This window comes from Gammaproteobacteria bacterium, assembly GCA_014075255.1.
Lineage (GTDB): Bacteria > Pseudomonadota > Gammaproteobacteria > UBA4575 > UBA4575 > JABDMD01.
The window spans coordinates 2,088,506-2,203,848 of sequence record CP046178.1 but is presented as its reverse complement, the minus strand read 5'-3'; the positions used below and the strand labels follow the sequence as shown (position 1 = coordinate 2,203,848).

Sequence of the window (115,343 nt, the reverse complement as noted above, 5' to 3'; positions counted from 1 at the left end):
CCATTAGGGATTATTGGCGTTACCTTCGGCTTACTCGTTGCAAACTCTTCCATTGGTTTTTTTACTATATTAGGAATAATTTCTCTTGCGGGAATCATTATTAACAATGCGATTGTATTAATAGATCGAATTAAGATTGAGATTGAAGAATTGGGCAAACAACAAGCAGAAGCAGTAATAGATGCTTGCTTACAAAGAGTGCGGCCTATTTTACTTACAACAGCAACCACCGTGTTAGGCATGATGCCCTTATGGTGGGGCGGCACTGCAATGTTTAGACCCATGGCTGTAACGATAATTTTTGGTCTTTTATTTGCTACGTTCTTAACTTTATTGCTTGTTCCTGTACTTTATAGCGTGCTATTTAGAGTGAGCTTTAAATCCTATAATTAACCTATATCAACTTCACGTAGTTCCCTCGCTGCGTCTTCTGGGCTAACGGTACTGACAAACAATCCAGAACCTAACTCAAAGCCTGTTGGAATACTGGTTCGCGGACAAATTTCCAAGTGCCATTGATAACTAGCTTTATGTTTCTTAAATTCATCGCCATGTGGGATGGAATGGAGAAAATAATTGTATTGTGCACCGCCGATAACCTTATTTAATCGCAACATGGTCCGCTTAAGCAATCCTGCAAAATCTTCTAGATCTTCATCACTGCAATCTAAGTAATCTGCTTGAGAGAATAGTGGGAATATTTGCACTTCCCATTCAAAACGACTGGCAAAAGGCTTGATAGCAATAAAACGTTTGGTTTTTTCGATTACATATTGTCCTACATCAATTTTACGCCGCACTTCTCCTGACTCACGATCATAAATTGTGGCTTCAAAGGTGAGCGCTTCATCCACTAAGTGCGAAAAGATATTTTGATTATATTTTTCGTAATGAGCATTTGAGTGTTGCAGCTCTGTAGCGACATTCTCTGGCACTACAGGCATAGCTACAATTTGACTATGCGTGTGGGCAATACTCGCCCCTGCTGCAGGACCGAAATTTTTAAACACTAATACGTATTTAATACGTGGATCGCTGTCATACAATACCTGCATGCGATCACGGTAGGTTCTAAATAAAGCCTGTAGATGCTGTTGTGACATGTGGTCTACATGTATGGAATGATTGTCATGGTCGATGACGACTTCATGACGGCCATAGCCATCAATTACATGCTGCAAACCGAAGCTTAGATTTTTAGATATTTGTCTATCGCTTAGTACTGGGAATAAATTTTCAACGATACGGATATTCCATTCCACTTCACTCGGCCAGCTACTGATAGTTGGTGGTGTTTTATCTTCATTGCCTTTGCAGAATGGGCACTTCTCTACCCTGGATTCGACACTCAGAGCCAGAGGTTTTTCTTCCTTGCGAGGACGCAATCCACGTGCAGTAGATACCAGCACTGATTCTGTTGGAACAATAGGGTTTATACGAATTTCTCGTAATTCTTTATAATTTTTATCTTCCATTTATAAGCAAAGTTATAGTATTTCAAATAATTCAATATATACCAAAGGGATTAAATACCTAGAAGACACAAATCCAACCAGTAAATAAACCAACACTATGCATTTCATAAGCGACTCATCCATTATAATCATCGCGGGTAATCAATCTTATCGCACACTTGGGCCTGCAAATTCTTGCATAAATATTGAAATCGATGTTAAAACGTACTGAATGTATAACTATATTTCTTACCTGAATTTAGGCTCTCGCAAATGTATGGGTTGAACGACCTCAAAGTCTTAATTAAATCCAAAACCCCTATTGTGGTCATTGAGACTCATGATGAAACTCAGGTGCTAAATTTATTTACTCAATTAGTGGTTGAGTCTCCGAGTCCGCTTTATAAATGGGCGGTAACAGAAGGCCTGCAAAGAATTGATGTGCAGGACATGCGTCCACAAGCCTTCAATAAAGAACCACTAGAAGCACTCCGCCATATCAGAAGCGGGTCTAAATCTGGCATCTACTTATTTATGGACTTTCATCCTTATATAGAAGATCCGTTTAATGTTCGTACCATTAAAGAAATTGCCCTGCAATACGACGAAAACCCTAATACTTTAGTATTTGTTAGTCATAATCTGAAAATACCTGCTGAGTTAGAAAAATTCGTTGCGCATTTTGAGTTACGCCTGCCCACCACCAAAGAACTATCTAACATCGTTATTCAAGAAGCGATTCGCTGGCAAGGTAAAAATAAAACTAAACATGTAATTCAAGACAATGAAGTGGTTGAACTTTTAGCACGCAACTTAACCGGTTTGCCAGAACAAGATGTGCGTCGACTTGCACGTAGTGCAATTGCTGAAGATGGCGCACTAACTGCATCAGATTTACCTGAAATCATGGCTGCAAAATATCGGCTGCTAAGCAAAGATAATGGCCTGTCATTTGAATATGACACTGCAAAATTTTCAGACATAGCAGGTATGAAAAAATTAAAAAAGTGGCTAGATCACCGTAAAGAAATTTTCATCTCAGAGAATCCACCAAAGGGATTAGACCGACCGAAAGGCGTATTACTAATTGGGGTTCAAGGCGGTGGAAAAAGTTTAACCGCAAAAGCCATTGCCGGTGTGTGGGGTTTACCATTATTGCGCTTAGATATGGGTAGTCTATTTAATAAATTTATTGGCGAAACCGAAAAAAATCTTCGTGATGCAATCAAAACTGCTGAGGTCATGTCGCCATGTATATTATGGATAGACGAAATTGAAAAAGGCATTAGCTCTGGTGACGACACCACCGGAACCAGCGATCGAGTTCTTGGCACGATATTAACTTGGATGGCTGAACGCAAACACCCTGTATTTTTAGCCATTACCGCTAATAATATTGAAGCCTTACCACCAGAGCTGATTCGCAAAGGTCGATTAGATGAAATCTTTTTTGTTGACCTCCCCGACCGTGAGACTAGGGAAGAAATATTTCGCATACACTTAGATAAAAGAGATGTTCCTAGAGATAAGATTGATTTAGACAGACTTGCACAAATTAGTGACGGGTTTTCAGGGGCTGAAATTGAGCAAGCAGTTGTCTCGGCGCTGTATGCGGCTCATGCTGAAGGCTCTGCACTGAAACAAATCCAACTATTAGAAGAACTGCTGCACACCAAACCATTATCTGTCGTTATGGCTGAAAAAGTAGAGCGGTTACGAAATTGGGCGAGTACTCGTACCGTTAGTGCAAATTAATTAATTTTCTTAGTAGAACTGGCAGCTTTTATAAAAACCTTTTGCTCCAGCAGTAAAAGTTTGTAATTCGCTTGATACATTCTGGGCGTAATGAATGATATTTAAATAATCCCCATCAATTGAGAACAATAACTCACGCACCTCTTCTTTATCTTCCCATTTCACATACGCATTGGTTAATAGCACCTCTACATCATTTACTGCAATAAATTGCTCCCATTTCATTTCTACACCATCTGTATTTTGTTCAAGGTAGCTTGAGATATAGCTTTCTTTCGCTAGGTCTAACTGCTTTCTTCTATTCTCTGCACTGCTTGAGGTTTTACCTATCATGGCAAGTTTATGCTTACCTATCAGTAAGTGATCTATACGCCATAACAATCCTAGATCTAAACTAAAAGTCACCGTTTCACCAATAGCATTACTGCGATCTGTCACATCTAACCGTGAACTTAAAGCACCTCCAGGCAGCTTGCATTTAAAGGTCTCACTTTTAGCCTCATAGTGGTTAAAACTAAGATGGCCATTTAGTAGAAGTGCAACACATCCTGACAATGATAATAGGATTGCTGAAATAAAAATAAGTTTTAAAATAATAATTTGGGATCTAGACAATTTTTATAAATAACATAGATTAATAATGACACAGGCGATAGCGACACAGTATTTCTAGTAGTACTAAAATTAACTTGCAACTGGGTTATTGCAATAGTTGATCTAACAATCCACCTAGTTCGTTTTTTGCTTCTTTGTTGAGTAACAATCTATTGCGCTCATCAATAACTTTAGTTACGTAACCGCAGTGTAGATTATTATTTTGAAATTTTTTAATAAATAGCTTCTTTTCAATCGGAGAGAGCGCTTCAAAGTTACTTTGTTTGCCCACACTTAGCTTGATTCTATTTAGTTCTTTTACAATTTGAGGCTTATACTCAATAGCTGTCTTTTTATCTTGAACCTTCCCCAATAATATTCCTAGTTGAGCATATTCTTTCGCAAAGCTTTCCTTATCTGTTGATATATTTTCACCTGCATAAACAATGCAGGCAGAAAATAACAACACCATGAAAGAAAAGAGAGAAGTTTTATTTAATTTACTGTAAAGCATAAATCTATGAAATCTTTATTGCGCGCCAGGCGGTCTCGAGGGCGGCCCACCCATTATTAAATCTAAAACATTACGCATGGCCCAAGCTTGATCATGATGATCTTCAGTTTCATATGCTTTAGCTAATCCGACCTGCAAAGCATCGCTCAAGCTCATACAGTCATCTTTTATAGTAAATAATAACTTATATATTGTACCTTCATAAATTCGCTTAGTGAGACTCACGCCACCAGCATTAAACACTCTGGTTCCAAGTTGAATTGTTTCTGCTGTAGTAAGCAACGCATTTCCATAGTGTGGGCAGCTTTCTTTTAATGCATCTTTAAATTGTTGTGGACTCGCTTCAGCATCTTCATATACTTTAAGCTGCCTTTTCAGAACTTCTTCAGAATTTAAATTTGACTCATTAGTTTCATGCTGTTTTTCTAAACACGCTGAGCAGCTAATAATAACCGCAATCAGTAGCATTCCATTTTTAAGGTCCATATGTATCCTTGCTGTTCTGCATAACATCATAGCAGACATAAAAAAGGGCGCAAAAAGCGCCCTTTAAAAAGTTTAGATGGCTAAACTAACTTTCCGATGATTCAAATACTGTCTTATAAACTACGCCAGCAAGAACTGCACCGACAATCGGAGCCACCCAAAATAGCCACAATTGACTAAGCGCTGCATTCTGTATACCCGTGAACATTTCCATTAAAGCGGGACCAGTACTTCTTGCAGGGTTCACAGAGGTATTGGTAACTGGAATTGAAATTAAATGAATCAGTGTGAGACATAAACCAATTGCAATGGGCGCAAAACCTGCAGGTGCACGTTTATCCGTGGCGCCGATAATAACCATCAAGAATATAAAGGTCATTACAATTTCGCATACTAGCGCTGCCATCATGTTATAGCCTCCTGGGGAATGTTCAGCAAACCCATTCGAAGCCAAACCGCTATAACTTCCATCACCACTGGCAACAATATACAAAACTATTGCAGCTGCAATGGCACCTAGGACTTGAGCAATTATATAAGGCAGCAAATGACTTGCTGGAAAACGTCCCGCAGCCATTAAACCAAATGAAACGGCTGGATTTAAATGACATCCAGAAATATGGCCTATGGCGTACGCCATGGTGACAACCGTTAGACCAAATGCTAAGGAAACTCCAACTAAACCAATACCGAGTGGAAAATGTGTACTCTCTCCAATCATTGCACCATTAGATACAAAGGTTGCAGCGAGAACCGCACTACCGCACCCACCTAGTACTAACCAGAATGTACCAATAAATTCGGCTGTTAGACTTTTTGACATAGACATTACTCTCTCCCTTATTTATAAATATTTATATGATCGAGCTAATGCTACAAAATAGCCTTATTTAAGTATGCTGAACAGTAAAATGCTTGCGGATTTACATTAATTTTCAATTACACTGATACGCTTTACTTATATAAATCAATGCAACTGAAGTTCTTAACTATTTATTATGGTTGTTCAGATTTATTTTGTTCTTTTATTGCACCCTCTTGCACAACAATTTCGCTCAAAGCTTGATTGCATGCTGATCCACTACTGGTAGCACGCTTAAACAAACCCTCAACCAATAAAGAAAGACCACCTGTAGACACTGCAGCACCAATCGCCGCCCCACTCTTTAATAAGCCAACTGGATCAGCTTCAGGATGAGGATTTTTTAATGTACCGCCTAATCTTACAAATTTAACCAAACTACCAATATTAATGCCCACTCCTTTTTTCGCGGAAGGGCTGAACCCTATTTCAAGTTCTTCTGTACTTAAATCGATGATCCCTCCACCCACTATCTTCATTTTGCTGGTTTCAATAGCCATTTGGTTTTTACTCGTTAATACACCATCTTTTGCAGTAAATTTCACAGCGGCACACTCAAGTTCAGTGGTTTCATCCTCTTTCATAAATGGATTTAGCATGGTTAACATTTCTAAAATAATATCTGTTCCAATAGCCTCAAATGCGTCATTTTTTATTACACCCTTTTGCACTTCAGCTATTAATTCTCCATTCAGCGACGATACAATTTGATGCAACGAATTCCCTTGCCCGGCAATACTCATCACAACATCTGTTGTACCTCCCTCTAAAACACTACCATCCGTTGCTCTAAGAGCCGCCAAACTAAGGTTGATAGCATCAAGTTGGGAAGTTAGTTTTACATTATCTCCTGTTTTATTAAGTGTAAATTCTGATTTTAAACTTCCATTTGCAAAGTGTGCTTGTAAAGGCAGAATGTTTAATGATCCATTACCTATTGCTAATTTTGAGTTAACTTTATTAAAGATGTTATCGTTGACAATGAGTTTTTGAATATCTAAATCAAGATCTGCATCGTATAACTCAAGCCACTCCCAATTGATTGGTTCGTCACTAAATACTTTATCTTTTGATGATGACTTATCACTACTATCTTTGTCTTTGTCTTTGTCTTTGTCTTTATAACTTTCCTGCTCACTTTTTCCAGATGACAGGATGGGCGATAGATCAAGCAAGGTTGAACTAATCTTTCCTTTTACTTTAACGATTTCATCTGACCAATTAAGAATCACATCTCCGGTTACCTTACTCTCAGCAGATTGTGCCGATAGCTGAGAAATACTAATTACATTTTCAGATGTTTCAATATCTGCATCAATCTTCATGGGTAGGTAGGGAGAAAAATCTGATTGCAAATATTTTGATACCGAATCTAAATTAGTAGAGTCGGCATGAAGTTTTAACGCACTTCCTTCAGTACCATTAAGATTTGCTTCACCCTCTAAAGACAATGACGTATTGTTATCAGTAATATTAATCGCTAGCTGCACATCTTCTCTAATCGTTTTATCCGCCAAAGGTTTAACGATGCCTGAAATATTAATTAGGTCGCTAGCAAAGGACTTGTTTGGATCATTAGCATCATGATGCAAATATCTAGCGCTTAGTTTATCCACATCTAAAATTTTATTATTGAGCTTTAACTTTGCAGATATATCTGTTAACGAATGTTCATTTAAAACAATTTCGCCGACGTCTACATTAATGTCTGTATTTAGTGAGTTCATCCAAGTCCAATCCATCTCAGCCTCTTGATGATTTGTATCTTCTTCAGATTTAATTTCTTTATCTTTCTGTTCGAGAACCAATGAACTTAGATCTATTTTTTCCGAAATAAGATTGACACTCACATGTGAGTCTTTAGATTTATATTTCACATCTCCAGTTAAAACATTTTCCCCAAGCTTTAAATTAATTTTTGATGCCTCATAATTACCATTGGAAGATAAAAGCTCAAGAGATGCCTCAACAGGTGCCACGGCAGGAAATGTAGTTTCTAAAAACGTTTCTAACTTCTCTAAGCTATCTGATTTAGCTCTTAATGAAATTTTTGCCCCGTCTAAATTACTAGGATTAATCTTTCCGCTTGATTGTAGATCAACGCCTAAGCCTTTAGCCTGCATAGCAAAATGTAAAACTTCTATTCCAGGGTTTAGATCATCGATTTCAATTTTTCCTGATATATCAACACCTTGCTCTTGATACACTCCTGCACCCTCTAGTTGTATCGAATCATCACTTATTCTGTTAATAAGCAATGAATAGATATCAATATCTTCACTGTTATCTGCTTTATGTTGACGGATATTTGCTTGATTAATACTGATCTTTGAAAAACTTAGTAATTCTTTTAGCGCTAAAGTTTTATTTGTATCCGGCTTTGGCTGATTAGCAAGAATTGGTGTATTCCAATTTAATTGATTTTTATCATTCTCAATCAACTGAACTTTTAGATCACTCAATGCTGCATTCCAAAATGGAATATTTTTATTAAGCAGCTGTTTTATATCCAGAGAAATTTCTGCATTTTGCAAAGTAAGTAATTTAGACTTTGGACTCCAGGCTGGGTTTATTAACTCGAGACCTTCAACAGTAATAATAGTCGGCGATAATTGTATGGAGAGATCACTAGTAGAATATTGATACCCGGTTTTCTTATACACAAATTTATTAATCACACCCTCATAAGCCTGAGGATTATATAAACCGACCGCGATTACACCAGCCACTATCAACAAAGAAAAGATAAGTATAAAAAATAATATTCGAATAGTTTTTTTCATAGCGTGATTATTGTGTTCTTTTACAAATCAGTACAACCATATTAATAATGAGTGTATTCTTATCCGTTCTTATTTAATTTATGCATATGCAGAAATGAAGATTACTTTAATCATCGCCCTTATTATTCTTTGTAATTTTGCAAATGCAAAACAGGCCGGAAATTATGCAGGCAATGGAATTGTTATTGGACTTGAATATGCAGGCTTAGATTCTCCAAGCTATACTAAAGGTATGGCAAAGGCGCTTAGCGACACGCGTATACCTGGCATGAAGCACTACGCAGAAGCAGTTCAATGGGGGCAGATGCAAAAAGCAGCTAATAAACCTATTGATTTTTCTAAGCTAGATTTATTTGTACGTGAATATCAAAAAGTAGGCTTCACTGAATTAACGGTTGCGCTTAAATCTCATTCTAAATGGGCAGATAAAGACGGAAATAAGTTTAAATCAACTAACCCTACGCCAAAAAAGAAATATCAGAAACTCTACAGCAAATGGATTCATGCTGTAGTCGAACGCTATGATGCGGATGGTATACAAGATATGCCAGGATTACGCTGGCCGGTGCGCTATTACGAAATTGGATCGTAGTTTTCTAGTTATGAACCCGAACCGGTAGCGGAGTATCTTGAAATGTTAGAGCTCGCCTACCATGCTGCACACCAGGCTTATTCAAATGTGCTGGTTGCACACGCAGCATTTTTAACCACACCTGTGCACTTAATCGTCAACAAGTTCACAGAGTACGAAAAGGTTTGGGCCAATACCAAGCGATATGACAAGAGCCATGGCTACCACGACATTAGAGAAATATTAAATCGGCCAGACATTTTCGATGTCGTAAATATCCATAACCTTGGTGACCCCTATGAATTAGAACATATCAATAAATGGCTGCAACTTGAGATGAGCTTGCGCAATTATCGCAAGCCAATCATCGTCAGTGACACGATCCCTACCTCTTATATAGCTTGGGGAGCTGCAACTACCTGCAAAGGCAAACATTTAGGTATCCTCATCCCACCTGCTACGGAACAAGACAGATGCAGACTTGCCAAGTATTTTACTAAACTGGTAAACAAGGATAAGCGTACGATTCATTGGACGCGTAACTTTGTAGCCGCTGACCACGTGCAAAGAACGATCATTGCTGCAGAACAGGGTTATGCGTTAATTAATCTCTCTTTCACTATAGACCTGCCGTTTTTGACTGCAAAATTTATGAAGGCCGGAGCGGGAATTTCTGCTTGGGGCGGCGCGTTAGCGCTGAATCGGCGTGGCAAAATCAAAGAAATGCGGCCATTATTTTATTCCATCCAGCAACTTATACAGCACGTCAATGGATATAATGACATTCAAAGAGTCTCTCACCAGAATAAGCAGGTACGCATCTACAAGATTAATAACATGGGGAAAACTTTCTGGATCGCATGGCACGATATAGGTAAAGTCTTGTTACCAGATAACAGCGAATATACAAAAAAGTTTCATTTGATGTTGTTGGAGATCAATTTCAGATTGAAAAATTGGCTACTGCAAAAAGCCAAAAAAATCGAAAACACATAAACACTGTAAACGGAAAATTACAACTACGCCTTAATCACACTCCTTCCTATATTTTTCCTATTAACTAATATTTAAAGATTAAATTAAGATGAAAGAATTAGAGTTACTCGTAGAAAAAATCATGTATGCAAGTCGATGGTTGCTTGCTCCAATCTATATTGGCTTATCATTAGCTGTATTTGCTTTAGGAATTAAATTCTTTCAAGAAGTAATACATATTTTTGGGCATATCATTACTATGAAAGAATCAGATCTAATATTAAATATCTTAACGCTGATTGATATGTCATTAGTTGCTAGCTTGATCGTGATGGTGATGTTCAGTAGCTATGAAAGCTTTGTATCTAAAATTGATCTTGATGAAGGCACAGACAAATTAGATTGGCTAGGGAAACTGGATGCGAATACTTTAAAACTGAAAGTGGCTGCATCCATCGTAGCCATTTCATCGATACATTTGCTACGTATATTTATGGAGGCACAAACAATCGATAATACGAAACTAGCGTGGTACACCATCATTCATATGGCGTTTGTAGTATCCGCTTTACTATTAGCAGTATTGGATAAGGTAGCCTTCCAGAACAAACACTAACTTAAAACATTTCGGATGAATCAACTTCTGTTTTTGTATCCACTTTTTCACTACGCGAAGGAATATGATCTCCGGTGATCATTTGATCAAATGTCATTCCCGGACCTACCATTGGGTACACCCCCGCATCTGGATCAATCATCACTTCAATAAATGCCGGTCCATCAAAGTCCATAAATTCTTTAATAACTTTTGGCAGATTTGATTTATTTTCTAAACGAACAGCATATTCATAACCGTCCGCTTCGGCAGCTTTAATAAAATCTTTTTTATGTAGTGATTTATCACTGGCAGATAAACGACCTTTGAAAAACAACTTTTGCCACTGCTTTACCATGCCATCACCTAGATTATTAAGCACAACCACTTTAATAGGCAATTTATAAGTAGTAACCGTTTCCAATTCGCCTAGATTCATGCGAATGCTTGCATCACCGTCAATATCAATTACCACCAAATCTGGTTTCGCAAATTGAGCGCCTATAGCGGCTGGCAAACCAAAGCCCATGGTTCCCATACTTCCTGAAGTAAGCCATAGTCTAGGAGACTTAAAATCAAAATATTGTGCCGCCCACATTTGATGTTGGCCCACACCGGTACTGATTACCGCTTCACCTTTGGCGTGCTTATTCAACTCTTCAATTACAGCATAGGGTTGAATCTGTTCGCTTTGCTTATCGTAATTCATCGCATACGTACTCTTAAGCTCTACAACATGCTTATGCCAATCAGAAAAATCATTAGAAGCTTTTGCTTTATTGACCCCATAATCTAATAACTTATTTATTGCCTGCGGCAACATTCCTACATGATGCCAATCAACCGTTTTAACCTTATGAATTTCTGATTGATCGATATCAAAATGCGCAATGAATTTTGCATTAGGTGCAAATTTAGGTGGAACGGCAGCCACACGGTCATCAAAGCGCGCACCAATGGCAATTAAAAAATCACAATCATCTACCGCATAGTTTGCAAAGGCCGTTCCATGCATACCCAACATATGTAACGAATGTGGTTGAGTGGTATCACTAGTCCCTATACCCATCAAAGTCGTCACTACCGGAATACTAAATTTATCTGCAAATTTACGCACCTCTTCATGTGCGTTTGCATTAATTACGCCGCCGCCTGCATAGATGAGCGGACGTTTAGATTTTGCAAAAGCATCATAAAATGATTCGCAGTCTTTATCGGTTAATAAATTTTCTGCAACCTCTTCTATACGTTCACGGTAACCACGAATAGGTAACTGACCCTTACCTTGAAATACACCTTCCCAATTTTGCACGTCTTTAGGAATATCAATTACCACTGGACCAGGGCGGCCAGTGCGTGCAATTTCAAATGCGGTACGGATCGTGGTTTCAAGTTTTGTAGGATCGGTAATTAAGAATATATGCTTAGCCACTGCACCCATAATGTTTGCAATTGGCGCTTCTTGGAAACCATCGCTACCGATCGCGGGGGTAGGCACTTGGCCACAAATTACAACAATGGGTGTTGAATCTGCCATGCAGTCACGAACAGGAGTTACCGTATTAGTTGCACCTGGGCCAGAAGTAACCAATACAACACCAACTTTGCCGCTTGCACGCGCGTAACCAGATGCCATGAACCCTGCACCTTGCTCATTAGCGGGAACAATTAATGGCATGGATTCATTGGTTTCAGCATTGAAGCGAAACACAGCATCATACGTCGGCAAGATTGCGCCACCACTATAACCAAATATTACATCTGTTCCCTCTTGAGCAAGCACTTGAACAATGATGTCCGAGCCGGACATATTGGTTCCAGCTAAGGGGTGATTTTCTTCTTTGGCTAAGGCTTGTTGCATAAAATTCGAGGCATTACATTACGTCATTACGTTTGACTATAACGTTAAATACATAACAGACCAAGCCATCTCAATTGGCTAGTTTGTTAAAAGCGTTGAGACTAAAAACTAAAAAGGCCCTCTAAAGAGGGCCTTTTAATCATTTCTGTGAAACTAGATTTAGTCAACAAAACTCATGGTTTTTTTGGAGTTGTATATTCTGCTTCTTTCTGGAACGATTCCCAGATAGTTTCATAGCCAACAAAGCCCTTTTCAGTGGCTTCCATCTGGCGGGTTTTAAAAAATTGAGCCTCGCCTTCTGGAACCTTGGGTCGGGTATTTTTTTGCTCACTCATAAATCACCTTTCACTTAAAAAATAGAAATAATTCGATAGGCAAATTGTAACAAATTAGGCCTTCACTATGACACTTTCTCTTTATGCATAGTAAAAACATATCTATTAGTGAACACAGGGATGTGTGAATGAGAGATGCATCAAGGACGATGCCTTCATTTAGCCGTCATTACCCTTTATTTTGTCTGGCATCTCCAAATTACCCTCACCCAAATGGGTCATCTGACAACATAAGACCAATGTAGGGCGCATAGGTTAGTACTGCACCTTGGCTAGACCCGAGCTCGTTAAATACAGTCGCTACATCAACCAACTTTGAGTGATCTTGCGGGGCCTGCTTGAGTGAAACTAATGCAGTTAACAGAGGTTGAATTTCTTCATTATTTACATACGTTTCTAACATGTTAATCGCATTCTCAATTCCTTCAACATGAACTTTCTTGGCTTTGCTGATATCTGCAGGCGTAAGCTCATCGAACTCGGGAGGTTCTTCATATAAATTGCCATTAAGTGCAGCGGGTTTAGCAGCGACATTAATTCCAGCAATTGAATTGAATTCTTCCAGCGCTCTTTGCTTAAGTGTGTTCACAAAGTCGTTAAATTCGGCCACGTTGGGTCGAGATAATTCCAGGGACAAGAGTGCCTCACCATTCACACGACTCAGGAATTCCAGATGTGAACGAGTGATAACAGGTTCAGGATTGAGCACTGCCAACGAAACACTATGCGTTTCTTGTTTAAATCGAGATTTTATACTGATATTGACTTGATCTTCAACGATTTCAAATGCATGAGTAGCTTTAAGTAGGTGCTTTTGCGTGAGTTTGGTGCTCATATTTCTTCCCAAGCGTTCTCTGGTACTGAGCAATCTTCTTGAGCTTGCTCTTTTGCTATAGCCAATGTTTCTTGAAGATAATCTTTGATGCAAATATCATTTTCATAGACAAATAAGTACCAACCTACTTCTGGGAGATCTTCTTTGATGACATATTTATTACCACCTATTACAGCTTTGTATTTTTTAAACATTATATTTAAATAAATTTAACTAGAGTTCAGCCCAGCAAAAGTATCAAACTCCATCTTAGCTTTTGATTTCAATGCATCGACAAAGGTGTTGAATTCTTTTGCATTGGGTTTATTCAAATACAGGGAAAGTAGCGGTCTACACTTCACACGACTATGAAATTCCAGTCGTGATTTACTGATTATGGGCTCAGGATTGATCATCGCTAATTCAACTTCAAAGTCTTTATTTTCATCCAGCAGGCTATTGATTTTGATTTTAACAATATCACCGCGCAACTCGAACTCTCGCCTACCATACAAAAAATGTTTTTGAATTAACTTATAAATCATTTTGAATGGTTTCAGGTTTTTAGCTAGACGAATGGAAACAACTTCAAAAAACCTATTTAATTAAATTCGCCTAACTCAACTGGCCTAACTACCAGAGTCAGACATTTCTCTCATTTCTGAGACTTCAAGTGTGCCGTTAATGTCCCGGAACGGACAGGATTTTGCGGCTTCAAGTGCTGCCTGCATTGATTCAAACTTTAGGATGCTCATACCTGACATCATTGTGGTCGTTCCTAACTCTATCTTGCCATCAGGATGCACGGTATGGGTGTCCTTAAAAGGTATGGCAGGACTCACCACGGCATCACCTAATGCGGATAACCATCCCTGGTATTGCTCAAAGTGTTTCTTACCATCTTCAGGGTTGTCAGGGTAATCACCCCCAAGATAAATGAAAATGTATTGTGGCATGAAGAATTTCCTCTCGTTTCTAATTACGGTTTTTTGGCTACAAATTCTGGTTTCAGTGTCTGGCTAGGATTTATGTCTACGAATAATACAGCGCTCCCACTGTTCTGGTGTTGAGTTATGAAAGCTCTACCACATCATTTGTATTCTCACTTCAGGGACGTTCGTATTCATAAATTACACCTGAAGTAATTTTACTAACTGTTTAGATTGATCTCTTCGTTCTTCAGCCAATTGCTGATAACGATTCAAATCTGCACTAGCAAACAATTCAGCTACCTTATCAAATTCAGATGCTGCCTTTAATGCCATGTCGACATAATCTGACTCCGCTGCAAGTGCGAGCATTGCAGAAGCACGATTCGCGGATACCATGGCCCACATCATCGGCACTTCATCTTTTGGTAATGCCTTTAAGGTTGCATCATAAATGGGAATCGATTCCTCAAGCGATGGAATGTCTTCTTCATGTGTACCCAATGCCTGTAATGCTGCGGCCAGGTTGTTTTGTGTGATGGCCCAACCATAAGCAGATTTATCAGGCGTGCGCTCAGCCATAGCATTACGCATCACCACCACCGCCTGCTCCAAGGTGCGCGGCCCTCTGCGATGCATGCCCAGCAAACACAGCACATTGCCAACACTACACAACGCAGTGGCCCAATCCTCTGGGTACTCATCTCTTTTCAAGGCAGTAGAAGCTTGTTTATAGGTTTCTCCTGCCTGCTTTAAGATATTGAGGTCATCCTCAAGTTGACCGAGTGTTTGCATGACAAACCCAAGGTTATATTGAGTGCTTGCCCACTCGAATGGAGTCTCTTCAAAAGTACGCGCTTCCAATGCCTGTTCATACGACATAGCGGCTTGCTCAAGAAAGTGTGAGCTACCACTACGTTGCCCGATGAAACCCATCACATCACCAATGTTGTGGTGAACAGCAGACCACTTAACAGGGTCGTCTTCTTTTTCGACCATCATTTGCATTCCCTGGAACAACTCGATGGCTTGTTGGAATACATGTGCACCACCAAGGCGTAATTCACGAACATCAGCAGCGTCTTGCAAAGTAACTTGGGAATTAGCCCACTCAATCAGTGATTCTTTGTTAGCGGATAACTCAAAGAAAGTATCCCCATAACGATCAATCGCTTGAGAAAGCGCGCCACGCACCGGTGAATCGCTATCAAGTAGGTCAACCAGATGCTGTGCTTTATTTTGATACCGCCAAGCCATCGGCACGCCCAGGCCTGGGGTTAACAGCGTTTCGGCAAACAAGTTTTGCGGCAAAGCGTTTCTCCGTCAGATCAACATTACTAACTTATTTAAGAAACCAGAAACTAAAATTAGATTCTAGAATCTAATTTATTGGTTGTACTTTTTGATCTGATCCTACGATCTCACTGATATCAGGTTCAGCATCGACAGGACCACCCGCTTCAATTTCTTCATCGGTCGCATCGCGCACCGTTAATATTTCAAGTTTGAAAATAACCTCTCGCTCACAGAGTGGATTATTACCATCAATGGTAACCGACTTTTCATCGACACGAGTCACCAGAAAACTTTTAGTGGTGCCGTCTTCTTTTTCCATCAGTATCGACATCCCAACTTCACGATACTCTTCAGGGACATTATCAATATGGTCAGTAAACACTAAAGTTTCATCTCTCGGCCCATACAACTTATTGCAGTCGATAGGTACGTCAATCACGTCTCCGACCGCTTTGCCTTCCAGTTCTGCAGTCACTTGTGGTGCGAGAGCTTCAGTAACTCCATGGATATAGCCAATAGGGAACTCGACTCTGGTTAGAATAGCCTCAGATTTAGAATCGATGACTTTGTATGTCAACTCAACAAACTTTCCTTCTTTGACAAGCTGTTTAATTATTTCATTCATGTTGGTATTTTCATGCCGTTTTTCGCAAAAGAAATAAAGTTAATTCCGTTAAGGTACCTCTGATTAAATCAGAGCTTCTTTTTAAATATTCAGAAAACCGATGCACCAAAAATTTTTATTTCACCTTTCTCATAGCCCAGCACAAGACGCCCAAGCCATTCACCTTCTTTCTTGCTACTCGTCACGCGATATAAAACCGTCACATGCTCACCGCGACGAATAAGACCAAGATAGTCATACTCTGTATTTAAGTTTCTGGTCAGATCACTTTTGGCAAACTGTTTGCCGACTTCAACTTCATTTAGGCCAAGCAGTAAATCATAGGAAAACTTACGTATAAACTTGCCATATTCGCCTGCGTTGGAATGCTTGATGAGGTCGTCCCACATCGGGTGCGCAATTTCGAGGATTTCGTCTTCTGTTTTTTCAATAATGTTCATGAAAGTCTACGCTGTATGTGATTACAATTTTGATTGAGCTTTAACTAAAAAAGACCAACAGCATAACTGTTGATCTTTTTTAGTTAAATCGCTGAAGTGTAAGGGACCACCAAGATGGGTGAACCCTTATCTTCAAGACTTATTATGCAGCAGCAGCCTTTTTCTCTTCATCACCTACGAGGTGATAACAAGGTGCTTTTTCCATAGTGTACTCACCAGTTTCTGGGTCACGTCGAGAAACAGTTAGTACATGCCAGTTAGCATCATCCACTTTCATGAAATCGCCACGGTAGTAGTATCCAGGCCAACGGGTTTCCTTACGGAATAACGTGTGTTGCAAGACGGCCTCAGAGGCAAGAGTACGATGCTTCAGTTCCCATGCACGAAGTAGTTCATGAATATTCTCTGCTGCAATCTTCTCAAGATCTTCCTCAAGCGCCTTCATCTTCTTAAGACCAATGTTGAGTAACTTTTCGTTGGTCATGTAGCTAACCGTTACACCACCACCGTATTCGTCCATCAGCTTCTGCAAGCGATCAAGACCCTGACGTGGGTTGATGTAATTAGGGTTAACATCACCCGCAGTAATCTCGTTGCGGTTAACCGTGTAATGTTCCATCGGCTTGAAAATTTCTTTCCCGCGCTTTTCAATCTGCTGTTGAGAAACTTGGATACCTTCTGCTTTACCATCGTCGATGTACAAGCAGGCTGCCTTGGCAGCTAGGCGACCTTCAGTAAAGGAACCGGATGAGAATGCATGTGGTGTACCACCGGCAGCATCACCTGCACCGAACAAACCTTCGATTGTCGTCATACGGTTGTAGCCCCAGAAGTATTCTTCCGGTGACACATCTTCTGGACCTGAAACCCATGCACCGCAACCGGTAGCGTGAGAACCCATAACGTATGGCTCTGAAGTGGTTAGCTCAGGATTTTCGTACTTAGGGTCTACGTCAGTCGCCGCCCAAAGTACCGCCTGACCCACTGTCATACCCAAGAAATTGTGCCAACCGATCTCTTCAAGATGAGGATCTTGGAACGCTTCCATGGTCACCATGTGTATCGGACCACGACCCGCATTTACTTCAGAAATAATACAATGATTACGTAGACAGGTCGGAATAGGTCGATGGGTTGCATGTGCAAGCTCCGGATCCAAGTATTCCTTACCTACCATCTCTTGAAGTTGTGGCCACCACTTTGATTCATACTCTTCACCAAGACCATTCTGTGTGTAGGTTTTAAGGTGGAGGAAGTACGCCCCCACAGGACCGTAACCGTCTTTGAAACGTGCCAATACTATTTTGTTTTCCATCTGTGTCATCTTGGCCCCAGCACTAATCATCAAACCATACGCCGAACCCGATGACCAAGGCGCATACCAAACACGACCCGCACCTTCACCTACTGAACGTGGCTTATAAATGTTTGATGCACCGCCGGCAGCACAGATAACCGTTTTGGATTTGAATACGTGGTAGTCACCGGTACGCACATTGAAACCAACAGCACCCGCAACGCGATTTTCTTTTGCATCGTCCATCAACAGATGGGTTACGCAGATACGGTTGAATACCTTGTCCGCCGATTTCTTGGCGGCTTCCGCGACGATAGGTTTGTAAGACTCACCGTGAATCATAATCTGCCATCGCCCTTCACGTAAATATGAACCGGTCTTAGGATCACGCATTATCGGCAGACCCCATTCTTCGAATTGGTGAACCGCTGAATCTACGTGACGTGCCATATCAAACAGCAAGTCTTCACGAACCATCCCCATCAGGTCGATACGCGCATAACGAACGTGATCCTCAGGATTGTTTTCACCAAAACGGGTTCCCATGTAGGTGTTTATTGCGTAGAGCCCCTGTGCAACCGCACCGGAACGATCGATATTAGCCTTCTCTGCAATGACAATCTTCTTATTGTGCCCCCAGTAACGTGCTTCAAAAGCCGCACCCGTACCTGCCATGCCGGCGCCCGCTACCAGAACATCAATGTTGTCTTCAACAATAGTTTTGTAACCCATTAGTAGTAAACCCCTGCTTTTATCTCTAAACCGTTAGACTCAAGCGTGTTCAGACCACCGTCGTCCATGCGAACATATTTTGGCTCATTGAAAAGTAATTGACTGTCACACATTTCCTGACTTGGAGCTGACTCATTCGCCAATTCTGGGATGGCTGTTCCCCAAGGCTTTGTGGTGATAGGCGCTAACAGGTTCATATCTTTTTTACCGTTGCGAGATTTAATGCGCCAGGCAATAACACCTTTTTCCTCATCACGGATTACTCGTACCGAGTGGCCCAGTGGAGCAAAGTCGGCATAACCACGAACATCAATCGCGTTGTGAGGACAAGCCTTAACACAGGAATAACATTCCCAGCACATGTTTGGCTCAATGTTATAAGCACGTCGAGTAGTGGTATCGATATGCATGATATCTGAAGGACAGATATCAACGCAGTGTCCACAACCATCGCAGCGCGTCATATATACAAATGTAGGCATAATTTTTTCTCTCTAAGATTCAGTTACTGATAATTATTAATAATGGCTTGGGGCTTCACGCTTGATTCCTTCGCCCATGTTGGGTGGGTTGTCACCCATATATTCTGGGATATCCGGGAATTTTGCTTGTAAGTCAGGATCCGTAAGCTCTCCTAATTCAGGCAGATTCTCATATGAACCGTCTGCCTTAATGAGTTTCTTTTGGTAAGCCGCTGCTGGCTTGAAGAACATGTGAGCAAACTTGGACCAAAAAACAGAGCAGAACAGCATTGTGCTACATACAATGAACAGCACGAGGAAAATCATATTCAGTAAACCGCCGCTGGCCAGTGTGCCAGACCATAGCAATGCGAAAGTAGCCATGGTGATCAGAGAGACGATGAAAATGTCGCCGCGACCATTGAAGTTGTACCACTTCACACCTTCAGAAGAGACATCTACACGGATGAAGAACCAGAACCAGTAACCACCCAAACACAGCATGATTGCACCAATATGCCAAACAACAGGCCATATACCAGCAGCGCTATCCGTAGGGTAGTTGAACACCAACACAGCCGTTGATACGACAATGGTAATAAAACCATACATGGTCAGCAGATGAGATAGGCGACGAGTTGTGCTTGCAAATTCGGACGAGGTTAAAACCTCACTCGTCACTGTAGATACGGCCATTGAAACCTTTTCTCCACTGCCTAAAGTTCGCTTAGCATTCTTTTTTGCTTTTTCAGCATTTTCAAAAAAGTACTGAGCACTCTTTTTATGCAACATGTCGAGAATTGTGCCGCCGATAACCATAATAACCATGAGTACGATGTACCCCTGAATGATTGAAGGCGAAATTAATGCAGAGAGTTCGGCAAAGGGGTTTGTTGAGAACATTGTTTAGGAAATCCGCTTAAGTTAATTTTTTAATGATCGGGAAGTTTGCTAGCTATTCCGTAACAATTCAACAAATAAAAAGTGATATTCGTTTAGTATTCTTATAGCTGTATTAAATAACTAATTTAAATTATATGGCTATATACACTGGTGTTTATAGGGATTCCGAATCGAAACTATTAGTTATAACAATGTTACTCAGCATGTGCCTAAGGAAACGCTTCTATGTCCTTAGTATAAATTTATTGATTACAACCATAAGTATTTTCCGAACTGAATATCGCCATTAACACAACCTATCAGAAACGTCATTATTAGCATTATTCAGATCCATCAAATATCGTACAGCCACCACTTCACCTACTATTTAAATGATTTCGTGTGTCGTAATCACTTTAGCGAATAGTTCTAGCAACTTTTTTACCAACATCAATTGCTAGATGCTTGCGCCATAGTTTGATACCCAGTAGGGTCAAAATTACATCCTAATAGCTAAATTAAAATGCAAGCCAAGTCATACAAACCGGAAGAATATTTCGTAGAAGAAGAGCCTTATTACGAACCTGTAGGGGATGAAATTGCGGTGTTTGAAGCAGCGTATGCAAATCAACTACCCGTACTGCTAAAAGGGCCCACAGGCTGTGGCAAAACTCGTTTCATGGAATACATGGGCTGGAAAACCAAGCGCCCTCTTATTACCGTCTCTTGCCATGATGACCTTACCGCATCCGATCTGGTTGGCCGTTATCTAGTTACTGGTGGTGAAACGATATGGGTCGATGGCCCACTTGCACGTTCGGTACGAGCAGGAAGCATTTGTTATCTCGATGAAGTTGTCGAAGCGCGCAAAGACACTACTGTAGTTATCCATCCTCTATGTGATGATAGACGGGTATTACCGATGGAAAAACTTGGCGAATTGTTAGAAGCACCAAAAGAATTTTGTATGGCGATCTCCTACAACCCTGGCTATCAAAGTGTATTGAAAGATTTGAAACAAAGTACACGACAACGCTTTGTGGCATTGGAATTTGACTACCCCGGTTCCACCACCGAGCAAAAGATTGTAGAAAAGGAAACCGGAGTCGATGCAAATACTGCCAAACTTTTAGTAAAGTTTGCACAGATGACTCGTAACTTGAAAGGCAGTGGTTTAGATGAAGGTGCTAGCACACGCTTATTAGTACATGCAGGAAAATTAATTGTAACGGGTGTTAATCCTGTAACTGCATGCTCGAGCTGCATTTCCCAAGCACTTACTGATGATGCAGAGATGCTTACTGCAGTGAATGAATTAAGCTCTTCAGTCTTTTAATTTTTTCAGAGGATTGCCAATAAATAATTATTTGTAATGTTGCATTTATTTCCTATAAACAATAACGCGGCTTAACTGTCGCGTTTTAAATTAATCTTTTATAGAAATAAATAGCACTACAAAACACCCCATGTAGTCATAATCGTTGCCTCGAATCCTGCCACCCCATCTTCATCTACATCAATTTGCACCACACCTCCTGCCATCGCAGTCATAGTAATGCTTGATGTGTCACCCGTAATGACCAACACACCACCTGTAGGAGGCGAAGTATCATCAAGCTCGACAAAATATTTATCAATCTCAACAGCACCTACATCATATAAGTTCTCCATACCTGAGAATGGTGTTGCAGGAGTCTGTGCTGTTACAGTACCTGCAAACTCAGTACTCGCAACTAGAAGTGCTGCTGCAGGATTGACATTCACAGTGTACATAGCAGGATTAGTTGTGACATTCATTGCAGTTGATACAATATTCGCATTCTCAATTGATGCACATTCCCCACCGCTACCCGCAAAAGTAAGAATGCTATTGGTTGCTGTAGAAGTAAGATCTACACCTGCTGCTGCGAAAGCAACAGTTGCTGTCGTATCCCCATCAGCGGCTGCATCAATATTTCCATCAGTAACTCTTAAGTTATCTGAACTTCCTGTTATAACGAAGTCCCAATCATTAGCGCTCGCAACATTACCCGCTTCCCCTGCAACCAGTTCATTGATAGTCGTATACGATCCAGTGAAATTCCCATTAATTGTAGTACCCGTATCCACACAATTAGCAAAATCTACCGAGAGTTGATCACCCATCGATATCGGATTTAAACCTGTTAACGCAACTGTGGATAACCCGCCCACATTGTCACATGGAATACTAATTGGATTAGAAGCCAACACTTGATTATTTAAAATTATTAAATCACTTCCTGCATTAGCAAATGCCAAGATGATTTGGATGGCACCTTTTACTTCACTTACCACTGCCTCAGCATTAGCTGCGGTTATGGCAACTGCATTAGTTGGAAGTACGCAGCTTGCAGGGTCTATAAAACCACTGCTGAGACTGAGCCCCCATCACCGCCCCCACCACCGCTTCCACAAGAGAATAGAAATGTAGATAGAAAAATCGTTGATAACCCATTTTTTAAAGATCGCATTAACCCCTCCTTAATTGATCCTTGCAGATATAAATATTACCTAAGTGCGAGATATTATTCTACTCAGCAAAGAATATAAGCATTCTCAATTTTTTGTCTCAACTTCATTAAGTTAACTCAAGAAATAAACTTACATAAATAATGGGATTAATAAATTCAACATAAATATCTAAATAAATTTATACCAATCATTTGCTTGAAATAGAATCATCCATGCTACAAAATTTATACATACAAATTTTTACTTATTAATTATAAGGAACAACATGTCAAACGATATAACAAGTAGAAAAGGTGAAGTAGTTGGCCAATGGGACGGAGAAGATGTAAATGATCTAATGAAAGAATTAGGGCGCATTAAGAAAGAACTTAAAGGTGATCGCGTTGAACATACTGGTGTACCTCATAAAGATCAGTTTCATGAAGACTTTGTAGGTTTTACTGCTTATGTAATGTGGGCAGTTGATAAAAAGGACCAGTGCTTAACTGGATCCGGAGCAAACCGCATTGAACCTGTTGCACAAATTCGTGAATTTTATGCAAATGATATTGCTAAAGATGCGGCGGGACGCGCACGCGATTGATTAAGTACTTTTATGTTTGCTGGATAAAATCCGGCAAACATAATGCTTCTAGTTTAATTTCAATCCTGAGATTAATTGATCAAGGGGTGAGGGAGCCTCCACTTTACCCACAATGGTTTCATCAAGCGAAACCTCTCCCGCTTTAACATGCGGCCATAGTTCTTCTAATAACTTAAGCACCATCAACATCCCCTGCCTTTCTTTTTCATCTTCTTTATTTAGTGCAGCTACTTGAGAATGAAGCGAACTAATATGCTTTAGAAATACATCTGCCTGCCCTTGTACATCTAAATCTTGAAACTCTTGCTTGAAATCAACGTGGACCTCTCGATCTTCTGAATTATCAAAAGTAACAATTCTAAATTTTAACGGCCCTTCGATTTCCATTTCTTTCCAACAGTAATTATTTATTTAGGTGTTGCGTAGACTTGTGTCCAGTATCGATTTACTTGAGCAACACCGGTTTGTGTGTAATCTGCAGACATTATATTGCTACAATGTCCAGGACTACTCAACCAATCTTCGATAACTTGCCCGATACTGTTTTGATTATGCGCAATGTTTTCACCCACTGCACGCCAGGAATAGTCCACACTACTCATACGCTCCACCAAGGTATCGCCATTCGAACTAGCGTGGTCTAGAAATTGATGCTCAAACATATCATTTGAATGATTATAAGCCGCATGATTTAAAACATTATTTAGACTTAACTGTGGGGCAGCAGGGAAAAAACGTTGCCCACAATGCCTGCCCTCTGAACGAGCAAGATTCACTTGATTAAGAAACTGAATATGAAAATTTGTAGATTGAAATGAATCGTTTTTATTAACGGTAAAAGTTTTGCTAATTTTTTCTGTTTCAGGCGAACCCGAGGATACGCAACTCGCACTAACTACTATAAATAAAATAGGTGAAAAGTGCTTGAAATGCATAAATGCTCTTAACATTAGATTGTGTATAGATCGATTAATATGGTTTTCAACAGCTCTCCGTCCTTAGTGCTCAAACCATGTAAACTTTTAATCTGATAGGTTTTACTTCTACCCCGCAAAGCAAAAACTTCATTCATATCTTGACTGTGACTAGGTACAACAAAATCTTGCAGATGATCTTTAGAGTCTTCGCGTACTATAGAATAGTAACGCGCTTGCGGGTGTTCTTGATAGTTTAACCATCCAATCAAATTATCAGTACGATTCGGACTTAAATCAAAAAACAACCCTTGCGATCGGTAAATTTTTTCGACTCCAGGCAGACTGTCCACCCAAACTAATACATTCTCTGAAACAGTTTGTGCCAGTGCAGCATTTTTTGTGCCTAAATGTGGACTTGCAATGGTAATTAAAGCACTAAGATTAAGTTGTGAATTTTGCACCATGTATAAACGGGCAACGATTCCACCTGCAGAATGACCGATGAGAATAATTTGTTCGTCAGTGTGTCTGTGTTGAACAAACTTTACATATTGATCAAGTCGCTTTGCCTGTTTATCAATGGATTGCTCGCTAGGCAGCTCTAGACTGTATAAACGACGCAAGTTGGTGGGTACTTGCTTACTTGGCTTACTTGACTGAACCCTATCGTCTTCTATATTTAATACGCCAGCGTTTTTCCAGCCCATGGAATCTAACTGACCGACAATTCCAGAGCGCTGCCATTCCTGACTAGAACCCAAATATCCATGCAACAATAAAATTGTATCTGCGTAGACAGCTGTTGGAACAGAAAATAGTGCTAAATATATCAACAAACTAAAAAAAGTTACGCGCTGTTTCATATGCGAGACAAAGATAAGGTAGTTATTATTGGATGATTACTTTGAGTGATCTTAATCAAGCAAGTTCCCTATTAAACATACCCAACAACTTAAAATTTCATACAAACATAAAAAAGCCGGCCGTGATGTTTCCATCATGGCCGGCTTAGAAAACTATCCGTGTTTGTAGTTTCTTCCTTAAATTAAATTCTTAATCCAAAGATACATGCTACCTATAGCTACTTTAGAATATAGTAGGCAATAGAACGATTAGCGACATAAAAACGATAAGTCCGGTCGTTTCCAACCATAACGTAGTATCGAAGTCACCCAACCTTGTAGATTTGATAGCACTATTATTTTCAGTAGTTAAAAACTTATAAGGGTTGTGATAAATCGAATTAGTGTCTGCTCGGTTTATTTTACTAAAAAAGTTATCCATAACATTGTCCTCAAATTGGTATAAATCTTTATTGAGGATAATAGTACTTTATATATTAGAGTTTAATAATATTCCAATATAGATAGATTCTTATAATTAGTGTAACGTATTGTTTTATATATATATTTTTTTATATTCTCAGATGAACGGTATGCTCATTATCATGAATACATTGGGTGCCCTTTATTCAACCTGACCCACCCTCTCACAAAGCGATAGATCCACCACACAATCGTTACGCCCAACATCGGATATCCAATTGGCATACCGATTATTGTGAAGATAAGAATACCAGCTAAGGTTGACCATAATAAACCCCACCAAAATGTTCTGATCTGCCAACGAAAGTGACTCTCGAGAATTGAACCTTTTACATCACTTCTTTTAAAATAATTAATAATCACACCGATAACGGGCGTGAAACCGACAAAAGCGATCGCTTGTAAAAGATAAACTAAAGTCGTGATGTCTTTAAAGTTTTCATAGTTTTCAATTCCCGTGCTAAGAATTTGCGTATGCTCAACTTGTGTATCATTTTCTGACATGCATAACTCCTGAATCGAAATTAATCTCTTATTACATTGCTCACTTGTTTGCGCAAATGCGGAATAGTCTTACTCTCAAACCAACTATTTTTCTTAAGCCAAAGTGTATTTCTTGGAGAAGGGTGTGGTAGTGGGAAATATTTAGGCGCAAATTTTTTCCAATTAGTAACTGTTTCGGTCACTGTACCACTGTTGTAGTGCTTCGATTCACTCAAGTAATAGTTTTGTGCATATTGTCCAATAAGTAACGTTAACTTTATATTTGGCAAATGTTTTAGTAATTTTTCATGCCATAACTCTGAACATTCTTTTCTTGGTGGCAAATCACCTGATTTACCCTTGCCCGGATAACATAGCCCCATCGGAATAATCGCAATCTTTGCCTGATTATAAAATATTTCATCATCAATACCCATCCACTCTCGCAAACGTTTACCACTTGGATCATTCCAGGGAATTCCACTTTCGTGCACTTTTGTACCAGGCGCTTGACCAATAATTAATATTCTTGCGCGACGTTTAGCACGTACGATAGGGTTTGGCCCAAGCGGTAAGTCAGGCTCACATACGCGGCAAGCACGCACTTCTATCAGTAACTTATCTAATTTAGTAATGGCTACCATAAAGCAATTAGCAGACTACTCTTTCTTTCCCCGCACCCTCTTAGGACGAATGCGATATGCGCTTATAACTTGCATAATTTTTGAGTATGGGAAGTTTTCAATACTTTGAAATATTTTTTCTGCATCTGAAATGACCGAGTCAATATTTTTAACTCTGTCTTGTGTTTTGCTATTTAGCTGGCCTTGCAATCCTAATAGGCCACCATTTTGAATTTTTATTTCCTGCGCATGGCCCAATTCTTTTACATCAAGACGTTGCAAAACAAAGCGTGCATTGTCATGCAGGTGAGTTATAAGCTGAGAACAACGATCAAGATTTTTTTTCGAGGTGCAAGCCACACCTTCACGGTCTGCCAAGTTAAAACGTTGCGATTTATTGCAATTACATATACGTGAATTAATGGATTTCTCAAACACGCAGCGATTGGGATTTATATTAGAATATGTTTCTTTATAGTGCTTCTCGTCCATATATAGTCACTATTAATGCGGCGATGAATTATTTTTCCCACTCGCGAAGTATAGGAGCATCACGTGATGCACTAGAACTTAAGCGTTGCTCTGCCTCAAACTCATCTTCTGCAAATATCATTTTAAGTGTAGTACGACTATCCTTATCAAATTCGGTGCGCTTCTCTCTAATTACCTTCTTTGCTTGTTTGTATTCATCATATTTATCAATACACTCCAAGTTTTTTATCGCGCCTGTAGAACCCGAAGTGATTTTATATATAAAGTACAGCATGATTTAACTTTCTTTGTAAAACTAGTCTAAAAAAATGGATAAAGAATTTACTTTCGTTGACATTGCATCTGTAAATGATTTGCTACCAGGTAATACCAAAAAATTTACGACAAATAGTGGTGACATCTTACTGGCCAATGTTGATGGCAAAATATATGCCGTTGATGATATGTGCACACATGAAGATTCCTCTTTATCGCTAGGTTGTCTCAAAGGTGAACTCGTATATTGCACCTTACATGGCAGTCGCTTCAATATTCGTACTGGTGAACCCATGGAAGAACCTGCGACTGAAGCTCTGCAACGCTATGAAGTCCGTATTCTAAATAATCGTATAGAAGTGTCTCTAGAATCCATAAAATAACGTATTCCTAAAAAAGCTATATGGGGTCAGTGTAAACGAATTTCAATATAAACCTTGTAAAATTTACCTTTTTTAGCCACAAAATTTTACGTTAAGCTGCTGTTTTTCCAGGCACTAATCTATATCTTAGTGGTCTTATACATACCATTAACTTGTTACAATTAACTATGGAAGAGTATTCAACACTAATTCAAACCATCGCTCTCACCATGGGTGTAGCTTGGGCAAGCGGCATAAATCTATATGGCACTCTGCTCGCCTTGGGCATCATGTCCAACACAGGTTATGTAGATCTACCCGTCGATTTACAAATTGTTGGCGACCCATTAGTGATTGCAGCGGCTGCACTTATGTATGGCGTGGAATTTTTTGCAGACAAAGTGCCTGGCGTTGATACAGGCTGGGACACTTTACATACCTTTGTACGCATACCAGCAGGTGCATTACTTGCCGCAGGAGCAATTGGTGATGTAACACCCGCAGCAGAAATGGCAGCCGCTATTGTTGGCGGCAGTTTAGCTGCGGGCACACATTTTACTAAAGCAGGCAGTCGAGTATTGATAAATACCTCACCCGAACCTGTATCCAACTGAGCAGCTTCTATCACAGAAGACATTGCAGTGTTCGTGGGATTATGGGCTGCAATTGCACATCCTTATGTATTCATTGGATTACTTATAGCGTTTATTTTGTTAATGATTTGGTTATTGCCAAAACTGTGGCGCGGTATCAAGCGAGTGCTGCAATTCTTTATTAATCTATTTAGTGGCAAATCAGATAGCTCCACCGACACAAATCTTCCAGTAAGCAAATAATCTTTGTAACACCGCTAGGACTATTAGGAGTACTAGTGGTGACCAGCATTGATCAAGCTTGTAGCACTGTGTATTCCTAACCACACCTAGACATGGATAGTTGCTTTTTACCAACCCCGCCTCTATGTTGCGGACACACATTAATTTTACTGAGCATAGAAATAAGTAATTGGCCCAAATGAGTAATTGGATTGAAGGAAAAGTTGTAGAAAATAAGCATTGGACAGATTTGCTTTATTCTCTGCACATTGAGGCGGAAATTGATCCCTTTATAGCGGGTCAGTACGGACGTCTTGGATTAGAAATCGATGATCAAATTGTTGGGCGCCCCTATTCATTTGTAAATGCACCGCATGAACCCTTACTCGAATTTTATTCCATCAAAGTATCTGATGGCCCTCTTTCGCCGAAACTTGCTAAATTAGAGGTCGGCGATTCTATTTACATTGATAAACGTGTAAATGGCTTTTTTACTTTAAATGAAGTGCCCGAAGGCCGTGACATGTGGATGCTTGCAACAGGTACTGCATTAGGACCTTTTTTATCGATTCTAAATTCTAAAGAAGTGTGGGAGCGGTTTGAAAATATTGTGCTCGTACATGCAGTACGTTTTAAAAATGAGTTAACGTATCAGGACACATCAGCAGATCTTAAATATCAATATAAGGATCGTTTTCAATTCATCCCATTTGTAAGTCGCGAGAAAGTCGACTTTACATTACCGGGTCGCATCCCTGCTGCTATTGAAAGTGGTCAACTGGAAGAGAAAGCAAACATGAATTTTACAGCCGAACACTCTCAAGTGATGGTGTGCGGTAACCCCGATATGTTAATAGACACTCGCAATGCGTTAAAAGAAAAAGGTCTTAAGAAAAACCTACGCCGCAGTCCAGGACAAATTACGACTGAATCATATTGGTAAATACATGGGAGACCTATAGGGATGCAGGAACAGTTTTCTGCCGATACAAACCATTAATTTCCAGATAATTCCTTTTCCTTTGCAATAAAAACATCTGCAAGAAAGGTATACGCTTCAGCCCATGCGTCTACAATTTTCTTCTCTAGCGCATCGCCCAATACATCCTGCATAGCCGCTAATAGTAACTGACCTACAATTGGATAATGCTCAGGCAACACTTTAGCGTTAACATGTTTTTTTGAAATTACCGCAATAGCAGGTGCTAGCTGTTCTATTTCATCAATATTTTGTGCATACGCTAACACGGCACCCGCCAATCGTTCAGCTTGACCATTTCTTGTGTTCGCAAATAAAGCCTTAAGATCTGGCTGTTCTTCCGCCATACGCTCATACATTCTAGTGGTGATCTCAACGCCATACTCTTGTAACGTAGGAGCAGTCGCTTTAACAATTTCTTTAGTACTTTCGCTTAACATAATGTAATTTCCTATAACATCTATTTTATTTAGATGTTATACTATCGCTATACTAAATCTTATGTCAACTATTTCTAATTACTAACTACCAGGCAAACCCACTATGCGCCTTACACAATTCACTGATTACTCTTTGCGTGTATTAATTTACCTTGCATTGCGACCAAAAGAGCGCACCACTATCGACCAGCTCACTAATGCCTATGATGTTTCAAGACACCATATTCGTTCTGTCGTTCATCATCTGGCCAAGCTGGGTTATATAGATTCCACCCAAGGCAAAGGAGGCGGAGTAACACTGGCGTTTGAACCCGCGCAAATTTCAATTCGAGAAATTGTAGAAAATACCGAAAATGATTTTTATATCGTGGAGTGTTTCAATCCTGATGGAAATTTTTGTCCGATAGAACCATCATGTGTTTTGAAACAAGCTTTATCCGAAGCTTCAAAAAGTTTTTTGAAAACGTTAGAGGGGTATACGATAGAAGATTTGATTAGGAATAAGAAAACACAACTGAGTGGGTTGTTAGAAATTACTTGATGTCTGCTTACGGCCAATAGCGGACATAACACTTAGACTGGTTCCCACTTAGACATATCCACTGCATTAACTGCAAATGTGAAATTGGGTGCAGTATTTTCTATGCGAAGATGTTTAATGGCTTGATATTCTTCTGAGTACCAAAAACCTTTTAAGTGTTCCATTGAAGGAAACTTAAATAGTGTGAATTTGGCATTTTCTTTCCAATCACCTTCAAGAAAATCCATAAACTGATCGCTTTCGCCTGCAACAAGTAACTCACCTTGATATTTATCTAGAATTGGATGCGCAGCTTCACCATAAGGAATGATCGATCCATGTCCTTCTGGCATAAATGAACTACATACTAAATAGGCTGCTAACTTTTCAGACATTTTTATTTTCCTCTATTAACTACGAAGATTCTTAATTGAATCACCGATTGTGGAAATCCATTCGTTTTGTGTAACTTCACCATAGGCAACATCACCGACAAATCCGCTACTTATAACAACATCGGGACTTAGTTCCCTAAGTTTTACAAGACTATCGGCAAGTGCTGCCTCGGAACCGCCATAACTAGATAAGACAAACGTTGCCCAATTACCATTGGATTTAAAGAGTGTGTCACCGGTAAACAAATACGACTTCCCATGCGGTGAATCGTAATAGAAGCAAACACTCCCATCTGTGTGTCCAGGTGTGTGGATGATTTGTATATCTTCTAGAGTGGTATCTGTGGGATTGAACGCCAGGTCTACAGAGGTAATTTTTTCTGCAAAGGGGACTTCAAGCTTTCCCGTACCAAGTTTGGAGTTGAATCGCTTTTTAATCTCTGCCAAGGATGCGCCTACTTCATCTCGGTGCGTTAAAAGTTGATAACTAATGTCACCAAGTTCATCCATTTGAGCTAGATCTTTGGCCGCTCCTGTATTGTAGAACAACACATTACCTTGCTCGCGCTGTAAAAAATAGGCATGCGTATTCAATATGCCGGAAGAATATCGCTCGCTTTGCCATAAATCATCGTAAAGCTGTTTCATTTATATATGACCTCTATACGACTGACATTCTTACTAACGAACAAACTATTCCGCATTCCTTGAGTAGATTCGTAACAGGGAAAATGTCCGCTTTGGGTCGTTAGCGGACATTCTAGCAAGAAAGAATTTAATCTGTTGCGTCATCCTTGACGCTTCTCGTATGCGTACGGTCGCTCCCGACATCCTGTCTCACGCGACACTTGTGCATCCTGCACATCGTCCATGTACTTACCAATCCATACTCTCTATATGTCTGCGAAGTTGACCTGCCGTTTTAAACTTCTTTAATATTAAATTCGATTTTAAGCCACAACAAATGTATTTAATCGCATCCGGGTGTTTAGCATAGTGTTTTGCCCCCCCAATGACTCATGGAACACTTGAATTAAGGTCAAAATATCAAACCTTCTGCTTTCACGTTTGGACTCTTTTGCTGAGAATAAATCGACTAGCTTTAGGTCAAATTCCAGCCCAAATTTATTTACGATGACGTTGTCAGAATGCAGATCACCATGATATTCATTCAAACTATGAATACATTCGATACCTTTAGTTAACGCATATAGAAGATGCAATGCTTGAAATGGGGTTAAACGCTTTCCGGGAAATGACTTTATAAATTCTGAAAGTAGCTGCCCTTCTACATATTCTGATATTAGGACTGTTACCGGTATTCTTTTGAAGACAAAGCTTTCTTTGGTGTGATACTGAATAAGTATTTGACACTGTCTAAGCTTATGAAGTTTTTGTGCGTTAAATTTTACTGCGCGATCTTTTTCATTGCGATTAGGGTAAAAAAACTTAGCAGCACGTTCAATACCAGTACTGATTTCGCGAATTTTATATACCTCGCCCTCAAAACCTCCACCCAGTTTGGAAAGAATTTCATATTTCTTAGCGATGATGCGCCCTGCTGGTAGATTAAATTCAGTAAATTTAGGTTTTATCGGTCGTGGCATTTTTAATATTCATTATTATTATTTTTACACTATCGTTTTTTAGGGTAATCGAAATCTAACAGCTCACCAGAATGCTCAGATATAGCCTCCCAAGAATTCGAGTTAAACTGAATTTGAGCAATCGAACAGGTCGGCATGTTATCTATTCTAGCGTCACTAAGATAGTTACATAGAACCGTAAAGCCAGGATTATGGCCCACCAACATCACGCTATTTACACTAGTATCCAAGGAGAACACACGATCTATTAATGCATCTATATCTGCATTATAAATTTCAGCGTCCTGCACAATTTTCTGGGCACTATACCCAATTTCATTTGCGATGATTTCTGCAGTCGTGATCGCCCTGATGGCAGGACTGGCAATAATAGTATCCACTGCATAACCTGCATCGGCAAGACGCCTACCCATTTCTGGAGCATCTTTTAGACCTCGATCATTTAAAGCACGGTCGTAGTCGCTTAAACCTGCTTGATCCCAGCTTGATTTAGCATGACGCACCAACGTTAATACATGCTGCATTATTTATTCTTCCTATAACCATTAATTGCAAAATACACTATCGTTTAAACATTTCTATGAGCACTTTTAAAGAGTGTGTAATTGCCCTAATAGCTCGTCTTTTAGGTTTTGTTGTGCAGGCATATCACCCAGCCAGATACCAAATAATGCAGAAGAAAACTCTTTACTTTCAATAACCCCAAGTTTAGAACCATTTTTTGAAACATGGGTTACATTATGAGGAATAAAAGCAAACTCAAATTCATCACCTTTTTTAATCGGCTGTTCAAGCCATGATAGAAATGTTTTCATTTCGTTCTCAATTGGCGCCGTGTTGCCTTGAGTGGATTTCTCAAACCCTTCGCGCGTGGCCTTTATCATTTTTTTCGAGGTGATTTTTGAAGAGTGATATGTAAGCGCATGCATGAAGCTTGTGCCATCTCAAGAAACTGACTTGCATTACTTACCTGCTCTTGAACATAAAGTGACGCAACATAGAGCTTAATAAAAAGTTTTTTTCGAGCACCGAAACCATTTAATTGAAGTTTTTGATCAGCACAAGTGATGGTTGGGGTAACTACAACCTTTCCTGAGTCTGCGGCAATGGATAAGCTTGGTACTAGTAATAACGCGAGCAAAAAGATAATTTTATGGGCCATAACACACCTACCTGCTTTGCATTAGATAAGAATATCGTAGCACGAACAATCCTGAATTTTATAACGACAACTAGGCTGAATTACGCGCTTTTTTTCCTAAATAACCGCCATGATGACGCTTACCAAAGTCCTCCGAAGTAAAGCCCTTTAATTCCATTAATAACAAAGCTAAAGCATCACTTATGGCTAGCATAGCTGCCATACTTGAGGTTGGAGTAAGTTCAAACTGACAAGCTTCTTTAATAGTACCCATGTCTAGTACCACATCACTCAATTCACGTAACTCTGAATCAGGATGCGAAGTGATTCCGATTACCGTATGCAAACCAAGTTCACGACCCGCTGCCAAGGTGTCCAATACTTCTTTTGTTTTTCCACTGGTAGAAAACGCCACAATGGCATCGTTCTCTTCAATAATACCCAAATCTCCGTGTGCTGCTTCACCAGGGTGAACGAATGAAGCGGGCGTTCCAGTTGAACACAGTGTAGCCGAAAACTTATGCGCAATATGACCTGCTTTGCCCATCCCTGTAGTCAGCACTTTGCCTTTACAACCTTGTAATAATTTCAACGCACGTTCGAATTCATCGCTGACTGGAATAGATGTAATGGTCTTTGCTTCTTGAGCAAAGATTTCACTGACTCGCTGTTTAATATTCATCGAATTTACAATTTGATTAGCTTAAAATTAAAAATATATCATTAAAAAATCATAGCCTATCTAACTACCAATAAAACTATACCACTCATGACTCATATAGCTAAGTAGGTCATTCCGGATAGTATGTTCCCATCAATCAATAAGGTAGTATGCAGACCATTCTGAAGACGATAAAAAATATTAGTAGTTTATGTTTATTAAAATTTTACTAGCCGTCGCACTCTTTTATATAGCCGCTATGATAGCAATTTATTTTGCACAGGCACTATTTATCTATGCGCCACAAATGCCGACAAGAGCATTAGTCGCAACCCCCGCAGATATTGGCCTTGAATTTGAAGATCTAGCTTTACAAACAATAGACAACGAAAAGATTAATGCTTGGTATATTCCTACATCTAAACCGAGTACAGAAACTATAAAAACAGTACTTTTCTTTCATGGAAATGCAGGCAATATTTCACATCGTTTAGAAACCATTAAAATCTATAACAATCTAGGATTTAACTTTTTAATTTTTGATTACCGAGGCTTTGGTATTAGCACGGGCAAACCAAGTGAACAAGGCACCTACCTAGATGCAGATGCGGTTTGGAAATATCTAATTGAGGAACGAAAATTAGAATCAACAGATATCATTATTGCAGGCCGGTCTTTAGGTGGAGGTGTTGCTGCTGAACTAGCAAAAAAAGTACACCCAGCCTTGTTAATTTTGGAATCTACCTTTACTTCAATGACCGAAGTGTCCGCAAAACATTATCCATTTATGCCAACCGGTTTGATTGTAAAACATGAATATGAAACCAACTTAAAACTCAAAGATATTCATTGCCCCATTATATTTGTACACAGTAAAAATGATGAGGTTATTCCATACGAACACAGCCAGAGAAATTATGCAGCAGCCAATGAACCAAAGCAGTTCATTGAATTACGTGGTGGTCATGGTAGTGGTTTTTTACTTTCGAAAAACGATTATGTAAATGGACTGCACCGCGCATTGAATGAAATGCTATAGATTTATTTAGCCACTATGGGATTAGAAATTTTTCCTATCCTTTCGATCTCACACTCCACCACATCACCTGGCATTAAATATTCAGGTGGATTACGCACATAACCCACACCACTAGGTGTGCCGGTTGCGATGATATCTCCAGGCTCAAGCTCCATACCTTGAGATAACGTTTCAATTACACTGGCTACATCAAAGATTTGATATTTTGTATTGGAGTCTTGTTTTAGCTCGTTATTTACACGACTTTTCAGATCCAGTACTTGTGGATTAGGTATTTCATCTGCAGTAACAATCCATGGGCCCATTGGACATGCCCCGGTAAAACTCTTGCCTACAAAAAATTGCTTACGCCTCTTTTGAGTATCCCGTGCCGAGACATCATTTATAATGCTGTAGCCAAAAACATGATCCATTGCATGAGATTTTGGGATTTTTAGCCCAGCCTTGCCAATAATTACGGCTAACTCCACCTCCCAATCCATCTTGTCTGATACATCTAAATCCACCGGTATATCCGCGAAGGGACCATTCATACTCGAAGCGGCTTTGGTAAATACAATAGGGTATTTAGGTAATTTTGGAGCTTCTAAAGCCTTCCCCGCAGTTTCTGCTACATGCTCGGTATAGTTCCAGCCTAAGCACATTATATTTTGTCGTGGCCTGGGAATAGGCGATATTAGTTCTACTTTAGATAGCGCTATCCACTGATCAGGACCCGCTTGCTCTACTATATTTCTCAATGCCTGTAAGGATTCTGGCCCAGCATCGATCAACTCTAGCATGCTGTTAATGTCATCTGACCATTCCTTAATCATTGCAGGGAAAATAACAGAATTATCTTGCACTACCGCAAGATGAACTTGATCATTGTATTTACATGTAGCGATATGCATCTTCTAGATACTTTAGAATAGTTTGAATAAATATATATTTTACGGAAGCAATTGTAATCACATCCACATAAATGAATCTAGTTATATCAGATCTTTATAAAAATACTTATAGCGGGTTTAGCCAAGGCATCTAAAAAATGAAAAAAATAATATTAGTATCTGCGATTATTGCCTTAGTAGTTAGTTTTTTTGTTTTTGATTTACACCAGTATTTAGACTTTGCGTATATCAAATCCAAACAACAAGCTATTGCTGCTTATTATCAAGCCAACCCGCTGCAAAGTATTATGATTTTCTTTGTAGTGTATGTTCTAGCTACAAGTTTTTCTATTCCTGGCGCAAGCATTCTATCGTTACTTGCTGGCGCAGTATTTGGTTTATTGCTAGGAAGTGTACTAGTGATTTTTGCAGCCACCATTGGTGCCACCATCGCTTTTTGGTTAGCACGTTATTTATTAGGCAATACAATTCAAGAACGTTATGCAGATAAATTAAAAACAATCAACGCTGGCGTGGAAAAAGACGGCGCTTTTTATTTGCTTACTTTACGACTGTTACCCATCTTCCCATTTTTCATCATCAACGTATTAATGGGGCTCACTCCTATACGGACCATCACATATGTAGTCACCAGCTTTTTTGGAATGCTAGCTGGAACAATGATTTATGTAAATGTTGGTACGCAACTGGCCAATCTAGAATCAGTAAGCGGAATACTAACTCCTAAGATATGGGGCGCTTTCATACTGCTAGCGATATTCCCATGGATAGCCAAGTTTATTATCAACTCTATTAAACATAGACGCATCTATGCAGGTTTCAACAAGCCTAAAAGTTTCGACTATAACCTAGCAGTTATTGGCGCAGGCTCTGCTGGATTAGTTTCTTCTTATATCGCAGCCGCCGTTAAAGCCAAAGTAGTCCTTATAGAAAAACATAAGATGGGTGGCGACTGCTTAAATACAGGATGTGTTCCCTCAAAAGCATTGATCCGCTCCGCTAAATTCATTTCACAAGTTAATCGTGCTGAAAAGTATGGATTCAAAAACGCTAAAGTCGATTTTGATTTTAAAGATGTTATGAATCGAGTTCATGGTGTAATCAAAGATATTGAGCCGCATGATTCAGTGGAACGTTACACAAGTTTAGGTGTGGAATGCATACAAGGTGAAGCAAAGCTAAAAGACCCTTGGACTGTAGAAGTGGATGGCAAAACATTAACCAGTAAAAATGTAATTTTGGCAACGGGTGCTGAGCCCTTTGTACCCCCCATTCCTGGTTTGGATAAAGTTAACTATTACACTTCAGATACCATTTGGAATTTACAAGAATTACCCAAGAAGATGACAGTACTCGGTGGCGGACCAATTGGATGCGAGCTTGCACAATGTTTCGCACGCTTGGGCGCAGAAGTAACTTTGGTAGAAATGGCGCCGAGAATAATGTTAATGGAAGACCCCGAAATTGCAGAAATGGTTGAAAATAGTCTGGTCGCTGATGGTGTTACGCTGTTAACTAATCATACTGCCAGCAGTATTAAGGGGGCAGATACGCTTGTCTGCACTAGTGATGATAATGGCGATAGCAATGAGATATTAGTTTCATTTGATGCATTGATGGTCGCAGTGGGTCGCAAAGCCAGAGGCTCTGATGTTTGGAAAGAGAATTTAAATATTGAACTACGTAAAAATGGAACCTTAGAGGCCAACGAATTCTTACAAACAAATTATCCCAACATATATGCTTGCGGAGATGTTACTGGCCCATACCAACTCACTCACACTGCTGCACACCAAGCTTGGTACACCAGTGTTAATTCTTTGTTTGGAACCTTCAAGAAGTTTCGTGTCGATTATTCCGTAATTCCATGGTGCGCCTTCACGGAGCCTGAAGTAGCCCATGTAGGATTAAATGAAACTCAGGCAAAAGATCAAAATATTGAATATGAAGTATCACGTTATGATTTAGCTGAACTAGATCGCGCAGTTGCTGATGAAGAAGCGCATGGCGTAGTTAAAGTGCTTACCAAGCCAGGAAAAGATAAAATTTTAGGCGCTACCATTGTTGGTGACCATGCAGGTGATATAATCAGTGAATATGTTACTGCAATGAAACACGGTCTAGGATTAAATAAAATCCTCGGTACAATTCATATTTATCCAACACTGGCTGAAGCCAATAAATATGCTGCAGGCGAATGGAAACGTGCCCATGCACCAGAAGGCTTATTAAACTGGGTTGAAAAATTCCATGCCTATATGCGCAAATAAACACAACTATTAAAAAAAACTACCATGCATGAAACCATACACTTACTAGAAAAAACAGATTTTCCTAAAATTTATCGCAGCAAAATTGAAACGCTGCAAGTAAATTTAGGATATCTATGCAACCAAAGCTGCACACATTGTCATGTAGATGCTGGACCCAATCGCACAGAAATGATGACTGCGGAAAATATCAATACTGTAGCCGATTATATGCAAGCGCAAGATATCAGTACCGTGGATCTAACGGGTGGCGCACCAGAATTACATTCGCAATTTAGAGAATTAGTAAAAATTGCGCGCAGCCAATCAGTACATGTTATTGACCGCTGCAACTTAACGATACTTGAAGAACCAAATCAGGAAGATCTAGCAGAATTTTTAGCCGAGCATGAAGTAGAAATAGTGGCTTCACTGCCATGCTACTTAGAAGAAAACGTCGACAAGCAACGTGGTAAAGGTGTTTTTGGAAAAAGTATTCGTGGCTTACAAGAGCTCAATAAACTTGGTTACGGCAAAGGCAATAACAATCTAAAACTTACCTTAGTGTATAACCCACAGGGTCCTCAATTACCGCCCTCACAAGAATCTCTACAAAAAGATTACACCAAGTTTCTAGCAGAAAAGTATGGCATCAGCTTCGATCACTTATTTACCATCACCAATATGCCGATTAAAAGATTTGGCAGCATGCTAGTAAGTAAAGGTAAATTTGACGAATATATGCAGCTGCTGCGTGATGCTTACAGTGTAGACAACCTGCAATCTCTAATGTGCCGTTCGACAATCAGTGTCGATTGGCAAGGATTTGTATATGACTGCGATTTTAATCAGATGCTCGGCATGTCATTGCCACACAATGACAAAATTCGCACGCACTTATCTGAAATTATGAACTCAAATCTTGAAAAAAATGAAATCTCTATCGCCAACCATTGTTACGGTTGCACGGCTGGTCAAGGTAGTAGTTGTGGTGGGGCCTTAAATTAGTACAAGAGTATTTGTACAAACTATTCCCCTTACAATCCCCCTAGGTTTTTAAACGGAATTATATTCAACTTACTCTGAAATCAGAGTTAGTCTTCATATACAATTAAATTCATGACTCGCTTACTATTTTTCTTATTCGCTGTCTGCTGTATTTCCATATCCATTGCAGAAGAACCAAAACCTAAAGCTGAACCCAAAACTAAACCCGAAACGGAACAAAAAAGACCTGGCCGACCTGCTGCAATTGTAGTTACTGAAAAAGCGGTACAGCAAAATATTGCGCCTACAGCATTATTTAGCGCCACCGTAATCAGCCGTGATGATGCAAATTTATCTGCAGAGCTGGCTGGACGCATCACTTGGGTGGCTGAAGTCGGTGACCGAATTAAGACAGGTGATCCGGTTGTAAAACTCGATGACATATTCATCCAACAGCAAGTCATTGAAGAACAATCTACCATCCAAAGTGAAAAAGCTAAGTTTGATTTACACTCTAAAGAAGTGAAACGTTTTACCGAATTACTTGAACATAATAATGTTGCTCGCAGTCAATTGGATCAGGCAATTTCTGATCAGGCGGTTGCACGTAGCAATATGGCATCTTCCCGAGCCAGATTAGCTCAAGCTAAAGAACGTTTACGTCGCACCAGCATCGTCGCGCCATTTGATGGCATTGTATCTGAACGGCTCTTACAAACTGGAGAATGGGCCAATAACGGTACTACGGTGGTTCGCCTGGTAAGTGCTAGTAATCTTGAAATACAAACCCACATACCTGCTAGTAGTTTGCGTTTTATTACGATCGGAGCATTCCTTAATTACGTAAACGGCTCTAATAGCGGCATAGGTAAAGTTCGTGCGCTTGTTCCCATTGGTGGTGATACTTCACGTTTATATGAATTACGTATTACGACCGAAGATGAATCGCTGATTGCTGGAAAATTATTACGAGTGGCCATACCAACAGAACATGAGCGTGAAGCCATTCTAGTTCCTCGCGATGCGCTTGTACTACGCAGGGAAGGCGTATATGTATTCCGAGTTATAAAAGACTCTATTGCTGAGCGCATTCAAGTAGAAACCGGTATAGCAGATTTAAATCGCATTGAAGTCATTGGCGGAATACAAGCGAATGACCTAGTTATCACTCGTGGTGGCGAAAACCTTCGCCCAGGTATGACGGTCACAGTAAAACCGATGCAAACGGGTTCATAGTTAACAATTCTTGTGACTTCTACTATGACGCCCCTACCATGACATTCCTGTTATGACATTTTTGAGACCTGCGCTTGATAATCCAGTCGCAACGTTAGTTGCATGCCTATTGGTTAGCATTTTTGGAATACTCGCGCTTGCACAACTTCCTATTCAGCTAACACCAGAAGTCGAACAACCTGAGATTGTAGTCACTACCAATTGGCGTGCTGCAGCACCGGAAGAAGTCGAATCTGAAATAATTGAATCGCAAGAAAAACAATTACGCGGTTTACCAGGCATGAAAGAGTTACTTTCAGAAGCCAGTAATGGCAGTGGGAAAATCACTATTACGTTCGAAGTCGATTTTGATTTAAATCGCGCGCTTATTGAAGTGATTAATCGTCTTAACCGTGTGCCTAGTTATCCAGAAGATGCAGATGAGCCAGTGCTCAGTACTGCGGGGGGGCGAGGACGACCGATTGCCTGGTTTATTATTAAACCCAATGAAGGTAACACCCGTCCGATTGAAACCTATAAAGACTTTGTAGAAGAAGTGGTACAGACACGTTTTGAACGTGTTGAAGGTGTAGCCCTTTCGGAAGTGCGCGGCGGACATGAATATGAAGTGCGCATTACGGTAGATCCTTATAAAGCTGCAGGTCTAGGCGTAGATTTACCGAATGCCGCAAGACTGGCAGGTGGAAATGACGACGTATCCGGAGGAACTGCTAATGTTGGCAAACGTCGTTACACATTACGTTATACCGGTGCACTTACTCCTCAGCAGCTAAGCGAGCTCCACCTGGAATGGCGTGACGGAAAAGCCATTCAATTGCGCGATATTGCAAATATAGAAGTGCGCACGGTAGATCGAAATAATTTTGTAATCACAAAAGGTGATCAATCTATCGCCGTAAATGCCTATCGTGAAGCCGGCGTTAATGTACTTGAAACGATGAGCGATATTCAAGCAGCTGTAGCAGATATCGAAGCAGGCCCGTTTAAACGTGCAAATTTAAATATTGAACAGGTATATGACGAAACCGTTTACATTGATAGCGCAATTGAACTGTTACGTAACAATTTAGGGTTAGGGATTATACTTGCGGTAATCATTCTTTGGTGGTTTTTAAGAAAACTACGCGCCACCTTAATCGTCACCCTTACAATACCTTTGTGTTTACTCGTTACCTTTATGGTGATGCGCGCTACGGGTCGCACTATGAATGTAATTTCACTTGCGGGTATGGCATTTGCAGTCGGCATGGTGATGGATGCTGCGATTATTGTGCTAGAAAATATAGTACGTATGCGTGAACGCGGAATGTCTGCTTTGCAAGCCGCTTTGGAAGGTACACAACAAGTATGGCCTGCTCTACTTGCTTCTACACTCACTACAGTGGCAATATTTTTACCCATCATCTTTTTAAAAGATCAAAGTGGTCAATTATTTTCCGATCTTGCAGTAGCGATCTCTGCCGCTATTGGGACTTCATTAGTGGTCGCCTGCATTGTAATTCCCACTGCAATGTATAAATTCACTGCCAATATTGAGTTAGAAGACTTACACACCTCATGGTGGGATCGCGCAACTGCTTTCATTATGAATATCACCAAATCTCCTGCACAACGTGCATTTTGGATTTTTGGCTTAATTGGAATTTCAGCTGCTATAACGTATGCAGCTTTTCCTAAAACTGATTACTTGCCAACTGGTAATCGAAATTTAGTTTTTGGTATTGTGATTCCACCACCTGGTGTAAACATTGACCATATAGAAAAAGAAATGGGTGATGTGATTGCTGCACGCATGCAACCTTATATTGACGGCACTAAAGAACCTAAGATTAAGCATTACTTTTTTGTTGCCAGCGCTGGTTCTATCTTTTTAGGAGCGCGCGCTGCTAATGCCGATAAAGATCAAGTTGATCAAACATTAAACGTAGTGCGTAACGCAGTATCTGGCTTCCCAGATACTTTTGCGATTGTACAAAAAGCGTCGTTGTTTAGCGGCGTGGGCGGGCGCACTGAAATTGATATCAATATTCAAGGTAACGATATCGATAGTTTATTGCGCGCAGCACAAATTGGATTCATTACCATACCGCAAGTTTTTGGGCCCAAAACACGTGCACGCCCACGACCAGGTCTACAATTAGCCGAACCAGAATTGCAACTGAACCCCAAAGAAGATCGTTTAGTAGAAGCAGGATGGGATCGCGCCACTATGGCAAATGTTACTCGCCTACTAGGACAAGGATTGTTTGTAGGAGAATACTTTAACGGCGAAGAAAAACTCGACATCATTGCCCGTGTAGAGCCATGGCACACACCCGAAGAGCTTGCGGCCATACCACTGCATACACCTAACAGTGGTGTTTTACCTGTTAGCGAGTTGGTAGATATCACTCGCACTGCCGGACCTGATCGAATTCGACGCTTAGATCGACGCCGCACCGTGACACTCGAATTACGCCCACCACAAGACATGCCATTAGAAATCGCGTTAACAAAAATACAAGAAGAAATAATTCCCTTAATGGAACAGCAACTCCCTGAAGATGGCGAAATTCGTCTTAGTGGTTCTGCTGACAACCTTAAAACTGCGATTAAGAGTTTTGTTGGTAGTTTTATTTTAGCCGTAGTTATTTTGTATTTGTTAATCAGCGCACTATTTCGATCTTTCATTGATAGCTTACTAGTAATTCTAGCTTTGCCATTAGCAACGGTAGGCGGCGTGCTGATGTTACGTTTTCTAGGTTTACCTGCAGACTTACTTACTATGCTGGGTTTCATTATTTTATTGGGATTAGTGGTAAACAATGCTATCTTACTTGTGCATCAAGCACGTATTGCGGAACGCGAAGGCAAAACACGTCGCGAGGCTGTACGAGAGTCAGTGCGTATACGCTTACGACCGATACTTATGAGCACCCTGACCAGTATTTTTGGAATGTTGCCGTTGCTAGTGATACCAGGTGCGGGCACAGAACTTTATAAAGGTCTCGCTGGCGTAATTGTTGGCGGAATGTTTATTAGTACCGTCTTTACACTGATTTTATTGCCCAGTTTGCTACAACTAGGGCACGCTGAAAAAGAAACTCAAACTGCTATTTAAAATACATTGTTTTGATAAAACACATCTTCTTTTTTACTCTACTAGTCGCCGCCAGTCTGGCATTTATATTTTTACTCAAGCCTTTCTTTGAACCCATTTTATGGGCTGCTACTTTTGCAATATTATTTTCCTCACTACATAAATTTATTTTAAATAAATTCAAAGGAAAACATTCTTTAAGCGCGTTCATAACACTATTATTAATATTATTCACAGTAGTCGTTCCCGCTACCACTCTATCTATTGCTGTAGTCAATGAAGGTACCGATTTATATAGCGATATTCGCGATGGTGTTTATGATTTCTCCAAACCACTAGCGTGGATTCAAAAAAGCTTACCTATCGTCAGTGATTCATTAAACAAAGTAGGTATAGATTTTGAAAAGCTTAAAGCAGGCTTTTCAGACACCGCATTAAATTCTAGTCAATGGGTAGCCACCAACCTATTAAACATTGGTCAAAATGCTTTAACGTTTACTGCTTTATTTTTGTTAATGCTCTACCTGTTATTTTTCTTCTTGCGAGACGGAGATAAAATAGTTGAGCTCATTATTCGTGTTTTACCGATTGGTGATGAAGCTGAGCGTCATCTATTATCTAAATTTGCTGAAGTATCACGCGCCACTATAAAAGGCACGCTCGTTGTAGGCGTTATTCAAGGCACCCTTGGCGGTATTATGTTTGCCCTATTGGGAATTGAGTCTGCCGTGTTTTGGGGGGTTGTGATGATAGGGTTATCTATATTACCTGCTGTGGGCTCTGCTTTAGTTTGGGGGCCAGCAGCATTGATTTTTCTAGCGAATGGGCATTGGATAAAAGCATTAATTTTATTCGGTGTAGGCGCTTTAATCATCGGCATGATCGATAATGTTTTGCGCCCAATACTGATTGGGCGAGATACTAAAATGCCTGACTATTTGATTTTACTCAGCACACTAGGCGGGCTAGGATTATTCGGTTTATCAGGCTTTGTCATTGGTCCGGTGATTGCAGCATTCTTCTTAGCAGTTTGGGTAATGTTTGAAACTGAATATCATCCAGATTCTATAAAATAAATTTTTAGATTAATTATTTATTCGCTTTTTTGGCTTGATTGTTTTTTTTCGGTTAGGCCCATATTAAACAAAGCTGAACCAGAAAGATTCATGCCACCATCACAGACAATTTGTGAACCAGTAATGTAAGCCGCCATAGGCGAAGACAAAAATACTGCTGCCTGCCCAATCTCCTCAGGCAACCCTAATCGTTTAAGCGGAATTGATTGCAACAACATGTGTTTTTGTTTTTCATCCGTAAGACGTTTCACACCCTCAGTTCCCTCAATAGGTCCGGGCACAACCGTATTTACACGTATTCCGTAGTGACCCCACTCCAACGCTAGATTCTTAGCCAAGTTTTCCACACCTGCCTTTGCGGCACCCGCATGAGCCTGATGAGAATAAGGAACATACGCTTGCCCCGCCGAAACCATTAACACACAACCTTTGGTTTCTTTAAGTTGCTCAAACGCAGCACGACATGCGTTGAATGAACCGTTTAGATCAATATCAACAATGGTGCGAAATGCATTAGCGCTCATTTCATTTGCTGGGCATAAAAAATTTCCTGCTGCACCACACACTAAATCAGTAATCGGCCCTAATGATCCTTGTATTTCATCACAGGCATCTTGCAAAGCATCGTAATCGCGTACATCTGCAACCACTGCATGGGCTTTTACACCTAATGCTTCTAATTCACCTTTTGCATCATCAAGCTTTTCTTCGTTACGACCACAGATAGCCACTTTAGCACCCACAGCTGCAAAACTTTTTGCAATACCAAGATTGATGCCACTGCCTCCTCCTGTGATAAATACAGTTCGATTTGCAAAGGCTTCGCGCGGGTAGTACTCAGAAATATCCATATGAATTTCTTATGTGTATAAAACTCAATTCAGTATCGCAGTGATGAATTCAGTTAATTTATCTGGACGTAAGCTTAATCTCAATCCTTCTATTCTTAGTATAGGCTTCTTCGTTAGTCTCATCATCTAAAGGGTGAAATTCACCAAACCCGGTTGCCGCCAGTCGTTTAGCGGGCACATTTTGGGCAACCATATATCTAACGATGGCCAATGCGCGAGCTGTCGATAGCTCCCAGTTAGAAGGATATTCTTTGGTATTAATAGATCTTTTATCGGTGTGTCCATCTATGCGCACAACCCATTCAATATCATCTGGAATATTTGTGGCTACACTATTTAGAGTTTCAGATAATTTCTTTACTTGTGTTTTTCCTTTTTCACCTAAATCAGCTGAACCACTTTCAAATAACAATTCTGATTGCAGTACGAAACGATCTCCCACCACTTGAATATCTGGATTCTCTCCCAACACCTCACGTAATCGACCAAAAAAATCAGATCGATAGCGCGCTAATTCTTGTGCTTTTTCAGCTAATGCAACATTTAAGCGTTCAGCGAGGCTTTCAATACTTGCAGTTTCTGCATCTAACTCAAGCCCTAATGCTTTTGACACCGTACTTAATTGCTCACGCAAGGCTTTAACTTGTCGATTTAGAAGCTCAACTTGGGCAAGCGACTTTTCAGAAACCTCTTTTTCGGCACGCAAGTTTGCATCATTTTCATGTAACTTGGTTACAAAATTTGCCACATCTTTTTCTAACTGTTCACGCATTTCCATAAGCAGCTCAACATCTGCTTGCAGTAATTCGTTATTTCTAGTCTTTACGGATAGCTGTGATTTTAAATCCCCTACTGTTTCTTGAAGCTCTTTACTAGTCGATTTCTCCAGCGCGAGAAGATCGGCAAGCTGTGCTACTTGTCTATCAAGAGTAACTAAGGTTTTTTCTTTGCCACTTAACGTTTCGGTCAAGTACAGTTGACCTACCGCGAAAATTAATAATAAAAATATTATTACCATTAATAACGCTGCTAAAGCATCAACAAATCCTGGCCAGATATTTACTGTCCGCCGTGTAGAGATCCCATACTGCATATCTAATTAGGTTTTTGCTGATTTGCCAGCGATGCAGCTATGGTTTTTGTCAGAATTCGTAACTCTTTCCTGAGTTCTTCAGAAAATGGTTGCTGATCGCGCTTTAGGTATTCACTTAATTCAGCTAACTGATGGGTAAGCGTGAGTAAATGTGAATCCAACCTTGTGCGTTCATTATTTTGACTACTCAATTCTCTTTGTAAACTATTAATACCATCTGCGGTTTGCTCAAGTAAGGCCTGAACAAATGCAGGAACCGTTGACTCACCATCTCCAGGCAATGCTCCTGAAGATAAATGAGTGATTTCGGAAAGCCATTCCTCTAATTCATTGAAAAACCTTCTTTGTGCATGCCCCGCCTGCAAGTCTAAAAATCCAAGTATCAAAGAACCCGCTAGACCAAACAGTGAAGAGCTAAATGCAATTCCCATACCCGATAGTGGCTGCTGTAAACCAATTTTCAAATTTTCAAATAATAATAGGCTATCTTCTCCATCCCCTGACATGCCTTTAATCACATCACTTACAGAGCTCACTGTTGTTAATAGCCCCCAAAATGTGCCTAGCAAGCCTAAAAAGATAAGCAGCCCTATCAGATAACGCGAAATATCACGTGATTCTTCTAATCTGTTCCCTATGCTGTCTAACAAAGATCGCATTGATATTGTAGAAAGAGTTAATTGATCATTATCTTTTTTCGACAACATCCGTGCCATCGGCGCAAGTAACGGTGTAATTGCAAGTGATTGACTTACCTCAGCAGTATTACGAAAATTTTCTATCCAAGAGATTTCCTTGTACAGCTTAATAACTTGTTGAAAGTTATGCACGACACCAATAACTAACACTAAAGCTATTAAAGCGTTAAACCAAGGGTTAGTTTTAAATGCAAATAATACCGGGTCATAGACAAAGGTAATTGCAATAGCAGCAGCAAATACAAATGCCACCATCCACATCAATATATTGTAAGGTCTGGTCATGGCGTTTCTACTATTAAATAAATTCTAAGGATCTGTATAAGATATTTTATAGCTTTATTAGTTTCAAAACTATAAAACTTATATGTAATTATATGGCTTATTGAATTTTTCTAAAACGAAAAATTCATAGTTACTAATGAACTTAATGAACTTAATGAACTTGGGGTGGAGCTACAACGGAATTTTTCTTTTTTATCCAGTGCGCAATACCACGTTTAACGTTAAACACCTCATTATATCCAACTACGCTTGTTAGGTATTTAGCTAATTGCTTGCTACGACTTCCTGAATGACAAATTAGAATCAATGCCTCGTCTTTTTTGGCTATCTTAGTCACTTCATTTAACCAGGCATTTAAGTCGTACTTACCAGTTTCATCATAAAACATTATCAAATGACTGCCCTCGATTACACCTGTTTTCTGCCACTCAGAAACTGTACGCACATCTATAACCGCAACTCCCTGCTGCATTAGCTCTCTGAATTCCTGATTACCAATATGCGTAACTTCATTTGCAATAGCAATTGGTGAAATTTGTAAAATAATAAAAATGGCGAGTATGTTTTTCATTTATTTTCTAGTGTCTGAAATTAAATCGTAAGCTTTTTGAATTTCTTTTGTTTTGTTAGTAGCGATCTCAATCATTTCCTCTGGTAGGCCTTTAGAAATCAATTTGTCAGGGTGATTTTGATTCATTAATCTACGATAGGCCTTTTTAACTTCCGCATCAGTAGCGGATTTGCTGACACCAATTATTTTATACGCATCTTCTAGTGCAGAGCTAGATGACGCGTAAGAACTATTCGAACGATATGACTGTTGACTACGCTGACTTGCAAATAACATCGATTCCAACTGCGCCAGTAATACGTCCGGATAACCTAGAACTAGACAAATATGTTGTAGTATTTGCTCTTCTCCAGGCTGTTTAATACCATCCGCATAGACCGCTTGTAGCTGGATCTCAATGAACATCTGAATCAACGCAAACTTACGACTGCATGTTTTACGGAACTCTTCAAGTGTATCGTCTAAAACAAAATCTTCTTGTTTACCCTGGTTAAAATTTTCAATTGCAGACCTGCGCTGATCCTTACTCAAGCGCATTTTCTGCATAACTTGTTCCGCTAGTTGAATTTCCTCAGGCGAAACTTGCCCATCCGATTTAGAAATGTGGCCCATCACTGAAAATGTTGTGGCAAAAAAGGTAGCTTGTATATGCTCTTGTGCGCCCCGACCAAAGTTTATACCTCCAGGACTAACTCTACCCTTGCCAGGTCTAGCGCTTCTATCTAGTTGGTGGCCCAGCAACACCCCGATGAGGACACCAATGATTGACTCACTTAACGCATAACCTAGAGCACCACCGAGTAATTTACCCCACCAATTCATACATACTTTTCCATTTTCGTTATTACCTATGGCTTAACTCATTGCACAAGTGCGAAATCCAGCAAACACATCATTCCGATCTGCACCATAGTAATTACGCAAGGTGTTGCGCAGCATTCGACTACGTGTCGTCCATGCTCCGCCCCGCAATACTTTTGTCTGCTTAAACAAAGGACGCGAATACTCGCTATACCAATCTGGGGAAAATCCTGGATAGGGTTCAAATACCGATGCGGTCCACTCCCATACGTTACCAAACATTTGCCGACAACCAAATGCACTGTCACTTTCTGGATAGGCCGCAACATTTACAGTACCTAAATGCGCGCAGTCCAGGTTTGCAAAGATACTTTTTATATCGTCTCCGCCTGGATAAATATTTTTTTGGAACTGCTTATCATTGATCACATTTGGATTACAAGACGCTGCAAATTCCCATTCTGCCTCGGTAGGTAAACGCCGATTTGACCACTTACAATAGGCTTGCGCCTCATGCCAACTCACATGAATAACCGCGTGGTTTAATTCAAGAGCTTGCCACTGATCAAACAACCTTACAAACCAATCGCCACTAGAATCTTTTTCCCAATATATAGGCTGTTGAAGATCATGTTTTTTGCGCCACTGCCAAGCTTCATCATCCCAGTATTTACTTTCTAAATAACCATTTGCCTCAACAAATTCTAAGTACTGCTCATTACTCACTGCATATTTAGCAATACTAAATGCTGCAACATTCACCTCATGCGCCCATTTTTCATTATCAAAAATAAATTTATCTCCAAACTCAGCGCCCAACATAAACAATCCACCAGGAATAGTTATATCTTCATTTTTATTTTCTACTACATGGTTATTTAATTTCGAATTATCCTTACCTTTAATAAAGCTTGGTGTTGGATAAGACAATGTTTGACGTGTACATATAAATGCCTCGTTATGCATATCCTCATGAAAGAGCGCTAGCAAATAAAAATATTTTGCATTGCTATCCAGCTCAATAGTTCTAAGTAACTCAAGTTCATACTGTAGAACTTTATTCATATACTCGAATGTATTTTTAAGACTAGGCAGCGGCAAATTCCAACGATCCTCATGACGAATGTTTATTGAATCAAACAATTTATCTGCATCTTCATTTACAACCGCTTGACGCCCCAAGTGACGCAATACCCAGGTTTCATGAAAATACGCAGCATGCGCAATTTCCCATTTCAATGGGTTCACTGTCGACAGTATCTTCCCCATCAACTGTTCATCGCTTAGCCCTTCTATCAATGCCAAAGTTCTAGAACGAACATCGAGCAAGGCTTTGGAAATATTATCTATGGTTGCGTCTTGGTAATTCACTATAGAGAGAAATATGTAAGAAAGTATTCACTAACCATACAATAGCGGTATCATATTTACACGTATGAAAATCATTCTTATAACCCCCGCCTTACCCAGTTCTCGCTCAGGTAATCGCGTTACCGCGACTCGTTGGAAAACTATGTTGACCGAACTAGGGCATAAGATAACGGTGAAGGCGAGCAGTGATGATATATCCCAGATATGTAAAAAACATGATGCGATGATAGCGCTACATGCCTGGAGAAGTGCTGCATCAATAGATTATTTCAAACAGCAATTTCCACAAAAGCCACTTATCGTGGCACTTACTGGCACAGATTTATACAAATTTATAAACAGCCACCCTAAACCCACTTTGCGTTCAATCAAGCAAGCCGATGTTTTAATCACCTTGCACGATCTAGCGTATTTAGTTCTACCAAAATCTGCTCACAAAAAAATCCATGTGGTTCATCAGTCTGCGGAATTCATTAAACGAAAAGAAAAGAAAAATAAACGCAATTTTGATGTTTGTGTAATCGGTCATTTAAGAGAAGAAAAAGATCCCTTGCGAGCTGCCTATGCTGTACGCAAACTACCCGACGATTCGCGTATTAGAGTAATACATTATGGCAAAGCACATACATCTGTTTGGGAAGAACAGGCTAAAAAAGAAATGCAAAATAATTTACGCTACACGTGGCACGGTGAAGTGCCTCATTGGAAAATTAATAAACTATACGCAAACGCAGATCTTATGGTGCTAAGCTCAAGAATGGAAGGCGGCGCAAATGTAGTTTCAGAAGCTTGCGCTGCAGGCTTACCTATAGTCGCATCAGACATTGATGGTTCCATAGGACTGCTCGGCAAAACCTATCCTGGCTATTATCCATGTGGCAACACAAGGTCTTTACGTGAATTACTAATAAAGACCGAAACGGATCACCTATTTTTAAACAAGCTTACAAAAGCATGCCAGGCTAAAGCAAGCTTATTTAGATATAAGAACGAAAAAAATAGTTTGAAAAAAATAATTAATTGTTTTTAATAAATTTATTAAATACCAAGCATCACAATACATACCATTAATTTGGCTTGGCCACATATGTCAAAAAACTAGCGTAAGCACACAAATTGATCTTATATTAATTCCATTGATTCGAAACATAATGAAGTTTTAATTGTGCTGGCGAACAACAAGTCGTAACGTATTCACTGTAGATGTTTACTAGTTGTTTGGAACCGTAGGCTGTTAAACAACCTGTGTAGATCGACCTGGCGTAACTTAATATCAATGTCTTGAAAAAGTAGATCCCTACTCAACGAGGCAAATTAACATCAACACGCAAGGTTCGACGCATGAAACATCGCAAACAAAAAATAAGCCTGCAATGAAAGCCCGCCTCACACAAAATTAGCGGGCTTTCTTTTATCTATTTATACTTTTTATATACGAGCTAACTGCTTATTGTGCACCTTACTTAATGTAAGCAAACCTATAATTGCGCCCAATAAAGCTAAGCCCATATCGGACTGTGTGTCCCATACATAACCCTGAGTCCCCAAAAATGCTTCAGCATCTTCTCCAACTGCTATAGCAGCCCACCACTCGATTAGTTCATAAAAAGCACTAAAGGCTAAACAAAAACAAACTATGAAAAAGAATTGCCAAAAAGCACGGGGGATAATATCTTTACGAACTATAATTTCTCTTGCTATTAAAGCAGGGACAAACCCTTGCACAAAGTGGCCAACTTTATCGTAATTATTTCGCGCAAAACCAAACCACTCTTTAAAAGAATCAAATAATGGCACTTCTGCATAAGTGTAATGGCCACCCACCATAAGTATCACGCAGTGAAAGAGTATAAGTACGTATAGCAAGGTTGTTAGAGGAAAACTTTTATAAGTAAAAACTATTACAACAAGACCAATCAATGCAGGTGCTACTTCTAAGAACCATGTGAATTGATCTTTAGGGTTAATTCCTGACCAAACAAGCACTGCAAAAAATATTACTAGCCAAATTATTTTATTAACCACTACTAATATTTCCGCCTAGAGATTAATCATTACACTTTCAATTGCATCGCTAAGTTGCACAACTTCACCAAGCACACAGGTATGCTGATAACCAAGCTGATGCAGTTCAGCCACACATGCATCTTTATGTTGCTTAGGAATCGTTGCAAGTAAGCCTCCCGCAGTTTGAGGATCAAACAATAAGGGATAGAGTTCATGCTTTATGGCTACATCTTGGTTTTTAATTGCACGCCGTAACCGCACATTTGATGGTTGCAAAGAACTGAATATACCCAACTGCATAGTTTCTAATGCGCCATCAAGAACCGGTAAATTATTTATATCAATACTAATATCCACCTGTCCGGCGCGTACCATTTCTACCAAATGGCCTAACACCCCAAAACCGGTAACATCTGTACAAGAATGCACATCATAATTATATAAACATTGTGCTGCTGCATGATTAGAATGAATCATGGACTCTATGGCTTGGGTAATCCAACGGCCTTTAGACTTGCCACGCATATCTGCGGCAAACAGAGTTCCGGTGCCCACTGGTTTAGTAATGATGATGACATCGCCTACCTGCATGCCCCCCTTCGCCAATAATTTTTGCTTTTCAATTAAACCAGTAACACTCAAACCAAAAGATAGCTCGGCTCCTTCGCTAGAGTGCCCACCAATCAATGCAGCGTTGTGTTGATTTAAAACTTGCAATGCACCATCCATCATTTGGTGTAACTGCTGCTCAACCACTTTTTCTTTGCCATAGGGGACGGTCGCAATAGCCATTGCCGCTTGTGCTTCTGCACCCATTGCAAAAACATCGCCTAAACTATGATTCGCTGCAATCTGTCCAAAAACATAAGGGTCGTCAACAAAAGAACGGAAGTAATCTACCGATTGCACCTGCACTTTACCGGGTGGCACCTCAAGTACGGCTGCATCATCCGGTGCATCTAAACCTAATATGACATCATCACGTTTTACGGTAGTAAGTTGATTCACCACACGACTTAAAACATTACTGCCCACTTTGGCGCCACAGCCACCACAGCGCATAGCGATAGCGGAGATTTCTTTTAAGGCGTCCGCACTAGCCAATTCACTATGTATTGGATCTTTATCATGTTCCATTTCTGGAAGCTCGTTATATTTACGCATAAACTCACGATCAATATAGTCTTTGAGCTTCCAAATCCAAGCGCCTTCAAAGGTAAAAATCCCGCGTGAGCCTATTGCACACTTATCACCGGTGCTGATCAAACTTAGAAAACTAATTTGCGGCACATGTTTTTTCAGTGATTTGTTCGTCAGAGCACGTCTTATATTTTTATATAGCGGTGGCCCTTGACGCACTGCAAACACGCCTGACTTAGGGCGCGGATAATTGGTTACGGTTGCGATATCGCCTGCTGCAAATACATCTTTGTGTGACACCGACTGCAGAGAACTGTCTATTTTTATAAAGCCTCTATTATCCACTGCCAAGCCTGATTCTTTATACCAAGCAGGCGCAGAAGCATGTGTGGCCCAAATAATGGCATCAGCCTGCAAAGTTTCACCATTATCCAACTCAATAGCATTTTCATTTACACGCTTTGCTTTACTTCCCTTCTGTAAAGTAACCCCACGCTCTGATAGCACGCGTCTAAAGCGGTGTTGCACAGATGCGTTATGGGTGGGCAGAATGGAACCATTTCCTGTAACTAAATCAAAACGAAGGTTCTCAGCTGTTAAAGAATTTTCACGTAATAACTGCTGCAAATGAAATTGTGTCGCCAAGGCTACCTCGACCCCTCCCGCGCCCACGCCAACCACTGCAACCTTAAATTCACCTTTGTGCTTAAGCACATTTAGCATCAAAGCATCCCAACCTTGCAAAAACTCATTGATGGGTTTAACCGCTAAAGCATGCTGCTGCGCGCCAGGAACTTCTATGTGCGATGGTGTAGATCCAGTGTTAATTGAAAGCACGTCATACGCTATCGGAGGGCGATCCCCACATATTACTTGTTTGTTATCAAGTTCTAAAAAAGTGGCGGGAACATGTATTAAACGTGCCCCAGCAAACTTAGCCAGTGGACGTAAATCAATATGACTTTCATCATAACTGTAATGACCTGCAATATAACCCGGCAACATTCCCGAATAAGGGGTATGAACATCACGTGTAATCAAGGTAATTTGCAAACCCGATATGGGATTCATACCGAATTTCTTTAGTACTGCAACATGGCTATGCCCGCCACCTATTAGCACTAAATCCTTAATTACTGGAGTATTTTTAGCTACCTGCAAAATAAATCCTTTCCCAATTAACCCATTTGAATACTTATTACGTTTATAGGCTTAAGAACCAATACTTAAAAGGAATTCGACATGATGAACAGATTCAACGTTAACGGGCAATTTTTAAAATTTGGATGGCTATGGATTTCGTTAGCACTTAGTTTAACAGCTCCTTGCTTAGCATCGAGTAAATTTAATCAAAACTATCAGCCAATAGAAATTGAGATTATCTCTGATAACGGTAGTTCTTTCTCAATCTATCCGGCATCACAGCGACGCCTCAAAAATGAATATCGCGCGTATGTAGAAGCAATTAATGGAGAAAATTATTCTTTGAATATACGCAACCACTCAAACCAGCGCCTTGGCTTAGTTATCGCAGTGGATGGTCGGAATATCATTTCTGGCGAAAAGTCTAAGTTAAAACACAATGAGAATATGTATATTCTTGGCCCATATGAATCACAATCTTATGCAGGTTGGCGTACGAGCAGTAAAGATATCCATCGCTTTTACTTTACCGATATAGAAGACTCCTACGCTCAAGCTTTTAACGATGATTCTGCCATGGGTGTAATTGCTGTTGCAGTGTTTGAGGAAAAACAGCCGTTTCTTACTAAACGTGAGAAAAAGCAAACAGTGAACAAATCCAGGGCACCAGCACCAAATCGTTCTTATGACTCTTCTGGCGCTGCGAATGACTCCGTTTTAGCAGAGCAAGCAGAAAAAGAAGCTGGCACGGGATTCGGCGACCACGCAACCTCACATGTTCGGCGTGTACAGTTTAATGCTAATCGCAGTGCACTAGCGAAGAATTTTTATAAATATGAGTGGCGTGAAACACTATGCCACAAGAGGATCATTGATTGTGGTTACAAAAATGAAAAGAAAAATCGTTTTTGGCCTAGAGATGATTACGAAGTAGGTTATGCGCCGTACCCACCTGCACATCGCAGATAAAAATAATTATGGCAGATAATTTTTAGCTTTATAGGATCCAGCTGTAGCTAGCTATTAACTACAGTTGGATTTTAGGTCAGTTTGCAACACTTGTCTTTTTAGCTCTACTTGGTCGTCAGAAAGGTACTGTCTTCCCCCAGACTTCGCATCCAACTCATACCAACGATAGTTACCTTGTGAATAACTCTTAAGCTTGTCCTGCATTGCAGCACATAACTTTCTTTTCTTATCTTCTTCTTGCTGTGCTTCCTGGCGCTTTTCTTGTCGTTCAATACGCTCAGATGTAAGAAAATTCACATACTTTTGTTGCTGCACTAAGCGTTGTTCAACACTCTGATTTGTTTGAGTTTGAGTTTGAGTTTGAGTTTGAGTTTGAGTAAGTGTAGAGGTACCTGTTTTTACATTTACCTTTTTCGCTTGGGTATCAACTTTACGATCGCTGTAGTGGACCTTGCCATTAGCATCCACCCATTTGAAAATTTCTGCATGTGCAGCACCACTCATAAGAATGAGTCCTAATAACGCTGCTCCAACAACTCCAACTCTGTTCATACCGTCACTTCCTGTTCAGATACTGTGTTTGAGAAGTAATTGTGCAGGAACTGATCAAACGCTTGTGTGTCGGATGCCTCAATTTGTCTTAGTTTTTCTACCGACTGTCGCACATGGTTTTGGAAGAAAATCATGTCTTTTTCACTTAAGGTACTGTTGCGCAGTTGTTTTTCATGCTGCATAGATATTCGACTAGCAAATTCAAAAAAGCATTCCTGATTATCTTGCATATCTTGCAACACTCTCGCCGATGGCGTCAGACTTGAATCGTCTATAGCCGCTTGTTGCTGTTGCAGTGCATCACTATATTTAGTTGTGCTGTTTTGCTGATCAAGGATAGTGCACATTGCCTGCATCTCGCTTAATAATTCACTCCCCCAACCCTGCAGCGAAACAGGTCCACTATTACGAACTAACTTAAGTGCTGGATCTCGGCCCTCATGTGCCACCTTGCTTTCATTATCATCCATCGCCTTGCGCTCATTTGCATCGATTAACGGACTTTCATGCAATAGACAAAACAACATGAAGGCTTCCAGAAAATACAACTGTGAATCACTCACACCTAATGGGTCGTATACGTTTATATCTAATGATCTTAGCTCAATGTACTGTACGCCTCGCTCCCCTAGCGCATGTATCGGTTTTTCATTTTTAACCAAGGGTTGTTTAGGTCGAATTGTACTGTAGTACTCATTTTCTATTTGCAGAATATTGGCATTCAGTTGACGGTATTTCCCATCTACCTTTACACCGATTTTTTGGTATTCCTGACAAGGCGTTTCGATCGCTTTAGTTAAACATTTAATATAGGAAGGCAAACTGTCGTAGCAGGCTTGCACACCGGTCTCATTTTCTTTTTTATTGGTATAACCAATATCGCCCATACGTAATGTAGTGGCATACGGTAAGTAGTACGTATTACTGTCATACTTTTCGAGTTGGCTGGGCTGACCGCTTAAAAACGTTTTACAGATTGCGGGGGATGCGCCGAACAAATAAAACACTAACCACCCAAAACGTTTTAAGTTACGGATCAAACCAAAGTATTGCTCGGAAATAAAATCTTGTAACGGTATCTCTTCTTGCTTCAGTAGTTGGCGATAATACGGCCAAAATTTTTCTTGCACAGAATAGTTAAAATGCACGCCCGCTATGGCTTGCATCATCTTCCCATATCGGTGACCCAGGCCACGACGATATACTGTCTTCATCATGCCTTGATTCGAACTGCCGTATTGCGCAATCGGTATTCCATCTTCACCTGCGACGACACATGGCATGCTGGCATTCCAAAGCGATTCATCTTCAAGTTGTGAATAAACGAATTGATGTATTTTTTGCAAACAGTCTCGCGCGGCGGAGACGCTTTGCTCAGGCGGTGTAATCAGCTCTAGCAAAGCTTCAGAAAAATCTGTTGTGATATAAGAATTTGTTAGTGCGGATCCAAACGATGCAGGGTGCGGCTGTTGTGATAATTTTCCATTTTTATCTACTCGCAAACATTCTTTCTCAATTCCAATACTACCGCCCGCTAAAAGACCTAGCTGTTGGTCTTGGCTGATCGCCGATAACGTACTGTGCAGTTGCTTATACATTTATGATTTTTGTTATGTACTTACAAATTATTATTTATTGGTAAATTAAGTATACCGGCTTAATAATAGCAACATGGATTTTTATCAAACCCCCATCCATCCATGTGGTTATTTACCCAACCGCTACAGCATTAATATTTTCGCTGATCCGAACAAAGAAATCTCTACCCAAACCTATAGTTGGTTAATTGACTATGGCTTTCGTAGAAACGGCAGCCACCTTTATCGCCCACAATGCCCAGAATGCAATGCATGCGTACCCACACGAGTATGCATAGATGATTTCAAACCCAATCGCTCAAAGAAGCGTGCATTAAAACTTAATCTAGACCTTGAAATCAGTAAGGTAAAGAATAATTACAAGCAAGAGCACTTCGATTTATATGTAGAATATCTTCAAAACCGGCATAGCGACGGACCCATGAGCCAATCTACTCGAAATGATTACGAAGAGTTCATTTTAGGCACTTGGTCAGAAACTGACTTGCTCGAATTTCGCTTAGATAAAAAATTAATCGCGGTTACCGTATATGATGTATTGCCTCAAGGGTTATCTGCGGTATATACCTTTTATGATACTGAATATGAAAAGCGTGGATTGGGCACCGTAGCCATTCTACAACTGATACAACGTACAATAGAATTAAAGCTACCTTATCTATATCTTGGTTATTGGATCGAAGCCAGCCAAAAAATGAATTACAAAGTTAATTTTAAACCCGTCGAGGGTTACGTAAATAAACATTGGCAAAAACTTGTGGTAGAGAAAAACAAAGAAAGCTCTTAGGCTGAATACCTAAGAGACTTATGCCTGTTACATACATTTTGATCTTTTTAGACCAAAAGATTAAACAGCCGCGCTTTATTAAAGTTTTAGGCCAAAAGCTCGCGGAAGTTCTGCCAGTTGAATGCTAGAGCAGGTCTTAGGCCAGAAGATCTCGAAATTTTTTCCATTGGAAAGACATCCCCGGATCGCTCTTTCTACTCGGCGCAATATTAGAATGACCCACAATATCTTCTTTACTTAACGACGGATAGGTCATCCTAAGTGAATCAACCAATGTAGCTAACACCGAGTATTGCACTTCTTCATAAGACGTTTCATCTGCACCTTCCAATTCAATGCCAATGGCAAAGTCATTACAATTTTCACAACCTTTATAGGCTGATTCCCCCGCATGCCATGCACGTTTATTAAAAGGCACAAACTGAACTACCTCTCCATTACGTCGAATTAAAATATGTGCGGAAACTTTATGATCTTTAATTTCCTCAAAGTATGGATGCTCATTGGGGTCCAATTGATTGGTAAACAATTGCTCAATATACGGCCCACCAAACTCATTCGGTGGCAAACTAATATTATGAACCACTACTAAAGAAAGCGGTGCACCTTCTGGTCGCCCATCATAATTTGGTGAAGGCGCATAACGCACTCCAACGACCAAATGACTGGCAGGATCAATTCTCATAATTTAAAACTGTACACTACAATCATCGATTATTAACAACATTGATCCTTATTAGACCTGTCTTTACGTTTATAGTCGATCACGTTTCCAAAGCGATCCTTCTCCACTGCACAACAGGCTAAAAGTTCTTCTTTCAATTTTGCACGTCCTCGCTGTACACGTGACTTCATACCTGAAATTGAAATTCCAATTCGTTCAGCTGCAACCGATTGCTTAATTTCATTAAAGTCTGCTAATAGCAAAGCTTCTTTATATTTTGGTTCTAACCGGTCTGAGAGCGGCCTCAAACATTTAGCAAAGTCATGATCTACACTGTCAGGCATACTTTCTGAATCAACAATTTCATTTTTAGTATTTATCATAGATTGTTTACGATAATGATCAGTAATTCTATTTTTGGCAATGCTGTACATCCATGCAAGAGGGTTATCAGCATTAGATAAAGCTTCCTCGTTTTGTAGAACGCGCAAGAGTATGTCGTGAACTAAATCCTCAGATACATCGACATCCACTTTGCTGCGAACATAGCGAGTTAACTTGGATCGCAATTCATCCCAGGTGGTATCGAGTTCCGCCATTTATGCACAACACACGCTTGATTTAGAGATATTGGCTTCACTGGGATTATCATCGGTTATGGTATACCACTCCCAACTCAATCCTTGCGGCTCGGTAGACCATACTTTGTCTTGTGTTGCAAAGCAGCACGTAGTCTGGTCTTCAATTGTATCTGCAATGCCATCACGTTCGAGTCGCTTCATCACTGCATCCAAATTCTCATTCTGCTCAGCCTCTACTCCAAGATGATTAATTCGGTCATCCGCACTGGGGTTTTCAATCAGGACCAATTTCAACGGCGGGTTGCCAATTGCAAAATTTGCATATCCCGCTCTACGTTTATGTGGCGGTGTATCGAAAAGTTTTGAGTAATAGTGTACGGCTTCTTCAATATTTCTTACGTTTAAGGCTAATTGTAGTCTCATGGTACTGACTCCATATAAATTGATTGAGTTAGTAGTAAAGACGTATCAAAAAAGGAAAGGACGCAAATATCTAAAAATTTAGTGAGCACATGGATGTGCGAATATGAGTCGCATCGTGGATGATGCCATCAAATTAACTCTTCTGCCCAATGTCTGCTTTCGGCCAATAGCGGACAAATTAATCTACTTTCTTTATAAAAAGGCGAACAATAATGGTTCGCCTTTCTTGTAATTTAATTCTATAGAATTTAGCTATCTGATTTGCCTTCACCATGATGCTTCCTGTGTTTCATTTCATCCGCACCTAGAACGCCATCGTCATTTTTATCTTTGCGACTAAACTTTTTCTCTGCATGGGACATAAACTCTTCTTTACTTACCGACCCATCACCATCCGTATCCATTTTTTTTATTTTACAGTGTTTGCCGCCGTGGCTATCAGCAACTAAGAATTCAGAAGTTAGATCAGTTTCATTGAAAGGATTATTTTCCGCAATTACGGGTGCAATCATAAATGCACTAAACAGTAATACAGCACCTATTGATTTTAATTCGATTATCTTGCACATATTGTCAACTCCATTAGATTTATTTAAGAAATATTGTCTACTTATAATTAGATAACTCACATACAAATAGTTCCGCCCTAGAGGCTAATGTTGTGCTGTGTCTGCTTTCGGCCAATAGCGGTCATTAAGAAAAATATATTAGCCCTGCATTTCTTCAAACACTTTTGAAGCTATTGTTTGGATTTCTTCTGGTGTCATTTCTTTTAAGAGCGTAGCTACTCCCCATTCATGTCCAAATGGATCGCGGACACGAGCAAATCTTTCACCCCAAAACAGGTCTTCTGGCTCTGCTAGAATCTCTGAACCATTAATTTTCATTTTTTCAACAATTTGATCACAATCTGCAACATAAAGATGAATTGCTACACTGGTAGAGCCTAATGATTTAGGGCTTGGAGTCCCACCATGTTCAGGTAACTCTTCACTAACAAAAAAACGTGCGTCACCTATCCGAAACTCGCAATGCATTACTCGATCATCTGGCATCTTTAAGAGCAGCCTTGGTGGGACATCAAATACTTTGGAATAAAAGGCAACCGCCTTATTAGCATCCGTTACGCTGAGATAGGGTACAAATTCTTGAATTTTCATTTTAGCTTATCCGTATTACTAAACATTCGCCTTATGTCCGCTTTGGGTCGTAAGCAGACATTATATAACAGCCATAAAAAAGGCCCCGCATTGCGAGGCCTCAATTTCTTCACAGATGTGAACAGAAATGATTACATCATTCCAGGCATTCCACCCATTCCGCCCATGCCACCCATGCCTGCCATGTCTTCCATCGCTGGGCCATGATCATGCTCTTCCGGCGCTGGCGCTTCTGCCACCATAGCTTGAGTAGTGATCATTAAGCCTGCAATGGATGCAGCGTTTTGCAGTGCAGTACGAGACACTTTAGTTGGATCAAGAATACCCATCTTAATCATGTCACCAAATTCGCCCGTTGCAGCGTTGTAACCATTGTTACCTTTGCTTTCGTCAACTTTTGCAAGAATTACCGAAGCTTCTTCACCTGCATTAGTAACGATTTGACGTAGAGGCTCTTCCATTGCACGCCGTGCAATGCCGATACCTAGATCTTGCTCATGGTTGTCGCCTTTCAAGTTATCAAGTGCCTTACGCGCACGTAACAACGCAACTCCACCACCAGGAACCACACCTTCTTCTACTGCAGCTCGCGTTGCATGCAATGCATCTTCAACACGTGCTTTCTTTTCTTTCATTTCTACTTCAGTCGCCGCACCTACTTTAATTACTGCAACACCGCCAGCAAGTTTTGCCATGCGCTCTTGTAGTTTTTCTTTGTCGTAGTCAGAAGAAGCTTCTTCGATTTGTGCTTTGATTTGATCAACACGGCCTTTGATGTCTTTCGCTTTACCAGCGCCATCTACAACGGTTGTGTTTTCTTTAGAAACATTAATACGTTTTGCAGTACCCATGTCATCAAGTGTTGCTTTCTCTAGAGATAAGCCCACTTCTTCCGCAATTACCGTGCCGCCTGTTAATACTGCGATGTCTTGCAACATGGCTTTACGACGATCACCAAAGCCTGGAGCTTTCACCGCACAAACTTTAACAATACCGCGAATAGTGTTCACAACTAAAGTGGCTAAGGCTTCGCCTTCAACGTCTTCAGCAATGATTAATAATGGACGACCCGCTTTTGCAACACCTTCTAACAATGGTAATAACTCACGGATGTTAGAAATTTTCTTGTCGTGTAAAAGAATGAATGGGTTTTCCATGTCAGCCGTCATGCTGTCTTGGTTATTGATGAAGTATGGAGACAAGTAACCACGATCAAACTGCATACCTTCAACCACTTCAAGTTCGTTGGTTAATGCATTACCTTCTTCAACGGTAATAACACCTTCTTTACCCACTTTATCCATTGACTCAGCAATGATGTCGCCGATGGATACATCAGTGTTTGCTGAGATGCTGCCTACTTGAGCGATCGCTTTACTATCCGTACAAGGTTTAGACAATTTATGTAAACTTTCTACAGCTGCGATTACCGCTTTATCTAGGCCACGCTTGAGATCCATTGGGTTCATGCCCGCCGCAACCGCTTTCATACCTTCACGTACAATAGCTTGCGCAAGTACGGTAGCAGTAGTGGTGCCATCACCCGCGATGTCTGATGTTTGTGAAGCAACTTCCTTCACCATCTGCGCGCCCATGTTTTCAAACTTGCCTGCAAGTTCGATTTCTTTAGCAACGGATACACCATCTTTTGTTACGGTAGGTGCACCAAATGATTTATCTAATACAACATTGCGACCTTTAGGGCCTAATGTTGCTTTTACTGCGTTCGCTAGAACGTTGACACCTTGTGCCATACGCTGTCTAGCGTCTTCGCCAAAAAGTACTTCTTTTGCCATGATAATTCCTTCCTAAATTTGTTTATCTTTTACAAAATTTATTTCTTTTCGATAATGGCCATGATGTCGTCTTCACGCATCACTAATAACTCGTCACCATCTACTTTCACTGACTGACCGGAATATTGACCAAACAAAACCGTATCGCCTTTCTTCACATCTAATTTGCGAACATCGCCACTTTCAGTAATTTTTCCATTACCTACTGCAACAACTTTGCCTTTACTTGGTTTTTCTGTAGCGGAATCAGGAATTACAATGCCACCTGGGCTTGTTTTTTCCTCTTCCATACGCTTGACGACCACGCGGTCATGCAAAGGACGTAAATTCATTGACGCCTCCTAATAAGGGGTTAATTTATTAATTTTAAATAGTATTTATATGGGTGCTTTTATTGTTAGCACTCTCATTCAATGAGTGCTAATCATACGAATGAGTTTTTTGAAGTCAAGTAGTTTCTAGAAAAATCACCTTAGTGCCCAAATACACTCCGATCATTCATCTGAACGGTGAGTCACTTTACCTTCATATACATTGCCGGGCTTATTGCCTGGCGTATTTCCTGGCTCATTGCTTGAAGATGCATCGGGCGAGGAGCCTGATGGTGGCGGGCCAAAACCACCCATGTTCATCCCAGACATGGGACCAGACATAAAGTTGAAACGATTCACGATAAGGGTTGCCACAGGCCGGCGTGTGAAAGGTAGCAAACAGAAGAAACCAATCAGATCTGTGAAGAAGCCTGGCGTAAGTAATAGCGCACCTCCTATTAACAAGGCCACTCCTTCTAATATCTCATTTGCAGGCGCCCTACCTTCACTAAGTGCTTGATTAAAACGCATGTAGGTCTGTGACCCTTGGCTACGCAGTAAGGATGCGCCAATAACTGCGGTCAATACTACAAGGCCAATGGTTGGCAGCCAATCAATGATGCCTGCCACCTTAATTAACAGGTAGATTTCGATGATTGGAATCACCAAGAACAAGGCCATTAAAATTGGAAAAATACGAATTCGAACCGCCGACATATAACTTTGATTTCCGTAGCTTGAGGGCCCATTTTGTAGGGTCTATGCTGGCAATATGAGGGCACACACCTCAAACTTCAACACCCAACATGAATTCAATGATCATCGCCAATTAGAAACAAAACATGAGCTCGCCCATCCTGGTACTAACCACTTTTCCAGATATAGACACCGCTCAGCGGATGTCTCGGGAAATGGTGCAGGCAAAGCTGGCAGCTTGTGTAAATATTGCGGCTGCAGGGCAATCCATCTATATGTGGGAAGGGAAAATTTTCCAAGAAACGGAGCATATAGCCATTATTAAAACGACTGATAAATGCTACCCAGAACTTGAAAGTTATATAAAAACACAACACCCTTACGAACTTCCTGAGATTATTTCGACTCCAATAACTAACGGCTCAAAAGATTATTTAGACTGGTTAATGAACGACTTAACAAACGAACTAACAACGAAAACAACATCATGAAAATATTACGCATCTCTCTACTATTACTTTTTACCTTCATCAGCACCGTTTCTTGGGCCGATAGCCCGCTATCAAATCTTGCAGGTGAAGAAGAAGAGGAATTTTTAGATCCTGATGTCGCCTTTGTTGTAACGGCTACACAAGGTGATGGCAATACGATCAAGACCAATTGGTTAATTCAAGATGGTTACTACTTATATAAAGATAAGATTAGTGTTGCGCCAGCAGATGAATCACAACTTACGTTAGGTAATCTTCCGTTACCCAAAGGTAAAGAAAAAGAAGATGAATACTTTGGTCTTATTGTAAGCATTGATCATGAATTTAATGCCGAGATCCCTATTACAACGTTAGCGGCTAATGCCAGTAGTGTAGATTTAATTTTCAAATATCAAGGCTGCGCTAAAGCAGGACTTTGCTATCCACCGATCACTAAAAATATAACGGTAAATTTAGATTCTTCCGGTGGCGCTGCTGCTGCAGGTTCAACTAGCGGAGGGAGTGCAAACACGACTTCTGGTGGTTCTGGATCGGGTGCTGAATTTACATCTGAACAAGACAAAATAGCAAGCACACTAGCAAATGGAAGTTTTTGGTCCACTATTGCTATCTTTTTTGGCTTGGGTCTATTACTTGCGTTTACGCCTTGCGTATTTCCGATGATACCAATCCTTTCCAGCATCATCGTTGGACAAGGTAAAAATCTTTCTACATCAAAGGCATTCACCCTTTCGCTTGTTTATGTGCTCGCGATGGCAGTTACCTATACCCTTGCAGGAATGGGTGCTGGTTACTATGGCGAGAATGTACAAATTTGGTTTCAAAACCCATGGGTACTTAGCGTATTTGCTGGAATTTTTGTTTTACTCTCCCTAGCTATGTTTGGTTTTTACGAATTACAAATGCCAAGCAGCATTCAATCTAAATTGAATAACCTCAGTTCTAGTCAAGATGGTGGCACATATATAGGCGCGGGCATTATGGGTTTTCTTTCAGCCTTAATAGTCGGCCCGTGTGTCACCGCACCCTTAATAGGTGCATTGTTATATATATCTTCAACTAAAGACTATGTGTTGGGTGGCTCAGCATTGTTTGCTTTAAGCATGGGTATGGGCGCGCCACTTCTTGCCATAGGAACTTCAGCAGGAAAACTTTTACCTAAAGCGGGTGCCTGGATGGACACTGTTAAAGGAGTTTTTGGAGTACTTTTACTTGGCTTGGGCATTTGGATGCTCGATCGCATTCTCCCTGCATCTATCATTCTACTGATGACAGGCGCATTGCTAATAGTTTCCGCTATTTATATGGGTGCCTGGGATGCAATTAAAGAAGGGGCAAACGGCTGGTCTAAATTCAGCAAAGGACTAGGACTAATTGCATTTGTATATGGAGCTATTTTAGTCATAGGTGCGGCAAGTGGTGGCACCAGCTTATTACAACCTCTGCAGAAGATATCTGCTAACAATGTGCAGATGGTAAACACCACAATTTCACCTTCATCAAATGACACCAAAACATTTAAATTTGAATATTTTAAAAGTGTCGAGGACCTAGATGCACAAATAGCAAAAGCTAGCGCAGAAGGTAAACCCGTACTTGTAGATTTTTATGCAGACTGGTGCATTTATTGCAAACAATTAGACCGCGAAACTTTCCCAAACTCTAATGTACAAGCAGCACTACAAGATTTTGTATTGTTGAAAGCCGACGTAACAGATAACGATAATATCGATAAAGAGTTACTAAAAAAATTGGGTTTAATTGGCCCTCCAGCGTTATTGTTTTACGACACAAGTGGCAATGAGCATCGAAATTTCCGAATTATCACCTTCGTAGATGCCGAAAAACTCGTCTCACACATCTCTCTCTTTAAAGAATCTGGATTAGTGGCACAAAAATAATTAGATAACTATTTTCGGCTGCCTACTAGCCACAATAATTTAGTGGTTATTCGCGTGTAAGCTTTTTAAAACTCCCCCGGTCTGTTATTAATGGCATGAACTTTACGTAGTACATGCCTGTCGTATTTTGTAACTAAGCAATTAAGAACTTAAGCTATAGTGGTCAAATGGATCTCAATTTAGATACCGGAAAACTCATTGTCTTTGTAGTGGGTCTGGTGCTTTTCCTTAGCGTAGAAACATTTTTCCCCGCTCGCCCATGGCGTGGGTCGCGCTTAAAACGCATTACCTTTCATTCCGGAATTGCTGCATTAAATACTGTTACTATTCGAATTTTAGCCTATGTCCCTTTTTTACTGTGGATCGTTTATGTAGAAGAAGAAGGGTGGGGGATCTCACGCTGGCTACATTTTGTGGGTTGGACCGAGATAATTTTGTCTTTAGTGGTACTCGATTTTTTCGATTACATTTGGCACCGTGCAAATCACCGTGTAAGCATTTTATGGCGCTTCCACAAGGCCCATCATTCCGACACCGCAATGGATGTAACCACTGCACTACGATTTCATCCGACAGAGTTACTGGTTTCATCATTTATTAAAGCGCTTTGGGTCGTTATCTGGGGGCCCACCGTAGTGGCTTGGTTCCTGTTTGAGGGACTTATTAGTTTATGTGCGCAATTTCATCACAGTAATATTGATTTCCCTGATTGGATTGAACGATGGTTATCGTGGATCATCGTCACACCTCGTTTCCATGCATCGCACCATGCGGTTGACCGACGTTACGGTGATGCTAACTTTTCTACGATCTTAAGTATTTGGGATCGCGTGTTTGGCACCTATTCTCAACCCGAGAATAGCGGTGCAACCACTCAAGCAGAAGATGCTTTAGGATTACCAGAGGGACGACATCTAGTATTTTCACCTGTCGCATGGTTACTAGAGCCATTCCGTAGTGATAACTTGAACCTTAACCCAGAACAAACTGTATCCACCTTGCGTGAAAACAGAGAAACCAGCTAGCAGCCCGTAGAATGCTGTCATATAAACTTTGCCATATAGGCCAACGAACTAGGAGTATTTAACATGAACATTATGAAATTATTAGCCACTTTGCTGCTTACAATGTACTTACTTGTAGCCTGCAGTAGTGACAACCATGAACACGCAGGTGATGAAGCCGAGAAAGAACATGCCGGTGACGCTGCAGATACTAAAGAACACGCAGGCGATGAAGCTGAGAAAAAAGAACACGGTGGCGAAGCTGCAGAAGAAAAGTAGATTACACCTAAGCTCAGAAAGAATTTGAAATACAACATTTTATAAAAATGCCATTTAGGCAAACAACCAGGAGTTTGATTATGAAATTTATGAAAATATTGGCGACGCTTCTACTACTGATGACAGCACCTTTAATGGTAGCTAATGCAGGCGAGCATGCTGGCGATAAAGCCGAGAAGAAAGAGCACGGTGGTGAAGCTGCAGAAACAAAGGAACATGCAGGTGATGCTGCTGAATCTAAAGAGCACGCGGGTGATGCTGCTGAATCTAAAGAGCACGCGGGTGATGCTGCTGAGCATAAGGAACATGCAGGTGAACCGGCTGAAGAAGAGTAGCCACTAAACTGTTAACTCTCGAAAGTAATCAACATGAGAACTAATAAATGAAATTTCTAGTCACTTTAAGTGCTGGCCTAATGGTTGGATTGTTGATTGCCTTCGGAGGTAATGCTATAGGGGACACTGAATCTGCAGTTAAAAATAATGATGTGCACCCTAACTCGGACAAATCTCCTCGCAAGTATTACGTAGAAGATATTAAAGACGCCATGCTGAAGCACATTGCAGCACAAGCCGATGTCGATGGCATATTTCATTTACGTGACGATAAAACTGGGGAAATGCTCGCATTGCGATTCGTTAAAATTCATGATCCCGTACGAAAAATTAACAGTAGCACCTATTTTGCCTGCACTGATTTTCATGTCGTAGGAGAGTCTAAGAAATTATTTGATCTAGACTTCTGGATGAACCCTGTAACAGGTGAACTTAAAATTTATGACACCAAGGTGCACAAAGAACCTCGCAAGTCGCTACTCTATGGTTGGTATAAACAACCCCGCTATACCTTTGTGAACGATCGCGTTATTTCACTCTATTAATTAAATTTGTTTTCGCGCTAGATACATCTCGTGCGCCTATATTCAAGAAAGCTGACTATAGTCCGCACAAGCGGTCGATATTAAGCATTAAACGGTATAAATACCTGATCATATTAAGTTAAACCCTTGATAAGGTAATCACTGTTCAATTACATGGATGTAAGAACATGAATGCCCAAACAAATCGACGATCTGGTAAAGATCGTAGAGTAGCTAACTCAAATGTGTCTTTCCCATTGCGCGACAGCAATGGAATAATTGTCGCTATGAATCGACGCGTCAGCTGCGATCGTAGAACGGAAGGCTTGGAACTCACCGAGACCAACCTACCAAAAAAAGTCTTTCAGGCGATATTTAAAGAATATCAAAAGTTGGATTCATGATTATGCAAAGACGCTACACACAATTCATAAGCGTGCTTTGCTTTATGCTGTTAACGCTAACAAGCTATGCATCCGAGAATGTTCGCACTATCGAACCACTTATCATTCAGCCCGTACCCGTAGAGGTTGTTTTGTTATGTCCTGAAGGCAGTCAACATGAAGGCGAACTTGTACCTAAATGGGTTACAAGTGATGAAGCTACTGAATTCTTTTGCAATGACTCCACAGAAGAAACAGAAGTTGGCGAATAATTAAATGGGCTGAAAATATAGGCTTATTGCACTTAAATATACATATGGAAATGTTTCATGAAAGACAATAACAATCGAATTGTTTACCGCGAAGGCCAAAAGTGGATTAATCATCGAACCGATGGCCGCGGGCCTGATACCAGTCATTACAAACTGGACATGGCCATTCAGCGCGCTACTCGGTGTATTCAAAAATTTGGCGATGGCCAACTTAAGGTTAGAGACGAAAATGATGACACGATGGTCAACTTAGTCATCGATAAACTCTAAAGTAGTAAGCGCAAGGACGATGTGCAGGATGCACAAGTGTCGCGGGAGACACAACTGCATGGATGCAGGAGATAGAGTAACGCAGGAGCATATTTATACCGGCCAATAGCGGTCATTGAATTTGTAGTTGACTCGTTTTCAATTTAATCGCTTGCGAATAGCCCTTGCACAAATATAAACCCCTAATCCTATTAGCAACACACCTGAAATAACGAGTCTAGGTTCCAAGAACAATATTAGCCAAACCGGTAATTTATCACGGGCTAGATACAAAGGAAGATAAACAAGCAGGCTTAGCGAACTAGTCAGTACAATAACTAAACTTTTTGATACATCCTCAGATACCGAAGTAATTAGATCATTGTTTTTCAACTCATTACTCTTGCATATGTGTATCTAACTATTTTTAACGTATCTATTTTATGTCTGCTTCCGGCCAGAAGCGGACATTTTACTTTTTCTTTTTTAGCACTTCTTTCAATTTATCTTCGGCAGTCTCTAGTTCTTTTTCTAATAGCGAAACTCGATCATGGTACTTCTGCGATAATCGAGTTTTATTACCAGTCAGAGCGCCAATCGTACCAAGTCGCTCACCAGCTTGTGGTGTTTTTCCTTTCTCTAAAGCTTCTTTTTTCTTAGTTACTTCTAGTCTTGCCTCTTTAATTTCAGCAGTACGCTCTTCCCTATCACTCATTCTTTCTTTAATTCGATTAGTTACACTATCATGCTGCTGTTTTATCTCGTTTTGCTTAGCTTTAATTTGAAGCGGAGGGATAGTGTTAGCTTCATTTACCTCTATTACTTCAATGTTGTTTGAATTGTTTGGCGGGTTAGATGTGTAAACGACTTTGCCGTTTTCATCCACATATTTATATACTTTAGTTTCTGAATGTGCGACTAAATAGTACACATGGAAGCTAATAACTATTATTACAACACTAAGCCAATTATTCACTAAACCTCCAATTCTGTAACTAGACTATAAATAACCTTATTAGCTATGAAGATTAATTTTAGATGCCTATTTCACAATTTGATGTTTAATAACAGCATTATTTTTGTTTGCAAAATGTCCGCTTTGGGTCGAACGCGGTCATTCTAAATGTAACTCTTACATGCTTTTCCCATCACCCAAGAAACGCTCCATTACACTCATTGATTAGTTAGTTCTTTGCCTCAAAATCATCTTCCCTAAGCTTGGCGGAACCATCTTCTTGCAAGACCCATAATTCTTTATGAATTACACCCTTTGCTTTATTCATTTTCCATTCAGAAGTTAGCAGTGCACTGGTCTCATTAATCACTTCAATTTTGAGGTTGATGTATTCAACATCTGAAAATCCATCTTCAATTAGTTGTTGCCAAAAGCTTTGTATTTCGACAACACCAGTAAAAGTACCAAACGGTCGTGCATGCATAACCGCATTATTTTCATATTGTTCTGCACAACCTTTTGCATCACCAGAATTAAAAGCAGATTTCCATTGGGCACTGGCCTTACGTACTGCATTTAATACCGTCTCACTCATACCATTAGTTACCATTTTTAGTAGACATAGGAACTAAATCTCCTTTAATTCCAGCAGAATTATTCCATAACTCCTTAAGCCGATTATCTCGACCACAGGCAAAACGGTAATATTTATATCTCACTGGATTCTTTTGATAATAATTCTGATGATAATCTTCTGCCGGATAAAACTTTTTAGCCGCAACAACATCAGTAACTACCTCTTCCTTAAAGTAACCTGAGTCGACTAAATCTTTCTTTGAAGCTGATGCTAATTTTTTTTGTTCATCACTGTTGTAGAAAATTGCGGTGCGGTAACTTTCTCCTTTGTCACAAAACTGTCCATGTGCATCAAGCGGATCAACGTTATGCCAAAAAACATTTAATAACGTTGCGTAATCAATCTTGCTTGGATCGTAGGTTACTTCCAATGCCTCGAAATGTCCGGTGGTATCAGACGACACTTGTTTGTAGGTTGGGTTTCAGTGTGCCCACCGGTATAACCAGAAGTAGTTTCTATAACACCTGCTAGTTTATCGAACGGTGGCTCCATGCACCAAAAACATCCACCTGCAAAAACTGCAGTGGTTGTTTGCTTATTGGTCTCAGCCGAGGCTTGCATTTTTCCTGCAAATAACCAGCTACCCATTAAAATCAGCGCTACTGCTAGTATCGTCCAGCGAAAGTTTTTAAATATGAGGGACATTTTGTATCTTAAATTAAAGGACATGGCTTTAGTATGACAGCCAAACCAGGCCGGATATTACAAGTTAGACGGATCAGCAGGCTATTATTTTTTTGAAAGGTCATATATTACTAAATTCCATTAAATTACATGAAATTAAGTATAACTTCTTTGAAATTCTAAAAATTAGTAATTTAACAATAAATAGAGTGGATTTAACTGCTTTTTCATGTAGACTCGAAAAATAACTAAGATACTTGCAAGTTAACTACAATTAGCGGCAAGTTAATAACAAATTTATGCATAAGCTCTTACTCTTAAACGGTCCTAACCTAAATCTGCTCGGTCAACGCGAGCCCGAAGTATATGGCCATGAAACACTAGCGGATGTGGTGCAGCGTGCACATGATGCCGCTAAAGCGCATGGTTATCCTCTACAACACTTTCAGAGCAATGCAGAGCACGAATTAGTAAATCGTATTCATCAAGCCAAGGTGGATGACGTGGATATGATTATATTTAACCCCGGCGCATTTACACACACCAGTATCGCGCTACGCGATGCACTCCTTGGTGTAAGCATTCCCTTTATCGAATTGCATTTATCTAACGTGTTTGCACGTGAAGAGTTTCGTCAGCATTCATTTTTATCCGATATAGCGGTAGGCGTGATATCGGGCATGGGCGCTAAAGGTTATGAGCTAGCTGTTGAGGCTGCACATAACAAACTTACTTCTAAATAACGTAAGCATCAAAAAGTTAAAAAGAAAATAATTAATAAAGAAATTAATAAAGAGTAGATCATGGATATACGCAAAGTTAAAAAACTAATCGAATTACTGGATGAATCGGGTGTAGCCGAAATAGAAATTAAAGAAGGCGAAGAATCGGTACGTATTAGTCGCGGGGTTGCAAACAATCAAGTAATGATTCCCCAAGCTATGGCGGCGCCACTTGCTCCAGTGCCTGCGGTTGCTGCTGAAGCGCCAGTAGTTGATGCACAAGATGCTGTACCAAGTGGGCATAGTGTGAATTCGCCTATGGTAGGCACATTTTATGAAGCTGCAGCTCCCGGACAACCCTCTTTTGTTGAAGTGGGCCAGTCTGTAAAAGTCGGTGAAACGCTTTGTATTATCGAAGCCATGAAAATGCTTAACCAAATAGAAGCAGACAAATCAGGCGTTATTAAAGCTAAGCTAGTTGATAATGCGCAACCTGTAGAATTTGGCCAAGCGTTATTTATCATCGAATGATTAAGTAAGCTTAAATTACTCAACCCAAAATAATTAAATTCTTATGCTTGAAAAAGTTGTAATAGCCAACCGCGGCGAAATTGCACTGCGTATATTGCGCGCTTGTCGCGATATGGAAGTCAAAACCGTTGCGGTACACTCAGAAGCTGATCGAGATTTAATGCATGTTGGTATGGCTGATGAATCGGTTTGTATTGGTCCTGCTTCTTCGCTTGATAGCTACTTAAACATCCCTGCCATTCTCAGTGCCGCAGAAGTAACTGATGCCACGGCTATTCATCCTGGTTATGGCTTCTTATCAGAGAATGCAGAATTTGCCGAAGTCGTCGAATCGAGCGGTTTTGTATTTATTGGGCCAAAGTCTGAAACGATTCGCATGATGGGCGACAAAATCGCAGCAAAAAAGGCCATGGAGAAAGCGGGCGTTCCATGCGTGCCGGGTACCAATGAATCACTTAGTGAAGACATGGATCGGGCAAAAGAAATCGCTCGAGAAATCGGTTATCCCGTTATGGTGAAAGCTGCCGGTGGTGGTGGTGGACGAGGCATGCGCGTTGTGGAAGCCGAAGAAGACTTAGTCGAAGCCATCTCTATTACTCGTAATGAAGCAGGCGCTGCATTCAATGATGATCGTTTATTTATAGAAAAATTTCTGCAAAATCCACGTCATGTTGAATTCCAAGTATTAGCGGACGAACATGGTAATGCGATCCATTTGTGTGAACGTGACTGTTCTATGCAACGCCGTAATCAAAAAGTAATTGAAGAAGCGCCTGCATTTGGCATTACTCCCGAACAACGCGAAAGGATTGGCGCAAGCATTACTGAAGCCTGTCGACAAATAGGTTATCGAGGCGCAGGTACGTTTGAATTTTTATATGCTAATGGTGAGTTCTATTTCATCGAGATGAATACTCGCGTTCAGGTAGAGCACCCCGTTACAGAAATGATTACTGGCATTGATATCGTCAAGCAACAACTGTTAATTGCAGCAGGCGAAAAACTCACGTTTACTCAAGACGACATCAAAATTCGTGGGCATGCCATTGAATGTCGGATTAATGCCGAAGACCCATACACCTTTCTTCCTTGCCCTGGCAAAGTCACTCATTTTCATTGTCCTGGTGGACCTGGCATACGAGTAGACACACACTTGTACAATGGTTATACCGTTCCTCCTTATTATGATTCCATGATCGGCAAATTACTTGCTATTGGCCATAGTCGAGAAGGCGCCATGACCAGGATGCGTGGAGCACTACATGAAATCGTGATTGAGGGTATCGTCACTAACGTTCCTTTATTACAAGATCTAATGCTGGACGAAGTGTATGTTAACGAGCAACACAATATTCATTACCTCGAGTCTAAACTTTCTACATAACCAGCTTTATTTTAGAACCAACAACACTTTATTGTGTTTGAAATTAGTTTACGTCTCGAACGTCATCAATACCTCGCCACTGAGATCCTGCTCGATGAACTTGGCGCTGTGTCAATCAGTACTGTAGATGCAGAAGATTGCCCTATTTTCGTTGAGGAAGTGGATACCACACCACTTTGGCAACACATCACACTAAGCGCATTGTTTGTAGAAGATATCGAAATAGAAACATTGCAAAAACCTATTGAGGAAGCCTTAACGGCTTCCGTTGAGCTCAGTAAGCGGCCAATACAAGATCAAGACTGGCAAAAAATATGGATGCAAAACTTGCGGCCTATGCAGTTTAGTGATCGCTTATGGGTATGTCCTAGCTGGATGACATGCCCAGATCCATTTGCAGTTAATATTCAACTCGACCCTGGCTTAGCCTTCGGCACCGGCACGCATCCAACAACAGAATTGTGCTTGCAATGGCTAGCCGATTACCCGTTATTAGATAAATCCGTAATGGATTTTGGATGTGGCTCTGGAATTCTTGCCATTGCCGCATATTACCTAGGCGCCAAACACATTGTAGCCATCGATCATGACCCACAAGCCGTACAAGCAACTCTTTTAAACGCTAGTAAAAATAATGTGGATGAGAAAAGATTACATACATTGTTAGCAGACAGCCCACCACAGCAAACCTGCGATGTATTAATTGCCAACGTCCTGTTATTACCCTTACTAAAATATAGTGCAGACTTCGCCAAAGTCATGTCACCTACTAGCAAAATAATTTTATCCGGTATACTCGAACAACAGCTTGACCAAATAAAGCAGGTATATGAACCCACTTTTAAGTTCGATACTATTCACTCGAAAAATAAATGGTTATTAATTGAAGCTTCTCTAAGTTAAATTTAAAGTTAATCTATAAAGTTATAGTTCTTACTTAACAATGTATACCAAATGCCCAGAGTGTCGTGCTGTATTTCGTGTCACCACTGAACAACTCCATATGGCAGAGGGTTTAGTTAGATGCGGAATTTGTGATTCTGTTTTTAATGGTAGCGATCATATAGAAAAAGATCACAATCCCAATGCAACCACCCCAGAACCTTGGCATCCAGAAAACAACCAAGACTTTAACGATGACCCATGGCCCAGCGACGATACAAATACTGAAGCGGGCGATGCAGAGGCTCTTGAGTTTGAGCAGCAAAGCGATGATGACGCATTAACGGATGCAGAAAGAATTCCAACTGTTATTCGCGATGACTTTGGCGGCAATATACTCACTAAAACAAATAGCCCTATTCAAATTGCTGTTTTTACATTAGGTGCTATTGGCTTGGCGCTATTTTTTCTCGGACAAATTAATTACTGGCAAAATATAGAGATTCTGCCTCGCGTTTGGGTAAATGGTTTTTGTAATACTGTCGGCTGTGGCGAAAACAATCAACGTGATTTAAACGCAATTAAAATTCTCAACCGTAATATATATACACATCCGAACGTAAAAGAAGCGTTAATGATAACTACCTCTTTTGTAAACCAGGGCCGGTTAGCGCAAGCTTATCCATTGTTAGAGATCACATTACTCGACACCCATGGAAAAATTGTTGCCGTACGTCGCTTTAGCCCAAAAGACTACCTTGTTAATAAATCACTTGCGGATACACTTATGCCCACAGATCAACCGGTAGGCGCACGCCTAGAAGTGTTAGATCCTGGCAATAAAGTGATCGCATATGAATTCGAATTCCACTAAACATTCTGTTAACTATAAGCCCTTGAAAATAGGGCCATATACACTTTCTAGTAACGTGTTGTTAGCCCCTATGGCAGGCATTACAGATAGCGTATATCGCAATATTTGTATGCAACAAGGCGCCGCTGCAACGGTAGCTGAAATGCTTACCTCAGATATTGCACAGTGGAAAAGCAATAAAAGTTCGCAACGCATTATCAAACCTACCGATCCTGAACCACGCATTGTGCAAATTTCAGGAACGCAACCACAAATTATGGCAACTGCTGCAAAACTTTGTATCGACAAAGGCGCGCAAATTATTGATATCAATATGGGTTGTCCTGCAAAAAAAGTTTGTAAAAGTAATGCAGGTTCAGCCCTGTTAGCCGACGAAAAAAATGTTGGCGACATTTTAGAAGCGGTAGTTAATGCAGTAGATGCACCAGTTACGCTAAAGATACGTACCGGTATAACCCCCAAACAACGCAATGCAATAAACATTGCAAAAATAGCTGAATCTTCAGGCATACAATCGCTTGCCATACATGGACGCACACGTCAATGCATGTATAAGGGCAATGCTGAATACAACACAATAAAATCTGTAAAAAATATTGTGTCAATTCCAGTAATTGCAAACGGTGATATTAATTCACCACAAACTGCAAAAAAGGTCTTGGCTTTTACTGGAGCAAATGCGATTATGATTGGAAGAGCGGCGCAAGGTAATCCTTGGATATTTAATCAAGTAAATTACCTATTACAAAATAAAAAGACGTTGCCTACACCCTCATTGGAAGAAATCGAAAGCGTAGTACTCACTCACATAGTTGGGTTGTATTCGCATTATGGAATTAACGTGGGAGTACGTGTTGCTCGAAAACATATCACTTGGTACTTAAAAAATTATAAAGGCTATGCGATATATAAAGATTTGTTGTTGAAAGCAGATTGCCCACAGCAACAACAAAAATACTTAAAAGAATTCTTTAAAAATCAGCATACAAACATAACGGAGTTAGCCGCATGAATGCATCATTTTCTACAGCACAAGTAGCCACTTTACATCAAGAGCGTCGCAAGTCGCCTTTGCGTGACAATGTAAAAAATTCGTTACGCCTTTACTTAAACTCTTTAAGTGGTCACGAGCCTGAAGAGCTGTATAAAATGTTTACTGAAGAAGTAGAGCGACCGCTACTTGAATCGGTAATGGAATACTGCAATGGCAACCAAACCAAAGCTGCCAGATGCCTAGGACTCAACCGCGGTACGCTACGCAAAAAACTTAAATTATACGGCCTAAACTAGTAGGCCAACTGCACTAACCCTCGAATTAAATTAGATCTTTTCCCTGGCTATTCCTAGTTGGCAAATATAGGGCCACAAACTGTTCGGCGTGCCTTAATCAGCGTTTCCGATAAGACCGGCATCGTTGATTTCGCGCGCGAGTTAAGTAAATTAAAAATTGAGTTGCTATCTACCGGCGGCACCGCCAAATTAATTAGTGAAAATGGAATTTCTGTAACAGAAGTATCCGACCACACTGGCTTTCCCGAAATGATGGATGGCCGGGTTAAAACATTACACCCTAAAATTCATGGCGGTATACTGGGGCGTCGTGGGATTGATGATGAGGTCATGCAACAACATGATATTCCGCCAATAGATTTAGTGGTCATTAATTTATACCCATTCGCCGCTACAGTAGCGAATCCGGACTGCTCACTAGAAGATGCGATTGAAAATATCGATATTGGTGGACCCACCATGTTACGTGCAGCAGCCAAAAATCATCAGCATGTTGCAGTTGTAGTTAATCCTGCAGATTATGTAACGATACTAGATAAGCTCAATAGTAACGATTGTGTATTAGATGATGAGCTGCGCTTTGATCTTGCAGTTAAAACCTTTGAGCACACCTCACAATACGACGGCATGATTGCAAACTATTTAGGCAAGAAATTACCGAATAGTGACGAAATCTTTCCTCGCACGCTTAATCTTCAGTTTCAACAATCACAGGTTCTACGCTACGGAGAGAATCCACATCAGCGTGGTGCATTTTACATAGAAGAAGGTGTGCTCGAACCTAGTGTTGCAACCTCAAATGTTATTCAGGGCAAAGAGCTTTCATATAATAACGTTGCAGACACTGATGCTGCATTAGAATGTGTGCGACAGTTTACAACCCCTGCATGTGTAATCGTTAAACATGCCAATCCTTGCGGCGTTGCAACTGCAGATACTATTTTACAAGCCTATGAGCTTGCTTATCAAACGGATCCTACATCCGCATTTGGAGGCATCATTGCCTTCAACCAAGCCTTAGACGCAGACACTGCTAAGGCCATTATTGATCGTCAGTTTGTTGAAGTTTTAATTGCACCCACTATTCCAGATGAAACTCGTAAAGTTTTAGCAGATAAAAAAAATGTTCGCGTACTTGAATGCGGAGCGTGGGACGGCACCTTTGAGTCGTTTGACTACAAACGCGTCATTGGCGGCCTATTAGTACAAGACCGAGACTTAGGAGTTATCAAAAAAGATGATCTAAAAATTGTTTCTAAACGCCAACCTACTGAACAAGAACTCACTGACCTCTTATTTGCATGGAAGGTAGTTAAGTTTGTTAAATCTAATGCCATCGTCTATGTACGCAATCAACAAACTATTGGTGTAGGTGCAGGTCAAATGAGTCGTATTTATTCTGCTCGCATCGCTGCGATTAAAGCCCAGGATGTTAACTTAGTAGTTGCAGGATCGGTTATGGCTTCAGATGCATTTTTTCCTTTTAGAGATGCCATCGATGCAGCACATGAGAATGGAATTACAGCGATCATCCATCCGGGTGGCTCTATTAATGATAAAGATGTGATTGAGGCGGTTGATGAGCTTGGCATGGCAATGGTGTTAACCAACATGCGACACTTCCGTCATTAATTTGAGCTGACCTTTTGTAACGCGTATTTACATGGATGTACTGTATGCAAGTATTGCAGGAGCAACAACTAGCCGAACAATATCTCTAGCTCAAATACTTAATAAACTGACCTAGAGAATCTAAATACCACATGGCGCTTATTACTCAAATTATCAGCATCATGTTCCCGATTGTTGCGATCGTGGCAGTGGGCGCTGTATTAGGGCGCACTTCAAAGCTAGAAATGCGTACCGCAAACCATCTTAATTTAGATGTATTTGTGCCGGCATTGGTTTTTTCTTCTCTAAGTGACAAAACTTTTTCACTAGCGCCACATATATCATTGGCCCTAGCTGGGTTAGCAATTGTTCTACTCGCTGGTGTCATAGCCTTTTTGATTTCTAAACTCACCCATTATCCTTTACGCACGATCGCACCTCCGATGATGTTTCATAATGCGGGCAATGTTGGTTTACCCATCATGAGCCTTGCGTTTGGTAAGCCTGGTTTGGTTACTGGCTTGGTTTTATTTTTAGTAGGTAACCTGCTGCACTATGGCCTAGGCACATATATTCTAAGTGCAGGACAGGGCATCAAGGTTCTGTTGCGACAAACTGTAATTTGGGCGGCTATCGTCGCATTAGCCATCAACGTATCACCTATCGTGATTCCTGAAAGCGCCATGCTACCCATCACCATGCTTGGTCAAATAGCTATTCCATTAATGTTATTTTCATTAGGCGTTCGCATAGCATCGATCGACTTACAAGAATGGAAAATAGGCTTACTGTTTGCAGTGCTAACTCCAACGGTAGGATTCTGCATTGCCTTCGCATTAGTAATGTTATTTGACTTCACTGCAATACAGGCAGGCTCTTTACTTCTCTTTGGCACCTTACCCCCTGCGGTAATGAATTTTTTATTTGCAGAAAGATTTAATCAGCAACCGAAGTCCGTTGCATCTATAGTGTTACTCGGCAACCTATTCGCTATGATTACTTTGCCTATAGCTCTAGCCTACGTGCTAACAAATTATTCCTAATTTTATTGCCAGATTTATAACCAAAAATAATACTAGATACATTAAATGAAAATACTCGTCATTGGCGGCGGCGGCCGCGAACATGCATTGGCATGGAAATTAAGTCAGTCTCCTAGCGTTACTAAAATTTTTGTAGCACCTGGAAATGCAGGCACCGCAGTTGAAACCAAAACTGAAAATATTGCTATCGATGTAGAAAATATTTCTGAACTGAAATCTTTTGCAAAACAAGAAAAAATTGATCTCACAATAGTCGGCCCAGAGGCTCCTTTAGTAGCAGGTATTGTTGATGAATTTAACCCATCATCACTACCCATCTATGGTCCCACCGCTGCAACTGCGCAACTAGAAGGCTCTAAAGCCTTTGCTAAACAATTCATGCAGCAAAACGGTATCCCAACCGGTGGCTACGCAGTTTTTACTAATTACCAAGAAGCCGAAGATTTTATTTCCTCGCAATCTTTCCCAATCGTTATCAAAGCGGATGGTTTAGCCGCTGGCAAAGGTGTTGTAATTGCACAAAACAAACAAGAAGCCTTGCAATGCGCTGAACACATGCTCAGTGGCTCAAGTTTTGGCAATGCAGGACATCGCATTGTGGTGGAAGAGTTTATCCAAGGTGAAGAAGCGAGTTTTATTTGTATGGTGGATGGTAAAAACATTTTGCCACTCGCTAGCTCACAAGATCACAAAGCACGAGACGATGGTGACCAAGGACCGAACACCGGCGGCATGGGCGCATACTCTCCAGCACCCATAGTAGACACGGCTATGCATCAAAAAATATTAGATCAAGTGATTACACCCGTTGTGAATGGATTTGCTAAGCAAGGTACTCCCTATGTCGGTTTCTTATATGCCGGTCTGATGATCGGCGAGGACTTAACGCCCAAGGTACTGGAATTTAATTGCCGGTTTGGTGATCCTGAAACCCAACCGATACTCATGCGCATGCAATCAGATTTTGCTGAACTGTGTTTAGCGGGAGCAAATCAACAATTAGATCAACACACGATTAAGTGGGATACTCGCGTTGCATTAGGTGTCGTGCTTGCAGCAGGAGGATATCCTGAAAATTACAAAAAAGGTGAAATCATCCAAGGTTTACCTGAAGATTCTGCAACACAAAAAGTGTTTCACGCTGGCACCAAAATAGATGATGGCAATGTTGTAACCAATGGCGGTCGTGTATTATGCGCAACCGCACTTGGAGACAATATTACGGAGGCTCAAAAGCTTGCCTACAAAGTTGTAAAAAAAATAAACTGGCCGAATATGTTTTATAGAAATGATATCGGTTATCGTGCCATTAAAAAATAATTATTGAGCGCTTACTCAATTATTATTAGCAACTTGCCCTTACTAATATAACTTTTGTTAAACAAATATTTATTGCATTTTAAGCTATTTATAGCATTCACAACCTTTCTCGCTAACTTTAACGCGACGCATTATCCAAGCAGCTCACCGTTTACTTATATTTAAGTGCTCTAATATAGCCATAAGCCTTTACTTACATTGACAGTTATTATAAATCACTTATATTGAGTAGAAATAATAAATAAATACATATATTTACATTTATAATTGATCAACTGCTCAACAATTATTTAATTGCTGAGCGACAAATTAATGTCATAGGGGATGATTGCTATGGGGCGGCAACCGGCTTTTGAGCGGGATGATGTGCTTGATAAAGCATCGCAAGTTTTTTTGCGTAATGGTTTTCAACGTACCACCATAAAAGACATCACTAAAGCTACCGGCTTGCAGCCTGGCAGCATCTATTCTGCTTTTGAAAACAAATCAGGTTTATATACGGAAGTTATTGAGTACTACACAAAACGCCAAGTTGCGTATTTGGATGCCTGTGATGAACAAAATGACAACTGCCTAGACGCATTAAAAGCTTTTTTCAAAATGACGGGAGATAGCATGTCGAACCGCACTCCCGATGCACACTGCCTACTCGTCTACGGCGCATTTGAGATACCCGACGATGAAAAAGAATTACGTTACTATGTACAGTTAAAGCTTCAAGAAATTGAATCACGCATTTATGTACTATTAGTTAAAGCACAAAAGAATAGCGAAATTATATGTGAAGAAAATCCTATTGAGTTAGCACGCTTTTTAATGACTTTGTTATTTGGGCATCGAGTACTGGCACAATTGCATGCGAGTCCCGAGACCATTGACAATACAATTGATAGGGTGTTTCAGGTTTTAGCGTTTAAAAGCCACCAGCAGAAAGCCTAGCATCTAATAGAAACGTTATTTATGAGCGTTTCATCAAGACTTGTACCTTACGACCTTTTCATCGCATCAAAAAATTCATTATTAGTCTTGGAAGATTGCATACGCGCTAGCATGAAATCAATCGCTTCGATCTCATCCATAGGATGTAAGAACTTGCGCAATACCCATATTTTGGCTAACTCATCCTTATCGGTGATTAATTCTTCACGACGCGTGCCTGAACGATTAATGTTAATCGCTGGGAATACACGTTTTTCTGCAATGCGGCGGTCCATATGGATTTCCATATTACCGGTGCCTTTAAATTCTTCGTAGATCACTTCATCCATCTTAGAACCCGTTTCTACTAGCGCAGTTGCAATTATGGTAAGACTGCCACCTTCTTCAATATTTCTCGCAGCACCAAAAAATCGTTTTGGCCTTTGTAATGCGTTGGCATCCACACCACCAGTTAACACCTTACCTGATGCAGGAACCACCGTGTTATAGGCGCGTGCAAGACGTGTAATCGAGTCCAGCAGAATCACAACATCTTTCTTGTGTTCCACTAAGCGCTTCGCTTTTTCAATGACCATTTCAGCAACTTGCACATGACGACTAGCGGGTTCATCAAAAGTACTGGATACCACCTCACCCTGCACCATACGTGACATTTCGGTGACCTCTTCCGGTCTTTCGTCGATTAGTAATACGATGAGAAAACACTCAGGCTGATTGGTTGTAATACTCTGCGCAATGTTTTGCAGCATCAACGTTTTACCAGCCTTAGGTGGTGAAACAATCAAACCGCGCTGACCCTTTCCAATCGGCGCACAGATATCAATAATTCGTGCAGTAATATCTTCAGTGCTGCCATTGCCGCGTTCAAGCTTCAAACGCTCATCCGGATGTAATGGAGTTAAATTTTCAAATAAGATTTTGCGCTTAGCATTTTCAGGTTTGTCGAAGTTAATCTTGTCCACTTTAAGCATAGCAAAATAACGTTCGCTATCTTTTGGTGGACGAATTTTCCCTGAAACGGTATCGCCAGTACGCAAGCCAAATCTGCGAATCTGGCTAGGGGAAACATATATGTCATCTGGCCCAGCAAGATATGAACAATCCGCAGAACGTAAAAATCCAAAACCATCTTGCAGAATCTCTAATACACCATCACCGAGAATATCTTCACCATTCTTGGCATGCGCTTTAAGAATTGAAAATATAATGTCTTGCTTACGTGATCGCGACAAATTGTCGATTTTCATATCCGCAGCAATATCAATCAATTCAGCAGCTGGTTTTATTTTTAGTTCGGTTAAATTCATAGCATATAAGTCTGTTGGTTAAATAGGTAAAGGATGATTTTTGCAGCAATGCAATCGTTCATTGCTTGCATTTTTTATAACGCTTATGGAACGTTATCTAAGAAATATCTAGTAAGTTTTTTGGTAAATTTTTTGGGAAAATTTATGAAAAATTACTAGACGAGTAATCTAGTACGGTTGGTATTTATTTTTAGTTTGTATTAATTATTTAGGTGAAATGAAGATTATGCGAAAGGTTTAAATTCTTGGTAAATATTTTGGTTAAATGCTTTGATCAATAAACGCCGTTAACTGTGATTTTGATAATGCACCGACTTTAGTCGCTTCGGCATTACCATCTTTGAAAATCATTAATGTTGGTATCCCACGAATACCATACTTTGGTGGTGTATTTGGATTGTCATCGATATTAAGCTTGGTAATTTTAAGCTTGCCTTCATAATCGCCAGCAATCTCATCCAGAAGTGGGGCAATCATCTTGCATGGGCCACACCATTCTGCCCAATAATCAACTAACACAGGTTGCTCGCTGTTTAATACTTCTTCTTCAAAACTGTCATCAGTAACGTGACAAATACTTTCGCTCACTTAGTAAAACTCCGATTGATTAAAAAATTTGTTTGAAAACTCGAACACCTGGAATGGCGCTCTCAAGGGGGTCAAAAGTAGATAGCTGTATTTTTATGCATTCTTAATATGATTACAAGCCTTTACTGGCCAGCATGGCAAATATGGCTAAATTTACCGATAAATGCCGTGTTTTCACAATAGTATGGCTGTAAACGGTGAAATTTTAGCCTAAGTTGCACCCTTCCTAATGCAGATTTTCGTGAATGCCACGCTCGACATTTTATTGACATACACAGAATATGCTATCAAAAACCTAGCGGCTTATTCATAATTCACGCGAATATTCTAATCAACAATAGCAAATGAAAAACTTAGCGATATGCGTATTAGGGGGAACAGGCTTTGTAGGTAGTCACCTATGCGCTGAACTGGTTAAACGTGGTCACCAAGTAAAGGTATTGACTCGGCAGCGTGAACGACACAGAGACTTATTAGTGCTGCCTTCTTTAGAGCTGAACCAAGCAAATGTTCATAATGAAAGAGATTTAAAACTACACTTTGAAAATTGCGATGCAGTGGTTAACTTAGTGGGCATCCTCAATGAGAAAGGGCGCGATGGTAATGGCTTCCATGTGGCGCATGTAGAACTCGCCCGCAAAGTTATTACTATGTGTTCTACCTGCAAGGTACCGAGACTTCTACATATGAGCGCCTTGAACGCAAGCCCAGATGAAAAGAGCTTTTATTTGCGTACCAAAGGTGAAGCTGAAAATTATGTACACACCTTTGCAGCAAATAAAATTGCAGTGACTAGTTTCAGACCATCAGTGATATTTGGCGCTGAAGACTCATTTACTAATCGCTTTGCTAGTATCCTTAAGCTCACCCCAATAGTATTTCCTCTCGCCTGTGCAAATACTAAATTTGCACCCGTATATGTTGATGATGTAGTTCAAGTAATGGCAGATGCGCTCACTGACAAGCGGACATTTGAGCAAAGAATTAATCTATGTGGTCCGAAACAATACAGTCTAAAAGTATTAGTAAAGTATGTAGCAAATATGAGCAACTTGCGAAGAACTGTTTTTGGCTTACCTAACTGGGCTTCCAAATTACAAGCTGGCATCCTTGAATTTATACCAGGCAAACCTTTTTCCATTGACAACTATCGCTCGTTACAAAAAGATAGCGTATGCACTGATGCTAAGCTTTGCCCTACAGCTTTAGAATCTATTGTGCCGGGCTATCTCCAAAATATACCTGGGTACAAACAGTTTCGAGCTAAGCGCTCAACTTAATAAATTACTATTGGCATACTTCAGTAGTATGCAGTGTTGTTACACGCTGTTCTTCTGGCAGTTCCGCAATCATTTCAACATAACCATAAAACCTAACAAGATTATTCCCACACAATCCGAAAATTCTTCGAAACGAAGGCACCAGTTCACGATATAAAGAAATTGCTCCTAGTTGCGCATTATTTAATGGCCCCGCCATCCATTTAGAGTATCTAGCAATTTGATTATTCTCACTACTCAGAACTGCAAATTTTCTTCTCATTTCAGAGATTAGGATTTCCTTTTCAGCTTGCATTTTTTCGATGTCATATTCATGTAGATATAACAATTCAAATTCGTCACGACTGTTTTTAACAAACTCAGAAAAAATCGATTTTTGTAGCAGCCAATCATCATAACGTTGTACCTCTTGCCCGCGGAATTGCTGCTGCAACCACTCCTGCACGCCAATTTCCTCCACTGCAGTAGCAAAAGCTTCATTAAATGCACCGTCACCCTTTAGATAAAACTGCTGGTGGGCGAGCTCATGAAAAATATACGCAGCCGTCACAATTTCTCCCCTATCCAACATGCTGCTCAATAATGGGCCATCAAACCATCCTAGTGTGGAATAGGCCGGCACGCCGGCGACATATACATCAAAACCTTGTCCAGATAGTTGTTCGGCATAACTATTTGCTTCAATCTCATCAAAATAACCTCGGTACGGAACACAGCCCACCACCAAAAAGCACCACTGCTGCAGATTGCTAGAAAACTCAGGAGCTGCAAATACATTCCATGTGACAAAGGGCTTATCTAGCTGAACGTAACTACGGTAGCTATCATTGTCAGGTAATTTCAACCTGTCACTAGCAAATGAGCGTAACTCTTCTACCAGATTTAATTGCGTTATTAGTTTCTCGTCTCGCGCAGGATCGTTTACGATATCGGCAATATGCTCACGCTTTGAAATTAATTTAAAATGCCCCGAAATAGACTGATGGTAATAATCAATCGTGCTACATCCTGAAACACATACCAATAGCAGCACTGCAGTGCTTGCTCGTCCCATAAGCTTTATCATGCTTTTACGTTATCACACTTACAATTTCTGACAATGGAAGTTTATTTAGTCGGCGGCGCAGTACGCGATGAACTTTTAGGTATCCCAGTTACCGAACGTGACTGGGTAGTCATCGGCGCAAGTCCTGAAGACATGGAAGCTAAAGGTTATAAAGCTGTTGGCAAAGACTTTCCAGTATTTTTACATCCACAGAGCAAAGAAGAATATGCCTTGGCTCGTACTGAAAGGAAAAAAGGTCGTGGCTACAAAGGTTTTGAAGTTTATACCTCACCAGATATAACGATAGAAGAAGATTTACTACGTAGAGATTTAACTATTAATGCTATTGCACAACACGAAACCGGTGTAATCATAGATCCGTATGGAGGACAGCAAGATATAGTAGATAAAATCCTGCGACATGTCTCAGGCGCCTTCTCTGAAGACCCTTTGCGGGTATTACGTGTAGCTCGCTTTGCTGCAAAGTTACACTCACTTGGTTTCAAAATAGAGCATGAAACTTTGATACTCATGCGCCAAATAGTATCCACTAGGGAATTAAGAGAGCTATCACTAGAGCGTATTTGGCAAGAAACTAGTAAAGCTTTATTAACCGATACTCCAGGTGAATATTTTAAAGTGCTGGAAGCAAGCAACGCCTTAGCACAAGTTTTCCCATACTTTTATTATCAGTTTTCAGATACAGACAGCAATCAACTTGGGCTTGCGGCGCTGAATACGATAGCAAAACAATATGGTGATCCCAATATTCGATTTGCTGGATTTGTTGGTGGCCTCTATTTTAACGAAACAAAAGATGAATACATCAACATAAAGAAGTTAACCGATACCTTCCCGTTATCAAACAATTGTAAGAAATTATTAACACTCACTGTGAATATGCAACATGAGTGTCATCATTCATTGCAACTTGATGAGCATGAGCTACTCAAGTTATTACACAGATTAGACACAAGAAGAAACCCTGAACGCTTTACAACCCTACTTGATGTTTGCGAAGCAATTTACATCTCTTCAAATAAGAGAGATACATATAAACAAAAAACATGGCTGCGCAAAGCCGCAGCAGAAATTGAAAAGGTAAGCATCGACACTTGGGTGCGCGAAAAAGTTAGCGGCGAAAAATTTGCAAACAATATCAAGCAAGCGCAATTAGCACTGCTGCATGAATTGATAAAAAATCGAGATTAGATTTTTATAGATAAAAGAACAGTAACAAACCGCCGAGTGCTACTCGATAAATCACAAACGGCAACATCCCTATTTGGCTAACGAATTTTATAAACCAGTGAATACATAAGAAAGCCACAATAGCTGAACAAACGACCACCCCCAGAGTAAGTCCCCAATTAATTACTACATCGTGCTGCAAACTCCTATAGCCGCCATATAAAGAAGCAGCCAGTATCGTCGGGATAGCTAATAAGAAAGAAAAGCGCGCTGCTTCAACGCGGGTTAGCCCCAACCACATTCCTGCAGTCATCGTAACCCCGGAACGTGAAGCACCGGGTATTAACGCAAAAACCTGAGCTATACCCACCAGCAAGGCATCACGCATTGTTAGATCGTAGTTATGGCGTGTTTGCTTGCCGCTTTTATCCGCATGCCAAAGCAACAAGCCAAATACAATAGAAGCAACGCCAATCACCACTGCGTTGCGCATATGCGGGATTAAATAAGCTTGCACCAGTAGTGCGACGATAAAAATAGGTAACGTTGCCCACAGCACTAGCCAGGCTAAACGCGCATCTTCATTACTAGAATTATTTGTGCTAAAAGATTGCAACCACCCTTTACTCAATTTATTTAAATCGTGGCGGAAATAAAATAGAACAGCAAATAAACTCCCGAGATGCGCAGCAATATCCATCACCAAACCTTGGTCTTGCCACTCCATAACAACAGGCAACAATACCAAGTGCGCAGAGCTAGATATAGGCAGAAACTCAGTTAACCCCTGAACTAGTGCGAGCAAAAAGGCCTGTAGTGTCCCCATATCTTTCTATTCTATAATTTAGTATTTAAATTTAAAGTCTTGTGCGCATATCTCGCATAGTGAATCGATCTGCACCGTAATCTATGCCTTTACCCAACACCATTACTTGAAAACGTTCGCTAATTGCAGACCCTAGTGTAAGTTGTTTAAGTTGTGCAATCTGTGCAATACGTTCCACCTCAGTGTCTGCAGAAGGTTGCCAGTCCAATAAATTATTCGCCAACATAAAGTTGCGTTGAGAGCTAAAGGACAACACTCCCATACTAATATAAGAAGCCATCCTTGCTACTGCGGAAAAGTCTACGTCGGCAGTTATATCTTGAAGTCCTGGATTGATGAAGACATCTTCTGATACTTGATGTTTAAAATAACTACGGAGTGTGCCCATATGGCGCTGTGGGTGATAATACTCATGACGTGGGTAACCATAATCAATTAAAAACATTACACATTGTTCACAGCTACTTGCCCAAGATGAAAGCGTAGGCTCAACTTGTAGATTAATTTCGCTTTGGTAACCCTCGGCAAGCGGTTCATCCAACATTACGGTAATAAAGTCTATTGCAGCATCCAGTTTTTCGGTTGGCTCTTTAAGCATCCAAACTAATTCATTTTCTTGGCTAATAGTTACGCATCTCTCGTATATTTTTTGCGGCCCTACTTCAATGCAATTAACCGGTAATGCGTCTAACACTTCATTGGCAATAATAATTACGGTTTCAATATTGTGTGACAAGTCTGTTAACCACTCTACCTGTTCAACATACTCAGGTAGCTCTTGCGTTAGCAGTTCGCGCTGCTTAGCTCTTAAAGCTTCACTAGGCTCATAAATATAATAGCGACCAGGCAACATTCCCCATATTTTTAAATATTCCAGTAGATCGCATGCAAATTTACCGCTACCCGCACCTATCTCTAAAACACACCGTTGCACATCATCTCGTATTAATTTAGCGCAAGCATGGGCTAAACAGAATGCCAAATGCACTGAGGTTTCTGGCACCGTCGTAAAATCACCATCTTTACCAAAGATTTCATCTTGCTGGCAGTAGTACCCCACCTCAGAGTCATGCAGTGCTAACTGCATGTATTCATCGAACCCTATTTCACCTTTTTCACTAATGACAGCTTGAATACGTGTCATACAGCGCTGTGTAACAAGCTGCTGATCTGCAGTGAGCATATTAGATTTCGGACCTGAATGTAGTGAACTAGACATTGCGTTAATGGTAAAACAGATATGATAAAGTTTATGTACTAATTGTTAGCAATACATACTGGTACGAAAAATAAGATGAGCAAACCTAAAGTAGTCATGATTACGGGTGCCGCACGACGTGTAGGCGCAGAATTGGTTCGACACTTACATCAAGCGGGCATGAATATCGTTCTACATTATCGCAGCTCTGGCGAGGAAGCTACCATTCTTGCGAGTAGTCTGAATTCTCAACGTGCAGACTCGGTAAAACTACTCAAAGGCGACTTAAAAGATTATCAACAAATCCCTAAGTTAGTAAAACAAGGCATCGCATTATTTGGTCGCATTGATGCACTCATTAACAATGCCTCATCGTTTTACCCTACAGACTTAAAAGACGTCACTGAAGAAATCTGGGAAGACCTTGTTGGCGTAAATCTAAAGGCTCCCTTGTATTTAACCCAGACACTTGCAACAGAATTAAAGAAAAACGAAGGCTGCATTATTAATATAGTCGACATACATGGAGATCGGCCTTTAAAAGATTATTCCGTGTATAGCATCGCAAAAGCTGGATTAATTATGTTCACCAAATCCATGGCTCGCGAACTCGCACCTGAGATTCGTGTAAACGGCATCGCACCTGGTGCCATCATGTGGCCAGAAGAAGAACACTACGAAGGTATGCACCAAGAAATTATCTCGCGAACGGCATTAAAACGCGAAGGCTGCCCTCACGACATTGCTGAAACTGCATTGTTTTTAATCGACCATGCAAATTATATCACCGGACAAATCATTGCAGTGGATGGCGGACGAACTCTTAGCAATTAATATTCCTGCTTTCGAGCAATAGTGATTATTTTTTCTCTTTGACTTTCGGTCTGATTATGCGGGCTAGCTATAAGGCCGCATAATGTGTGCAGGGAAGTTTATGATAACATTTGCCCGTTGGCTGGCGATATGTTCATCTTTCATCTCAGCAAAAATAGTACGCGCCAGATATGGGGCTAACTCGCCACGCTCTACCAACCGCTGAAGAATAAGGTGCCCTACACTTCCATTGGTAAATTCAACGGCAACCGAGCTACCACCACAGAGCATTGCCATGATCTTCGCGTAGTGGCGGTCACGTGTGTCGTCAATAGCGTAGCTCATTAACACACGTGAACAGTGTCTTTTGCGCATAGCTCGCCAGGTTGTATATATTCTCTCTAAAAATTTTATAGGATGGCTTTTTGTGTGGAAGCGCCCACCTACGCTTACAGCCATTTCTGCACCCAAATAATAGCCTGCGATAACCGCTGTATAGCCACCTGCACTACAACCCAAAGTGCGGACGCGGCGGTAATTTCTGATCAACTTTAAATTGGCGATCCATTCAATTACTTCCGTTAAGTTGTTGCCTAATGGAGGAACTCCAAGCTGATAGCCTTGGTTTAATGGCTCTGCAATAACCAGTAGGTCGTAATGTGCAGAATTTGTATGCTGCATCAATACAACGTTGGGCATCATCAGACAGCGGCCACCCGCGTCAGAGAAACAGACTAAAAGTGTCTTGTCTGCAGGTGCTCCCGGACCAACAAAATGGGTAACAGTAGGGGCAACTCTGTATGAGACAAAGGGCTCTGGTTCTTGTTTCCCACTATCTAGCATCATGCCTTTCAATCTTTGCAACCAATGTTTTAAAGCCGTATGGAATTTTTCGGCAGCATTCACTGAAATAAGCTGGTGAGCACGATTCCCTTCATGCAAAATTTCTACCTCTATCGGTGTTAGCCGGTATTCCAACGTCGTAAGTGCTTTATGCAATTGAGCAACGGTGTCGCAATAGCTAAAGATTCGCTGAAAAAACTGTATAACATAATGCTGGGTATTCGTTTGGACTGCGGTACTTATTGGGTTGCTAATTTGAGGGCAGCTGTCTTGCTTATGCTCTTCTTGTAATTGCGTAGATAAAACACGAGCTACAAGGTCGCCAAGATAGCGAAATTGAACAAACTCTTGTGGTGTAATGATGGTGTGATAATCCACCTCTAACGCAACTAACAAATCCATTCGTGCTAGCGAGTCCATCTTGCTTTTTTTCAATCTAATATCAGTCTCACCCTTAACAAAGGCGGCTACCAATGATGGCTTTAAATGATCTGTTGCATACGCTCCTAACGCTTCAACAATATACTTGCGAATATGATCGCTCTTTTTAGACAATCTCATTGCTTCTTGACGAGAAATTTTGCCAGAAGCATTTCTTGGAATTTCGTCAACGATTATGAATTGGCGTGGGCTGCGAATACCAACTCGTTCCTTAACGAATTTTTTCAATGAGGAAAGATCCGATTTCATATTCTTAGCAAAAACCACCAGAGCCACTGGAATATTGCCATGTAATGATGATGTTTTGGGCAGTACGGCGGCATCGGTGATACCCGGGTATTGGCAAATTTGTGATTCGATATCCTGGGGGTAAATATTCATGCTGTTGAATACAAACATATCGTCGGCTCGACCACATAGATAAATTCGCTGTTGCTTATCGAGATAACCGATGTCGCCCGTATAGAACCAACCATCTTCAAGCCGAGCAGTAGTCAGATCAGATTTGTCTAAATATTCACGAAACATACCGGCACAACGAACCGCTAATTCCCCATGCTCGCCTCTGCCAAGAGTTTTCCTGTCTGGAGTAACCGTGCGTATTTCAATCCCAGGTAACGGTTGGCCAACACTCTCACCCGCATCCAAATCATTTGGATCTGTAAATGCGATTGCTCCGGTTTCAGTAGTACCGTAACCCGCATGTAGATTCTGTGTGATCTTGTTTTGCAGTTTCTGCCTAAGAGAAACGTGGGCATGCGAGCCACCAAGCTTTAAGCGGATATTGGATAGCTCACTGATATTAGGTATCGCTAATAGCTCCTGAGCCTGAAACGCTGACACATGCAAAACGTTAACGTTTAGAAACTGGCACTGAGCAACTAGCGAATCTCGATCAGAATCAAGAAAAACGTTTGTTGCTCCCACGGCTATGCAGTATAAGCGATGACGTTTAGCGAAGTTATGTTCCATTGATGCCAAGCAAGCAAATCGTTCTTGTTCGGAACCTATGTGGCGATGGGCTTGTGCTACGAGATCTCTGTCATGATGAACAACCAACTTGGGATCACCGGTTGTGCCTGAAGTAGAAAAAAGTAGACAAGTCGTTGGTACATCCATTGGAGTTGGTCTAACGTTACTATCTAGTGTCATCGGATCTACAGCAATATTCTCATCAACAACATCTGTAGCACCGCAACGGTTACTGATGGCATTTTGCATATCATCCATTTCGTGTGAAGGGATTGTGCATGATGTTGAACCAATATAAGTAGCTGCTAGGCACAATACTAAATGTTGTACGTCATTAGCGCATTTGATCCCAATAACAGAATCACTCGAAATGCCAGCGTCGTAGAACTTTTGTACCTGCGCGTGCACAAGTTGGGTTAGTTGAGCATAAGATAGCTTTAATGTCGGTGTAACAACCGCGTCGTGGGTAGAGTTAGTTGCTGCGTGGTAAAAGAGACGTTCGATTAACGAGTAGGATGTTGAGACTGTATCGCTAGAATGGGTAGCGGACATCACTTGGTGACTTTAAACAATACGTGCAAGGGTTCGTTTAGCAGCGGCGAGAAAAATTCCTTGTCTATCGCGACCAACTCGGGCGTAACTGTTAACTCTTTTACCTCAGGCATGACACAAAAGCCCGCCTGGTGTAAGGCATCAAAATAATTGCTAAACGTTTTGTGCACACACTGTACATGCAAAGGCTCGCCATCACGCTTCCAAATTTCTCCCTCAAACTGCTGGTTAACATCGGCAAAATAGTTCTTTCCGGTGGAGGCAAAGTAAAAAGGTGCTGTTTGTTTGGTACGTATAAATGGAAAGAAAGGATGAGGCACGCTAAAAATAAATTGCCCCTGCGGCTGTAAAGCCTTATGCACCATGGAAAACACACGCTGCATTTCTTCTACACGCAAGTAGTTAAACAAGAATACTGCAATGCAAAGATCGAATTGTCTATCAGGTGTAAACTCCACCACATTGCAGGCGCGGTACTCAATCCCGTACTGATCTTTCGCCTCCTGCATCTGAGCGGCTTCAATCATTTGTAATGACAAATCCACGCCCAAGTAATCGCCTGCGCCCTGACGCTTCAACTCACGCGCGCAATACCCTTCACCGCAGCCTATATCAAGAACCGAGCGAGCATTTAGATCACCACAAGCTTCAAATACTAGAGGGCGTGCAGTAAAATCAGACAACGAGCTCGGCGCTAAGCGCAACCACTTATTGGCATTGTCGTTATAGACTTGTTTGGTATCCAATTTCAGATAACTTCTCAGTACTACGGGAGGCAGAGGCAGGGAAACTTTGAGCACGTTCTAGCATTTTATCCCAAAACACAGTCCGCATGTTGACGGCCATGTTCACGCCATATTCAATTTGTTCGCATGCATTTTGGTCTTTTGCTAAATCTTCGGCAACCAATAGCATCTGGGCAGCATGCTCTTCATCACATTCACTGTGCAAATCAAAAAATACGCGTTGCGTCATTGTCAGATTGCTATGGGCTTTAAGTCCTTCAAGAATCTGATTATAAATATGGGAAACGATAAGTTCAGTGCCAATACCTATGGCGCCTATACCGATACACTCGTTCATTTCACAAAGCTGTAAAAACTGTTGGCTCCACTGCAGGCCGGCTTGGCGATCAGATGCAGTCTTGCAGTATTCGTCATCAACCCCAAGGGCTTTTTGAAAGCGGCGAAATAAATGCGTGTGTGATTGATTTTCTACACTAGCCAATACATCAAATGGTAGTTCAACATCGTGGATGTTGCCATTCTCTTCGGCTAAATTAGCCTGAAGTATTTGCTTGTGCTTGGTGTTGCTAAAGTTCTCAATTACTGCCGATAAATAAATAACAAACTGAGCGCTATATATACCGTATTGGAATGCAAAATCCTTAAATGCGAAGTTAATATTGGGGAAGTCACCCTTACGTATCGCTTGTAAATACGGGTGGTTTATCGCAGTAGAATCCAATACTTCATTACTAACACGCTTGATGAAAGCTGCACCTATGCTACATCTATCCATAAATTTCTCGTCACGCGTTCCCCAGTCATCTCATATTGTGTGCTTAATGCAGACAGATTTGCAACTTGCTCAAGGCAATACCAATAACTATTCTTTTCAACTTAAATGTTAGCTTTATGTCGGTAGAAATTTGCTATAGATATTCAAATATCAAATCCGGCACCCATCTTCCTTTTTCTTTTTTGAGGTTGTCCCACTTAACTGGCTAATTAGATTAATAGTTTGGGTGCGAGATAAAACAGCTATAGAGCTTATCTATTTTTTTAGTTGAATTCGTCTAACACCAGTGTTTGTGATGAGATAATCTACTGAAAAATAGAAAAATATTAAAAGACCAATTAATTCGCAACTTTCTTCTGCAGTTATTATTAAGTCATACACAATATCATGCTGCCCAGTTTTACCTTCTAGATACCAGCCACCCATACCTTCCAGCACTAGAACGCCAAAAATATATATCGTTGCACTTACCAGAAAACCGCTTCTCGTTAATCTAGGAAGCTTAATCAGCCATGGAGTAAAAATAATCCCAATAATCAATGTAAACACGCCATAAGGAATTATCCATGCAAAATAAAAAAAACCAGATGTAGAAAGAGCTATATGTACTGGTTCATTGATAATTTTATGAAGTGATGCAAATTCATCAAGTGCAAATAATGCAAACAATAAACAAAGTATCAACCAATAGCCTCGGCCATTAGTTCTGTTAAATCCGATAGCCATGCAAATAACGGATATCTGCAAAAATAAAAAAACGGAAAAGAGAGTGGGCACATTGCTCTCAAAATCAAGAAGAAAAAGTGATACCAGGCCCTTAGCAGACGCATAACCAAGACCATGCTTTACAAAAAGTGCCAAAACATGGAAAAACAAAACTAATGCGAATATAGCTATATATAATTTAATTACTGATTTTAAAGAAATATTAATTTCAATTGTATCTGACATAATAATAATTATTTACACTCATACTTTTATATAATTTACGATATTATTGTTTTGAACTCAGGCCCCAAATAACTTATAGCTTATTGTTAATAATCAATGTGATGATGCTACTGATATTCCACTTTAGGCTGTAAGTCGTAATTAAAAGCCATAATCCACAATTTCCATCTCGCCTTTTTCTTCATATTTACCCCAAAGTTTATTGATAGTTTTTTCTTCTTCAGGGTGCTCAACATCTCCAGCTAATTCAGTTAACGGTTTTAACACAAAGTTGTAGCGCATAATGTCTGGGTGTGGAAGATTTATGCCATCCATTTGCATGACTAAATCGCCATACAATAATTGATCTAGATCCAAAGTACGCGACTCAAACTTTTCTTTGCCGCGGGTACGGTCGTGATTTGCTTCGATCTTTTTTAGAACTTTACTAATCTCTAGTGGCGATTCATCTGTGTTAAAACCGACCACTAGATTATGAAAATCGTCACCCTCAAAGCCAACTGCTTTGGTCTCGTAGACATTGGATATATCCAAATCACCAAAATGGTCTTGCAAAACCTTCACAGATGAAGATATATTTTTTTCTTTATCGATGTTACTACCGATACTTACATATACACGTGCCATCAGTCAGTCTTCGCACCGCGTTCTATGGTGATGCCCACATCACGAGAGCCTCGGACCGCTCCTGGCTTGCTGATGGTGACCCTGGTCCAGGAGACATCGAATTCTTTAAGTAATATTTCGCTTACCTTCTCAATCAGAGTTTCAATCAGCTCATAGCGGCTATCTTCTACAAACTGGATGATTCGCTTGGATATGGCTTTGTAATCCAGTGTGTTCTCAATGGCGTCACTTGCTGCCGCCTTGGTGATATCCGTGGCCATCTCCAGGTCAATTCGCACCTTTTGTTTGATGCGCTTCTCCCATTCGAATATGCCAATAGTGGCGTTGATTTCTAAATCACGCAGAAAAATTGTGTCCATTGCTTAAATGTATCGCTTATTTAGTAGGTGTGGCAATTTAAGGCCTAAAAAGGGCTATATGTCTTGTCCATTGTTACTTAAAAGGGGGGCTCGCTTGTGCCGTTTTGGCGATTCTGTTATCTTCACGCGCCTTATTTGAAAGAATTTATTAATCATGTCTCGAGTTTGCCAGGTAACCGGAAAACGACCAGTCGCTGGTAATAACGTTTCCCACGCCCATAATAAAACACGTCGCCGCTTTATGCCTAATATTCAGTCTCACCGCTTTTGGGTGGAGAGTGAGAATAAGTGGGTAAAGCTTCGCGTATCAACTAAGGGTATGCGCATTATTGATAAGAAAGGCATTGATGAAGTGCTAACTGACGTCCGCAAACGCGGCATTAAGGTGTAACCCCATGGCTAAATCAGCTCGCGAAAAAATTAAATTGGTATCCAGCGCAGGTACGGGTCATTTCTACACCACCAGCAAAAACAAACGCACCATGACCGAAAAACTTGAGATGAAAAAATTTGATCCAGTTGTGCGTAAACATGTCATGTATAAAGAAGCGAAGATCAAATAGCAAAACCTGCATATTGTTCCAACTATAAAAATTCACTAAGGCGTTGTCGCACTTGCCTATGTGCTCATTGACTCACGTCTGATTAATTACGGTTAAACATACTAACTGATCCTGCGGTACTCCAACTCCTACCCATTGCGCCCGCTCGCTCTTCAAAAAGCACTCCGCCTCATATTTAAGCAATCTTCAAATTTCAAAGAAGTTTATACGGCTGGTTGCAATGCGTAACCACGCAGACTCTGCGCAAAATCCTCTAACACTTTAATCCCAGTTGCTTCAGCTTCTTTGCACCAATCTATAATCGCTTGGATCATACGCTCGTGACTTGCGTGAGTTTCGTTCCAAAGATCTTGTAGCTTACGACGCATTTCATACACCGTGTGCAATGCTTCACTATTTTGTAATAGTTCTTGTAAATGTTCACGATGTAAAGGTTTCATGCGACTATCTTCGCGCACTAATGCGGTACGCATTTGGCTAACAAGTGTTTTATAGCGTTCTTCAAAGTCAGGTAGCTCTGCATGGAAAGTAGGCAAGGTAACCTGGTGAGCGTATTCCGCCATAACATGTAATTTGCTAGTCACCATAGCTTTAGCGGTTTCTAAATCGATTATATCCTTGTTTAATAATCGCATTGGTTGCGGAGCTCGTCTGCGTACTTTCGCTAGCCCAAACAAACAAAGTAGCTGAATGTAAAGCCACCCGATATCAAGCTCCCACCATTTGCTGGAAAACTTTGCGGAACTTGGATAAGCATGATGATTATTATGCAGTTCTTCGCCACCAATTATAAAACCAAGAAAAATAATATTGGTTGAACCATCTTCAGTTTCAAAGTTTCTATAGCCCCAATAATGCCCAATACCATTAATGATCCCTGCAGCATTCAAGGGAATCCATATCATTTGCACAGCCCAAATTGTGACCCCTATAACGCCAAATAATAAAAAGTTAAGGATGAAACTCAATACAAGACCAATTGTGTTATATCGCGCATACAATTTGTGCTCAATCCAATCTTCAGGTGTTCCATGTCCGTACTTCTCTAGTGTTTCTAAATTTTTTGCTTCTTCTTGATACAGCTCTGCACCTTGCCAAAATACTTTAGCAATCCCTTTTGTGTGTGGACTATGCGGATCTGCTTCGGTTTCTGTTTTCGCATGATGCTTACGATGAATTGCAACCCATTCTTTAGTTATCATGCCAGTCGTCAGCCACAACCAAAAGCGGAAAAAATGTGCAACGATGGGATGCAGTTCTAAAGCACAATGTGCTTGGCAACGATGTAAGTATAGTGTGACTGCAGCAATGGTAATGTGGGTAAGTACGAGTGCGACTACGATATAGCCCCACCAAGGCAAAGAAACTAATCCATTCAACATACGTCAGATCCTAGTTAATTATTGTTATTATTTTATGAATAAGCACAGCATCCTTGCTATATAGATAATACGGCCAGTAAGCGATTAAGTGAAGAGCTATGTGATTACTGGTGCGCGCCAGTAGATATCTGACATGAGCTCATATTGGCCATCATATATCTAATCTGTAAGTTGCTGATTTAATGCAGACAATGAATTTTAGCGCGATAATAAAAAAACAAAACTTGTATAATTCAGTAATCATTCGATTAAATTATATGTAGAACACAACTGTATTTAATCAATACAAATTCAAAATTAGCGCTTTACCTCTACACTTAGAAACATGCATTACCAAATTATAGTGAAAAGAACCCTCCTATGACGCAAGATACATTGCTGTCTGTAAAAGGTTTATCCCGTAGTTTTGATGGCCAAAAAGCCGTCGAGGGTCTTAATTTCGAAATTCAGCGTGGCGAAGTGGTGGCTTTATTAGGTGCTAATGGTGCCGGAAAATCTACCACGCTTAACATAATCACTGGAAACCTAACTCCCGATTCTGGTGAAGTTCATATCTGTAGTAGCAACATCGCTACTCACCCAAAACCAGCAAAAAGTAACTTAGGCTACTTGCCAGACACTCCGCCTCTTTACCAAGAACTCACGGTTAAAGAATATTTGCAATTTGCTGCACGTATACATGCTGTGACTAAACAAACGATTTCTAAAAGTGTTAGTCATGCAATAGAAGTCTGCGGTTTAAACAACGTCGAAAAAAAACTTATTGCGAATTTATCAAAAGGTTTTAAACAGCGTGTTGGCATAGCGCAAGCCATTATTCACAACCCTGCATTAGTTATCTTAGATGAACCTACTGTTGGGCTTGATCCAGTACAGATGCAAGATATTCGCTCATTGCTAGGGGAACTTTCTAAAAATCATAGTGTACTGTTATCTACACACCTGTTAGCTGAAGCAGAATCAACTTGCAACCGCGTATTGATAATTGATCAAGGCTCTCTCTTACTAGATCAAACTCTAGAGGAGTTAAATCAAAGTTCTAGTAATCGTAAAGAAAGTAAACGCGTAAAACTTCGTTTCAATGGCAACCCTACAATTGATGAGCTCAAAGATATTCCTGGTTGTGAATCAGTAAGTTGTTCCCAGTTTGGAAAATATATTTGCCGTTATAGCGATATGCAGTTTATACAACATGTACAGGTGCGTGCGCTCGAAAATGATTGGCAGTTATATGAAATGGGCTCAATTGGCGGCTCTTTAGAAAAAGTGTTTCTAGATCTTGTGATGCGCGACTCTGCTACCTCTCCAGCGAGATAAACATGATCTGGTCTATTATACAAAATGAATTTAAGCGCGTGTGGTATACGCCGATTGCATGGGCTCTGTTTGCTGTTGCGTTATTTGTCTTAGGTTTATTGTTATTAATTTTACTGAATAATTTTTATAGCGAAGTACAATCTAAACTAGTGGGGTTAAAACAAGCCCCGGGCTTAACAGATTTAGTGATCGCACCTTATATGTTCTGGGTAGCAATTGTAGGAATTTTAGTTGTGCCGCTATTTGCTGTTCGCAGTTCTACCGAAGAACGCTACTTTGGAACTAATCTTTTATTAACCAGTGCGCCAGTCAGTGCAACTCAAATTGTTTTAGGAAAATACTTCGCCTTAGCTCTATTAGCTTTTATCTATACAATTATTTGTAGCTGCTTTGCGTTAATTCTTGGTTACTTCACCCCAATTGATTACGGCAAAGTGGCAGCAACTTGTTTAGCGGCATTTTTGTTTATTAGTTCATTTAATGCAGCTGCATTATTCATTGCTAACCTCACCCGTGTGCCGATTATCGCGACTGCCGCTATCATTGGCTTACTGTTAATCATGGTTATGCTCTATATGTCTGGCTCAGCCACCGCGAGTAGCAGCGAGCTATTCCTTTATCTATCCAACATCCCTCACTTGGCAGCCTTAATAACGGGCTCAATTGACACTACACACGTGGCTTATTTTATTTTGTTTGCGATCTTATTTTTAACACTTTGCATACGCAAACTAAAGCATGGCCATGATCACCAATAAGATAAAAAATCAAACTCGTAAATGGCTCGAACTTGCGCTATTGCTATTAATAATTGGCACCTGTGCTTGGTTGACGCAAAATTATCATCGCGTGTTTGACTGGACACGAGATAGTCGAAACAGCTTAAGCGAAACCAGTCGTGAGGTTTTACGGCAAGTAGATCAAACTTTATTGGTGACTGTACTAGCACGTAATGCGGCAAGTGAACGACAAGCTGTATTAAGACAAGTAAAAAAGTATTCGTCTATTAATCCTGATATTGACTTTAAATTTTTAGATCTCGATAAGGATGTCCTACTAGCTAAAGAATTGCATTTACAAAACCCTAATCAAATGCGTCTTGATTACAATAGTCGTTTTGAAATTGTAGATAAGATTACGGAGCGCGAAATCACCAATGCTTTGCAACGCTTAACACGACAAACTAGTCCATGGGTGGCTTTTTTAACTGGCCATGGAGAACGTGACCCATTTAATGAAGAAAACCAAGGCTATAGCACACTCAAGCAAACGCTTGAAACTAGTGGCGTACAAGTTCAAGATCTAAATTTATTAAAGACCACTGTTGTTCCAGACAATATTTCAGTATTAGTGATTGCAGCGCCACAATCAGCGCTTTTAGCAGGCGAAGAAAAATTAATTATAGAATTCATCGAAGCTGGCGGAAATTTATTATGGCTATCAGACCCTTGGCCATCAGACAGTGCAGAAAATAAACCCCTACCTATATTGGCAAAAAAGTTAGGTCTAAGTTGGATTAACGGCACGATTATCGATGCCAATCTAGAACTACGCAGCATGCTTGGCATTAAACACCCCGCGGTAGTACCAGTGGTTGAATATCAGCAACATGGCATCACCAGTAAATTAAAAAACCAAACGCTGTTTCCATTTGCAGCAGGTATTGCTATAGCAACTCCTGATAAATGGAAAGCTCAACCGTTATTTTACTCGTTACCCCGTGCGTGGTCTGAAGCCAGCGCACTAAGTGGTGAAAATATCGTATTTGATAGCGAAACCGGTGACACAGAAGGGCCGCTATTAATGGCCGCAAGCTTAATCAGGGTATTAGATAAAAACACAATGCAACGCGTGGTGCTGATGGGCGACAGTGATTTCGCCGCCAATGCTTACATTGGCCATGGCGCAAATCTAACACTGATAGTAAGTATATTGCAGTGGCTAGCACACGACGATCAACGCATCTCCCTATTGCCTTACCAAGCGCCTGATATATCGATTGAATTCAGCAAGCCCGCAATTGCAGCGCTAGCAGCTACCTATTTACTCATTGTGCCATTAGGTGTGCTGTTATTCGGAATATTTATTGGAATTCGACGACGTCGAGCTTAATAATTTTAGGCAGTATCTCCATCGACCTTATACTTACCATTAATTAGCTAATCGAATCGGCTGAACTAATCCTAAAATCAAATTTGCTTGCTAGCGAGACCTGGCTTGTCGCGTTACAGTTATCAATATGAATAATCCCAGTTCAAGTGATGCTGCCCCTCCACTCGACATCATCGTGTGCGAAGACGCAGCCACTTTACCCATACAGCAACCGTTATTAACGCACCTATACTTTGGTGACAGTGACAATGCAAACCATGATTACCTGTCCATCCAAACTGAACTAGAGCTACTCGGCTCAAATCTATTTGCGCAATATTGGTTCACCGACCAGCAAGTAGCTCAAGCACGCTATAAAAATATTCGCTATGCGCATACATCACAAATGATGTTTGGGCTGATTCAACTCCCCTGCTCAGCAGGCGAAGATGTTCAAAGCCTCACGCATAAAGCCTATTGCGAAATATATGAGTGTCTGCAAAGTTCTACATGCAACCACCTGTTGCGTACCTGGAATTTCTTTCCTCAGATCACTGATACGGACTCACAGCGAGCACCGCAAAACCGTTATGAAGTATTTTGTCATGGCAGATTGCAAGCTATGCAGGACAGTGGCATCAAAACACAAGTCTATCCAGCCGCCACGGTAATCGGCAGCCATGATAATAATTTGCAAATTTACTTTCTAGCTAGCGACACCCCTGGCACAGCAGTAGAAAATCCGCGCCAAACCAGTGCATACCACTATCCAGTGGATGACCATCATACACAGCCATTATTTTCGCGCGGACTTTTGAAAACTTGGGGGCAACGTACACATTTCTACGTCTCCGGCACTGCCAGCATAATAGGTCATGAAACCCTGCATATTGATGACGTTTGTGCACAACTAAACGAAAGTATCAACAACATAGAAACACTCGTCACACATGCTAATGATAAACATCAAACGCAGCTTAATGCACAAGACGATTTACTGTATATGAAAGTCTATATACGCAATCGCGAAGATGTTAAGCAAATCAATCAAGTATTAGCTGCAAGACTTTCCAATACTACACCGCGCGCATTATTACTAGGCGATATGTGTAGAGAGAATTTGTTAGTTGAGATTGAAGCTTTTTATCAGGCCTGATTTTAATGCCAGAGTTACCTGAGGTAGAAACAACTAAAAGAGGCATAACTCCGTATGTTAAAAAACAACAAGTTCAAAGTGTAGTAATACGTCAAGCTAGTCTGCGCTGGCCCGTAACACACAACCTCAAGCAAAAACTCAAGAATCAAACCATAAAAGATATTCAGCGACGCGCTAAATATTTATTATTCGAGACTCAGACTGGACACTTGATCATACATCTAGGCATGTCCGGTAGCTTACGCGTGGTTAGCCACCAAATTGAACCAAACAAACATGATCATATTGATATTGTGTTTAGTAACAAAACCCTGCGCTTTCATGATCCCAGACGTTTTGGCGCAGTGCTTTGGACCAGCCAAGACCCTTTACAGCATAAATTACTAAAATATCTTGGGCCTGAACCTTTAGGCGAAGAATTTACTGGAGAATATTTACATCATCTTGCGCAAGCCAAAAAAGTAAACGTTAAAACATTTATCATGAATAGCCGCATTGTGGTCGGTGTAGGTAATATTTATGCCAGCGAATCACTTTTTTTAAGCGGCATTCACCCGCAACGCGCAGCAGGACGAATTTCCTTGGCACGTTATGAAATACTTGCCAAAAATATCAAACAAGTGCTTGCCCACGCCATCAAGTTAGGTGGCACTACACTCCGCAACTTTGTACGTGAAGATGGCAAACCAGGTTACTTTGCAAATAAATTGAATGTTTACAACCAAACCGGAAAGCCCTGTCCGGTATGCAATAACCCAATAAAAGTTCGCACGATTAGCCAACGCAGTAGCTTCTTTTGTGTACAGTGTCAGCATTAAATATTTTTGCATGAACCTCAATGGAAGCTCTACTAAAAATAATTTTTACCAACTTCTTTAAAATTTTCTCCAAGATATCGCCCAAATATTCAGCAGAAATTGCCTGGTCTATATTTTGTAAGCCGCGAATTAAAAAAAAGCCTCTACGCGGCATAGAAAAAGAACTATTACAACAGGTTAAACAGTACTTTATTGATAGCGGCGAATATAAAATATCGGTATATGAGTGGAGAAATTCTAATAATACAAACAAGCCAAAAACAATATTACTCACTCACGGCTGGGGTGGGTATGCCTTAAATTATTCACACATCATACAAAAGCTACTGGAAGGCGGCCTGAACGTAATCGCCTATGATAGCCCTGCACACGGAAAATCTACTGGCAAAAAAACCAACTTGCTACACAACACCCAAGCTTTATTGGATGTAAGTCAATACGCAGAATCTGTAGACGCTTTAATCGGCCATTCTTTTGGCGCCATGGCCAATGCTTATGCACTTGAGTTGACAAAAGAAACTTCGCATCTATCAACTGTAGATAAAATAGTTTTAATTGCTGGACCGAATAAGCTTATAGATATATTTGCCTCTTTTGCGCAAGCTATGCAGTTACCAGATAACATCTTAGCTATTTTCCATCAAAAACTTGAAATAATTGCCAAACGCAAAATTGAACGTATGTCTGTCGTTGAGTTTTTACAACATTACACAGGCGAAACGTTGGTGGTTCACGACCATAAAGATCGTGTAGTACCTTTCTCAGAGGCCGAAACAGTAGCGAATGGATTTGCTACTGCCAAACTATTTGCTACTACAGGGTTAGGCCATTTTCGTATCTTGGCTGATAATAAAATAAGCGACAAAATTATTTATTTTTTACATGCTCCAACTATAAAGAATTAGTCGCCTAGTCCATTGAAATGCTTATTCCTACCGACTGTCAATTGAGTGGTCACTCGTGATTTAGATCACACCTTGCATCTATATCCAGTAGGAGCAAATGTGTGAATCAGTTCAATATGTGCAGCTGAACAACTTGTTTTAACTACTTGCACACCATCAATGGATTTATCAGACAAGGAACGCTATTCAATCAGTAAAGTGGGTGAAGACACTTTTGTGCTCACCGATGCTGATACTTTGCAGACCTGGCAAATTGAGGTCTTGCGTAATAGCTACACAGAAGAAAACAAAGAGCCTCCAGCCTCCTCTACCAGTCCTGAAAAGTAAAGCTACCAACAGTAACATTAGCTTGCAGTTATATTTTCGATTCTTGCGGCCACTTCTTGATAAGGCATATAGCCATTCACCAGCATGGCATAACGACCATCCTTCTCTGTCATCAAAGTAGGATAACTTTGCACCGCCAGTAGTCGGCTAAGACTAAAGTCTTGCTCAAGTTCAACAGCAATTTCCTTACTACTGAAATCATCAGCAAACAAATTGGCATCTACTGAAAAATTGTTTGTAACTTCTATTAGCACTTCTTCACTTGTGAGGTCTTTATTTTCAACATAGAAGGCATGTTGCAGTGCACGTAAGTATTCTAACTCTTGCTGTGGTCGCTGTTTATTAAAAGCTTTAATTGAACGGCATACTAAACGGGTGTTATAAATAAACTTAGCAGGCATAGCAAAACTAAAATCAAATGGTTGAGCCGTTGTTTTATTTACATTTTTCCACTGATCTAATACATAGTTTCGTAAAGCATCATCCATTGCTTGTGTGGTATCAATTCTAAAGGGAGTCAATACCAAACGAATACTGTATGTTGGGTATGCTGCCTTGAGTTGCTGAATCACAGGGGGAAACCCCCAACACCAAGAACACATTGGGCTTACGAAATATACTAACTGCACAATTTATCACTCATAGTGTAAGTAATTGCTAATCAATCAAGGGCCAACTTTCGCAAGCCCGATGCCACGTGGATCACTAGCTGCAGTAATTGTGTTGCTTTGTTGATTCCAAATAACAGCATGCATATTTCCATAATTACGTTCTAGATCTTTTACTGTATGACCCATTGACTCTAATAAGCTCTGGGTTTTAGAAGTTAATGCTCCTGTTTCAAACTGTATTTCATCTGGTAGATATTGGTGATGGAAGCGTGGCAACTTCACCATCTGCAAAGCACTAGCGCCCTCAGCAAAAGCCAAAGTCGACAACAACACCATACTAATAATACGACTGCCACCAGGTGTACCTAATATAGCCGTACGCTCGCCATCAAATAAAAACGTCGGCGACATACTAGATAACATGCGTTTGCCGGGATCAATCGAATTCGCCTCACTACCCACCAAACCCCATAAGTTTGCATGGCCAGGTTGAATAGCGAAATCATTCATTTCATTATTTAGCAACACTCCAGTTCCTTCAGCCACAAAGCCTGAACCAAAGTAGTAGTTAATAGATAGCGTTGCAGCGACCTGGTTACCCTGCTGATCTAAGATTGAAAAATGTGTAGTATTTTGTGCCTCTTCATTAAGTGGTAATGCATTGGCAATATCTTGCTGAATATAATGCTGACTAGGTGTTGCGTGTAGCATACTTAAATCAGCAATACTTTTTTCTGCATGCTCAGTTGACAATAATTCTTCTATTGCCACATCCACATAATCTGCATCACCAAGATATGCTGCGCGATCGTGATAGGCGCGACGCATAGCTTCAACAATTAGATGCTTGCGCTGCACTTCATTCATCGCTTGCAAATCAAAGTTCGATAACATATTCAAGATTTGCATCAACACTATGCCGCCTGAAGAAGGCAAAGCTGCACTGACTATTTCAATATTCTTATATTCTCCAATCACCGGTTGACGCTCAATAATCTTATAATCTACTAAATCTTGTAGCTGCCAAATACCGCCCGCTTGTTGCACACTCGTAACTAATTTATTAGCAACTTCCCCACGATAGAAACCATCCTCACCATATTGACTTATCTCTTCTAAAACTTGCGCGAGATCAGATTGTTGTAAAACATATCCTGGTTGTGGAGTCTCGCTATGTTGCAAAAATAATTCCTCTGTTTGAGGAAAACTTTTAAGACGATTGATTACGGCATTTGCACGTGAAATATAAAATTCGCTAACAACAAAACCATTACGTGCCAATTCAATTGCAGCATTTAATGAAGTTTTCAATGGCAGCCGACCATATTGTTCTGATAGGTGCGCCATTGCTGCTGGTGTGCCAGGTATACCAGCAGCCAATGGGCCATTAACTGACTGTTTTGTAGGCATACCCTTCTCATCAATGTACATATCTCGCGTCGCAGCTTGGGGCGCTACTTCACGACCATCAATCATAACGTCATGGTCTTCAGCTGCTACATGCAATAACCAAAAGCCGCCGCCGCCTAAACCAGAAGCATAGGGTTCTACTACTGCAAGTACGGCGGTAACCGCTACCGCAGCATCAAAAGCATTGCCCCCTTGTTGCAAGATCTCAATACCTGCCTGAGTCGCGAGAGGATGAGCGCTGGCAACCGCAAATTTTTCTTGGCTAGAGTTAAATGGCTGTGGTAATTCAGATTGTGTGTTACACGCATGCAACAAAACCAATATTGCTAACCACACAATGGAGAAGCAACGCATCAACGGCCTATGAATTACCATGCAAGTTAATCTGGCAAATTAACAAGAGGTTCTTGCTTTTAAAGCCTTTACAACCGCAGACGACACAAACTTAGAGACATCACCACCCAACCTGGCAATTTCGCGCACCAAACTTGATGAGATATAGGCATACTCTTCTGCTGGCGTTAAGAACATCGACTCGAGCTCGTGATCTAACTGTCGATTCATGCTCGCCAATTGAAATTCAAACTCAAAATCTGACACCGCTCGTAAACCACGCAAGATAACTTTAGCCTTTTGTTGGCGTGCAAATTCTACCAATAAACCATCAAAACCACGTACTTTTGCATTTGGATACTTTACGAGTGCTTGTTCAGCAAGCGCAACACGCTCATCGACAACGAAAAACGGCTCTTTATTCCCACCTGTTGTGGCAACACCAACCACGACTTCATCAAAAATTTCGCATGCTCGGCGTACTAAGTCTGTATGACCATTAGTGATGGGATCAAAAGTACCTGGGTAAACTGCGATTAGTGCCATGAACAAATTCTAATATGAATACCGTTAATAATCGCGATTAATTTACACTATTACGGCTATATATCGCTTTATACAAAGCATAGCGGACTTCGCCACTTACTTTTTCATGTATACAGCTTAAGGTTTCTAGTAATAATTCGAGATTTTTTATATCTTTTTGTTGTACAGCAGACTCTACATATATCAGACCATTTGTGTTTAGGAATTGTTGCTTAAGTATCATGGGAATGACTTTTTCTAATAGATCGCTATCAAAAGGGGGGTCTAAGAAAATAACATCATATTGCTGATTTTCATTTTGTAAGTAATGCAACGCATCTTGGTTTCTAATTTCGATCATCTGTGCATTGAACTGATCTTTTTGTTCCTTAAGCATGGCCGCAATGCGTGCATCTTCTTCCACCAGCACAACCTTATCAGCACCACGCGACATGGCTTCGAAACCTAATGCGCCACTGCCAGCAAATAAATCTAAACATGATGCGCCACTAATATTAGTGGCTAACCAGTTAAATAAAGTCTCACGCACACGATCAGGCGTGGGCCTAATTTTTGGAGAATCTATAAATTGAATACGACGGCTGCGCCAACCACCACCGATGATGCGTAAACTATTGCTTTTCGCCACTGGCTTGTGATCCACCTACTGGCCCACCAACAATAATCTTAACTAGCTTGTTCGGTTGCAAATGTTTACTAAATGCACTGATAATTTCATCTTCTGTAACGGCTGAAATTTTATTAGTGAAGGTTTCTAAATAATCTAACGGCAGTTCATAATAACCAATCAAAGACAGGTAACCTAATATGTCACGATTACTGTCTATGCGTAGGGGGAACCCGCCGATAATATTATTTTTTGCTGATGCAAGCTCATCTTCCGTCGGGCCTTCGCTGACAAATTTTTCGATGGTCTGCAAAGATACTTCTGCCGCTTGTTGTGCTTGATCACTACGTGTTTGCAAGCCCAGAGTGAATGGTCCTGGTTGATACATTGGGAAGTAATAACTATAGACACTATAAGAAAGCCCTCGCTCTACACGCACTTCTTTTACTAACCGAGATGTAAAGCCGCCGCCGCCCAATATATGGTTCCCTGCGTAAAGCGTAAAGTAGTCTGGGTGACCGCGCTGAATACCTAATTGCCCTAGATATACATGCGCTTGTTGCGAAGGATAAGGCACATAAACATCTGCAACCTCATTTAACGATTTTGGTTGAGCTAACGATTCAGGCTTAGCTCCCTGTGCTAAGTTTGCTGAAATTTGTTCAGCAATTTTTTTCGCTTGTTCATCATCAATACCGCCTACTATCGTAATCAAAGCGTTATCGGCAACTAGATATTGTTGATGAAAGTTTTTAACATCCTCTAAACTAATCGACTCTATGGATCCTTTAAAACCCAAAGCCGGGTTTGCATAAGGGTGCTGGCCATATATAGCTTTATAAAAAGCTCGACTGGCTATATCTGCTGGCCGCTGCTGTGAGTCCTTGATTGCAATCAAAGCCTGGTTTTTTAAGCGCAAAAAGTCCTTTTCTGGGAAACTTGGCTTTGTAAGCACATCGATAAATGTTTTCAATGCAGGCTCTAGCAATACCTTATCCGTTAGACTGCGCAATGCAACGCTTGAGCGATCTAAATTTACACTAGACCCGTATTGCGCACCTACATCTTCAAATTGCTCAGCAATCGCGTCCGCATCCAGAGCTCCTGTGCCTGTGTTTAACAAGCTATGCGTTAGCCTGGATAATCCCGCGAGTTGCGCATCACGCCCACTGCCTGCATCAAATGTGATCGCAACATCTAACATTGCTAGCTCAGGTGCTGCAACAAATAACGTTTTTACGCCATTAGCAGTATTCCATTGTTCAATTTTCGGTGCTGCATGTACGTGACCGACAATAAAATAACTACTTATAAACAGTACACAGAAAAATAATCGACTCGACAATAATTGAGGATATGTGATTAATCTAAATTTCTTATTAGTTTGCATCATATAGAATTTATTGTTTTTCGTTTATGGGTGCTTGTTTCTCAAGCGGCTGCAACACGGATACGGTGAGGCCTTCTTCAACTAAATATTTTCGCGCCACCTCACGTACTTGTTCAGCTGTAATGGCATTGACACGTTGGTTATATCCATCCATAACTTGCCAACCCAAACCAACCGTTTCTAAACTACCAATCACTGTGGCTTGTCTTTGAATTGAGTCTTGCTGATACACTTCACTAGCAATCACCTGTGCTTTCACACGTTTTAATTCTTTATCACTAACTAAATTTTCTTGTATTTCCTTAATTTCGTCATATAAAGCCTGCTCCGCCTCTTCAATACTGTGCTTTTCAGTCGGAGTAGCGTCGAACAAGAATAAGGTTGGGTAGCGAGAAAATATGTTGTAGCCCGCGCCTGCAGCTGAGACTAATTCTTTATCTCGCACTAACCTTTTACTAAATCGTGCACTGCGGCCTCCATCTAAGACTGCACCTAATACAGCTAAAGCATAAGGTTCCCAATCCTCTTCAGCGGTCGCCAATGAGGGCGTTTTGTAGCCCAACATTACATATGGCAACTTGGCGATAGCTTTAACCGCGACGCGACGAGAACCAGTTTGAGGATGCTCCAACCTAGGCTTACTAGGTTTTACTGTGCGACCCTCAAGCCCACCAAAATACTGCTCTGCCATTGCAAACACATGTTCAGGATCTACATCTCCAACTACTACCAATGCAGCATTATTCGGCGTGTACCAACGTTGATACCAGTCTGCTAAGTCTTCAATTTCGAGGTTATGCAAATCATCCATCCAGCCAATGATTGGATGATGGTAAGGACTATTTATAAAAGCGGTTGAATATAATTGCTCGTATACCAATGCATTAGGATTATCATCGGTACGCAAACGTCGCTCTTCTTTGACTACTTCAAGTTCACTGATGAAATCTTCTGGTGACAAAATCAGATTTAACATTCGATCAGATTCGAGTTCAAAACTTGTCTCTAAATTATCTTTACCCATTAACTGGTAGTACGCAGTGTAGTCACGCCCTGTAAATGCATTATCGCGCGCGCCGATCTCTGCTACAGTAGAAGAAAATGTTCCAGAAGGATATTTTTCGGTGCCTTTGAACATCATGTGTTCTAGTACGTGCGATACACCAGTGATGCCACTATGTTCTTGGGCTGAACCTACTCGATACCAAACCTGTGAAATCACAACTGGAGCGCGATGATCCTCTTTGACGATCACTTTCATTCCATTTTTAAAAGTCTTTTCGTGTGTACCGTTAGAACTTTCTGTAATGGCAGTTTGATTATCAATTTCTGAGGTAGCATCAGGTTTGTCAGATAAACTAGAGCAGCTCGCTGCTATAAATAGTAGCGGTAAAATTTTTATTAGCTTCATTTGTTACGTGTGAATGTACTTGATGTTAGGATTAGCGCCGTTTTATATACAGCAGTATTTCTTAGACCATACTATAAACATTCGTTCAAAATCTATGCCTGAAATTATATTAAGCGGATTTCTATATGACTGACACAGGCGTTTTCCAGCGCTTACGCAAAGGATTATCCAAAACCAGCGACGCCTTAACGGAAGGCTTAGCTTCTGCCGTACTGGGCAAAAAAGAACTCGACGACGATCTGATCACTGAAATAGAAGATCGATTAGTGATGGCTGATGTTGGTATCGAAACTACTAATAAAATTATCATCGATCTTGTAGCACGCGTGAGTCGCATCCAACTCACTGATGTTGAAGTCCTTTATGGCGCTCTGCAAGAAAGTATTGCAGAAATTCTAATTCCCTGTAATAAACCTCTGATTATGGGCAGTATTCAGCCCTTCGCCATTCTAGTGGTAGGGGTGAACGGCGCTGGCAAAACCACCACTATAGGTAAAATTGCACAGCGATTAGTAGAGTACCGACAAACCGTATTACTGGCGGCTGGCGACACCTTCCGGGCTGCCGCAGTGGAACAATTACAGGAGTGGGGCAAAAGAATCAACACACCAGTAATTGCGCAAAAAAGTGGTGCCGATAGTGCAGCAGTAGTATTCGACGCCTATCAATCGGCTAAAGCACGTAATATGAAGGTCTTAATTGCTGACACCGCAGGCCGTCTACATACGCAACAAAATTTAATGGAAGAGTTACAAAAGATTAAACGTGCGCTACAAAAAATTGAACCGGAAGCGCCACATGAAACTCTCCTAGTACTTGAAGGCGGCACTGGACAAAATGCCATTAATCAGGCGATTGAATTCCATCAAGCTTTAGGAGTAACGGGTCTTGCTATTACAAAATTAGATGGCAGCGCAAAAGGCGGCATCGTGTTAGCGATCGCAGACAAATTGCAGATACCGATTCGCTATATAGGCGTGGGCGAAGCCGTAGATGATTTACGTGTGTTCAATGCACACCAATATGCTGGCGCCTTACTGGGGCGCGAACCCATTACTGCCGAAATAACTTAAAACGATAATTTTATAAGTAGGCATGACGCAATGATCGAACTGCAAAATGTTACAAAGCGTTACCCGGGCAACCGTGATGCATTAGCCCATCTGAATTTAACCATCGAGCAGGGTGAGATGACTTTTCTAACCGGCCCCTCAGGCGCAGGTAAAAGTACACTTCTCAAACTTATCGCTGCAATCGAAAGACCTACCCGCGGACAGATATTTATTAATCAAAAAAATATAACCCGCATACCCAAACGTAAAGTTCCCGCATTGCGCAGACACATGGGCGTGGTGTTCCAAGACCATCATTTATTACATGATCGAAACGTTTTTGATAATGTATCACTACCATTGCAAATAGCAGGCTTTGCGCAGGTAGATATCAATCGCCGCGTACGCGCCGCACTTGATAAAGTTGATTTGCTTGATAAAGAACAGATGATGCCAATAACTTTATCTGGTGGCGAACAACAACGTGTAGGTATTGCACGAGCTGTAGTACATAAGCCTGCTATCTTATTAGCTGATGAACCTACAGGGAATCTTGATCCAGAGCTTTCTGCTGAAATCATGCGTTTATTTAATGACTTTAATCAAGTTGGCGTTACGGTACTGATTGCTAGTCATGATTTAGAACTCATTAAACGTATGCAAAAGCGAATTATTCGCTTGCGTGATGGAGAATGTATCGATTCGCAAAGCCCTCAAGATGCTCAAAACTTCGAGATTCTTAATTAGCGCATGGTGAAAAGCAGACGTCAGCAGCCGCTTGCCAAACCGAGTGCAAAAACTCGTTTGCGCGCTTACGTTCGCGACCATCTTCGCGTACTGTTGTTTAGCTTAGGCAAACTTTATCGAACCCCCTTCGCCACCACCTTTACGCTGTTAATGGTTGCTATCGCACTCGCATTGCCCGCAGTCTTATATATATTACTCAATAACCTACAAACCGTCACTCACAAGTGGGACGACTCAGGTCAGATCTCACTGTTCTTAAACACCGAAACTTCAGAACTAGCGGTAAAGCAATTAAAAAGTAAACTTTCAGAACATGCACAAGTAGAAAATATTGACTATGTCTCCGCTGATTTAGCACTAAAAGAATTTAAAAAACGTAGTGAATTTGGTGAATTACTAGAAGGCTTACCAAACAATCCTTTGCCACCGACATTAATAGTCACTCCTATTGAATTAGCTAAGCAAAGTGACTCATTAAATGCACTCGAAAAAGAATTTCAATCTTTAGCGAATGTTGAGCAAGTACAGTTAGACATGCAATGGCTACAGCGTTTACAAACCATTACCGATATTATTCGCCGCGCAATTACTGCTATTGGCATCATGCTAGGACTTTCGGTTTTATTGGTGGTGGGCAACAGTATTCGCTTAGATATTGAAAATCGCCGTGCAGAAATTGAAGTTACCAAACTGATTGGTGCAACTGATCGATTTATTCGTCGTCCATTTTTATACGGCGGTTTGTGGTTTGGTCTATTAGGCGGAATACTCGCGCTACTGCTAGTATTTATCGTACTGCTCGTTGTGCGCCAACCTGCTCAGGATCTAATAGGCCTCTACAATAGTGACTTTAAGTTAATGCTACCGAGTTTTGTGCAAAGTATTTCGTTAATTGGGAGCAGTATTTTTTTAGGACTGTTTGGTTCCTGGCTAGCGGTAGGGCATCGCATTGCCAAAATTCAACCTAGCTAATTTCAACTAGATCTAGCTTTAACTGAAAGATGTTTACTGCCGCCAAGGCGTGCGAAAGGATGCCTTTTTAATAATTTATGGTAGACATTTCTAGCATCTTCAAGATTGGAATAAGAATCACTAATCCTCACCCAGTGATCATTTTTCATATTCATCGCATAGTAAGACGGTTGAGAAGAAAAAGTTTGTAGGTTTTGAGCACTCATCCTTGTGCCTATTGAAATATTTTCCTAGAGGAAGAATTTAAGAATTAGTTGATGTCACCATTCTTGTTCTAAGTTAGAAATCGAGAGACGCCAATTAATTACATCTGCAGTATCAAAAACAAGTTCACGTTCGTTATTCGCTACAGGAATCCCCGCTAAACGCTTGCGGATATAGGGCAAGCCCCTTTGAATCCAATGATCAATGGTGGGTTGATCAACACCAAAGATATGCGCTAAATCAGATTTGCTTACTTGTACGCCAGGCATGTATTTATTTTTTAAGATACGTAATCTAACTAAATTGTATGGAAATATATTTTTAGGCGT

The 115,343-nt window shown here is 40.6% G+C and carries 126 protein-coding genes and 4 pseudogenes (1 of these 130 cut by a window edge); 55 read left to right on the top strand and 75 right to left on the bottom strand.

From position 1 onward, the window contains the following. Nucleotides 1–393, top strand: the 3' portion of a protein-coding gene (locus GKR92_11245) for an MMPL family transporter (GenBank protein ID QMU62236.1). 2,691 nt of this gene lie to the left of the window's left edge; only the last 393 of its 3,084 coding nucleotides appear in the window; the start codon falls outside the window, past its left edge; its stop codon occupies nucleotides 391–393. On the opposite strand, the gene GKR92_11240 is transcribed toward GKR92_11245, so the two are convergent. Next, on the bottom strand, nucleotides 390–1,475 hold the full coding sequence (locus tag GKR92_11240; protein QMU62235.1) for a DUF4931 domain-containing protein: 1,086 nt from the start codon (nucleotides 1,473–1,475) through the stop codon (nucleotides 390–392). The two genes, GKR92_11245 and GKR92_11240, sit on opposite strands and share 4 nt — an antisense overlap. Before the next feature lie 252 nt (nucleotides 1,476–1,727). Here GKR92_11240 and GKR92_11235 point away from each other — a divergent pair, with 252 nt between their 5' ends. Continuing rightward, complete coding sequence (locus GKR92_11235; GenBank protein ID QMU62234.1) at nucleotides 1,728–3,209, top strand: AAA family ATPase; 1,482 nt, start codon at nucleotides 1,728–1,730, stop codon at nucleotides 3,207–3,209. 9 nt (nucleotides 3,210–3,218) lie between these two features. On the opposite strand, the gene GKR92_11230 is transcribed toward GKR92_11235, so the two are convergent. From GKR92_11230 to GKR92_11210, 5 genes are all read right to left on the bottom strand, one after another. After that, nucleotides 3,219–3,647 (bottom strand): hypothetical protein, encoded by a 429-nt coding sequence (locus GKR92_11230; protein ID QMU62233.1) that lies wholly within the window; start codon nucleotides 3,645–3,647, stop codon nucleotides 3,219–3,221. 262 nt (nucleotides 3,648–3,909) lie between these two features. Then, complete coding sequence (locus GKR92_11225; GenBank protein QMU62232.1) at nucleotides 3,910–4,317, bottom strand: hypothetical protein; 408 nt, start codon at nucleotides 4,315–4,317, stop codon at nucleotides 3,910–3,912. Nucleotides 4,318–4,332: 15 nt separating this feature from the next. Beyond that, complete coding sequence (locus tag GKR92_11220) at nucleotides 4,333–4,803, bottom strand: hypothetical protein (GenBank protein ID QMU62231.1); 471 nt, start codon at nucleotides 4,801–4,803, stop codon at nucleotides 4,333–4,335. Nucleotides 4,804–4,888: 85 nt separating this feature from the next. Further along, nucleotides 4,889–5,632, bottom strand: a complete 744-nt coding sequence (aqpZ, locus tag GKR92_11215; protein ID QMU62230.1) for an aquaporin Z — start codon at nucleotides 5,630–5,632, stop codon at nucleotides 4,889–4,891. 167 nt (nucleotides 5,633–5,799) lie between these two features. Further along, nucleotides 5,800–8,448, bottom strand: a complete 2,649-nt coding sequence (locus GKR92_11210; protein ID QMU62229.1) for an AsmA family protein — start codon at nucleotides 8,446–8,448, stop codon at nucleotides 5,800–5,802. A 94-nt stretch (nucleotides 8,449–8,542) separates the two neighbouring features. On the opposite strand from GKR92_11210, the gene GKR92_11205 reads away from it, so the two are divergent. From GKR92_11205 to GKR92_11195, 3 genes are all read left to right on the top strand, one after another. Beyond that, nucleotides 8,543–9,040 carry a hypothetical protein gene (locus GKR92_11205; GenBank protein QMU62228.1) on the top strand — a complete coding sequence of 166 codons (498 nt, stop codon included), beginning with the start codon at nucleotides 8,543–8,545 and terminating at the stop codon, nucleotides 9,038–9,040. 42 nt (nucleotides 9,041–9,082) lie between these two features. After that, nucleotides 9,083–10,015 carry a hypothetical protein gene (locus GKR92_11200; GenBank protein QMU62227.1) on the top strand — a complete coding sequence of 311 codons (933 nt, stop codon included), beginning with the start codon at nucleotides 9,083–9,085 and terminating at the stop codon, nucleotides 10,013–10,015. A gap of 88 nt (nucleotides 10,016–10,103) precedes the next feature. Continuing rightward, nucleotides 10,104–10,610 carry a TIGR00645 family protein gene (locus tag GKR92_11195; protein ID QMU62226.1) on the top strand — a complete coding sequence of 169 codons (507 nt, stop codon included), beginning with the start codon at nucleotides 10,104–10,106 and terminating at the stop codon, nucleotides 10,608–10,610. Between the two features lies 1 nt (nucleotide 10,611). Here the strand turns inward: GKR92_11195 and ilvB are convergent, their stop codons facing one another. The 11 genes from ilvB to GKR92_11140 all read right to left on the bottom strand — a co-directional run bounded on the left by ilvB (nucleotide 10,612) and on the right by GKR92_11140 (nucleotide 20,228). Continuing rightward, nucleotides 10,612–12,399, bottom strand: coding sequence for a biosynthetic-type acetolactate synthase large subunit (gene ilvB / locus GKR92_11190; protein QMU62789.1), 1,788 nt, complete (start codon nucleotides 12,397–12,399; stop codon nucleotides 10,612–10,614). A gap of 591 nt (nucleotides 12,400–12,990) precedes the next feature. Continuing rightward, entirely contained in the window at nucleotides 12,991–13,620 is a 630-nt protein-coding gene (locus GKR92_11185) for a hypothetical protein (protein QMU62225.1), read from the bottom strand. Then, nucleotides 13,617–13,814, bottom strand: a complete 198-nt coding sequence (locus tag GKR92_11180) for a hypothetical protein (protein ID QMU62224.1) — start codon at nucleotides 13,812–13,814, stop codon at nucleotides 13,617–13,619. The genes GKR92_11185 and GKR92_11180 overlap by 4 nt, the downstream gene beginning before the upstream one ends. A gap of 15 nt (nucleotides 13,815–13,829) precedes the next feature. Next, the gene (locus GKR92_11175) at nucleotides 13,830–14,144 is read right to left on the bottom strand and encodes a hypothetical protein (GenBank protein QMU62223.1); all 315 of its coding nucleotides are present in this window, start codon (nucleotides 14,142–14,144) and stop codon (nucleotides 13,830–13,832) included. A gap of 84 nt (nucleotides 14,145–14,228) precedes the next feature. Continuing rightward, nucleotides 14,229–14,555 (bottom strand): hypothetical protein, encoded by a 327-nt coding sequence (locus tag GKR92_11170; protein ID QMU62222.1) that lies wholly within the window; start codon nucleotides 14,553–14,555, stop codon nucleotides 14,229–14,231. A gap of 174 nt (nucleotides 14,556–14,729) precedes the next feature. Continuing rightward, nucleotides 14,730–15,839 (bottom strand): tetratricopeptide repeat protein, encoded by a 1,110-nt coding sequence (locus GKR92_11165; GenBank protein ID QMU62221.1) that lies wholly within the window; start codon nucleotides 15,837–15,839, stop codon nucleotides 14,730–14,732. A 70-nt stretch (nucleotides 15,840–15,909) separates the two neighbouring features. After that, nucleotides 15,910–16,437, bottom strand: a complete 528-nt coding sequence (locus GKR92_11160) for a peptidylprolyl isomerase (protein QMU62788.1) — start codon at nucleotides 16,435–16,437, stop codon at nucleotides 15,910–15,912. Nucleotides 16,438–16,538: 101 nt separating this feature from the next. Beyond that, nucleotides 16,539–16,889 (bottom strand): hypothetical protein, encoded by a 351-nt coding sequence (locus GKR92_11155; protein ID QMU62220.1) that lies wholly within the window; start codon nucleotides 16,887–16,889, stop codon nucleotides 16,539–16,541. Between the two features lie 142 nt (nucleotides 16,890–17,031). Beyond that, nucleotides 17,032–18,918, bottom strand: coding sequence for an adenylyl-sulfate reductase subunit alpha (locus GKR92_11150; protein QMU62219.1), 1,887 nt, complete (start codon nucleotides 18,916–18,918; stop codon nucleotides 17,032–17,034). Further along, complete coding sequence (gene aprB, locus GKR92_11145) at nucleotides 18,918–19,400, bottom strand: adenylyl-sulfate reductase subunit beta (protein QMU62218.1); 483 nt, start codon at nucleotides 19,398–19,400, stop codon at nucleotides 18,918–18,920. Before aprB ends, GKR92_11150 begins: the two co-directional genes overlap by 1 nt. 36 nt (nucleotides 19,401–19,436) lie before the next feature. Further along, the gene (locus GKR92_11140; GenBank protein QMU62787.1) at nucleotides 19,437–20,228 is read right to left on the bottom strand and encodes an adenylyl-sulfate reductase; all 792 of its coding nucleotides are present in this window, start codon (nucleotides 20,226–20,228) and stop codon (nucleotides 19,437–19,439) included. 556 nt (nucleotides 20,229–20,784) lie between these two features. On the opposite strand from GKR92_11140, the gene GKR92_11135 reads away from it, so the two are divergent. Further along, a complete protein-coding gene (locus GKR92_11135) occupies nucleotides 20,785–21,597 on the top strand; it encodes an AAA domain-containing protein (GenBank protein QMU62217.1) in 813 nt (270 codons plus the stop codon). Between the two features lie 116 nt (nucleotides 21,598–21,713). On the opposite strand, the gene GKR92_11130 is transcribed toward GKR92_11135, so the two are convergent. Beyond that, entirely contained in the window at nucleotides 21,714–22,577 is an 864-nt protein-coding gene (locus GKR92_11130; GenBank protein ID QMU62216.1) for a hypothetical protein, read from the bottom strand. Between the two features lie 442 nt (nucleotides 22,578–23,019). Between GKR92_11130 and GKR92_11125 the strand changes: the two genes are divergently transcribed. Further along, entirely contained in the window at nucleotides 23,020–23,337 is a 318-nt protein-coding gene (locus GKR92_11125) for a hypothetical protein (protein ID QMU62215.1), read from the top strand. Nucleotides 23,338–23,385: 48 nt separating this feature from the next. Here the strand turns inward: GKR92_11125 and GKR92_11120 are convergent, their stop codons facing one another. From GKR92_11120 to GKR92_11090, 7 genes are all read right to left on the bottom strand, one after another. Next, complete coding sequence (locus GKR92_11120) at nucleotides 23,386–23,724, bottom strand: transcriptional regulator (GenBank protein ID QMU62214.1); 339 nt, start codon at nucleotides 23,722–23,724, stop codon at nucleotides 23,386–23,388. Between the two features lie 20 nt (nucleotides 23,725–23,744). After that, nucleotides 23,745–24,287, bottom strand: a complete 543-nt coding sequence (locus GKR92_11115) for a CAP domain-containing protein (GenBank protein QMU62213.1) — start codon at nucleotides 24,285–24,287, stop codon at nucleotides 23,745–23,747. Beyond that, nucleotides 24,287–25,117: an alpha/beta fold hydrolase gene (locus GKR92_11110; GenBank protein QMU62212.1), complete on the bottom strand. Its 831-nt coding sequence runs from the start codon at nucleotides 25,115–25,117 to the stop codon at nucleotides 24,287–24,289. Before GKR92_11110 ends, GKR92_11115 begins: the two co-directional genes overlap by 1 nt. A 582-nt stretch (nucleotides 25,118–25,699) precedes the next feature. Beyond that, complete coding sequence (locus tag GKR92_11105; protein ID QMU62211.1) at nucleotides 25,700–26,083, bottom strand: hypothetical protein; 384 nt, start codon at nucleotides 26,081–26,083, stop codon at nucleotides 25,700–25,702. A 20-nt stretch (nucleotides 26,084–26,103) separates the two neighbouring features. Then, a complete protein-coding gene (locus GKR92_11100) occupies nucleotides 26,104–26,706 on the bottom strand; it encodes a uracil-DNA glycosylase family protein (protein ID QMU62210.1) in 603 nt (200 codons plus the stop codon). A gap of 15 nt (nucleotides 26,707–26,721) precedes the next feature. Beyond that, a complete protein-coding gene (locus GKR92_11095; protein ID QMU62209.1) occupies nucleotides 26,722–27,063 on the bottom strand; it encodes a hypothetical protein in 342 nt (113 codons plus the stop codon). Nucleotides 27,064–27,205: 142 nt separating this feature from the next. Continuing rightward, on the bottom strand, nucleotides 27,206–27,451 hold the full coding sequence (locus GKR92_11090; protein QMU62208.1) for a hypothetical protein: 246 nt from the start codon (nucleotides 27,449–27,451) through the stop codon (nucleotides 27,206–27,208). Between the two features lie 34 nt (nucleotides 27,452–27,485). Between GKR92_11090 and GKR92_11085 the strand changes: the two genes are divergently transcribed. The 3 genes and pseudogenes from GKR92_11085 to GKR92_11075 all read left to right on the top strand — a co-directional run bounded on the left by GKR92_11085 (nucleotide 27,486) and on the right by GKR92_11075 (nucleotide 29,552). Further along, on the top strand, nucleotides 27,486–27,815 hold the full coding sequence (locus GKR92_11085) for a Rieske 2Fe-2S domain-containing protein (GenBank protein ID QMU62207.1): 330 nt from the start codon (nucleotides 27,486–27,488) through the stop codon (nucleotides 27,813–27,815). Between the two features lie 167 nt (nucleotides 27,816–27,982). Further along, nucleotides 27,983–28,630: pseudogene (locus GKR92_11080) on the top strand (DUF4126 family protein). A 178-nt stretch (nucleotides 28,631–28,808) separates the two neighbouring features. Next, complete coding sequence (locus GKR92_11075) at nucleotides 28,809–29,552, top strand: ferredoxin--NADP(+) reductase (protein QMU62206.1); 744 nt, start codon at nucleotides 28,809–28,811, stop codon at nucleotides 29,550–29,552. A 53-nt stretch (nucleotides 29,553–29,605) separates the two neighbouring features. On the opposite strand, the gene GKR92_11070 is transcribed toward GKR92_11075, so the two are convergent. Next, entirely contained in the window at nucleotides 29,606–30,028 is a 423-nt protein-coding gene (locus tag GKR92_11070; protein ID QMU62205.1) for a hypothetical protein, read from the bottom strand. 103 nt (nucleotides 30,029–30,131) lie between these two features. On the opposite strand from GKR92_11070, the gene GKR92_11065 reads away from it, so the two are divergent. Further along, nucleotides 30,132–30,569: an Rrf2 family transcriptional regulator gene (locus GKR92_11065; GenBank protein ID QMU62204.1), complete on the top strand. Its 438-nt coding sequence runs from the start codon at nucleotides 30,132–30,134 to the stop codon at nucleotides 30,567–30,569. A 32-nt stretch (nucleotides 30,570–30,601) separates the two neighbouring features. On the opposite strand, the gene GKR92_11060 is transcribed toward GKR92_11065, so the two are convergent. The 7 genes and pseudogenes from GKR92_11060 to GKR92_11030 form a co-directional block, all read right to left on the bottom strand. After that, complete coding sequence (locus GKR92_11060) at nucleotides 30,602–30,943, bottom strand: DUF1330 domain-containing protein (protein ID QMU62203.1); 342 nt, start codon at nucleotides 30,941–30,943, stop codon at nucleotides 30,602–30,604. 15 nt (nucleotides 30,944–30,958) lie between these two features. Next, nucleotides 30,959–31,591: an MBL fold metallo-hydrolase gene (locus GKR92_11055; GenBank protein ID QMU62202.1), complete on the bottom strand. Its 633-nt coding sequence runs from the start codon at nucleotides 31,589–31,591 to the stop codon at nucleotides 30,959–30,961. A gap of 228 nt (nucleotides 31,592–31,819) precedes the next feature. Continuing rightward, a pseudogene (locus GKR92_11050) lies at nucleotides 31,820–32,550 on the bottom strand (protein kinase). 29 nt (nucleotides 32,551–32,579) lie between these two features. Then, a complete protein-coding gene (locus tag GKR92_11045) occupies nucleotides 32,580–33,074 on the bottom strand; it encodes a histidine phosphatase family protein (protein ID QMU62201.1) in 495 nt (164 codons plus the stop codon). 66 nt (nucleotides 33,075–33,140) lie between these two features. Continuing rightward, a complete protein-coding gene (locus GKR92_11040) occupies nucleotides 33,141–33,479 on the bottom strand; it encodes a hypothetical protein (GenBank protein ID QMU62200.1) in 339 nt (112 codons plus the stop codon). Continuing rightward, complete coding sequence (locus tag GKR92_11035) at nucleotides 33,431–33,712, bottom strand: hypothetical protein (protein QMU62199.1); 282 nt, start codon at nucleotides 33,710–33,712, stop codon at nucleotides 33,431–33,433. Before GKR92_11035 ends, GKR92_11040 begins: the two co-directional genes overlap by 49 nt. Before the next feature lie 70 nt (nucleotides 33,713–33,782). Then, nucleotides 33,783–34,373 (bottom strand): SIS domain-containing protein, encoded by a 591-nt coding sequence (locus GKR92_11030; GenBank protein ID QMU62198.1) that lies wholly within the window; start codon nucleotides 34,371–34,373, stop codon nucleotides 33,783–33,785. Between the two features lie 190 nt (nucleotides 34,374–34,563). On the opposite strand from GKR92_11030, the gene GKR92_11025 reads away from it, so the two are divergent. After that, nucleotides 34,564–35,391, top strand: a complete 828-nt coding sequence (locus tag GKR92_11025; GenBank protein QMU62197.1) for an alpha/beta fold hydrolase — start codon at nucleotides 34,564–34,566, stop codon at nucleotides 35,389–35,391. 2 nt (nucleotides 35,392–35,393) lie between these two features. Here GKR92_11025 and GKR92_11020 read toward each other — a convergent pair whose 3' ends face one another. Next, nucleotides 35,394–36,284 (bottom strand): 5-carboxymethyl-2-hydroxymuconate isomerase, encoded by an 891-nt coding sequence (locus GKR92_11020; protein ID QMU62196.1) that lies wholly within the window; start codon nucleotides 36,282–36,284, stop codon nucleotides 35,394–35,396. 137 nt (nucleotides 36,285–36,421) lie between these two features. On the opposite strand from GKR92_11020, the gene GKR92_11015 reads away from it, so the two are divergent. The 5 genes from GKR92_11015 to GKR92_10995 all read left to right on the top strand — a co-directional run bounded on the left by GKR92_11015 (nucleotide 36,422) and on the right by GKR92_10995 (nucleotide 44,911). Continuing rightward, nucleotides 36,422–38,554 carry a pyridine nucleotide-disulfide oxidoreductase gene (locus tag GKR92_11015; GenBank protein QMU62195.1) on the top strand — a complete coding sequence of 711 codons (2,133 nt, stop codon included), beginning with the start codon at nucleotides 36,422–36,424 and terminating at the stop codon, nucleotides 38,552–38,554. A gap of 24 nt (nucleotides 38,555–38,578) precedes the next feature. After that, nucleotides 38,579–39,541, top strand: a complete 963-nt coding sequence (locus tag GKR92_11010) for a radical SAM/Cys-rich domain protein (protein QMU62194.1) — start codon at nucleotides 38,579–38,581, stop codon at nucleotides 39,539–39,541. A 111-nt stretch (nucleotides 39,542–39,652) separates the two neighbouring features. Next, nucleotides 39,653–40,756 (top strand): efflux RND transporter periplasmic adaptor subunit, encoded by a 1,104-nt coding sequence (locus GKR92_11005; GenBank protein ID QMU62193.1) that lies wholly within the window; start codon nucleotides 39,653–39,655, stop codon nucleotides 40,754–40,756. A 52-nt stretch (nucleotides 40,757–40,808) separates the two neighbouring features. Continuing rightward, entirely contained in the window at nucleotides 40,809–43,856 is a 3,048-nt protein-coding gene (locus GKR92_11000) for an MMPL family transporter (GenBank protein ID QMU62192.1), read from the top strand. Nucleotides 43,857–43,861: 5 nt separating this feature from the next. Then, the gene (locus GKR92_10995) at nucleotides 43,862–44,911 is read left to right on the top strand and encodes an AI-2E family transporter (protein QMU62191.1); all 1,050 of its coding nucleotides are present in this window, start codon (nucleotides 43,862–43,864) and stop codon (nucleotides 44,909–44,911) included. Between the two features lie 17 nt (nucleotides 44,912–44,928). Here the strand turns inward: GKR92_10995 and GKR92_10990 are convergent, their stop codons facing one another. The 6 genes from GKR92_10990 to egtB all read right to left on the bottom strand — a co-directional run bounded on the left by GKR92_10990 (nucleotide 44,929) and on the right by egtB (nucleotide 50,539). Continuing rightward, a complete protein-coding gene (locus GKR92_10990) occupies nucleotides 44,929–45,762 on the bottom strand; it encodes an SDR family oxidoreductase (protein QMU62190.1) in 834 nt (277 codons plus the stop codon). A gap of 58 nt (nucleotides 45,763–45,820) precedes the next feature. Next, entirely contained in the window at nucleotides 45,821–46,855 is a 1,035-nt protein-coding gene (locus GKR92_10985) for a peptidoglycan -binding protein (protein QMU62189.1), read from the bottom strand. Between the two features lie 2 nt (nucleotides 46,856–46,857). Continuing rightward, on the bottom strand, nucleotides 46,858–47,838 hold the full coding sequence (locus GKR92_10980) for a flagellar motor protein MotA (GenBank protein ID QMU62188.1): 981 nt from the start codon (nucleotides 47,836–47,838) through the stop codon (nucleotides 46,858–46,860). A gap of 151 nt (nucleotides 47,839–47,989) precedes the next feature. After that, nucleotides 47,990–48,409: a rhodanese-like domain-containing protein gene (locus tag GKR92_10975; GenBank protein ID QMU62187.1), complete on the bottom strand. Its 420-nt coding sequence runs from the start codon at nucleotides 48,407–48,409 to the stop codon at nucleotides 47,990–47,992. Further along, nucleotides 48,410–49,231 (bottom strand): co-chaperone DjlA, encoded by an 822-nt coding sequence (gene djlA / locus GKR92_10970; GenBank protein ID QMU62186.1) that lies wholly within the window; start codon nucleotides 49,229–49,231, stop codon nucleotides 48,410–48,412. It lies immediately after the preceding gene. Nucleotides 49,232–49,264: 33 nt separating this feature from the next. Then, nucleotides 49,265–50,539, bottom strand: a complete 1,275-nt coding sequence (gene egtB, locus GKR92_10965; protein ID QMU62786.1) for an ergothioneine biosynthesis protein EgtB — start codon at nucleotides 50,537–50,539, stop codon at nucleotides 49,265–49,267. Between the two features lie 106 nt (nucleotides 50,540–50,645). On the opposite strand from egtB, the gene GKR92_10960 reads away from it, so the two are divergent. After that, on the top strand, nucleotides 50,646–51,611 hold the full coding sequence (locus GKR92_10960; protein ID QMU62185.1) for a TIGR04348 family glycosyltransferase: 966 nt from the start codon (nucleotides 50,646–50,648) through the stop codon (nucleotides 51,609–51,611). A gap of 398 nt (nucleotides 51,612–52,009) precedes the next feature. On the opposite strand, the gene GKR92_10955 is transcribed toward GKR92_10960, so the two are convergent. Next, nucleotides 52,010–52,606, bottom strand: coding sequence for a DUF2238 domain-containing protein (locus tag GKR92_10955; GenBank protein ID QMU62184.1), 597 nt, complete (start codon nucleotides 52,604–52,606; stop codon nucleotides 52,010–52,012). Between the two features lie 15 nt (nucleotides 52,607–52,621). Continuing rightward, a pseudogene (selD, locus tag GKR92_10950) lies at nucleotides 52,622–54,868 on the bottom strand (selenide, water dikinase SelD). Nucleotides 54,869–54,970: 102 nt separating this feature from the next. Between selD and GKR92_10945 the strand changes: the two are divergent. Beyond that, nucleotides 54,971–55,840, top strand: a complete 870-nt coding sequence (locus GKR92_10945; protein QMU62183.1) for a hypothetical protein — start codon at nucleotides 54,971–54,973, stop codon at nucleotides 55,838–55,840. Between the two features lie 54 nt (nucleotides 55,841–55,894). Here the strand turns inward: GKR92_10945 and GKR92_10940 are convergent, their stop codons facing one another. Both GKR92_10940 and GKR92_10935 read right to left on the bottom strand, forming a co-directional pair. Further along, entirely contained in the window at nucleotides 55,895–56,392 is a 498-nt protein-coding gene (locus GKR92_10940) for a DUF4124 domain-containing protein (GenBank protein QMU62182.1), read from the bottom strand. After that, nucleotides 56,389–57,990, bottom strand: a complete 1,602-nt coding sequence (locus tag GKR92_10935; protein QMU62181.1) for a glutamate--cysteine ligase — start codon at nucleotides 57,988–57,990, stop codon at nucleotides 56,389–56,391. The genes GKR92_10940 and GKR92_10935 overlap by 4 nt, the downstream gene beginning before the upstream one ends. A 73-nt stretch (nucleotides 57,991–58,063) precedes the next feature. Here GKR92_10935 and GKR92_10930 point away from each other — a divergent pair, with 73 nt between their 5' ends. Further along, nucleotides 58,064–58,777 (top strand): arginyltransferase, encoded by a 714-nt coding sequence (locus GKR92_10930; GenBank protein ID QMU62180.1) that lies wholly within the window; start codon nucleotides 58,064–58,066, stop codon nucleotides 58,775–58,777. A gap of 136 nt (nucleotides 58,778–58,913) precedes the next feature. On the opposite strand, the gene ampD is transcribed toward GKR92_10930, so the two are convergent. From ampD to GKR92_10890, 8 genes are all read right to left on the bottom strand, one after another. Then, complete coding sequence (gene ampD, locus GKR92_10925) at nucleotides 58,914–59,462, bottom strand: 1,6-anhydro-N-acetylmuramyl-L-alanine amidase AmpD (GenBank protein ID QMU62179.1); 549 nt, start codon at nucleotides 59,460–59,462, stop codon at nucleotides 58,914–58,916. A 32-nt stretch (nucleotides 59,463–59,494) separates the two neighbouring features. Continuing rightward, nucleotides 59,495–60,040, bottom strand: a complete 546-nt coding sequence (locus tag GKR92_10920; protein ID QMU62178.1) for a sigma-70 family RNA polymerase sigma factor — start codon at nucleotides 60,038–60,040, stop codon at nucleotides 59,495–59,497. Then, a complete protein-coding gene (locus tag GKR92_10915) occupies nucleotides 60,041–60,445 on the bottom strand; it encodes a glyoxalase/bleomycin resistance/extradiol dioxygenase family protein (GenBank protein ID QMU62177.1) in 405 nt (134 codons plus the stop codon). Nucleotides 60,446–60,693: 248 nt separating this feature from the next. Beyond that, nucleotides 60,694–61,014 carry a hypothetical protein gene (locus GKR92_10910; GenBank protein ID QMU62176.1) on the bottom strand — a complete coding sequence of 107 codons (321 nt, stop codon included), beginning with the start codon at nucleotides 61,012–61,014 and terminating at the stop codon, nucleotides 60,694–60,696. A gap of 138 nt (nucleotides 61,015–61,152) precedes the next feature. Next, on the bottom strand, nucleotides 61,153–61,605 hold the full coding sequence (locus GKR92_10905) for a VOC family protein (GenBank protein QMU62175.1): 453 nt from the start codon (nucleotides 61,603–61,605) through the stop codon (nucleotides 61,153–61,155). A 131-nt stretch (nucleotides 61,606–61,736) separates the two neighbouring features. Further along, nucleotides 61,737–63,404, bottom strand: coding sequence for a chaperonin GroEL (gene groL / locus GKR92_10900; GenBank protein ID QMU62174.1), 1,668 nt, complete (start codon nucleotides 63,402–63,404; stop codon nucleotides 61,737–61,739). Between the two features lie 35 nt (nucleotides 63,405–63,439). Next, complete coding sequence (locus tag GKR92_10895; GenBank protein ID QMU62173.1) at nucleotides 63,440–63,733, bottom strand: co-chaperone GroES; 294 nt, start codon at nucleotides 63,731–63,733, stop codon at nucleotides 63,440–63,442. Between the two features lie 162 nt (nucleotides 63,734–63,895). Further along, complete coding sequence (locus tag GKR92_10890; protein QMU62785.1) at nucleotides 63,896–64,393, bottom strand: hypothetical protein; 498 nt, start codon at nucleotides 64,391–64,393, stop codon at nucleotides 63,896–63,898. Nucleotides 64,394–64,554: 161 nt separating this feature from the next. Here GKR92_10890 and GKR92_10885 point away from each other — a divergent pair, with 161 nt between their 5' ends. The 9 genes from GKR92_10885 (at nucleotide 64,555) to GKR92_10845 (ending at nucleotide 69,867) form a co-directional block, all read left to right on the top strand. Beyond that, on the top strand, nucleotides 64,555–64,899 hold the full coding sequence (locus GKR92_10885) for a divalent cation tolerance protein CutA (protein QMU62172.1): 345 nt from the start codon (nucleotides 64,555–64,557) through the stop codon (nucleotides 64,897–64,899). Beyond that, nucleotides 64,896–66,800 carry a protein-disulfide reductase DsbD gene (gene dsbD, locus GKR92_10880; protein QMU62171.1) on the top strand — a complete coding sequence of 635 codons (1,905 nt, stop codon included), beginning with the start codon at nucleotides 64,896–64,898 and terminating at the stop codon, nucleotides 66,798–66,800. The genes GKR92_10885 and dsbD overlap by 4 nt, the downstream gene beginning before the upstream one ends. A 167-nt stretch (nucleotides 66,801–66,967) precedes the next feature. Further along, nucleotides 66,968–67,825: a sterol desaturase family protein gene (locus tag GKR92_10875; GenBank protein ID QMU62170.1), complete on the top strand. Its 858-nt coding sequence runs from the start codon at nucleotides 66,968–66,970 to the stop codon at nucleotides 67,823–67,825. 63 nt (nucleotides 67,826–67,888) lie between these two features. After that, nucleotides 67,889–68,083 carry a hypothetical protein gene (locus tag GKR92_10870; GenBank protein ID QMU62169.1) on the top strand — a complete coding sequence of 65 codons (195 nt, stop codon included), beginning with the start codon at nucleotides 67,889–67,891 and terminating at the stop codon, nucleotides 68,081–68,083. A gap of 80 nt (nucleotides 68,084–68,163) precedes the next feature. Next, nucleotides 68,164–68,418, top strand: coding sequence for a hypothetical protein (locus GKR92_10865; protein QMU62168.1), 255 nt, complete (start codon nucleotides 68,164–68,166; stop codon nucleotides 68,416–68,418). 47 nt (nucleotides 68,419–68,465) lie between these two features. After that, the gene (locus tag GKR92_10860; protein ID QMU62167.1) at nucleotides 68,466–68,963 is read left to right on the top strand and encodes a hypothetical protein; all 498 of its coding nucleotides are present in this window, start codon (nucleotides 68,466–68,468) and stop codon (nucleotides 68,961–68,963) included. A 167-nt stretch (nucleotides 68,964–69,130) separates the two neighbouring features. Beyond that, entirely contained in the window at nucleotides 69,131–69,346 is a 216-nt protein-coding gene (locus GKR92_10855; protein ID QMU62166.1) for a hypothetical protein, read from the top strand. A gap of 2 nt (nucleotides 69,347–69,348) precedes the next feature. After that, complete coding sequence (locus GKR92_10850) at nucleotides 69,349–69,597, top strand: hypothetical protein (protein QMU62165.1); 249 nt, start codon at nucleotides 69,349–69,351, stop codon at nucleotides 69,595–69,597. 57 nt (nucleotides 69,598–69,654) lie between these two features. Then, on the top strand, nucleotides 69,655–69,867 hold the full coding sequence (locus GKR92_10845) for a hypothetical protein (GenBank protein ID QMU62164.1): 213 nt from the start codon (nucleotides 69,655–69,657) through the stop codon (nucleotides 69,865–69,867). Between the two features lie 451 nt (nucleotides 69,868–70,318). Here the strand turns inward: GKR92_10845 and GKR92_10840 are convergent, their stop codons facing one another. The 3 genes and pseudogenes from GKR92_10840 to msrA all read right to left on the bottom strand — a co-directional run bounded on the left by GKR92_10840 (nucleotide 70,319) and on the right by msrA (nucleotide 72,083). Then, nucleotides 70,319–70,834 (bottom strand): DUF4124 domain-containing protein, encoded by a 516-nt coding sequence (locus tag GKR92_10840; protein QMU62163.1) that lies wholly within the window; start codon nucleotides 70,832–70,834, stop codon nucleotides 70,319–70,321. A gap of 196 nt (nucleotides 70,835–71,030) precedes the next feature. Continuing rightward, a complete protein-coding gene (locus tag GKR92_10835; protein ID QMU62162.1) occupies nucleotides 71,031–71,411 on the bottom strand; it encodes an isochorismatase in 381 nt (126 codons plus the stop codon). After that, a pseudogene (msrA, locus tag GKR92_10830) lies at nucleotides 71,401–72,083 on the bottom strand (peptide-methionine (S)-S-oxide reductase MsrA). The gene GKR92_10835 and the pseudogene msrA overlap by 11 nt, the downstream one beginning before the upstream one ends. A 278-nt stretch (nucleotides 72,084–72,361) precedes the next feature. Here msrA and aroQ point away from each other — a divergent pair. The 11 genes from aroQ to GKR92_10775 all read left to right on the top strand — a co-directional run bounded on the left by aroQ (nucleotide 72,362) and on the right by GKR92_10775 (nucleotide 82,658). Continuing rightward, nucleotides 72,362–72,805 carry a type II 3-dehydroquinate dehydratase gene (gene aroQ, locus GKR92_10825; protein ID QMU62161.1) on the top strand — a complete coding sequence of 148 codons (444 nt, stop codon included), beginning with the start codon at nucleotides 72,362–72,364 and terminating at the stop codon, nucleotides 72,803–72,805. A 60-nt stretch (nucleotides 72,806–72,865) separates the two neighbouring features. Further along, nucleotides 72,866–73,315, top strand: a complete 450-nt coding sequence (locus tag GKR92_10820) for an acetyl-CoA carboxylase biotin carboxyl carrier protein (protein QMU62160.1) — start codon at nucleotides 72,866–72,868, stop codon at nucleotides 73,313–73,315. A 43-nt stretch (nucleotides 73,316–73,358) separates the two neighbouring features. Then, complete coding sequence (gene accC / locus GKR92_10815; GenBank protein ID QMU62159.1) at nucleotides 73,359–74,699, top strand: acetyl-CoA carboxylase biotin carboxylase subunit; 1,341 nt, start codon at nucleotides 73,359–73,361, stop codon at nucleotides 74,697–74,699. Nucleotides 74,700–74,729: 30 nt separating this feature from the next. Beyond that, nucleotides 74,730–75,602 (top strand): 50S ribosomal protein L11 methyltransferase, encoded by an 873-nt coding sequence (gene prmA / locus GKR92_10810; GenBank protein ID QMU62158.1) that lies wholly within the window; start codon nucleotides 74,730–74,732, stop codon nucleotides 75,600–75,602. Between the two features lie 40 nt (nucleotides 75,603–75,642). Further along, complete coding sequence (locus tag GKR92_10805) at nucleotides 75,643–76,455, top strand: DUF3426 domain-containing protein (GenBank protein ID QMU62157.1); 813 nt, start codon at nucleotides 75,643–75,645, stop codon at nucleotides 76,453–76,455. Then, complete coding sequence (gene dusB / locus GKR92_10800; GenBank protein ID QMU62156.1) at nucleotides 76,436–77,467, top strand: tRNA dihydrouridine synthase DusB; 1,032 nt, start codon at nucleotides 76,436–76,438, stop codon at nucleotides 77,465–77,467. The genes GKR92_10805 and dusB overlap by 20 nt, the downstream gene beginning before the upstream one ends. Further along, nucleotides 77,464–77,745 carry a DNA-binding transcriptional regulator Fis gene (gene fis / locus GKR92_10795; protein ID QMU62155.1) on the top strand — a complete coding sequence of 94 codons (282 nt, stop codon included), beginning with the start codon at nucleotides 77,464–77,466 and terminating at the stop codon, nucleotides 77,743–77,745. The genes dusB and fis overlap by 4 nt, the downstream gene beginning before the upstream one ends. 66 nt (nucleotides 77,746–77,811) lie before the next feature. Then, nucleotides 77,812–79,377 carry a bifunctional phosphoribosylaminoimidazolecarboxamide formyltransferase/IMP cyclohydrolase gene (gene purH, locus GKR92_10790; GenBank protein QMU62784.1) on the top strand — a complete coding sequence of 522 codons (1,566 nt, stop codon included), beginning with the start codon at nucleotides 77,812–77,814 and terminating at the stop codon, nucleotides 79,375–79,377. Between the two features lie 131 nt (nucleotides 79,378–79,508). Continuing rightward, nucleotides 79,509–80,399 (top strand): AEC family transporter, encoded by an 891-nt coding sequence (locus tag GKR92_10785; GenBank protein QMU62154.1) that lies wholly within the window; start codon nucleotides 79,509–79,511, stop codon nucleotides 80,397–80,399. A gap of 45 nt (nucleotides 80,400–80,444) precedes the next feature. Continuing rightward, entirely contained in the window at nucleotides 80,445–81,719 is a 1,275-nt protein-coding gene (gene purD / locus GKR92_10780; protein QMU62153.1) for a phosphoribosylamine--glycine ligase, read from the top strand. Between the two features lie 324 nt (nucleotides 81,720–82,043). After that, nucleotides 82,044–82,658, top strand: a complete 615-nt coding sequence (locus GKR92_10775; GenBank protein QMU62152.1) for a TetR family transcriptional regulator — start codon at nucleotides 82,044–82,046, stop codon at nucleotides 82,656–82,658. Between the two features lie 47 nt (nucleotides 82,659–82,705). Here GKR92_10775 and rho read toward each other — a convergent pair whose 3' ends face one another. Together rho and trxA are read right to left on the bottom strand one after the other, a co-directional pair. Further along, on the bottom strand, nucleotides 82,706–83,965 hold the full coding sequence (rho, locus tag GKR92_10770) for a transcription termination factor Rho (protein ID QMU62151.1): 1,260 nt from the start codon (nucleotides 83,963–83,965) through the stop codon (nucleotides 82,706–82,708). A gap of 261 nt (nucleotides 83,966–84,226) precedes the next feature. After that, nucleotides 84,227–84,553, bottom strand: coding sequence for a thioredoxin TrxA (gene trxA / locus GKR92_10765; GenBank protein QMU62150.1), 327 nt, complete (start codon nucleotides 84,551–84,553; stop codon nucleotides 84,227–84,229). A gap of 344 nt (nucleotides 84,554–84,897) precedes the next feature. On the opposite strand from trxA, the gene GKR92_10760 reads away from it, so the two are divergent. Then, the gene (locus tag GKR92_10760; GenBank protein ID QMU62149.1) at nucleotides 84,898–85,833 is read left to right on the top strand and encodes an NAD-dependent epimerase/dehydratase family protein; all 936 of its coding nucleotides are present in this window, start codon (nucleotides 84,898–84,900) and stop codon (nucleotides 85,831–85,833) included. A gap of 7 nt (nucleotides 85,834–85,840) precedes the next feature. Here the strand turns inward: GKR92_10760 and GKR92_10755 are convergent, their stop codons facing one another. Further along, nucleotides 85,841–86,899 (bottom strand): aminopeptidase, encoded by a 1,059-nt coding sequence (locus GKR92_10755; GenBank protein ID QMU62148.1) that lies wholly within the window; start codon nucleotides 86,897–86,899, stop codon nucleotides 85,841–85,843. Nucleotides 86,900–86,932: 33 nt separating this feature from the next. Here GKR92_10755 and GKR92_10750 point away from each other — a divergent pair, with 33 nt between their 5' ends. Then, nucleotides 86,933–88,090 carry a multifunctional CCA tRNA nucleotidyl transferase/2'3'-cyclic phosphodiesterase/2'nucleotidase/phosphatase gene (locus GKR92_10750; GenBank protein ID QMU62147.1) on the top strand — a complete coding sequence of 386 codons (1,158 nt, stop codon included), beginning with the start codon at nucleotides 86,933–86,935 and terminating at the stop codon, nucleotides 88,088–88,090. 4 nt (nucleotides 88,091–88,094) lie between these two features. Here GKR92_10750 and GKR92_10745 read toward each other — a convergent pair whose 3' ends face one another. Beyond that, the gene (locus GKR92_10745; protein ID QMU62146.1) at nucleotides 88,095–88,895 is read right to left on the bottom strand and encodes an undecaprenyl-diphosphate phosphatase; all 801 of its coding nucleotides are present in this window, start codon (nucleotides 88,893–88,895) and stop codon (nucleotides 88,095–88,097) included. A 31-nt stretch (nucleotides 88,896–88,926) separates the two neighbouring features. Next, nucleotides 88,927–90,114: an SAM-dependent methyltransferase gene (locus GKR92_10740; protein ID QMU62145.1), complete on the bottom strand. Its 1,188-nt coding sequence runs from the start codon at nucleotides 90,112–90,114 to the stop codon at nucleotides 88,927–88,929. A gap of 75 nt (nucleotides 90,115–90,189) precedes the next feature. Between GKR92_10740 and GKR92_10735 the strand changes: the two genes are divergently transcribed. Next, complete coding sequence (locus tag GKR92_10735; protein QMU62144.1) at nucleotides 90,190–90,927, top strand: pteridine reductase; 738 nt, start codon at nucleotides 90,190–90,192, stop codon at nucleotides 90,925–90,927. Between the two features lie 63 nt (nucleotides 90,928–90,990). Here GKR92_10735 and GKR92_10730 read toward each other — a convergent pair whose 3' ends face one another. The 6 genes from GKR92_10730 to folB all read right to left on the bottom strand — a co-directional run bounded on the left by GKR92_10730 (nucleotide 90,991) and on the right by folB (nucleotide 97,172). Further along, nucleotides 90,991–93,714 carry an AMP-binding protein gene (locus tag GKR92_10730; GenBank protein ID QMU62143.1) on the bottom strand — a complete coding sequence of 908 codons (2,724 nt, stop codon included), beginning with the start codon at nucleotides 93,712–93,714 and terminating at the stop codon, nucleotides 90,991–90,993. Continuing rightward, entirely contained in the window at nucleotides 93,714–94,478 is a 765-nt protein-coding gene (locus tag GKR92_10725; protein ID QMU62783.1) for a methyltransferase domain-containing protein, read from the bottom strand. The genes GKR92_10730 and GKR92_10725 overlap by 1 nt, the downstream gene beginning before the upstream one ends. After that, the gene (locus GKR92_10720) at nucleotides 94,438–95,235 is read right to left on the bottom strand and encodes a DUF3050 domain-containing protein (GenBank protein ID QMU62142.1); all 798 of its coding nucleotides are present in this window, start codon (nucleotides 95,233–95,235) and stop codon (nucleotides 94,438–94,440) included. Before GKR92_10720 ends, GKR92_10725 begins: the two co-directional genes overlap by 41 nt. A 255-nt stretch (nucleotides 95,236–95,490) precedes the next feature. After that, nucleotides 95,491–96,186 carry a hypothetical protein gene (locus GKR92_10715; protein ID QMU62141.1) on the bottom strand — a complete coding sequence of 232 codons (696 nt, stop codon included), beginning with the start codon at nucleotides 96,184–96,186 and terminating at the stop codon, nucleotides 95,491–95,493. Nucleotides 96,187–96,327: 141 nt separating this feature from the next. Then, nucleotides 96,328–96,813, bottom strand: coding sequence for a 2-amino-4-hydroxy-6-hydroxymethyldihydropteridine diphosphokinase (gene folK / locus GKR92_10710; protein ID QMU62140.1), 486 nt, complete (start codon nucleotides 96,811–96,813; stop codon nucleotides 96,328–96,330). Then, nucleotides 96,813–97,172, bottom strand: coding sequence for a dihydroneopterin aldolase (folB, locus tag GKR92_10705; protein ID QMU62139.1), 360 nt, complete (start codon nucleotides 97,170–97,172; stop codon nucleotides 96,813–96,815). The genes folK and folB overlap by 1 nt, the downstream gene beginning before the upstream one ends. Before the next feature lie 154 nt (nucleotides 97,173–97,326). Between folB and rpmB the strand changes: the two genes are divergently transcribed. Beyond that, the gene (gene rpmB, locus GKR92_10700) at nucleotides 97,327–97,563 is read left to right on the top strand and encodes a 50S ribosomal protein L28 (GenBank protein QMU62138.1); all 237 of its coding nucleotides are present in this window, start codon (nucleotides 97,327–97,329) and stop codon (nucleotides 97,561–97,563) included. A gap of 4 nt (nucleotides 97,564–97,567) precedes the next feature. Next, nucleotides 97,568–97,735, top strand: a complete 168-nt coding sequence (gene rpmG / locus GKR92_10695; protein ID QMU62137.1) for a 50S ribosomal protein L33 — start codon at nucleotides 97,568–97,570, stop codon at nucleotides 97,733–97,735. 203 nt (nucleotides 97,736–97,938) lie between these two features. Here rpmG and GKR92_10690 read toward each other — a convergent pair whose 3' ends face one another. Beyond that, the gene (locus tag GKR92_10690; protein ID QMU62136.1) at nucleotides 97,939–99,117 is read right to left on the bottom strand and encodes an acyl-CoA desaturase; all 1,179 of its coding nucleotides are present in this window, start codon (nucleotides 99,115–99,117) and stop codon (nucleotides 97,939–97,941) included. A 360-nt stretch (nucleotides 99,118–99,477) separates the two neighbouring features. Between GKR92_10690 and GKR92_10685 the strand changes: the two genes are divergently transcribed. The 7 genes from GKR92_10685 to GKR92_10655 all read left to right on the top strand — a co-directional run bounded on the left by GKR92_10685 (nucleotide 99,478) and on the right by GKR92_10655 (nucleotide 105,731). Further along, complete coding sequence (locus GKR92_10685) at nucleotides 99,478–100,434, top strand: ATP-binding cassette domain-containing protein (GenBank protein QMU62135.1); 957 nt, start codon at nucleotides 99,478–99,480, stop codon at nucleotides 100,432–100,434. Between the two features lie 2 nt (nucleotides 100,435–100,436). Continuing rightward, entirely contained in the window at nucleotides 100,437–101,192 is a 756-nt protein-coding gene (locus GKR92_10680; protein QMU62134.1) for an ABC transporter permease, read from the top strand. Beyond that, nucleotides 101,173–102,546: a hypothetical protein gene (locus tag GKR92_10675; GenBank protein ID QMU62133.1), complete on the top strand. Its 1,374-nt coding sequence runs from the start codon at nucleotides 101,173–101,175 to the stop codon at nucleotides 102,544–102,546. The genes GKR92_10680 and GKR92_10675 overlap by 20 nt, the downstream gene beginning before the upstream one ends. 127 nt (nucleotides 102,547–102,673) lie before the next feature. Beyond that, complete coding sequence (locus GKR92_10670) at nucleotides 102,674–103,681, top strand: hypothetical protein (GenBank protein ID QMU62132.1); 1,008 nt, start codon at nucleotides 102,674–102,676, stop codon at nucleotides 103,679–103,681. Nucleotides 103,682–103,686: 5 nt separating this feature from the next. Next, nucleotides 103,687–104,499 (top strand): bifunctional DNA-formamidopyrimidine glycosylase/DNA-(apurinic or apyrimidinic site) lyase, encoded by an 813-nt coding sequence (gene mutM, locus GKR92_10665; protein QMU62131.1) that lies wholly within the window; start codon nucleotides 103,687–103,689, stop codon nucleotides 104,497–104,499. A gap of 20 nt (nucleotides 104,500–104,519) precedes the next feature. Next, complete coding sequence (locus GKR92_10660) at nucleotides 104,520–105,404, top strand: alpha/beta fold hydrolase (GenBank protein ID QMU62130.1); 885 nt, start codon at nucleotides 104,520–104,522, stop codon at nucleotides 105,402–105,404. 159 nt (nucleotides 105,405–105,563) lie between these two features. Beyond that, entirely contained in the window at nucleotides 105,564–105,731 is a 168-nt protein-coding gene (locus GKR92_10655) for a hypothetical protein (protein QMU62129.1), read from the top strand. A 17-nt stretch (nucleotides 105,732–105,748) separates the two neighbouring features. On the opposite strand, the gene GKR92_10650 is transcribed toward GKR92_10655, so the two are convergent. The 6 genes from GKR92_10650 to GKR92_10625 form a co-directional block, all read right to left on the bottom strand. Beyond that, a complete protein-coding gene (locus GKR92_10650) occupies nucleotides 105,749–106,333 on the bottom strand; it encodes a hypothetical protein (protein QMU62128.1) in 585 nt (194 codons plus the stop codon). Between the two features lie 63 nt (nucleotides 106,334–106,396). Continuing rightward, nucleotides 106,397–108,106: a gamma-glutamyltransferase gene (gene ggt / locus GKR92_10645; GenBank protein ID QMU62782.1), complete on the bottom strand. Its 1,710-nt coding sequence runs from the start codon at nucleotides 108,104–108,106 to the stop codon at nucleotides 106,397–106,399. A 39-nt stretch (nucleotides 108,107–108,145) separates the two neighbouring features. Beyond that, a complete protein-coding gene (coaD, locus tag GKR92_10640) occupies nucleotides 108,146–108,631 on the bottom strand; it encodes a pantetheine-phosphate adenylyltransferase (GenBank protein ID QMU62127.1) in 486 nt (161 codons plus the stop codon). Nucleotides 108,632–108,668: 37 nt separating this feature from the next. Then, nucleotides 108,669–109,274, bottom strand: coding sequence for a 16S rRNA (guanine(966)-N(2))-methyltransferase RsmD (rsmD, locus tag GKR92_10635; protein ID QMU62126.1), 606 nt, complete (start codon nucleotides 109,272–109,274; stop codon nucleotides 108,669–108,671). After that, entirely contained in the window at nucleotides 109,243–110,631 is a 1,389-nt protein-coding gene (locus GKR92_10630) for an insulinase family protein (protein QMU62125.1), read from the bottom strand. The genes rsmD and GKR92_10630 overlap by 32 nt, the downstream gene beginning before the upstream one ends. 7 nt (nucleotides 110,632–110,638) lie before the next feature. Beyond that, nucleotides 110,639–112,039, bottom strand: a complete 1,401-nt coding sequence (locus tag GKR92_10625) for an insulinase family protein (GenBank protein QMU62124.1) — start codon at nucleotides 112,037–112,039, stop codon at nucleotides 110,639–110,641. 125 nt (nucleotides 112,040–112,164) lie between these two features. Between GKR92_10625 and ftsY the strand changes: the two genes are divergently transcribed. The 3 genes from ftsY to ftsX are packed head-to-tail and all read left to right on the top strand — an operon-like array spanning nucleotide 112,165 to nucleotide 114,810. Beyond that, a complete protein-coding gene (gene ftsY / locus GKR92_10620; protein QMU62123.1) occupies nucleotides 112,165–113,112 on the top strand; it encodes a signal recognition particle-docking protein FtsY in 948 nt (315 codons plus the stop codon). Nucleotides 113,113–113,142: 30 nt separating this feature from the next. Next, entirely contained in the window at nucleotides 113,143–113,838 is a 696-nt protein-coding gene (gene ftsE / locus GKR92_10615) for a cell division ATP-binding protein FtsE (protein QMU62122.1), read from the top strand. 3 nt (nucleotides 113,839–113,841) lie between these two features. Continuing rightward, on the top strand, nucleotides 113,842–114,810 hold the full coding sequence (gene ftsX / locus GKR92_10610) for a cell division protein FtsX (protein QMU62121.1): 969 nt from the start codon (nucleotides 113,842–113,844) through the stop codon (nucleotides 114,808–114,810). Nucleotides 114,811–114,812: 2 nt separating this feature from the next. Here ftsX and GKR92_10605 read toward each other — a convergent pair whose 3' ends face one another. Together GKR92_10605 and GKR92_10600 are read right to left on the bottom strand one after the other, a co-directional pair. After that, a complete protein-coding gene (locus GKR92_10605; GenBank protein QMU62120.1) occupies nucleotides 114,813–115,016 on the bottom strand; it encodes a hypothetical protein in 204 nt (67 codons plus the stop codon). Nucleotides 115,017–115,070: 54 nt separating this feature from the next. Next, nucleotides 115,071–115,283 (bottom strand): hypothetical protein, encoded by a 213-nt coding sequence (locus tag GKR92_10600; GenBank protein ID QMU62119.1) that lies wholly within the window; start codon nucleotides 115,281–115,283, stop codon nucleotides 115,071–115,073. Nucleotides 115,284–115,343 lie beyond the last annotated feature (60 nt).

Coding starts and splice junctions, on each gene's coding strand:
- djlA (QMU62186.1), bottom strand. CDS start 49,231: ATGAATTGGTGGGGTAAATTACTCGGTGGTGCTCTAGGTTATGCGTTA.
- GKR92_10990 (QMU62190.1), bottom strand. CDS start 45,762: ATGGATATTTCTGAGTACTACCCGCGCGAAGCCTTTGCAAATCGAACT.
- GKR92_10715 (QMU62141.1), bottom strand. CDS start 96,186: ATGTCAGATACAATTGAAATTAATATTTCTTTAAAATCAGTAATTAAA.
- GKR92_11175 (QMU62223.1), bottom strand. CDS start 14,144: ATGATTTATAAGTTAATTCAAAAACATTTTTTGTATGGTAGGCGAGAG.
- aprB (QMU62218.1), bottom strand. CDS start 19,400: ATGCCTACATTTGTATATATGACGCGCTGCGATGGTTGTGGACACTGC.
- fis (QMU62155.1), top strand. CDS start 77,464: ATGAATGCATCATTTTCTACAGCACAAGTAGCCACTTTACATCAAGAG.
- GKR92_11120 (QMU62214.1), bottom strand. CDS start 23,724: ATGGAAATCGAAGGGCCGTTAAAATTTAGAATTGTTACTTTTGATAAT.
- GKR92_10655 (QMU62129.1), top strand. CDS start 105,564: ATGGATTTATCAGACAAGGAACGCTATTCAATCAGTAAAGTGGGTGAA.
- GKR92_11045 (QMU62201.1), bottom strand. CDS start 33,074: ATGCAGCATGTATTAACGTTGGTGCGTCATGCTAAATCAAGCTGGGAT.
- GKR92_11055 (QMU62202.1), bottom strand. CDS start 31,591: ATGAAACAGCTTTACGATGATTTATGGCAAAGCGAGCGATATTCTTCC.
- GKR92_10865 (QMU62168.1), top strand. CDS start 68,164: ATGAAATTTATGAAAATATTGGCGACGCTTCTACTACTGATGACAGCA.
- GKR92_10690 (QMU62136.1), bottom strand. CDS start 99,117: ATGTTGAATGGATTAGTTTCTTTGCCTTGGTGGGGCTATATCGTAGTC.
- GKR92_10630 (QMU62125.1), bottom strand. CDS start 110,631: ATGATGCAAACTAATAAGAAATTTAGATTAATCACATATCCTCAATTA.
- GKR92_11005 (QMU62193.1), top strand. CDS start 39,653: ATGACTCGCTTACTATTTTTCTTATTCGCTGTCTGCTGTATTTCCATA.
- coaD (QMU62127.1), bottom strand. CDS start 108,631: ATGGCACTAATCGCAGTTTACCCAGGTACTTTTGATCCCATCACTAAT.
- aroQ (QMU62161.1), top strand. CDS start 72,362: ATGCATAAGCTCTTACTCTTAAACGGTCCTAACCTAAATCTGCTCGGT.
- GKR92_10600 (QMU62119.1), bottom strand. CDS start 115,283: ATGCCTGGCGTACAAGTAAGCAAATCTGATTTAGCGCATATCTTTGGT.
- GKR92_11225 (QMU62232.1), bottom strand. CDS start 4,317: ATGCTTTACAGTAAATTAAATAAAACTTCTCTCTTTTCTTTCATGGTG.
- GKR92_10670 (QMU62132.1), top strand. CDS start 102,674: ATGAATAATCCCAGTTCAAGTGATGCTGCCCCTCCACTCGACATCATC.
- GKR92_11040 (QMU62200.1), bottom strand. CDS start 33,479: ATGCATGCGCTTACATATCACTCTTCAAAAATCACCTCGAAAAAAATG.
- rpmG (QMU62137.1), top strand. CDS start 97,568: ATGGCTAAATCAGCTCGCGAAAAAATTAAATTGGTATCCAGCGCAGGT.
- ilvB (QMU62789.1), bottom strand. CDS start 12,399: ATGTCCGGCTCGGACATCATTGTTCAAGTGCTTGCTCAAGAGGGAACA.
- GKR92_10945 (QMU62183.1), top strand. CDS start 54,971: ATGATGAACAGATTCAACGTTAACGGGCAATTTTTAAAATTTGGATGG.
- GKR92_10935 (QMU62181.1), bottom strand. CDS start 57,990: ATGTATAAGCAACTGCACAGTACGTTATCGGCGATCAGCCAAGACCAA.
- aqpZ (QMU62230.1), bottom strand. CDS start 5,632: ATGTCTATGTCAAAAAGTCTAACAGCCGAATTTATTGGTACATTCTGG.
- GKR92_10785 (QMU62154.1), top strand. CDS start 79,509: ATGGCGCTTATTACTCAAATTATCAGCATCATGTTCCCGATTGTTGCG.
- GKR92_11210 (QMU62229.1), bottom strand. CDS start 8,448: ATGAAAAAAACTATTCGAATATTATTTTTTATACTTATCTTTTCTTTG.
- GKR92_10860 (QMU62167.1), top strand. CDS start 68,466: ATGAAATTTCTAGTCACTTTAAGTGCTGGCCTAATGGTTGGATTGTTG.
- GKR92_10885 (QMU62172.1), top strand. CDS start 64,555: ATGAGCTCGCCCATCCTGGTACTAACCACTTTTCCAGATATAGACACC.
- GKR92_11105 (QMU62211.1), bottom strand. CDS start 26,083: ATGTCAGAAAATGATACACAAGTTGAGCATACGCAAATTCTTAGCACG.
- GKR92_11065 (QMU62204.1), top strand. CDS start 30,132: ATGCGCCTTACACAATTCACTGATTACTCTTTGCGTGTATTAATTTAC.
- GKR92_10735 (QMU62144.1), top strand. CDS start 90,190: ATGAGCAAACCTAAAGTAGTCATGATTACGGGTGCCGCACGACGTGTA.
- GKR92_11195 (QMU62226.1), top strand. CDS start 10,104: ATGAAAGAATTAGAGTTACTCGTAGAAAAAATCATGTATGCAAGTCGA.
- GKR92_11235 (QMU62234.1), top strand. CDS start 1,728: ATGTATGGGTTGAACGACCTCAAAGTCTTAATTAAATCCAAAACCCCT.
- ftsX (QMU62121.1), top strand. CDS start 113,842: ATGGTGAAAAGCAGACGTCAGCAGCCGCTTGCCAAACCGAGTGCAAAA.
- rho (QMU62151.1), bottom strand. CDS start 83,965: ATGAATTTAACCGAACTAAAAATAAAACCAGCTGCTGAATTGATTGAT.
- GKR92_11135 (QMU62217.1), top strand. CDS start 20,785: ATGCAAGCCAAGTCATACAAACCGGAAGAATATTTCGTAGAAGAAGAG.
- GKR92_11115 (QMU62213.1), bottom strand. CDS start 24,287: ATGTTAAGAGCATTTATGCATTTCAAGCACTTTTCACCTATTTTATTT.
- GKR92_10730 (QMU62143.1), bottom strand. CDS start 93,714: ATGTCCGCTACCCATTCTAGCGATACAGTCTCAACATCCTACTCGTTA.
- GKR92_11030 (QMU62198.1), bottom strand. CDS start 34,373: ATGAATATTAAACAGCGAGTCAGTGAAATCTTTGCTCAAGAAGCAAAG.
- ftsE (QMU62122.1), top strand. CDS start 113,143: ATGATCGAACTGCAAAATGTTACAAAGCGTTACCCGGGCAACCGTGAT.
- GKR92_10875 (QMU62170.1), top strand. CDS start 66,968: ATGGATCTCAATTTAGATACCGGAAAACTCATTGTCTTTGTAGTGGGT.
- accC (QMU62159.1), top strand. CDS start 73,359: ATGCTTGAAAAAGTTGTAATAGCCAACCGCGGCGAAATTGCACTGCGT.
- GKR92_11020 (QMU62196.1), bottom strand. CDS start 36,284: ATGCATATCGCTACATGTAAATACAATGATCAAGTTCATCTTGCGGTA.
- dusB (QMU62156.1), top strand. CDS start 76,436: ATGAATTCGAATTCCACTAAACATTCTGTTAACTATAAGCCCTTGAAA.
- GKR92_10685 (QMU62135.1), top strand. CDS start 99,478: ATGACGCAAGATACATTGCTGTCTGTAAAAGGTTTATCCCGTAGTTTT.
- GKR92_11205 (QMU62228.1), top strand. CDS start 8,543: ATGAAGATTACTTTAATCATCGCCCTTATTATTCTTTGTAATTTTGCA.
- GKR92_10975 (QMU62187.1), bottom strand. CDS start 48,409: ATGAAAAACATACTCGCCATTTTTATTATTTTACAAATTTCACCAATT.
- GKR92_11220 (QMU62231.1), bottom strand. CDS start 4,803: ATGGACCTTAAAAATGGAATGCTACTGATTGCGGTTATTATTAGCTGC.
- GKR92_11180 (QMU62224.1), bottom strand. CDS start 13,814: ATGTTTAAAAAATACAAAGCTGTAATAGGTGGTAATAAATATGTCATC.
- GKR92_11100 (QMU62210.1), bottom strand. CDS start 26,706: ATGGTAGCCATTACTAAATTAGATAAGTTACTGATAGAAGTGCGTGCT.
- GKR92_10740 (QMU62145.1), bottom strand. CDS start 90,114: ATGTCTAGTTCACTACATTCAGGTCCGAAATCTAATATGCTCACTGCA.
- GKR92_10940 (QMU62182.1), bottom strand. CDS start 56,392: ATGAACAGAGTTGGAGTTGTTGGAGCAGCGTTATTAGGACTCATTCTT.
- GKR92_10855 (QMU62166.1), top strand. CDS start 69,131: ATGAATGCCCAAACAAATCGACGATCTGGTAAAGATCGTAGAGTAGCT.
- rpmB (QMU62138.1), top strand. CDS start 97,327: ATGTCTCGAGTTTGCCAGGTAACCGGAAAACGACCAGTCGCTGGTAAT.
- dsbD (QMU62171.1), top strand. CDS start 64,896: ATGAAAATATTACGCATCTCTCTACTATTACTTTTTACCTTCATCAGC.
- GKR92_10680 (QMU62134.1), top strand. CDS start 100,437: ATGATCTGGTCTATTATACAAAATGAATTTAAGCGCGTGTGGTATACG.
- GKR92_10760 (QMU62149.1), top strand. CDS start 84,898: ATGAAAAACTTAGCGATATGCGTATTAGGGGGAACAGGCTTTGTAGGT.
- GKR92_10755 (QMU62148.1), bottom strand. CDS start 86,899: ATGATAAAGCTTATGGGACGAGCAAGCACTGCAGTGCTGCTATTGGTA.
- GKR92_10985 (QMU62189.1), bottom strand. CDS start 46,855: ATGCAGTATGGGATCTCTACACGGCGGACAGTAAATATCTGGCCAGGA.
- GKR92_10745 (QMU62146.1), bottom strand. CDS start 88,895: ATGGGGACACTACAGGCCTTTTTGCTCGCACTAGTTCAGGGGTTAACT.
- mutM (QMU62131.1), top strand. CDS start 103,687: ATGCCAGAGTTACCTGAGGTAGAAACAACTAAAAGAGGCATAACTCCG.
- GKR92_11070 (QMU62205.1), bottom strand. CDS start 30,028: ATGTTAAGCGAAAGTACTAAAGAAATTGTTAAAGCGACTGCTCCTACG.
- GKR92_11240 (QMU62235.1), bottom strand. CDS start 1,475: ATGGAAGATAAAAATTATAAAGAATTACGAGAAATTCGTATAAACCCT.
- ggt (QMU62782.1), bottom strand. CDS start 108,106: ATGCGTTGCTTCTCCATTGTGTGGTTAGCAATATTGGTTTTGTTGCAT.
- GKR92_10870 (QMU62169.1), top strand. CDS start 67,889: ATGAACATTATGAAATTATTAGCCACTTTGCTGCTTACAATGTACTTA.
- GKR92_10820 (QMU62160.1), top strand. CDS start 72,866: ATGGATATACGCAAAGTTAAAAAACTAATCGAATTACTGGATGAATCG.
- GKR92_10980 (QMU62188.1), bottom strand. CDS start 47,838: ATGACCAGACCTTACAATATATTGATGTGGATGGTGGCATTTGTATTT.
- GKR92_11125 (QMU62215.1), top strand. CDS start 23,020: ATGTCAAACGATATAACAAGTAGAAAAGGTGAAGTAGTTGGCCAATGG.
- GKR92_11090 (QMU62208.1), bottom strand. CDS start 27,451: ATGCTGTACTTTATATATAAAATCACTTCGGGTTCTACAGGCGCGATA.
- GKR92_10605 (QMU62120.1), bottom strand. CDS start 115,016: ATGAGTGCTCAAAACCTACAAACTTTTTCTTCTCAACCGTCTTACTAT.
- GKR92_10675 (QMU62133.1), top strand. CDS start 101,173: ATGGCCATGATCACCAATAAGATAAAAAATCAAACTCGTAAATGGCTC.
- purD (QMU62153.1), top strand. CDS start 80,445: ATGAAAATACTCGTCATTGGCGGCGGCGGCCGCGAACATGCATTGGCA.
- GKR92_10650 (QMU62128.1), bottom strand. CDS start 106,333: ATGTGTTCTTGGTGTTGGGGGTTTCCCCCTGTGATTCAGCAACTCAAG.
- GKR92_10895 (QMU62173.1), bottom strand. CDS start 63,733: ATGAATTTACGTCCTTTGCATGACCGCGTGGTCGTCAAGCGTATGGAA.
- GKR92_10660 (QMU62130.1), top strand. CDS start 104,520: ATGGAAGCTCTACTAAAAATAATTTTTACCAACTTCTTTAAAATTTTC.
- GKR92_10775 (QMU62152.1), top strand. CDS start 82,044: ATGATTGCTATGGGGCGGCAACCGGCTTTTGAGCGGGATGATGTGCTT.
- GKR92_10960 (QMU62185.1), top strand. CDS start 50,646: ATGAAAATCATTCTTATAACCCCCGCCTTACCCAGTTCTCGCTCAGGT.
- GKR92_10905 (QMU62175.1), bottom strand. CDS start 61,605: ATGAAAATTCAAGAATTTGTACCCTATCTCAGCGTAACGGATGCTAAT.
- ampD (QMU62179.1), bottom strand. CDS start 59,462: ATGAGAATTGATCCTGCCAGTCATTTGGTCGTTGGAGTGCGTTATGCG.
- GKR92_10930 (QMU62180.1), top strand. CDS start 58,064: ATGGATTTTTATCAAACCCCCATCCATCCATGTGGTTATTTACCCAAC.
- GKR92_10835 (QMU62162.1), bottom strand. CDS start 71,411: ATGGTAACTAATGGTATGAGTGAGACGGTATTAAATGCAGTACGTAAG.
- folK (QMU62140.1), bottom strand. CDS start 96,813: ATGGCACGTGTATATGTAAGTATCGGTAGTAACATCGATAAAGAAAAA.
- GKR92_10910 (QMU62176.1), bottom strand. CDS start 61,014: ATGTGCAAGATAATCGAATTAAAATCAATAGGTGCTGTATTACTGTTT.
- GKR92_11010 (QMU62194.1), top strand. CDS start 38,579: ATGCATGAAACCATACACTTACTAGAAAAAACAGATTTTCCTAAAATT.
- GKR92_10625 (QMU62124.1), bottom strand. CDS start 112,039: ATGAAGCTAATAAAAATTTTACCGCTACTATTTATAGCAGCGAGCTGC.
- GKR92_11025 (QMU62197.1), top strand. CDS start 34,564: ATGTTTATTAAAATTTTACTAGCCGTCGCACTCTTTTATATAGCCGCT.
- GKR92_10845 (QMU62164.1), top strand. CDS start 69,655: ATGAAAGACAATAACAATCGAATTGTTTACCGCGAAGGCCAAAAGTGG.
- GKR92_10915 (QMU62177.1), bottom strand. CDS start 60,445: ATGAGACTACAATTAGCCTTAAACGTAAGAAATATTGAAGAAGCCGTA.
- GKR92_11060 (QMU62203.1), bottom strand. CDS start 30,943: ATGTCTGAAAAGTTAGCAGCCTATTTAGTATGTAGTTCATTTATGCCA.
- GKR92_11035 (QMU62199.1), bottom strand. CDS start 33,712: ATGGCCCATAAAATTATCTTTTTGCTCGCGTTATTACTAGTACCAAGC.
- GKR92_10805 (QMU62157.1), top strand. CDS start 75,643: ATGTATACCAAATGCCCAGAGTGTCGTGCTGTATTTCGTGTCACCACT.
- GKR92_11000 (QMU62192.1), top strand. CDS start 40,809: ATGACATTTTTGAGACCTGCGCTTGATAATCCAGTCGCAACGTTAGTT.
- GKR92_11150 (QMU62219.1), bottom strand. CDS start 18,918: ATGGGTTACAAAACTATTGTTGAAGACAACATTGATGTTCTGGTAGCG.
- GKR92_11075 (QMU62206.1), top strand. CDS start 28,809: ATGAGTAATTGGATTGAAGGAAAAGTTGTAGAAAATAAGCATTGGACA.
- ftsY (QMU62123.1), top strand. CDS start 112,165: ATGACTGACACAGGCGTTTTCCAGCGCTTACGCAAAGGATTATCCAAA.
- GKR92_10850 (QMU62165.1), top strand. CDS start 69,349: ATGCAAAGACGCTACACACAATTCATAAGCGTGCTTTGCTTTATGCTG.
- GKR92_10720 (QMU62142.1), bottom strand. CDS start 95,235: ATGGATAGATGTAGCATAGGTGCAGCTTTCATCAAGCGTGTTAGTAAT.
- GKR92_10890 (QMU62785.1), bottom strand. CDS start 64,393: ATGGCCTTGTTCTTGGTGATTCCAATCATCGAAATCTACCTGTTAATT.
- GKR92_10750 (QMU62147.1), top strand. CDS start 86,933: ATGGAAGTTTATTTAGTCGGCGGCGCAGTACGCGATGAACTTTTAGGT.
- GKR92_11155 (QMU62220.1), bottom strand. CDS start 16,889: ATGAACATTATTGAAAAAACAGAAGACGAAATCCTCGAAATTGCGCAC.
- GKR92_11015 (QMU62195.1), top strand. CDS start 36,422: ATGAAAAAAATAATATTAGTATCTGCGATTATTGCCTTAGTAGTTAGT.
- GKR92_11185 (QMU62225.1), bottom strand. CDS start 13,620: ATGAGCACCAAACTCACGCAAAAGCACCTACTTAAAGCTACTCATGCA.
- GKR92_11170 (QMU62222.1), bottom strand. CDS start 14,555: ATGCCACAATACATTTTCATTTATCTTGGGGGTGATTACCCTGACAAC.
- GKR92_11085 (QMU62207.1), top strand. CDS start 27,486: ATGGATAAAGAATTTACTTTCGTTGACATTGCATCTGTAAATGATTTG.
- GKR92_10920 (QMU62178.1), bottom strand. CDS start 60,040: ATGGCGGAACTCGATACCACCTGGGATGAATTGCGATCCAAGTTAACT.
- folB (QMU62139.1), bottom strand. CDS start 97,172: ATGGACACAATTTTTCTGCGTGATTTAGAAATCAACGCCACTATTGGC.
- GKR92_11110 (QMU62212.1), bottom strand. CDS start 25,117: ATGAAACAGCGCGTAACTTTTTTTAGTTTGTTGATATATTTAGCACTA.
- GKR92_11200 (QMU62227.1), top strand. CDS start 9,083: ATGTTAGAGCTCGCCTACCATGCTGCACACCAGGCTTATTCAAATGTG.